The sequence below is a fragment of the Clostridium sp. L2-50 genome (assembly GCF_000154245.1).
Classification (GTDB): Bacteria; Bacillota; Clostridia; order Lachnospirales; family Lachnospiraceae; genus Coprococcus.
Genome location: NZ_DS480312.1, coordinates 331,263 through 446,605, shown reverse-complemented (window position 1 = coordinate 446,605; position 115,343 = coordinate 331,263). Strand labels below are relative to the sequence as shown.

The window sequence follows — 115,343 nt, the reverse complement described above, 5'->3', positions numbered from 1 at the left end:
CCGGGCGCTGGGAATCTGCTGGGGCTGCCATTTTGGGAGATCAATTCAGCCTGGCTTGGAGAGTCTTGGATGCTCAATACTGGGGAGTCGCCCAGCGCCGCCGTAGAATCTTCCTTGTCGCAGATTTTGGAGGACTCACCGCACCAAAGATATTATTTGAGCAGGAACGCCTGCCTGGGGATCCTGCGGAGGGCCAAGATCAGGGGAAAGGAGTTACCGCCGCAGCTGGAAACAGCTCTGCGGATTCAGGCGGGAGTAGAGTAGCAGAGGAAAAACAGGTGGATATTTTTGCGGTTCATATTGATCAGAGGGAAGAAACAATCAACCTTAATGGAATATCCGGAGCTTTGATGGCAACGACCAATTTGCAGATGCAGACCTTTGTGGCAGGGGGGATGAGGAAGTTTGAAAGTGCAGAAAAAGAAGAGTGTCTGTGCCTCAATGACCAAGGAGGAGAGCGTATGGATGTTTCGGTCGATGTAACAGCAACCCTGCGGGCAGGGATGAGTGGTCATCCGCCTTTGGTGATGGGCATCCAGCAGGGGAGTGCTGGGGCAGAGGAAACTCCGGATCTAGCCCTTACAGAGGAGGCAGAAACCGGCGGGAACAATTACCAGATTCTGTTTGAGAATCACGGGATTGATGCCAGATATACAGGTCCGCATGAGGTGGCCCCTACCATGTCAGCCCGGTATGGAACAGGAGGAAACAATGTCCCACTGGTTTCAGATATGCCGGAGAGTTATTGTATTGCCGGAAATATCATTGATCGGGAAGTACAAAATGGAGGAAATGGTCTGGGATGCCAGCCGGATATATCCTATACTCTTACGAGCGCAGACCGTCATGCAGTGTTCAGCCGCCAGAGAAGTGATGAATTTCTGCAAAATCGGGTAACAGCGACTCAGAGTGCCAGACAGCATAAGGATGCTACGGATCTGGTGTGTGAGCCGTATCAGAATACGGTAGGAACCATTGGATATACAGATCATAAGGGGATTAATAATCAATATGTCAGCGAAGATAAATGTATTGTTGAGAACCGGAAACTGATCCGGAGACTGACGCCTTTGGAGTGTGAACGGTTGCAGGGTTTTCCGGATCACTGGACAGATATCCCTGGTGCCTCGGACAGTGCCCGTTATAAAGCTCTTGGAAATAGCGTAGCGATACCGTGTGTGGATTTTGTTCTCCGTGGTATCGCTTATTTTTTGCGCAAGATGAAGGAGGAGAAAGAACCATAAGATTGGTAGTTCTGCTTCCGTTTTCAGGCAATCTTTGTTGGGTATCGTCATAGCTATCTCATCTCTTTATGGATATACTTGGTTTGTAAAAACGAGGAAAGGAGAGTCAAATGGAAGAGCGTAAGAAAAATTTATGCGCCATGATTCCAGAATCCCTGCATAAGAAAGTTCGGGAAGAACAGGAAGAATGGGGAATCAAGCTGAACGAGTATATGGAACGGATTCTAAAAGACCACTTTGAGAAGGGAGAAAGAGAGATGGCAAACGGAACCAGGACACTGGCATTTCAGGTATCAGAGGAGTTTTTTCAGAGGTTAAAAAAATACCTCAAAAAGACAGGACAGAGCCAGAAAGAATTTGTGATCGGACTGATTGAAGATGTACTTTCGCAGGAAGAACATGTAGTATCTGGAGAGATGCAGGAGACAGAGGGAAAGGCAGAACTTGAGGAAACTGAATAAGAGGAAGGATCGAACATACCGCCGGCAGAGCTTCATCATGCCGGCGGTTATTATTTGGAGGTGATCGGTTGTATATTTATCCGGACCATTTGAAATCAAAAGCAACACTTTGGTTATGGCAGCTTCGGGACATTGGGATTCTTGGTATTTGCGGATTGGTCTCCATTTTAGCAGCTACGCAGGCGGGATTTATGTTCCCTTGTGTTCTGACAGGGGTATATGGATTTCTGACGATCCGCTTTGAAGATACCAGCATTCTGGATTTTATCCGGTATGCCTGTGCGTATTTTTTTATGCGTCAGCAATTTTTTGAGTGGAGGTATGAATGAGCAGGGAGAAACGAAAAGCGAAAAAAGAGGCAGAGAAGCGCCTCTCCACACGGCAGTTCATTGGTGCAAAGGAGATTACAGACTACAGTCTGGTGACCTACGGACAGGGGGAGCTGGTGTATTTTATTGTAAAACCAACGAATATTTCTGTTTTGTCCGAATCTAGTGTCGGGGCAAGAATCTATGCTCTTATGACTGTACTAAAAGGAGTGGCAGAGATTGAGATGCTGTGTCTAAACAGCAGGGAAAGCTTTGAAGACAACAAGCGGTTTCTGAAAAGTCAGATGGAGCAGGAAGAGAATCCAGTCATACGCCGTCTTTTGGAACAGGATCAGACCCATCTGGACCGGATTCAGGTGCAGATGGCGACAGCCCGTGAATTTCTGATTATGCTGCGGTTAAAAGATGAAAAGGAATCGGATATTTTTCCGTACCTTTCCAGGATTGAAAAATCCCTGAAGGAACAGAGTTTTTCTGTTAAACGGGCAGATAAAGAGGATATCAAACGTATCCTGGCTGTTTACTATGAGCAGAACGTGACCACAGAGAAGTTTGAAGACTTTGACGGGGAGCGGTGGATCATACCAGAGATTTAGAGTGAGGAGGAGATGACTTGAAAAAAGGAAGAACAGCAGTTGATGACAGGGAAGATAATGTGCGTATCCAGGAATTTCTGGATATGATTGCCCCGTCTGTCATTAAATTTGAAACAGATCATTTTATTTGCGGTAACACCTATCGTTGTGTCTGGGCACTGCGGGAGTACCCGACTGCTACGGAAGAGCAGGCAATTCTTTCACATTTAGGGGAGAAAGATGGTGTAACCTTGCGGATCTATACCCGTCATGTGACACCCGTTGAGGAGCGGAAGATCATCAGTAATGCAGCCAACAAAAACCGGATGGATCGGAGCAATACCAGTGATTTACAGCAGACTGTTTTGGCTGAAAGTAATTTACAGGATGTAACTACCATCGTAGCCCAGATGCACCGTAACCGAGAACCCCTCCTCCATACGGCAGTATATCTGGAGTTGTGTGCCCATGATCTGGAGCATTTGAAGCTTCTTCAAACAGAAGTACTAACGGAACTGATCCGGTCAAAATTGAATGTAGACCGACTGATCCTCCGTCAACAACAGGGGTTCCGGTGTGTAATGCCAAGCGGTTATAACCTGTTTAAGGATCAGTTTGAGAGAGTGCTTCCGGCCAGCAGTGTGGCGAATCTGTATCCCTTTAACTATTCAGGAAAGACGGATCCTCATGGGTTCTATATTGGGAGAGATAAATTTGGGAGTAATGTACTGGTGGATTTTAACCGGAGAGCAGATGATAAGACGAATGCCAATATCCTGATTCTGGGAAACAGCGGACAGGGAAAAAGCTATCTGCTTAAATTGCTGCTGACGAATTTAAGGGAGTCCGGAATGCATATCTGCGCTCTGGATCCGGAAATGGAGTATGAAGATCTGACCAATAATCTGGGAGGGTGTTTTATCGACTTAATGAGTGGGGAGTTCATTATCAACCCTCTGGAACCGAAAACCTGGGACGAAGCGGGAAGCCCGGAGGATCTGGATGCACCTCAGACCTTTCGCATCCGGTCCAGATTATCCCAGCATATCAGTTTCTTAAAGGACTTTTTCCGAAGCTACAAGGATTTTTCCGACAGGGAAATCGATGTGATTGAGATCATGCTGCAGAAGTTATATACCAGATGGGGGATTACAGACGAAAGTGATTTTGAATGCCTGGCTGCGGAGGATTACCCAGTTCTCTCCGATCTTTATGCGTTCATTGAGGAAGAATATCAGGGATTTGACGAAAACAGAAGACAGCTTTATACAGCAGAAATGATTCAGAGTATTCTTCTTGGGCTGAATTCTATGTGTGTGGGAGCTGAGAGCAAGTTCTTTAATGGACATACCAATATCACCGATGATGGCTTCATTACCTTTGGGGTAAAAGGACTGTTACAGGCCAGCAGGAGCCTTAAAAATGCATTGCTTTTTAATGTGCTTTCGTTTATGAGCGATGTTCTTTTGACACAAGGCAATACGGCAGCCAGTCTGGATGAGTTTTATCTGTTCCTTTCCAACCTGACTGCAGTAGAGTATGTTAGAAATTTTATGAAGCGTGTGCGAAAAAAAGATTCTGCAGTTATCATAGCCAGCCAGAACCTAGAGGATTTTAATCTGGATGGCGTGAGGGAGTATACCAAGCCGCTGTTTTCCATCCCGACGCATCAGTTTCTGTTCAATGCGGGGAGCATTGATGCCAAGTTTTATACGGATACCCTGCAGCTGGAGGATAGTGAGTATAACCTGATCCGGTATCCACAACGGGGAGTCTGCCTGTATAAATGTGGAAATGAGCGATATAACTTAATGGTAAATGCCCCGGAACACAAAGCCAGACTGTTCGGAAAGGCAGGAGGACGCTAAAAGGGGAGACTATGAATGGAGTTAAAGGAGCAGAAATTTGGCATTGAGATTGAGATGACCGGCATTACCCGTGCGAAAGCGGCTGAGGTAACGGCAGAGTATTTTGGAACTAGAGTCAAATATCTGGGAACCTATTACGATACCTATGCAGCCATTGACACGGAGGGGCGGCAGTGGAAGTTTATGAGTGATGGGAGTATAACAGCGCAGAAAAAATCGAATGGGAGAAAGATCAATGCAGGGAGAGAATATCAGACGGAGATGGTAAGTCCCATCTGTCGCTATGAGGATATTGTGACGATTCAGGAGATCATCCGGAAGCTGAAAGAGCATGGGGCACTGACGAATGGAAGCTGCGGTATCCATGTGCATATCAATGCGGAACCGTTTGATGCCAGAACCCTTCGTAATATCACTAATATCATGGCAGCCAAGGAAGATCTGATCTATAAAGCTCTGGGGGTGTCCGTGGATCGACAGCATCGGTGGTGTCAGCCAGTAGACACACGATTTTTGGAAGAATTAAACAGAAGAAAACCAAAGAGTATGGAGGCAGTGGAACGGATCTGGTATAACGGGGAGAGCCGCAGAGACCAGCATTATGATGATAGCCGCTATCATTGTCTGAACCTTCATTCTGTTTTTCAGAAAGGAACAGTGGAATTTCGTCTGTTCAATGGGACGCTTCATGCAGGCAAGATTAAGGCCTATATCCAGTTTTGTCTGGCGATTGGCGCCCAAGCGCTGAATCAGTCCTGCGCCAGCAGAAGAAAAACTCAGACCAGCAATGAGAAGTATACATTCCGCACTTGGCTTTTACGGCTAGGATTAAATGGGGAAGAATTCGCCACAGCTCGTCAACATCTGCTGGCAAATCTGCCGGGCTGTATTGCCTGGAAGGATCCGGCTCAGGCGGAAGCACAAAAGGAAAGAATGCGACAGAAGCGGGAGAAGGAATTGGCAGAACGGATCCAGAGACAGGAAACCATTCATCCAATTGAGGAATTAGAATCAGCTGGGGAAGCACAGGAATCCCCGGCTTTTTGTATGCGAATGTGACAGGAGGAAGCAAATTGAAAGGAAAACAAAGACTTTATATTGCCTATGGGAGCAATCTGAATCTGGAGCAGATGGCATTTCGTTGTCCGACTGCGAAGGTAGTAGGAAAGAGTGAATTAAAGGATTACGAACTGTTATTTCGGGGAGGCCGCAGGGGGGCTGTGGCAACCGTAGAACCTAAAGCAGGGAGTACTGTGCCGATACTGGTCTGGGAGATTCAGAAGAAAGACGAGGCATCGCTGGATCTTTATGAAGGGTATCCGAATTTCTATGATAAGCAGATGCTGGAGATTGAACTGGATGGAAAAATTGTTCCGGCCATGGTTTATGTGATGACACCAGGGCATTCATTTGGAATTCCCTCTGACTATTATTCCAATGTAATCTGGCAAGGGTACGAAACGGCAGGGTTTGAAACCCAGTTTCTGGAGGACGCAATCGAACATGCTTATCAGCTTGTACAGAAACAGGAAAGAGAGGGAGACTTCTATCAGCAGAGCCTGTTTCATATGGGGGGCTATGATGGAATGAAATAAATCCTGATGCGTCAGATGAATATCTCGATAAAAAGTGTGGAAGGAGTGATTTTATGGCCGTCTCAGCTGCCGCTGTGACAGCAAAACTGGTAGCGCTTACCCTATCTGACCGGAATGGGCGGACTGTGGTTTTTTCTGTTATTGCAGCATTAGTAACCCCTGTTATTTTAATTGCCACCATGATTATGTGCACGCTTTCTGGGACTGTAGACCATAACATTTCTGCTGTCCAGCTGTCCTTTCATGGAGGGTATTTGTCCTCAAAGGTGCCAGCAGAGTATCGGATGTACATCGAAAATATGCAGGACAGTTTTGAAAAACTGGATGGGGTGTTAAATGAAATTAATGGTATGGCAGAAGCCGAAGAAGTAGATCCCTACCAGGTAAAAGCGATTTTTTATGCCCTGTTTTTTGGTAAGGAGTACCCTCGGATGGATGAGGGGGACTATCGGGCATTCGCAGATTGTTTTGTAGAGTATGAGGAGAGGGAGGATGAAGAGGGAGAAACCTATACAGTTGCAATTCCAATCCAAAGCCTGAATATGGTCTACGGAAATCTTGCTGCAGAATTAAACCAGGAGGTTTCTCTGGAAGATAAAACGAATGTACAGCGCATCTATATGCTGGCAAAATACGGTGTGAGTGTACCAGGTGGAAATGGTCTTCCTCCCGGACAGGCTATGGGAGATGGGAGTTTTTCCGCGCTGATGGCAGAGGCAACCCGTTATATTGGTTATCCCTATGTATGGGGCGGTAGTTCTCCAGACACCAGTTTCGACTGCAGTGGATATATCTGTTGGGTCTACACGAGATCCGGGGTGTATCACCTTTCCCGAACAACAGCTCAGGGGATTTATGACCAGTGTGCGATTGTGTCAAGAGAGGAAGCTAGACCCGGAGATCTGGTGTTTTTTACGGGAACTTATGCATCTGCAGGGGCGGTCAGCCATGTGGGGATTTATGTTGGAGGCTCTAGGATGCTGCATTGTGGTTCGCCTATTGGCTATGCGGACCTTACTTCTCCTTACTGGAACAGCCATCTGTATGCTTTTGGAAGGCTGGCAACTATTCCGGAATGAGGCAGCTAAAAATGAAATTTGTGCAGATTTGCCTGGACAGTTTATGGATATGTGATATCGACTTTTAGAAAAAAGTTCGGTATTGTGTGTGGCTGAAAGGAGGGAAGTAACCGATGGATGAGATTATGGATCAGTTAAATCAGGTAATCGAAGAACGAGTTCTGGAGCTGAAGAGAAAAAGTGAAGAGGACAAGGTTCCCGCTTATTGCACAGAGACCAAGGAACATGTCCTCCGCATGGATCGAATTCTCAATAGCCTTTCAGAGGATGACCGGCAATGGTTGGATGACCAGCTTATGGCTAAAATGGATATACCGGAACAGGAGCGTTTGAGGTATTATAAGGCGGGTCTTGCAGATGCCATTGAACTAATCCATTATTTAAGAACCTGATGAAACGAGATCGGGCGGCTGTGTGAGCAGCCGCCTGATTTGCTTTCTGAAAGAAAAAGGAGATTTGAAATGAGAAATACTACGATCAATGTCAGTTTTAACACAGAAAAATTGGATGCGTTAAAGTTCCACATGGAAAAAAGGGACACCGATCTTCAGGGGGAATTAAATGATACAGTACAGAAACTGTATGAAAAATATGTCCCGCAGGCTACCCGTGAATATATTGATGACAAGGTGGCAAGAGAAATATCCACCAGAGAACGTACCCGTAGAGCTGATCGGACTGTAAGACGGGAGGAGTCCCAGCTGGAAGAATCAGAAATCGTATGATAACCAGAATAAAGAAAACGGAATCCCCAGTCATCCATGACATCCCCGTGTAGCCCCCTGTGTGCCCCTGTGTCGGGCTTTGGACAGCTAGGTGGCATCGTGGTACCCATACGAGGATTTTAAGCGGTGTTGGGCAAATGTGAGAGAAGGTTATGGAAACAGCAAGAACACGGGGGATATGGGATTCCTGAGTGGTTGGCAGGGTCGAAACGTGTGCAGGTTAAAGGGGGTATGCTGCTTTTGGCAGCCTACCCCTGGAAAACACCGACCGGCAAAGCCGTTCGGGAAATCTGGTTTGAATACTTTTGGAAAAGGCGGTCGAAAGAATGGTGCTGGATTTTTGAAAGTGGCAGGATTTTGGAGGAAATGAGAGAGATTTTGTGAATACCTGGTAAGGAGGGAACGATGGGGAGCGAAAATGCGAAAGTCCGTGTTGGGATTTATATTGAAAAAGCTATATTAGAACAGGCAGACGGGTTGTTGGAGACTGCCAATGTGCGTTCCAGAAACGAATTTGTAGCAGAAGCACTTAAATTCTATATGGGGTATCTTCTTGCAGGAAAAGCAGAAAATTATTTTTTGCAGTCACTGGCTTCTGTGCTTACGGGAACCGTTCAGGATAGTGAGAACCGTCTGGCCAGGATGGACTTTAAGATAGCAGTGGAATTGTCCAAGCTCTCACAGGTAATTGCCTACACCCATGATGTGGATGAAGAATCTTTAAACAGGCTGCACGTAAAATGTGTTGATGAAGTGAGACGGATCAATGGAACTGTGAAGTTTGAAGATGCGTATCATTATCAAAAGCGGGATGTGTAGATATTGTTGGAAAGGAAACGATGGAAAGAGAATTTATTTGTACTTCCCTCTAGTTGTGTGATGAATTTTCAGAAGAGATAAAAAATAGATTTGTCCTTTACGATGCAATAACTCATCGATTATAATATACTAAGAAATGAATCGAGGTGTAGAATTTTGAATGAGAGAGAACAAATCATTCAACTATGGTTCAAAATGTGGCTTACACAACAGGATCTTGGTATGGATGACATTTTTGCGGAAGACGTGATTTATACTGAAAGCTGGAGTCCAAAATATAATAACCGTCAAGTTGTAAAACATTGGTTTAATGAATGGAATACACGTGGCAAGGTGATGGAGTGGAAGATCAAGCAGTTCTTTCATAAAGATAACCAGACGGTTGTAGAGTGGTATTTTAAAAATGAAATGAATAATGGGAATATAGAGGAATTTGACGGAATGTCCTTGATTGTATGGACAGCAGATAATAAAATAAAATCATTAAAGGAGTTTGGATGTAACTTAAACAATTATAATCCTTATGAGGATAGTGATACGCCTAAATTTAGAGATGAAAAGACTAGTTGGTTTTAATCAGAAACAGAAAAATTATATGTGTTAATCTGGCCGAGGAGGCTTGATTATAAAAGTAAAGATAAAAACGCAACGTATGCAGTGATGCATACCAGAGCCGGTAGGTAGCCCGGCCGTCCTGCATATTAGGGTAAGTAACCTGCCCCTCCGGGTTGTCCATTCTTTGCTCATTTCAATCATTAAGGAGGGATTGCCATGAGTATAAGGACAGGCAAGCTGACAGTGTTTTTTGAGGAACCATTTTGGGTAGGTATTTTTGAGAGAGTTGAAAATGGGAAACTTTCCGTTTCCAAAGTAACATTTGGAACTGAACCAAAGGACTATGAGATTTGGGAGTTTGTGCTAAAGGAATATGATCGTTTGCAATTTAGTCCATCTGTGGAGGTTACTGCAAAGGAACTAACAAAAAACCCAAAGAAGCTCCAGCGTGAAATTCATAAACAAATGTTGGATAGGGGCGTTGGAACAAAATCTCAGCAAGCACTAAAGCTGCAGCAGGAACAAAGGAAACAGCAGCGTAAGTCTAAAAGCCGGGAAGACAAATTGGCAGAAGAGAAAAAAATGTTTGATTTAAAACAAAAAAAGAAAAAAGAGAAACATCGAGGGCATTAAGAATGTAATGTATTCTTACACAAAATTTGGTTTGAGGTAAACGATGGCATCAAGTAAAAATTATTTACAATTTGTTTTAGAGCAGCTGTCCGAGTTGGATGAAATTACATATCGGACGATGATGGGAGAGTTTATTATTTATTATCGTGGCAAGATTGTAGGAGGCATTTATGATGACAGACTGCTTGTAAAACCCACAAAGTCAGCAATTGCCTATATGACAGATCCGGTATATGAAGTACCTTATGAGGGAGCAAAAGAGATGCTGCTGGTAGAGGAGGTTGATCAGAAAGAATTTTTGACAGGACTGTTCCACGCGATGTATGATGAACTGCCGCTGCCCAAACCCAAAAAGAAAAAATAGGTATTGCGAAGGGAAAACAAATAAATGGACAAGGCAATTTTGTATATACATGGTAAAGGTGGAAATCCGAAAGAGGCAGAGTATTATAAAGCGCTCTTTGAAGAATATGATGTAATTGGTTTTGACTATTCCTCACAGTCACCTTGGGAAGCGAAAAAAGAGTTCCCCAGATTGTTTGATAACCTATGCGGAACATATGAAACGGTAACAGTGATTGCGAACAGCATTGGTGCTTTCTTTGCTATGAGTGCTTTGGCAGACAGCAAAATAGAGAAGGCATACTTTATTTCTCCGGTTGTAGACATGGAAAGATTGATTCGGAATATGATGCAGTGGGCGAATGTGACCGAAGATGACTTGCAGAAACAGAAAGAAATCCCGACATCCTTTGGGGAAACACTTTCCTGGGCTTATCTTTGTTATGTGAGGGAGCATCCTGTTACCTGGACTGTTCCAACGCACATTCTGTATGGAGAAAAGGATAACCTGACATCGTATGAAACAATAGCTGAGTTTGCAGATAGAATCGGAGCAACACTTACAGTTATGGAAAACGGGGAGCACTGGTTTCATACGAAAGAGCAGATGGACTTTCTTTCTGACTGGATCAAGCAATGTACATGATATGTTCAAATATTGAAACTATGTAACGGAAGAAGATGTGATAAAAAGTAAAAGGAGCCATGGTGTGTGATAAGCCATAGGTTCCTTTTTGCTTTCTAAAAAGGAGTAACATGACAAAACTTATTTTTACTTCCCGATATTTAAAAGATGCAAAACCATCTCAGAAAGAAAATTATGTCCATTACATTGGAACGCGGAAAGGGGTAGAGAAAATTGATACAAGTAAAAAGCACCTCCCAGCAACGGTGAGTCAAAAGAAGTTAGTGCATCAGCTCCTGCAGGATTTTCCGGCGACAAAAGAAATGCTGGAGTATGAAGATTATCAAAGAAAACCAACAATCGAAAATGCCTCGGAATTTATTTTCTGTGCATTGGAACAAAATCTTGATATAGCAGCGACGCGAAAAAATTATGTGGATTATCTGGCGCATCGTCCCCGTGTAGAAAAGATTGGTGAGCATGGTCTGTTTACAGATGAGGGAGAACCGGTGGTTCTTGGACAGGTGCAGAATCAAGTGGCAGATCACAAGGGAATTGTGTGGACCCATGTGATTTCCCTTCGGCGCGAGGATGCAGCCCGGTTAGGGTATGACAGTGCTGTTCAGTGGATGGCATTGCTGCGTTCCAAACGGGCAATGCTGTGTAAGCATATGAAAATTGACAGCGCCAATCTGAAATGGTACGCTGCATTTCATAATGAAAGCCATCATCCCCATGTTCATCTATTGGTGTACTCAGTAAAAGATGGAGAAGGGTATCTGACAAAGCAGTCGATTGAGGCCATGCGTTCTGAGCTGGCGCATGATATTTTCCGTCAGGATTTTGCAAATATTTATGAGGAACAGGCGCAGTCTCGTATGGATTTAAAGGAACGGTCGGAAGTTGTAATGAAGACATGGATAGATGAAATACGGGCGGGGACGCTTAAGAGTTCGGAAATTGAAACCAGTATGATGCAGCTTTCTAAACGGCTGCAGAATACAGGTGGGAAAAAGGTTTATGGCTACCTGAAGAGAGATGTGAAGGATCTGGTCGATCACATCGTAGACGAGTTGGAGAAAGATGACCGGGTGTCTGCCCTGTACCGGGAATGGGGGCTATGGCAGGATGAGATTGTGAAGACCTACCGAAAACAGACGGAAGAATTACCGCCTTTATCAAAACAGCCTAAATTAAAAAGTATCAAAAATATGGTGATTGCAGAAGCATTGAGGCTTGGCAGTCATCATTTTTTGTTTGAAGAGAATGAAGATGGATACTCAGAACCAAAGGACGATTTTTTTATACAAGAACCAAATCCGGTAGCAGAGCTGACAGGGGAACTAGATTCGGACTATGCGGAGGAGGAACTCAAGCAAGAGCTTTTTCCTAATGGCAGAAAAGAAAAATCCAGTTCCAACTGGTGGACAGATGGATATATACAGGCTAGGAATTATTTGTATGGCAGCGATTCTACATTACAGGATTTTGAAAAGGCATATCAGAAGTTCCTTCAGGAAGCAGAGCAGGGGAATGGGTTTGCCATGCACGACCTTGGCCGGATGTTTGCGGATGGCTTGGGACGGGATGCGGATGTTGGGCTGGCACAGAAATGGTATGAGAAAGCATTGGAAGCATTTCTTGTAAGAGAAGAATCCGTAAAGAAAAAGGAGAAACCCTATCTGCAATATCGTATTGGGAAAATGTATGCTTCTGGTTTGGGAGCAGAACAAAATTATGAAAAGGCGGCACACTGGTTTTCTCAGGCGGCTGCAATGGATCATAAGTATGCCCAGTATTCGCTGGCTGGGCTTTACCGGCGGGGCCGGGGGGTGGAGCAAAATGATATACGGGCGTTTTCTCTATATATGAGTTCAGCAGAGCAGGGAAATCCTTATGCCAGCCTGGAACTGGCGAAGATGTATAGGGATGGTTTGGGTACAGAGCCGGATTTACAGCAGGCAGAGTGGAGATTTCAGAATGCGTATTCCGGTTTTGTGGTTCTGGAAGAAAAAAGTCATGATGATAAACTCCAGTACCGGATTGGTCAGATGCTTCATACTGGAACGGGAACCAGCAAAGATGATGAGGGGGCGGCCAGGTATTGGGAAAAGTCTGCAAAGCTGGGGAATATCAATGCTCAGTATGCACTTGGAACACTCTGGCTGGAAACGGGAAGTGGAGACAGCGGCCAGGCAGTGGAATGGCTTACAAAAGCAGCAAATGCAGAGCACTCAGCTGCCCAGTATGTGTTGGGGAAATTATACCAGGATGGTGTGTATTTTAATAAAGATATGGATCAGGCCATGAAATGGTTCCGCTCTGCAGCGGAACTTGGAAATGAATATGCTGCATATCGGATGGGATGTTTGTTGCTTTTGGGGGAGGAAATACCGAAGGATGTGGAAGCGGCTGTGAAGTGGCTCAGCCTGTCAGCGGAAAAAGGAAATCCGTATGCGCAGTATCGGCTTGGAATGCTATATCTCAAGGGGGAAGAGTATTCTCCTCAAGTGGAAGTGGCAATGAAATGGCTTCAACAGGCAGCGGAGCAGAAAAATGAATGGGCCTTTTATCAGTTAGGGAAGTTATATCTTTCAGGAGAACATGTAACGAAAAATGTGGAAACAGCAGTACATTACCTAGGACTATGTGCGGAAAAAGGAAACCAGTATGCCCAGTATGTATTGGGAAGTTATATCTCTGTGGCAGAGATGTTTCCCGTGATCGGGAAAAGGCAGTGGAATATCTGACAGCATCGGCAGAACAAGGAAATCTGTATGCCAGTTTTTTACTGGAACATCTGGATGCATATCAGGATCCATCCTTGTTTCTGGCAGCAACCAGACTGCTTCATCATCTGGAAAAGCTGTTTTGCGAAGAAGTACAGAGACCAATGGAAATGAAGCGGTATCAGATTGACCGGAAACGACGCAGGAAACTGTTAGAGAAAAAGCAGGCTCAAGGACATCATAGGGAGGATCAGGAGCCGGCACAAGGTATTTATTGACGAAGGAGGATGGCATGGGAGAATTTGTTTATTTTACGGAAGAACAGAAACAGAGGGCCAATGCGGTGGATCTGGAAGATTTTCTTTCCAGGCAGGGGGAAAAGCTGCTTCGTTCTGGAAGAGAAAAGCGCCTGGCCAGTGATCACAGTATTACAGTGAGGGGAAATCGATGGTATGATCACGCGACAGAAAAGGGAGGCTGTGCCATTGACTTTGTGCGGATGTTTTATAACCAGAGCTTTCCGGACGCAGTTACAATGCTGCTTGGCGGAGAACAGGGAGTTGCATACCGGGAAAGCGTGAATCAGCAACTAGAACCGAAAAAGCCATTCGTACTTCCAGAGGCGAACCAGACCATGCACCGTGCTTTTGCGTATCTGATAAAGACAAGGTGTGTGGATCCTAAAGTAGTATCTGTATTTGCAGGAAAACACATGATTTATGAAGATGTCAAATATCATAATGTTGTGTTTGTGGGTTTTGATTCAGATGGAATTCCACGCCATGCACATAAAAGGGGAACCTGTCAGAAGGGACAACCATTTAAGGGGAATGTAGAAGGATGTGATCCAAGGTACAGTTTTCGTTGGATTGGGAAGAGTAATACCGTGTATGTATTTGAGGCACCGATTGATATGCTGTCTTTTATTTCCATGTATCAAAAGGGGTGGATGGATCATAGTTATGTGGCACTCTGTGGGGTGGCAGAACATGCGTTGATGCAGCTTTTGAATGATGCACCGCACATCTCCCAAATTGCTTTATGTCTGGATCATGATAAGGCGGGAATCCAGGCAAGGGAACGGATAAAGAAAAACCTGTCTGAGCGGGGATACCATATGGTATTCTCGCTTTTTTCAAATCTTAAGGATTGGAATGAGGATCTTCAAGAACTGAAGAAGCCACCGCCGGAATATATGAATAGACAGCAGACAGTTATACAGATGATGTGAGAGGAGGGGAGTAGGATACAGGGAGTCATTATATTTATTTGTATAGGTTTGGGGATGTTCGCTGTAATCGGCAGTCTGGTAATGATATCAAATCATTATACCTTAAACGGAATTAAATCGAGAACGGTAGGAGACGGGCAGTATGGAACTGCACGGTTTGCAACGGAAAAGGAAATACGGGAAACGTATGCACATGTACCATATGAACCGGAACAATGGAGAGCAGGAAAGCATCTACCAAAAGAGCAGGGGCTGGTAGTTGGATGCAAAAAGAAAGGAAATTCCATTTCAGCACTGGTAGACAGTGGAGATATTCACTGTCTCATGATCGGGGCAGCAGGAGTGGGTAAGACCGCAAACTTCTTATACCCCAATATCGAATATGCCTGTGCTTCAGGAATGAGTTTCCTCACCACAGACACGAAGGGCGATCTGTTTCGTAATTATGCAGGTATAGCCAAGGAATATTATGGCTATCGGATTTCCATTCTGGATTTACGAAATCCCACCCGTTCTGATGGCAACAATATCCTGACGCTGGTTAATAAATACATGGATGAGTATTTAAAGAATCCTGAAAATCTGGCAGCAAAGGCAAGAGCAGAGAAGTATGCGAAAATTACAGCTAAAACAATTATCTGCTCTGAAGGGGCTTCTGCCAGCAGTTATGGACAAAATGCTTTTTTCTATGATGCAGCAGAAGGTTTGCTGACTTCTGTGATTCTGTTGATTGCAGAGTATTGCCCGCCAGAGAAACGCCATATCATTTCTGTGTTCAAGCTGATTCAGGATCTTCTGGCGCCATCCCCCGTGAAGAACCGGAGCCTGTTCCAGTTACTTATGGATAAGCTGCCACCTACTCACAAGGCGAAGTGGTTTGCAGGAGCAGCTTTAAATTCTGCGGATCAGGCAATGGCCTCTGTGCTATCCACAACAATGTCCAGATTGAATGCGTTTCTGGATTCTGAGATGGAACAGATCCTGTGCTTTGAGAGTACTTTGGACACGGAAACATTCTGTAGGGAAAAGTCAGCAATTTTTATTGTGCTGCCGGAAGAAGATAACACGAAGTATTTTATGGTATCCCTGTTTTTACAACAGCTTTACCGGGAAATGTTGACGATTGCAGATGAACATGGAGGAAAGCTGCCCAACAGAGTCATGATGTTTGCAGATGAAATCGGAACCATACCAAAAATTGAATCCATGGAGATGATGTTTTCCGCAGGCCGTTCAAGACGGATCAGCATGGTTCCTATCATTCAAAGCTTTGCGCAGTTGGAAAAGAATTATGGAAAAGAAGGTTCCAGTATTATCATCGATAACTGCCAGGATATTTTGTTTGGAGGTTTTGCACCAAACTCAGAGAGCGCAGAAATCTTATCAAAAGCATTGGGAAACAGAACGGTGTTGTCTGGTTCTATATCCAGAGGAAAAAATGACCCCAGCCAGAGCCTGCAAATGATGAGCAGACCATTAATGGCGCCGGAGGAGTTAAAGACCTTGCCAAAAGGGAATTTCATTCTTGCTAAGACAGGGGTATGCCCTATGAAGACAAGACTTCCTTTGTTTTTAAAATGGGGTATCCGGTTTGAGGAGGTTTATGAAGTCCCGGAACAGGCAGCAAGAGAGGTTGTATATGCTGACCGATTGGAATTGGAGGAGGAAATAGTAAGGCGGTCTGATTTTGATGAGGAAGACTTATGGAGGGGATCTGTTGAAAGCGGAAAGTTGGAGGAGGCTTCTTTTTTAGGGGGAAAGGCTCATGGAGAGACAGCGAAGGAAAAACAGCATAAGGCAGCTACTCGAAGACTACCTCTTAGAACTGATTAGCAGAGAGGAGAACAGATGGCTTATTTTTCTAAAATTTATTCTTCAGATCTGCCTCATCGGGCTAAAGCTGTGTATATGTATTTGAAAGACCGGAGTAATACAGACGGACAATGCTATCCTGCGATTGGTACTATCGCAAAGGAATTAAACCTATCACGGAGAACTGTAGAGCGGGCGATTCAGGATCTGGTAAAGGCTGGGCTTATAAAAAAGGAACAGAGGTGGCGTGAAAACGGAGGAAAAAGCAGTCTTTTGTATACGCTGATAGACAGCAGCTAAAAGATACGCCACCAAGGGATCAGTTTGTTTTCTTGGTGGCATATGGGATATGGCAATATGACATATGAAGAGAAGGTATCACTTGAAGAAATATAATAATCAGAGAAAAAATTAGACAGTTATCTATAAAAAAAGAAGGTGAGTGTGAGGTTAATGCGTATCAATTTTTGGTGAATATAAAACAACTTAGGGTAAGAAAAATATTCCCGAATAAAACAATATGTGGTATAATAAAAGACAATGCTATGTGAATAAAAAGGGTGTTGCGATGAATCAATATATTGGACAGCAATTTGCTGCTTTAAGATACGAAAAAAATATTTTGGTTGTTGAAGAAACTACATCTGCTGGTGGATGCGGCTCCTTCAACGCGGCTTCTTCATGTCCTGCGTCAGCCTGTCTTTATGACAGTGCGGCGTGGGGCTTTTTTATTGCCTGAAAGGAGTATGAGAACATGAGTCTGAAATATACCTGCCCCAGCTGTGGAACCCCCTTGGGTTATGAGGGATTGTGTTGGAAATGTAAGTGCGAGCAAGAACGGCAAGCTGCTCTTGCCTGGACGCCGGAACAAATCACGAAGAAACAGAAAAACCTGATCCAGAACATCCAGAGGCTGGCTGATATGGAGGACCCGGAGTTCACCGACTTTTGGCAGTTGCTTGGCTACCATGATGCCATCACCCCGGAGATTCAGCGAGTGGCACTGGCCGCAGAGGTGTTCTGGCCGTGTGAAATCTATTATCACGCTCCCGCCGATGTGCGGGATGGTCTGATCCATGCGCTGTTGTCTGCGGAATATTCCAGCGCGGCTTCCAACCTGATGAGTTGCCTTGCTATGCAGGGAGATGACAAGGCAATGGAGACGCTGCTGGAGCTGGAGCGAAATCCCCGGCCCTGGCGCAAGGGCCTCTATGTGGACCCATCCAGCTATGCGCAGATCGGAGGCTGGACCTTCAACAAGGAGGGCCAGAAAATCCAACTCAACTTCGACACTTGCTATCCTATGGTCAAAGGAACCACCGATGAGAAATCTCCCGTCCGCATTGGCCGGGCAAGGGAGGACACATGCCCCCACTGTGGCGGGCGCATGGTGGACATGCTGGTATTGGACGGCCGGGATGAGCGGCTCCGGTTCCTGGGACTGGACGGCATCTTGACCGCCACCTGCTGCCCCAGCTGTGTGGGATTTCTCAAAGGCCCCGCCTTCAACCGGTTCACCCTGGATGGCGGCGTGGAGGTCTTCCCCTCCGAACTCTTTGACGGGGCGGAGAAGACGGATTGCTATGTCAGTTCCGAGGACTACAAGGCCCTCACGGAAAATCCCTTTGTGCTGGGCGAAGCGCCTGTGCCCCTGTTTTACGGCGCGGCCTGCCAGGATGTGAACACCATCGGCGGCTTTGCCAACTGGGTGCAGGACGCGGAATATACCACCTGCCCCCACTGCGGCAAACCCATGAAGTATCTGGCTCAGATCCAGTGGGATACGGTGTTTGATTGTGCGGAGGGCACGCTCTATGTGGAGTTCTGCTCGGACTGCCAGATCGTATCCATGCAGCACCAGCAGACCTGAGAGGAGACCTTGCCATGAGCTTACCAAAGCGTGACGGCGTACATGACCGCTACTATCTGATCCACAAGCCGGACACCTCCCCGGAGGTGCTGGCAGAGGCGGATCTCTGCATTCAGGATGTGCTGAATGGCACCGCCCGTGAAAATCACTCCGCCTACCCGACCGTAGTGCGAAATCACAACGGGACACCGTTTCTTCCCGATCAACTGCTGGAGCGGTATCTGACCGGTCTGCCGTTGAAGGAATTTCCCTGCGATGTTGCTGTTTCCCTATGCGATGCCATGCGGCGGCTGGTTGGCTGGGAAGAGATCCGCTATACATTGGAGAAGTACATAGAAAAGCAGGTGCAGGAGCGGTTCTTCCTTGTGGGAGAGCGGGATGATGGCTTTACCGTCTTCCCGCCCTGTACAGTACTGCCAGAATTGCATCCGGAGGATGTGGATGAAGGTCTGCTGCGCTTTGCCTGCTATGTGGCGATCTGCCATACGGTGTATGGGCAGAGTTTTGAATCCCTCACCACTGAACACATCCTTGGCCTGGTTTCCCAGATTCGTCCTGACATGGTAAAGGAACTGAAAACCAATGGTAGCGGCAAATTGCCGCCTAATATCCAAAAGCGGAAAACAAAGCACCTGACCGCCTCGGCTAACGACGCTTTCGCCACCATCCGCATTACCGCCAAGGACTGCGGCGAGGGGGCCTGTGAGGAGGCTCTCAGCTATCTGATTGAGATTTTGGAGCAGCCGGAGTTCCCCCGCAGCTACTCCATCGAGTTTCGCGGACCAGAGAAGATCTACCTGCCCATCCCCGGCCTGCCCAAGAAGGGTGTCCATCAGCTTTTTGCCTGTGCGGTGCGGTATCCCCGTCTCCATGTCCGGATGGAGAATTATGCTCGGCTGGCCATGCAGGAGGACGAGTGGTACAACAACCTCTCTGATGAGTCCTGCGCCATGCCTGGCACCTTTGCCGTGTTTGCCCTGGGACTGGAAGGGCCGAAGTGGTGGCGGCTGGTGTGCGATTACCTGGATCGCTGTGATGACGAGCACTCCTCTTTGCAAGAAAAGTTTATTCACACCTTTTTTAAGAAGTACGGGTTTACTGCTCAGTCCCTGCCGGTGCTGGTCCACGGTGTCCAGTCCATGCAGAATCTGAAGCCCGCAAAGGAGTTCCGCACCCTGATCGCCAATGAGGAGAGCCTGGATGCGCTACTGGAGATCAAGGGGCATCTGGAATATTACCTGTCGGAAGAATCCGGCAGCAACAAAAGGGCGCTGGCCTACCTGTGGCGTGATGTGCTCTGGGCCATCTGGGGCACAGCCTCTGAAAACGGCGGCAGCAAGGTCATCAAGACGGCGCCCAAGGAACTGAAAGAGAAATACCAGCAGGTATTTGCGTGAGGAGGAAGTAGAATGAACAGCGAACAGGTCACAGCATTTTTGCAAGAGCATTGGTATATTGCCTCGGTGCTCATCGGGGCCGTGATTTTAATTGGAGCGATCCGCAACTGGAACTGGCTCTGCAATCCCACTGGTACGCGAGATGCCCACCGCCACAGCAGAGGATACCGGCGGGTGGTGTTCTTCCTGCTGGGTGTCCTCCTGATCGTAGTGAGCATCTGGGGATTTGTACTGAAATTGAAATAGGAGGAGAAAGACTATGATGACTGAGAAATATCCCACCTGGCTCACCGGCCATGTGAAAGAGTGGGCGGAGAAGCGTTTGCCCACCGTGACACTCTGTTCCACCACCGGCAATGAACTGCTGGAGGTTTGGTATTACGGAGATCTGCTCACGGTGAAAGGAGAGCCCCAATCCTATATTGTAGATGGCTCTCCGGCTCCCGGACTGGTGGCAGCCCGTGATCCGGAGAGCGGCGAGGAGTTCGTCATCTTTGACGGTGGACGGCATGGCTACGACAATATGTTTTGCGATGAACATAATCCATCTGAATTGGAACACCGTCCCCTCAAGCGGTACGAAATCCCTGCCTCCAAACTGGTGCTGGAGCTGGGTTACAGTATCGACTATGAAGACGAAAAAGAAGACTTCGACCCGGACGAGGCAGATACTGTGGAACTAATCAACGGTGAGCGTATACCTTGGGAGCAGGTCAAGCGGGATGGCATCGACTATATCGCCCTTTACTATGTGAATGAGAAAGGAAAACCCGTCCAGATACTGGACGCGGAATTGGCATGAGTATGGTAATTCAATCCTTTGACAATCTGCACGACAACCGAGTCCTGCGCTACTGCGCTGACTTTGAAGCCCATACCCTGCACATGGATACCCAGACCGAGGCCGGAGAGAAAGTATCCGTTCGCTTCACCGGCCTGCTGGCCCACTGGTTTGAAAATGTGATTCAGGACAACATCCTCTTTGGTATGGAAGAGATTACCGTGGATGGGTTTTTCCAGCAGTACAAAGACCTGCTGGGCGGGACTATCTCTTACGGCTTTCCCGCCTGCTGCAGTATCGAGGAACTGCGGAAGCGCATGGAACGGGAGCACATCCGGGTATTTGTCATCGACTCATCCCTTGGACTGTGCGGATTTGTACTGGCTCAGGAGGTGGAACTGCAATGTCCATAACTGCCTATAAAGTAGAAGCCGTCGGTCATGACCGAACCGGAGAAGACTATGGCTATGTAAATATCATGTACCGCTATGGCAATAAGCAGTCTTGTCCTCGGCCAGATCAATGTGAAAAGCTGGAGGTCATGTGGGCGGATGAGAGCGTCTATGGGCCGCCTGCTCCCGGCAGCAAGGTGGGCGACTTTATAAAGACATGGCTGATGGGCTCCTGGGACTGCGGAGTATTCACCCACCGGGAGATTGCCCAGCGGCTCATGGATACCTTCACCGGTCTGAAGCTCAAGGAACTGGCGTGGTTTGAGAACCCCAGAGAAAAGACTCTGAAAAATGGTAAACCGCGTGCGCGCCGGGCCAAGTGGCTACCGGAGCGAGAGGTCGATCTGGTGTATCTCTACTCCGATTACTATATTGACGCAAGAGAACCTGCTTCTGCCCAAACCGACTTCTTCACCGTCACAAGGATGGACGCCTGGGGCGAGAGCACTTGATTCATGTGTACCCCGGAGGCCGCCGAGAAGCTGATCGCTATGAATTACGACAATCTGGCCGTCAAGGAAACCACCATTGTGGGATAGGAGAAAAATGAATGATGACTTTGGAACAACTGCCCCCCAAGGGCGTAAAGCGAGAACAGGCCATTTTGGAGCTGGGCAAGGATGAAGTAAACGCCGAACTGCTGTTCCAGCTTGTGAATACAGAAAAGGGCAAGTACAAAACGGCTGCTCAGAAGGCCTTGGCGCATCTGGAGTATGCCCCTGCTGCCCCACTGTGGGCCAAGTTGGTCAAGGGTAAATGGATGGGCAGCAATATCATGTCGGATGCCTGTTCCGACTGTGTATCGGAGCAGATCGCCCCAGTTATTCTGAAGACTCTCTCCAAGCTGCTGGACGAGGGGGACACAAAGCCGCTGGATATAGAACAACTGAACTTCTGTTTCCATTTGATGTTGGGGAAAGCCTCGCCTAAAATGCTGGAGGTCTACCGCTTCCTGGCGGAAAACACCCAGCGGATCGCCCAGCTGAAACGCACGCCTGTTTATTCTGATGATGATTGTACCTCCTGGTGGATCACGGACGGGCTTCGCATTTGGGATGCCACACCCAAGGAAAAAGAGAAAATTCCCGCTGTGGTGCTGACCGCCTCCCTGATCCGCAACCCGGATGAGCGACTGCAAGCATTGGCTGATGAGCTGAATGAACGCTACGGCGGCAACTGGCTGATGCCGGTCTTTATGAAGGCGATCATCACCCAGCCCAAGGAGCAGGTGTACGAGACCTATTCGCCCCTTCTGGATACGCCGCAAAAAGGCTATTTGTTCCATGCGCTGGGAATGCTCCATTACCGCTGTTATCCGGAAGGCTGGACCTATGAACGCCTGGGGCCGGATGGAATGATCGCTCTGATTTTCTGGGGGAATTATAGCTATGGAACCTATGACACAAGGTTTATGATTGAACGCTATGTGGATCTGGATGAGCGGTGGCTCTTTGATTTGGCCAAGGACCCGGAGGGCCGCAAACCTACGGTGACATGGCAGACCTACAACCGGAGCGGTGTGCTATATGGAAGCTACGACGAAATGTTCATCAGCCTGCTGCCCCGCAAGGTAGAAAACCCGGAACTGAAGAGCATTCTGCGGGACTACTTCCGTATTCGCAGCGAAAAAGTAAAAGTGGAAGAAAGTATTACTGTTTACAAAGATGCTGCTGAGCGGTTCGGGGATGAATGAGTACAAGACGAGAAAGCGGGTGCCTTATGTACCAAATTGCATATATTGGCCGCTGGGAGACCCTCCCGGAAACGGCTGCCGCCATCTGTGACCATGACACTCCCAAGTTGGAGGCGTTGCTCCAAGGCGGGCTGGATTTGGGTGCTCCTATCCAGCTCAGCGAATACATCAAGCTGATGCCATTGGAAATCGCGGTTTTTCGGAACGATGTGCCTATGATTCACTTCCTGCTGGAGCATGGAGCTGATCCCGGTCTGGCAGAGGAACAGCCCCTGCTGCTCACCGCTGCCCGCTGTTGTGGGCCGGAGGTGGTCACCCTCTTTGCTGGACAGGCCGTAAAACTCAGCCCGAAGCAGAAAGAGCGTGCCTTCCAGGAAGTACGCTGGGGCAAGCGCCCGGAGAATATCCCGGTGCTGGAGCAAGCCGGGATCACAGTGGACAAGTTTGGCGGCGAGGCATTTCGGGCCGCTGTGTCTGATGGAGAGGCCAAACTTGCCAAACTCCTGCTGGAAAAAGGTGCAGACATCAATTACCACAAGCCGGACATGGTGTTCCCTTATGCTTCCACCCCTGTCACCGAGGCCGCCCGCTCCAACGATTTCCCTATGGTGCGCTGGCTCGTGGAACAGGGGGCCGACATCACCATTGCCGACAAATACGGCGACCGGCCTTACACCGTGGCGGTGCAGAACAAAAATCAGGAGCTGGCCGACTACTTAAAAGCCCTGGAACCGGAGGACTGGCACAATGAGCAGGAAAAGATCCGGCAGCTCATGCCCTATAAACTGCCCGCCAAGCTGGTGGAATACTTGAAGACCGGCCCCCTGCGTTTGGAATTCCCGGAGCAGGAGTGGGTGAAATGGGCGGAGCTGTACGCCTACATGGATGTGCAGGAGATGACCTGGAAACGAAAAAGGCTGCTCTCCCTCATGGCGGCCATGGACAATTACAGCGACTACCTGCTGCTGTGGAGCCCCAGGGACAAAAAGCTGTGGTATCTGGACATCGAGCACAAGGAGTTCCATCCCCTGGCCAAATGGGAGGAATTTATCGCTGATCCCGGAAAATATCTCAATGGAATGATCGAGGGCGAGTTTGAGGAATAAGGAGCAAACCGATGACATCAATAGATTTTTTGAACAAAGTACATAAAATCCTGGATTCGCAGGAATACAACCTCTCTTACTCTCCGGCCAAGTCCAAGAATTATATGCTGTACTGCAATGGCAACTTCATCGGTGGCCCGTTCGATGAGGCGCTGTGCTTCGTCTACGCCGACAGTGTGAGTGAACTGCTGGGGCAGCCGGAACCCGTCTACCGCGGCTACTCCAGCACCGCCCAGCACAGGATGCTGGTGATCCCGGAGGAACATTGGGCGAAGGCGCTGAAATTGCTCTATACCGAGAAATTTGACTGGAGCCGGTTGGTGTACGACATCACCTACACCAGCATTGGAGCAGCAGTGGTGGAGGACTTCTACGACGAGAATGTGGTATTCCTGCGCTTCTGCTTTGAAAAGGAGCTGCTGAAAAAGAACCCTCTGGACCGGTATGACCGTATCCTGCGGATGGTCTATCTCAATCAGGACTTGACAAATACCGGTAAGAATTTGTTTCCTGAGTTGCTGGACAAGTTCCTTGCTTTTTATGATCGGAAAGGAAAGACCAGTCTGGAAACCATGCTGAAACGGTGGTACACCCAGCTTGAAAAGGAATACCACAATCATATAGAGGGATGAGGAGAATGATCTATGTTTGAAGAATTTTATGAGATGTACGAGCCCGAGGAGCAGGAAGTGGTCGCTCTGATCAATCGCTGCATCGGGGGCGGATATAACAACAAGGGTGGCTTTTGGCAAATGACCGTTGTGACGCTGGGCATGGTGTTCTGTGACACCGGCAAAGTTACCACCAAAGAGGAGCGGCTGGAGTGGCCAGTCACAGACGAGGAACGAAACAGCGATAAGGGCTGGGAACGCTTTCAAAACGAGCAGATCTGCCGCCTGAAGATCCGCCGGATGAAAGAAGAATGGGCAAAGGATTTGGTGGCGTGGCCCTGGTGTATCTCCCAGGTGGTCAAGGCCCATGAGGACTGCCCGGAACTTCAGACCGTTCTGGACGAGTACCACAAGCCGGTCGTGATCCAGGACCAGGTGCTGGGAGAACTGACACTGGACAAGGACCATGATGTCTTTGAGGGTGAGATCCAGTGGCGCGGAAAGGATGTGCTTCTTTCCCTTGAGGTCAATGCCGAGAGCAAGCCCTCCTGGACCCGCGCCCGCAGTGCCGCCAAGAAGCTGCTGGCCGACTGTGAAACCTGGGACAAGGCCATGCGAGAGCTTGCAGCCAAGAACCTGACCGGGCTGGCCAACAACTGGCTCTCTCAGGATGAGGAAAATCCCCGTGATCCGGAAACAGACCCCATTACGGAGGAAGAACTTGCCCGGCGAATCAGCATGACCAGCCTGTCCGTCACCTCCGGCGGCAGCTTCACCGCTTGGTTTGACTGCGACGAGATGTTCACCGACCATGCAGTGACAGTCTACGGCTCCTTGAAAAAGGGCCTCAAAACTGCCAACATTGAGGGGTAAGGAGGATAATATTATGAAACTGAACTGTAAACGCATTGATTTTACATATACACCCGGCGAGGAAATCTTCAACTTTCCCGAGGAATCGGGACTACCCTTTATCTTCGATGTAGAGGAAGAACTGACCGGCGATCCTGCTGCCATGGATGCGGTGGGAGAAATGCTGGATGAGGCGGAGAAATTGGCGGAGAAGGCCAAAACCGCCATCAAAGCGGCGCTGGCGGACGAGGACAGTCGCTACCATAGCGTTGTGACATTTTTCATGGAGTTCCACCGGGACGATGTAGGCTCAGATATTGCGGCGGAACTTTTTCCGGGAACAGCCCCATCCAAGCTGTCCTTTGCCGAGATGGTGGACTTTTTGAAACTCAAGCGGTTTGGTAGTCTGGTGGATGACGAAATGGATCAACAAGTGTTCATCATGGATCTGTCCTTCAACCCGGAGATCACAGACGAGCTGCTGGTAATCTACTTTGATTTGAACAAGGATATTTTCTGTATTACACATGAGAGCTGAGGAACGAAAAAGAGAAAAATATCTGCCCACACTTCTGATCCAGCAGATCCGCCTGCAATGGTATAAAGACTGCCGGGGAGGAAACGCCGCCGCACAGCGAAACCAGTATCCCAGAGCGATGCGGCTGCCGAAAGACTTCTTCTCTTATTATTCCTTTGGCCTGCCTACACACTTTGTATCTATCCTACAGAGGCCCGATGGATTTCAGATCAATAAGGACTGTCGCAGGCTGATGGAATGGAAGCTTAATGGCACAATGCGGGTTCACTCTTTTGAACTGATTCAGCAGGAGTCCGGAATCCAGGTGCGTTACCGCTATGATTGGCATATTGGTGCGATGCCGGAGCGATATACCTATGATAAGACCGGGCAAAAACAGCCCCTCAATGAGCTGGCACTGGATTTGATTCCTGGTGATTATGGTCGGGCTATCTGCAATGGGAGGTTTCGAGACTGGGACACAGGGATCTGGTATTATGTGCTGGACATTTTGAATGTGATGCCGCTTACAGAACCCACCGACGCATTGACCAGTTTTATGGACAGAGAACCGAATATGATATATACCCAGATCGACCGGCTGTGGTGATGAAAAACAGGAGGATAACCACATGATTTCCACAAAAGATTTATCTGGCCTTCCCAATGCGGAGCGCCTGAAAAACTTCTGCAAAGGGCTGGCGGCTTTGGACATCATCATGGTGGAGGAGGAATGGAGCTTCATCCGCCACTATACATACAACCCCGCATGGCGAAAAGGCAAGGAGGCATTCTTTGCCACCGATGGTAGCGACCAGAGTATGATTGTCCTATTCGCGCCCGAAGGCTGCGTGATTAACGGCGTGGATTCTGAACTCTACGACTGGGAGGAAAAACTTCCCCGTATCGAAGACCTGACAGATGGGATGCCCCCTGCTTTGCAAAAACTCATGAGCAGCCGTGAAGTCAAAAAGATGAAAAGCACCTTCTGCGTCTGGACGGAAGATGGCACCACCTGGAACTGCAATCCCATGGACGGCGAGGATGCATCCAAGGATTTGCTCCCCACGATTGATGGCAATCCACAGACCTATGTGAAGTATGGAAAGTGGTTTTACCCAGCAGACCTGCCTTTGGAGGCTGTGCGCCAGCTTGCTGATGGGGGGCCGGTAACAAAAGAACTGGTCGCTGCACTGAACCCCAAGCGCAATGAATGGGAAGAAATCAAGGCGGGCCTGGACAAGATCGGGTATCCAAATGAACTTTGATTCGCAGCAGACAGGAGGTGAATTGAATGATCAAAGAACGCATCCCTATCTCTGGCGACCTGGGCAGCAAGGTCAAGCAGCTGATGGAGTACGCCGGATGGCAGGAAGGCCGCAGTGTGGATATTTCCATTGCGGAGAAGTATTACGCCGATCATGGCGTCCCGATGATGAAGACCACCCAGCGGTTTTACCGCAAATATTTCGGCCTGTGCTACGAGTGGTACCTGGCGCAGAAAAAGCTGAAATGGGCGGCTGACTTTGAGTTTGCTCTGTTCCCTTACCTGGTCAACGGAATTAAAAACCATTTGGAGGACGCCTATTTCCGGGATATGTCCGGCTGTGAGCTGGCGGAGATCGAGCAGGCAGCTGGTCAGAAGTGCCAGCCCATCGGTCACATCGGCTACTACTACCCGGCAGAGGTTTGGATCTCGGAGTATGGGAAACTGTATGCGAAATATGAGTACCAGGATGAGATTGAGTGCTTTCCAGATGTGTTTGCCCTGATCGAACGGGAACTGCGGCAGTGCAAATTTGATTCCGCTGCCATGAAAACTGTGGAGGCACTGGACGAAAAACTATGAAACAGGACTTTACGATTTGGCGCAATCAAATATTGCAGAATCCACGGGACATTTTACCGCTGAAATTCGGAATGTCGCAGGATGAGGTCATAGAAATCTTCGGGAATCCCGATGCCGTTTCCACCATGAGAAGCGACGGGAAACCTTTGATTCTCAAATATTGTGACATTGAACTGCATTTCGATAGAAAGGACCCTCATGAACTCTACTTAGTTTACAGCGACGATGAGATTGAGTTGAGCATCACAGCCGAGCACGGAGAAATGCTCCAACCGCTCACCAACACAGAGCCGGTGGACAACGAATTTTTCCTTCGGGATGGAGCGGTCTATTTCTCCGGTCTATATGAAAACGGCTTGTTGAAGGGTATTGCGCCCAAAGACTTCTGCTGTTGGCATTACTGGGGAAAATCCTCTACGGCCTGCTTTCTCAGCGGGATTCGCCTGCGTGGAGCAGACCCGGCGTCGTTTCGGGTGTTAAACTATGCCTACGCGATGGATAAAACAGCTGTCTACACCACCAGCGGGAGAATACCAGATGTAGAGCTGGCAGCCTTCCAGGTATTAGACAACGGCCAGAACGATTCGGGTGCGCCCCAGGGATATGCAAAGGACAGCCGACAGGTCTACTTCCACAACGGAGACGGCAAGGTGAAGATCATCAAGGGCGCGGAAGTTTCCTCTTTCCGCTCGTTGGGTGATACCTATTTTGCCAGAGATGAGAAGCGGATCTATGCCTACGGCAAACAGCTTCCAAAAGCAGAGCTGACTTCCTGGGAGCTGCTTGGGCACTGGTATTCCCGCGATGCCAAGCGGGTGTACTACCTCAACCGGGAGATCAAGGGGGCGGATCGGGACAGTTTCACAGTCTGCACTCCTGTGGATGCGGCTCCGCTTGCCGATCATCTGGCCCGCGACAAAGACCATTTTTACCAAAATGATGAGATAATGGAAGAAACGCTGTGGCTGGAACAGCTTCGCAAAATGACCCAAGAACCGTAAACGGAGGAAAACGGCTATGGACTATTTGAAGATATTACATGAAAACCCTGATTTGGCGGATGAATTTGATTCGCTGTTTGACTTCTTCCTGCTGGATGAGTTATCCCCGCGGGATGACGCAGAAGGCCGATGCACCTTTTCCCTGCCCGGCATGGCCTTTGCCAGAGATGGCTCCGGCGGAGAATACCACCTGTTGGAAGATGGCTCCATTGGATATTACAGCAGCGAAGGGGAGGCAGGCCGTCTGGCCGAGAGCATGGACGACCTCTTTTCCCTGCTTGTGAGCTGTATCTGCTGGCACGACTGCTGTGACACAAAGCAGTATGTAGATTCCAAAACATTGGAGGAGTATGGGCAGAGACAGCGCAACTGTAACTTGGAAGATATGGATATGGACAGCTTGCAACAGGTGTCTGATGCCCTCGGCATCCCTAACGGTGAGCCGCTGGCTCCGGTTCTGGAGCGGTTCCGCAAAGCAACCCAGCGTGAGCCTCTGTATCAGTGTATATTTCACGAGGACGACGGAAGCCTGACCGAATCATACGGTTTGATGTTTGAATGAGAAAGGAGAAATCACGATGAAAGCATTTGACCCCAATTACAAACTGCTGGACGAGATGTATCAGGACAATTACTATCCTGCTTTTTTGGTAGACAAGGTAAAGGACGAGCTTCAGAAGGTCATCGACCTGCTGGAAAGCGGCGAAACCGACACCGAAGTGGTGCAGGAAACACTGGACGAGGCGGTCTGCGGCATCAATGATCTCCAGGAGGAGTTTGACGAGCACGACAGCGAGATCGAAACGGTGGCACGGGAATGTATCGCGGCAACCGTGGCCTACATTCTGGAGTGGTTTGGCATCCCTATTGACACCGAGGAGGCCATCCGGGAACGGGACTGGTGAGCCCTATGGCAGAAAAAGAACTGGCCCTTAGTGATGAGTGCGGCAGCCTGTTTTTCAAAGGCTCCTCACAGATGATGGGGCTGTGCCCGGAATGTGCCCATATTCTCTATGGCTACCCGAATTGTGGCCATCATTTTCAGGATGGCCGGTGTGTGAACTGCTACTGGGATGGCTCAAAGAGTCTGTACATCAAGAAACAGAATCAACAGGAGGAAACTGATATGCCTATAACTGAATGGCTGAACAAATACGAAGCAATCAAGGATAAACTGACCTGTAAAGATGACTTGGAGGCCCATTTCACAGAGAAAGTGATTGGGAACATGGCGGTGGATGTACTGGACATCGGCGCCGTCCATTTCCCCACCGGGCAGATCTTCGCCTGTGATCCGCTGGTGGAACTGGAGGACACTCTGCCGTTCCTTCAAACGATCCCCGCCGGAACTTATCCCGTGAAAATCTGCGTGGTACCCAGCGAACAATACGGCGACCGCTACGCCTGCGTCAAGGTGGAGGTTTCTCAGAAGAAGCCTGTCCGCTATGAGCTGGGCATGGTGGGCAACGAGGAGTTGGACACGGCGCTGGGAGATGACGACTACTTCGGTTTCGGCGTGGATGCCGGGATGGGGTGTATTGCGGACATCCAGACCCAGGCGGCCTTCAAGACATACTGGGCCAAGCGGCTGGAGGTGGACCCGGACATCGACCCCTACAACGACTTGTTCTGTGACTTACTGGAGGAAAACGCCCAAGCCCACCCAAAATATCAGGGGGACTACGGCGACTGGCTCAACTGGACGGTGCCGGACACGGACTGCAACCTGCCCATCTTCGCTTCCGGCTGGGGTGACGGTTACTATCCCGTCTACTTCGGCTATGACGCCAAGGGCGAAGTCTGCGCCGTGTATGTGCGCTTCATCGACATTGAAGCCAGTTACAAAGAGCAGGAATAAGGAGGCACGCTATGGAATTACCAAAACGGGCGCGGACAGCGGACTGGGAAAACGGTGTCCTGACCTTAGACGGAGAAAAGAAATTTGAAATTCCGGAGCTGACCATGGAACTCATGGAGCGGCTGGCCGGTTACAGCCTGGTGGGATTCCATGTGAAAGATTATCCGGCGACGGATGAACTGCTTGCCCCCTTTGCCGGGCACAAAAGCATGGTGAATTTCGGTGTGGAGGACGGCGCGCTCACTGACGCCTGTTTCCCCGTCTTTTCCGCTATGCCAAAGCTACGCTATCTGCTGTTGGACGGCAATTCCGCCATTCACGGCAGGGGCCTGTCCGCCTTGCAAGGCTGCAAGCTGGATCTTTTGACCCTTAACCGCACCGGGCTGGATGATGCCGGTCTGCTCCAGGCAGCCTCCATCTCCAAACTCTCCCACATCCAGATTGACCATACCGCTGTGACATACGAGGGCCTGCTGGCCATCGCCGGCAACAACTATATCAAGCCGGTGGCCCATGTGCAATTTGCCAAGGAGCAGATGGAACACTTCTCCCGGCTCCAGCGGGAAAAGGCCAAAAAGCCCGTCCAGCTGGATGAACAGGCGGCGGCGGAATGTCGCAGAATCTTGTCCGCTTTTTTTGCCGAAATGACAGAATGGGAGCAGTATATGGAGCAGGCCGGGTTTGAAGATGCTGAGGCGGTGCCCCGCCTGCTGGCGATCTGGGAGAAGTATGTGAACGAAAAGCCCCGTCCGGGCTATCGACCTCTGGGCCTCTCATACAGCGCCCAGGGCACCTACAACGGGGAAGAATTCCTTGACGCAGAGCAGATCACCAAAAACAAGCTCTACATCTACACCAGGGAGAAAAACATCGGCTTTGACCGCCGCTTTCTTATGAAGCGTGTGGGCGAAGGCTGGAAGATTGATGCGGTGCAGGAGCGGCTGAACGGCTGGCAGCGCACGGAATTGTGAGGCATCACATGGCTTGGGAATATGAAACCTTTGGCCCGGACGGTCAATGCAAATTGTTCGGTGTGAACATCTTTGACTACGACTGGCAAACCACCGGCAAGCGGGTAAAAATCAAAGACCCCATCTATCACCAAGACCATACCTTCGAGGTCTGGCAGGTAGAGATTGATGGGCAGATCCACCGCTTTGCTGCTGGAGAGTTCTCCAACTGCGTATGGGGATTTTATTTAGAGAAAGACGGATGAAAGGAGTGTGTGGGCGCATGAGCCGAATCGTCGATAAACCCTACTTTACATACAGTGCATACAACGCCCTGACCTCCGGCATTCAGGTGAAATGCCCCAAGTGCCACGGCGCGGGTGTGGTGACAGCGGATGAGGATAACGCCTATTTCCGCTGTTTGAGTTGCGGCCATCAGGAGACCCGTGACCGGACGATTTACCGCTACGATGTCCATAACCAGTGCAAAAACTGCGGCAGGTACTACCGGGTGGATATTGAAGATGAGGAAAGGAAGCACTTTTCCGTTCTCCATGTGGCCTGTCCCTATTGTGGAACAACCATGTCGGGAGAAGTTCATAAAACAGCAGAGGCTTTCTCCTATATTGCTGATATTCAGGACGGACGAGAACCTTATTTCGGCCTGGAACTTTGGTTTTTGACCTCCTTCCAGGGTAAGCCAGTCTGGGCCCTCAACCGGGAGCACCTTGCCTATCTGATCAACTATCTCAGTGCCGATTTGCGGGAAAAGCCGATGGGAAGAGCGAAAATGACCCAGGCTGACCATCTCCCCACCTTCATGAAAACCGCAAAGAACCGGGAGCGGATCGTGAAACTGCTGAAGAAGTTACAGGAGGGATGAGGATGGAGCAGAAAGTAATTTACAACGGCCAAATTCTTACTCTGACTCGGTTTTGGGCAACAGGAGAGCCTTGCCTGTGGATCACCGACCCACAGCAGATCGGAATGCCTAAAATGGAATTTGTGGGAGGCCACCCGGACGAATACTGCATTTTCCTGAAGAATCTGACTGAAACAGAACTGTCACAGATCACATCTCTGGACGGCGCTCCACTGGATGTGAAAGAAGAACGAAACGACATCGAATGAGGAGAACACTATGAAAGACCTTTGCCAATACGGAAACCGACCGGAGGACGAATGGGAAATCTTGCCATGGATACCTGATCCGCGCCCGCCCTTCAAAATTTGGGCGAAGCTGGAGCAGATCGCGCCATTCTTTCTCATCCCCCACCACCCCTATGCGATCTCCCTTCTGCTGAAAATCAGTGACGGGTTCCGGACAGAGGAATTCCGACGGCTGGGACTGATTGGCAACAGCGAGGACTGGGAGCGGCTTGCCCGGGGCGTGATCCAGGAGTTCGAGGAAAATAACAGCGGCGTGGATCTGTTTCACTTCGACTCCGACGAAGATGTGTTCTGCGTATACTCCCAATACATCGATGACCTGATGCTGTTGTCCAAAATGATCCGAGCGGCCTGTGACAATGAAAAAACGATGCGGACTTATCTGGGCAAAGGAGAGGTGGAACATGAGAAATAAGGAGCAGGAGTTCGTATGGCAAAAAGTAATAGAAGCCTGCATGGAGACTGTGAAACACCACTTCGATGACATCCAGCAGGCCATTGAGTTTGGCTGCTACATCCAGCCGGACAACTACTTTGTGTCCTACATCTTTGCCACCGATGCACAATTAGAGACGGCGCGGCGGAGCGGCCTGACGGAACAGATCAATTCCTATCACAGAGGGAAGCTGATAAAGCGTCATTACCCCATTGAGGGAATCAAGGACTGCACCTTTGCCTCCCAGGAGGAATGTGACCGGGAATTTGGCGGGAATTGGTATTATTATTTCAAATGATACGATGAGGGAATCGAGATGATCGAGTACATCAAACTTTTTTGGGAGGGCGCACCGGAGGGAGAACCATTGGTGATCCTCTATGAAGTGGATACCGGAAATGAGCGGCTGGCCCTCCGCTCCATTGACATCTTTAGGGACGGCTGCACCCGCAACATACCCGACCTTTACGATGGAGCTATTGAAATCACGCCCGTCCCCACTGTGGAGGAACTGAACGCCCATGTCTGGGGCGAGGAATTCCACGCCTGCGTCATAGAGAAAGCGGAATTTGAGGCCATCTGGGAAAGCCACACCTATGATGGAGCGTTAAAAGAATCAGGAGGGTTCTGATGAAACAGACAGATATTTATACCGAAGCTCTGACCTGTCTGCGCTCCATCCTTCTGGCAGACCATCCAGAATTTCAAAACTGGATTGACTGGCTGGAGAGGGATATTCAGGACTGGATCCAGCGCCATGAGGTTGCCCACCATCTTCGGGCATACGGCGGCATGGGCTCGTTCAATGACCTGCCCAGTATGCGTGGAAATCATGACTATATTTTCGGCTTTCTCAAGTCCGTGTGCTATGCCTTCGGCCATCTTTATGGCAAACGGGAAGGCATTTCTCCGGAGGCACTGATGGAGGAGTGTCTGCACGATGTAGAGGAGGCAGCCTATCACCCCCATAAGCCACTGAACCAAGCCATTGCCCAGCACTTGATGCAGGGCGATTTACAGGAAAACCTGGATGCTCTGTGAGGGAAATACAATGCATGACATGAATTTGGAAAAAAACCGCAGTAAAATTCAAACTGCTTATAAAGTAAGCCCCTTCACAAAGGGTACCTGCCCAGAACCGGAGGATGCTGTGAAACGATTTGAAAGCAGGTATACTCCCATCCCCGCAGAGTACCGCTGGCTACTTTTGAACTTCGGCGGCTGCTATTTGGCAGAGCCGTGGATTTTCACACTGAAAGAGTTGGAAAAAGCCTACCCGATTTTTCAAGAGGCTTATGAGGATTACATGAGCGAATATGACCACGGTCCCGCCTTTCCAATCGGAGGATTGGGTGACGGGAGTATCGTATTTATCGACTTGGAGAGCGGCAGAGTCCGGGGCTGTAACTGTGACTATGCCGATCTGAAGGAGATTGCCGAGAATTTTTCCAGCCTGCTCCTGGACCTTGTGGAACAGGCATTGGAACTGGGAAAACTGTGCAGAGAATTGTGAGGTAAGCGTATGGCAAAGGACATCAGGGAGTGCCTGCTAGAGCAGGCAAGAAAATTTCATCAGTGGCAGGAAATCACTTATCCCGGAAAAAACACCGAGGAGATTGGCGGTGAGTGGGAGGTCGATTACCCTGCATGGAATGATATTTTTGATGCCTTTTGCCATGTGCTGACCCAAATGGATGCAGAAACGGCAGACAGCGTCCTGCTGGATGAGATGGTCTATCTGATAGCCAGGGACAACGAAGCGGAGGGGGTTATACAGGAGACCACTTCCCATCCACAATGGTTTGAGTGCCTCTGCCGCAGGGCCGTAGCCTCCAATGAGAATGAGGCCAAGTGGCAGTTTGCCGCCTATCTGCCGGAATGCTCATGTAGTCAGGAAGTCAGGGATATAATTCTGAATTTCGCAAAGGACCCCAATGAATATGTGAGCCGTCGGGCGCTTTTGGCGATGCCCGCTCTGCGTCCTGACTGTGTGGAACAGTTCGCTCCGCTGTTTTGGGAGCGCAACTGTTACCCTCCTGAACTTCAGGAATACCAGCGGATCGCTGTTCTGGTCTCGCTGGATGTCATCCATTCCGACCTGCTTCCACAATACTTGGAACGGGCCAAGCAGGATGGCCGGAGCTATCTGCTGGAACACGCAAAACGAATCGAAGGAGGACTTGCCATGAACGAAAAACTGTCCCGTCCCCAATTCAATCAAATGGATACCACCGAGAAGCAGGCGCTGATGGAAAGCCTGGCTGCTCATTATGATATGACCTTTCTCGGTCTACATACCTTTGACCGTTGGGGTCAGAGCTGCATCACCGGCATCTTCGAGAAAGATGGCCGGGAGTTCGTCTTTGTCCCCGGCGATACCGTCACCTTGGGCTGGGAGCAGTTTGCCGTGGGACTGAATCAGGAGAGCCGGGAGGAATTGGACTATCTGTTCCAGGAGTGGGAGATGGAACCGCAGAACCCGGAGGAGATGATCCGGGAAAGCATGGCTCCTGTTCGGCAGGCGGCCATTGGACCCATGCTGGTGGGCCGGGAGCTGGAGGAAATTAACTGGGAGCCAGTCAAAATGGACGATCCCAGGCTGACTGCCCACCCTGACTGGCTGAAGGAATTCCGTGATTTTGCCTGGAGTGACAGCAGCAGTCTTACCTTGCATCAGTCGGCTCGCATAGAACGGACAGAAGATGGATTTCAGACCTGGATCTATAACCGCACAGACTACGATGCGCTTCTTGCCAGGCTGGAAAAGCAGGGGCTTTCGCTGCCCACGGCGGACGAGTGGGCCTACCTGTGTGGCGGCGGATGTCGGACCCTGTTCCCATGGGGAGATGGGTTAGACTACTCCATGCATCTGCACTGGTTTGAGGACATGGATGAGGATGAGAACCGGCCCTATGACATGGAGGAACCCAACTTCTTCGGCCTGTCCATCGCCTACGATCCCTATATGCGGGAAGTGGTGCAGGCTGATAGGCTTACCACCTGCGGCGGTGACGGCGGATGCAATATCTGTGGTGGGCTGGGCCCATTTCTCGGTTTCCTACCCTGTTCGCCTCACTGTAAGCCGGAAGTGCAGGAGGACAATGAACTAAACGGAGATTATGACTTTTATCGGCCTATCATTCGGCTGGAGAACTATGATTGACAATAGAAGCTTGATACGAAATAAAGAAAGAGAGGTGCCGACATGGGAGCATGGGGTATAAAAGCATTAGAGCGTGACGAAGGGCTGGATGTACTGAACATCCTCAAAAATGAATATGTACCGGAGCATCCGGTAATGGATCTGGGTGAGATGATCGAACTGATGAAAGAGGAAGGTATGTTGGGAGAAGATCTCTCCGACATCGACTTTCTCTATGATAACACCGCTATGGCTCTGGCTGAGCTGTATTTCCAATGGAAGGATAACAGCAAGCTGGACTACGATCATGAAGAAGCTATATGGGATAAAATCACCGGTTTCACAGCATCCAAAGAAGCCATTGCCTTCCTGCTGCGGCAGCTCACCGACATCAAAAACGAGGTGCCGGACGAGGACGGCATCCGTGAGATTGTGGATCTTTGGAAGAACGAGGATAGCGGTGAGATCGCTCCTGAGTGGTTGGAACACTTGAATCAGCTCATTGATCGACTGGATTCAGAACAGGAGGTGCGGAAAATGTATATCAAAAAATACTGGGGCAACTTTATCGGAGGTTCCGATGACAGTCTGAACCTTGTGGCATTTTTAGAGGATCAGAAAAAGGAGGAGATCCCCCTCAGCGAGATTTTCGCCAAGATCGGTCTGGACAAGCAGAACTGGGACTTTCGCCAAACCGTGGAGTACCTGGAGTTTACACATTCCGATGGCGTGGAGATGGACTTCCACTTCGCCATTGATGTGGTCACCGACCTGGCCGCCATCCTGCTGGAGTGCAGCGTCAGTGGCAGTGTAAACCTTCAGGATCTGGACGAGTACAACACCCCCGCCCGCCGTATCCGCATCACGGTTACGCCGGAGGAGCACGACGCCATGAATAAGGCCCTGGCGGACTTTGTCCATGCCCCGCTGGAATACGACATCAGCGAGATGATGGGCGAGGATGAGATCACAGATATGGCTTATCAGGTGGAGATGCTGCGGAAAGAGCTGTACGAAGCCTCCGGCCGTAATCGGAACTACCATGTAAAGGCGGAAGATGTGAAACATCTGCTGCCCGACTGGGAGGGCGCCGATGGCTGTATCGCCACCAACCGCATCACAGTAGAGGGCCGCAAGGTGGGCTACTGCTACAGGGAGGAGCCGGACGGCGGCTGGGACAGCGGCTGGCGCTTTACCGCTGGTGACGAGAGCGAGGCGTACATGGATGATCCCAACAATGCCGGGATTTACAAGCTGAATACGATCTGCAACGACGATCCCGACATCATTTCGCTGTTGCATACGCCCGCCCCCTGCGCTTTTGAGCGGGACGAGAGTGGTGTGTTTCAGCAGATTCAAGGCTGGAAACCGGAACAGGATGAGGAGGAGCCTGATATGGATATTTTGAAGCAGTGCCAGAAGTGGCATGAAAACGACGAACACCAGAAGATCATTAACGCGCTGGAGGCTATTCCTGCCGAAGAGCGTACCCCGGAAATCGATATGGAACTGGCCCGGGCCTACAACAATCTGGCGAACCCCAGCGAGCCGGAGGGAAGAAAGCTGCTTCACCGGGCACTGGAACTGATGCAGTCCCAAGAGGAGAAATTTGGAGACACTTATTCCTGGAATTTCCGCATGGGATATGCCTATTATTATCTGGATCAGGAAGGCCGGGCTCTTCGGTATTTTGAAAAAGCTCTGGAACTGCATCCCGGTGATGATCCTAAGCTCAACACCCAACAGGACATTGAGGAACTGATTGACTGGTGCCAGAAGGGCATTTCCCTGCCGCAGTTCTCGGAGTGCTTCCGGGAGCGGACAGAGGACTGGTGGGAAACCTTTGCGGAAATGGAAGCAGAATTGCGCCAGATGATGGATGAGGACAAAGATCACACCCGCGGTGCCGAACTCGTGGCCCAAATGCAGGAAACCCTGAATCTGGTCTTTGATGAAATCTCCTTTGAAATGGGATTTAACGGCGAGAAGTACGAGCTGATCCTCACCCCGGAGGGTGATAAGGTCAAACTGTTTGAGCTGATCTACTTCCAGAAGCATGCCCCCAAGGAGGTGCTGGAGCACTGGAACATCCTTGTGGGCCGTCAGCCCATCCGAAACATCGGACTGCGCACCGACGATGGCTGGGATATCTCCGGGGAGGATGTGCAGATCTGGCTGGAGAAGCAGGGCGAAAACAGCTTTTCCATCTCCGCCTACTGTGAAAAGCTGCTGCCTATGCTCCGGGAGGAGGAAAGTAGGGCCTGGTGGATGCTCACCACCCTCACCGACCAGGTGCTGGGCGAGATCCCCCACATGAGATACATAGATAGCTTTGATGTGCTGGAGGAACCCAAGACAGAGCCGTCCTTCCTCCTGTCTCAGCTTCCCGACGCTCTGAAGGAGCGGGGGCTGGAACTCTCCACCGACCCGGAAGCCTATCTGGAGAGCTACCTTGGCTACAAAATGGAACCCAATGAAGATCCCGACGCCGATTGGCGGTTGGATACCATGGTGGGCTCCACTTGCTGTGTGCCGCTCATCAACGGCTATCTGAATGCCGACAATGATTTTATGGACGATCTCCATGCCGATGGCACGGTGGCGGGCTTCTTCTGCTATCCCCTGGATACCCTGCGGGAGGAGGAAGGCAGTCAGAAGATCTTCGACTTCCGAGACAAGCTGGAAGAAGTGTTTACCACTGATGAAGGATCGGAAGTGCTCACTCTCACCGGCGGGGCCACCGGCCGCTACTGCGGCTATGTGGACTTCATCGCCTGGGACATCCAAGAGGCGCTGAACATGGCGAAAGAGTTCTTTGAAGGCACGGACATCCCATGGGCCATCTTCCACACCTTCCGCCGTGAAGCCGGTTCTGTACCCCTAAAGCAACAAGATGATGGGCCAGAAACTGAGAATCAGGATGACGAGTTGGATGAAACGCTTACGGGCATGGACTATATTCCTTATACCCAACAGAACGCCGAAGCATTCTTCGCTCAGCTGGAGCAGTGGAACGACGAGGACGAGTACACCCGCTGTATCCAGGCACTGAATGCCATCCCGGAGAACTGGAGGAACTACCGCACCGCCTACGCCCTGGCCCGTGCACTGGAGAACTACGCCATCATCGGGGACCATGACGAAGGTACTTTGAAATCCAAGGGAGACAAAGCCCTCCTGAGGGCCATTGAGGTGTTGGAGTCCGTCCGGGAGGAAGGCCAGGACAAGGCGGAGTGGAATATGCGGATGGCCTACGGCTATCAGTATCTCTATGGCCAGGAGGCAAAGGCCATTCCCTACGCCCAGCGTTGGGCAGAACTGGACCCGGAAGACGAGGACGCTCCGGCGGTGATTCGGGAGTGTAAGGCGGAGATCCGGAAACGCCAGCGCGGCCGGAAGAAGGCCAAATTCGTGCCTGGTAATACCCCTTTTGAGGGCTTCGACCTCACCAACTTCTGGGATGATAATTGGTATGCACTGAAAGAATATGTCAGTGAGCCGCCTTCCGATGAGCTGATTGCCAGCGTGGAGGAGGAACTGGGCTACAAGCTGCCCGCCGCCTACATCTGGCTGATGAAGCAGCACAACGGCGGCATTCCGGTGAATACCTGCTATCCCTGCGATGAGCCTACCTGTTGGGCAGAGGACCATGTGGCCATCACCGGAATTTTCGGCATCGGGCGAGAAAAGAGCTGCTCCCTCTGCGGAGAGCTGGGCAGCCAGTTTATGATCGATGAGTGGGAGTATCCCGCCATCGGCGTGGCCATCTGCGACTGTCCCAGCGCCGGACACGATATGGTTTTCCTGGACTACCGGGCTTGCGGTCCCCAGGGAGAGCCTGCGGTGGTCCATGTGGATCAGGAAAATAACTATAAAATTTCCCATCTGGCAGACAGCTTTGAGGAATTTATCCGGGGACTGGAGCATGAATCCCTGTATGATCCGGATGAAGAAGATACAGACGATCTCGACGAGGAAGATGACGCTGACGGGGAGGAAAACAGCCACACAGGCGTCTTCACCGGCTTTGTCCTCCTGTCCAAGGCAGAATGGGATAAAGAGCAGTTCATCCGGGACATGAAGGAAAAATGGGACATCACCGTGGATGAATACGACGCCAGCGAGGAAAAGGACGATGACGCCCTGGTGTTTGAAGTAGGCGATATGCTGGCCGCCGTCAGCCTGGCCTCCTCCCCTATCCCCGGTGGTGAGGCCGAGGTAAATGCGGAAAACAACTATATGTGGCCGGATGCGGTGAAAATCGCCAGGGAGCACTGTGCCCATATCATGGTGGCGGTGCTGGGCAAAGAGGAAAAGGTTCTGGAGAAGGGCAAGCTCTTCACCAAGCTGATGGCCGCTTGCTGCCGCCAGAGCTATGCCACCGGCGTCTACACCAGCGGCGTGGTGTTTGAGCCCCGGTTCTACGAGGGCTTTGCCGATATGCTCAAAGAGGACGAGCTGCCCATCTTCAACTGGGTCTGGTTCGGCCTGTACCGGAGCGAGGATGGCTTGAACGGCTACACCTACGGCATGGATGTATTTGGCAAGGAGGAGATGGAGGTGCTGAACACCGACGCCGAGCCGGAGGAACTGCGGGACTTTTTGGCAAGCCTTGCCTCCTATGTGCTGGCGTGTGATGTGACGCTACAAGACGGCGAGACTATCGGCTTTTCCGCGGACGATAAGCACACCATCACCCGCAGCCCCGGCGTCTCTCTGCCGGAGGAGCAGATGACCCTGAAAATCAGTTACGAGCCTATAAAGGGAGATCCGGAGGATGACAGCTGCGACCACTCAGACAATGATGACACGCAGGATGAGGAAGAATTCAGTAATCCCGAAGTCTACACCGAGGAGGAGATGGAGGCCGTCGAGGGGCACATTGAGCAGTATTTCGGCAAGGTCGAGAATGTGTTCCACGAGCTGGTTTCTCCCGACATCCATGTGGACATCTGCATGGTGCCGCCCACTGAGGAGCGGGACTATTACACCCTGGTCACCATGGGTATGGGTGCCCACCGGATGAATGTGCCGGTGGAACTGGCGGAATACAAGCTGGAGCGGGCGGAGCTGGCTATCGCGCTGCCTGCGGACTGGAAGTTGGATCAGGAGTCCATGAAAGACGAAAAGTGGTACTGGCCCATCCGCCTGCTGAAATCCTTGGCCCGTCTGCCCATCAACTGTGACAGCTGGTTGGGGCATGGTCATACGGTGGAGAACCGGGAACCATTTGCAGACAACACCAAACTGTGTACTGCTACCCTGATCGGTCTCCAGGATACGGAGGATGGCAGCGAGGTCTGCACTCTGCCGGGCGGCGAGGAGGTCAACTTCTATCAGGTCATTCCGCTTTATGAGGACGAGTTGGACTATAAACTGGAACATGATGTAGACGCTCTGCTGAACAAGATGAGGGGGATCAGTTTTGTCGTAAACCCCACTCGCCAGAATGCTATCACCCGTGGCACCCTTTCCAATGATGATTTTGACGGTGAGATGGACGACGATTCCTATCACCTTGAGAGCATTGAGGAGAAGGAACTGCCTATTGACCCCATCAATGCTTATAACCACATGGCCATCTACCTGCGCTGGTGCATGGAGCACGACCTGATGGGTGAGGACTTCCTGAAAGAATACAGCGAAGTGGCCAAACAGGTCAAAGCTGACCCTGCCAGTGTGGATCTGCGGGAGTTTATCCGGGATGAGCTGGACGGCTGTCTGTTCTCTGTGCTATTCAATCAGCAAGGCCGTGCCTTTGCAGGCTATTACTACGGAGAGGGCGACAGCCCCTACTATCCTGCCGATGTTGACGACAACGCCCTCCGCTTCTTCGGCCCGGAGCGGTATCACTCCGCTGAGTTCCAGGACGAAGCCTACCTGTTCATCCCCTTTGACGAGGACTACTATCAGGTTATGGCAGAGGTGATCGGGGAACGTTTTGAAAACTGGCAGGGACAGGACTTCGACGGGGACACGCTGGAGCCTTCCGAGGTGGCCCAGGCCATCATGGAGTATCTGGACTGCGAGTGTACCTATTTCCCCTCCATGAAGGATGATGACCCCATCAGGTCGGCATACAGCTACGCCCAGCGGCTGGGGGTACGGGAGGGCTTTGTTCCCGTGCTTATCCAGGCGGATGATGAAACGCTGTTGGAGTGTCTGGTAATGAACGCCGATCCGGAGCATGATGCGGACTTCTATGAATTTGACCTCAAAACGGTAATGGAGTACCGGAAGAAGATGCTGGCCGCTCCCGTCAAGGACGGAAAGGCGGTTTTGGAGGAATTGACCGGCCAGCGTAAGGAAGAAGCCGAGGACGATGACATGGACTGGGAGGAGGAAGTCCTGGGCGAGATGGAGGGCGGCTATGACAATGACCGCTTCTCCTGCTATTGGGATTCGGATAGCCACATGACCTATCCGCTCATTCTGGCCAAAATTCCGGTCAAGAACCCCTGGGAGATCTTCGCCTACCTGCCCTTTGGGAACTGGAACGAGTGTCCCGATACGCCGGAACTGATGGCGGTGGCAAAATACTGGTTTGAGCAGCATGGTGCCATCCCCGCCGCTATGAGCCACGATGAGTTGGAGTTCCTGCTCCCGGCCCCTGTTTCCCAGGAGCAGGCTATGGAAGTTGCCACAGAGCAGTACGGCTTCTGCCCGGACATCGTGGATCAGGAGCAGGATGACCCCACTGTGGGCAATCTGGCGGATGTGCTGCGGCAGTCCACCGTCTGGTACTTCTGGTGGGATTGATGGGAGATTGTGACCATGAACGAATACCTGAAGCAATATATTGAACTCCAAAAGCAGTTTCGGGAGACAGAAGGAGATCCAGACAGTGTCCGTGCTCTCTATACCTTCAAGGAGAAACTGGAGCTGTCGGAAGACAAGCAGGCCAAGGAAGTGCTGGTGGATGTGTATGATCTGCTGGACTTCAAGAAGGATGCCTACGAACTGCTCTGCCAAATTGGAAATCGTTCCGACAAGAAGACCCTCAAGCGGTTGGGAGTCTTGAAGGACTATGCGGAAAATTGGGGCAATCACTACGCCATCCCCAAGCCCCAAACACCAGAGGAAAAGCAGAATGAGAAGGAGCGGCGGGCCCAGCTGGGTCTGCCCGCCTTCCGGTATCACCCCTACCCTTTGGAAACCGGCGCTTTTGAGGAGTCCGCGGATGGCGTTGTCTGCGACTGCTGTGGCAAGACGACCCATGTTTTCTATACAAATCCGTTCTTTTCAGTGGAGGATATTGCATATCTGTGCCCAGAGTGCATCGCCAGCGGCGAAGCGGTCCGGAAATATGACGGTAGTTTTCAAGATGATTTCTCTCTGGATGATGGTGTAGACGATCCGGAGAAGCTGGACGAATTGATCCACCGCACCCCCGGCTACTCCGGCTGGCAGCAGGAATATTGGCGTGCTCACTGCGGCGACTACTGTGCCTTTTTGGGCTATGTGGGTGCCAGAGAACTGCGGGCACTGGGTGTGCTGGAGGAGGTGCTGGACGATCCCATGTGGGACGAGGAGCAGAAAGATATGATCCGGGAATCCGTCAATGGCGGGCACCTGCAATGCTATCTGTTCCAGTGCCTCCACTGCGGAAAGCACCTGGTCTGGATGGATTTTGATTGAGGTGGCAACATGGAGAAGAAGGATTTTCCCAAGGGAACCAAGCCCCGCGAGATCTTCGTCTATACCTGTGAGCGGATCGCGGAGCCTTTGATCCCGCTGGGCTACAAATACCGTAAGAGCAAAAATGACATCTACAAAAAAGACGGCATCTTTGTGTTCTCCTTTTACTTTTCCCCCTCTATCTGCTTTGGCTCCACCACTTTTACTGCCTTCTTCGATGTGAGTTCCCCGGTGATTGCCCAGTGGCGCAGTGAGCAGGAAGGGACGGAGGAAACCTATGATGGTATCGTTGGTACCTCCATCGCCCGGCTGACCCACCGGTATGATGACTTCCCCCGCTATGAGGTATCTACTCTGCTGGAGCGGGAACGCTCCATCCAGGAGATTTCCGGGCAGATCCGGGACTATGCCCTGCCGTTCTTCGCCCGGTTTTCCGACTTGCCGAAGCTGCTGGACGATGTGGAACGAGAGGGGTTCTTCCCCTATCGGAGGGGGTTCGATGTCCCTAAGCGGAATCGGGAGTTCATCGAATGCTTCCCGGGAGTATCTGAAAAAGATATAATAAATTACAGTAAGAAAACAAAACGGAGGAAAGCGGTATGGAAGAAATCAGAAAGTTTTTATCGGAACCTGAGGAACATCAGGACGAATTTTGGGAAAGCGATGCTCTGATCTGGGTGGACTGGAGAGATTTTGATGAATCTATCATCGAATACTTCAATAAAAAACTGCCTGATGAAGATAAAATTCAGTTTGAATGTGTGGAAACAGAAAAAGAACGCGGTGTTGATATTTTTATGAAAAAGAATGGTGTCAGCGCACCGATCCCCTACGCAGATGATTGTACCGACCGTGACACTACACTGAGAAGTATTCAGGAGTATCTGTCGCCGCAGTATCAGCTCCGCTGGTATATGGGCTCGCTCGGTAGCGATACCCTCGCTTTCTGTATTTATCCCACTTCAGAATGGGAGCAGATAGAGCAGGAATTTGGCGCAGAAAAAGTTGCCTACTACTTTGCACCGGTGCAGGCAAACAGTGTCATGTTCGAAATGGATATGAATGAAGTTTTTGCTTTGCTGGAGCAAAGAGGAGACGCGTAAGATTAACTTGCAGGAGGAATCACCATGTCACAGATTGCATCCTTTTATCTTCTCAAAGACGGCCAGCGGCAGGAACTGTCCAACGGAGACTGCTCCGGCGTGGTCTATATGGCCATCTGGGACTGGTGTGAGAGCGAGCTGGATCTGGATGTCCGTTTTCCTGCTCCCCAGACGGAGGACACCCTGGACTGCGCTCTGCTGGAGCGAGATCTGGCGTATAATATGCTGGCAGCTCTGCGGGAGTGGGACCTCCCGGAGCTGGCCGCTGAAATTGCCCCTGACTGGGACCTGCCCACCGAGGCGGTGCAAAGCGGGCTTGAAACGCTGCGCTCCCATCTGGAACTGGTGCGGGGCGACGTTGCCCTGCTGTATGAAATGTTATAAGGCGGAGGGATACTATGCTGGCAAAGCGGTTTGAAGATATTTTACATAAGCTGGGCATGGCTGAACTGGAACACCCTCTGTTCTACCATGCGCCGGTAGGCATTCGGTTTGAGATCGGCGGGGAGGAACCAATCTATCTGGACAGGAGTGCGGCGAAGCTGAGAACCAACCCCGCCTATGTTCAGGGGGCGCTGGACCGGGCCGCCGCGATCTATCGGGCACTTCCGGAGGTGCCGGACCTTCTGCGGATCGACGGATATCCCGATGAAGAACCTGCCGAGTCCCTGCTGACCGTTATCCGGCAGCGAATGGGACTCCCGGTTCCCAATGAGCAACTTCCGGTCATAGAGCTGGACGAAGATGGGGATACCCATGCACAAGTGCAGTTTTACTGGGATCTCAGCGGGATTACCTTTCAGCCGGAGCAACTTTTGCAGGAGATCATTCTGGGAGATATCGGAGGCTGGGCCGGCTTTGTGTCCAGCGTCTATCTGACAGGGCCTGGACCGTTCCTCTACCACCTGTACGATGACCGGGGGCTGGATGTGCTGGGCAGTTCCAGAGAACTGCTTTTGCCGCTTTACCATCAGTTTCATGGCTGGATCTTGGAGTATAATCTGGAGCAGATTGACCGGGTGTTTACAGCGGAGCAACCACAGCGGCAGAAGTTCACCATCGACGGTCGCCGCTTTTCTAACATGGCTGGTTTTTATGACGAGGTGGAGCGGGTGTTTACCTTTGGTTTGGACCGGAAGAACGGTCGGAACCTGAACGCTTTCAACGATATTCTCCGGGGCGGTTTTGGACGGCATGAGTATGGACAGCCCATCCACATCCAGTGGTTGGCCTATGAAAAAAGCGTCCGTAATCTCGGAAAAGTGACTATGGACACCATTGTGGAAATCATTTTGGATACAGACCATTCCGGGCACGACTGTACCCTGGAACGGTTTTGACCGAACAGAAACGGAGGCAATACTATGGGACTTGACATCTACGCCGGAACATTGACCCGGTACTATTCTCACAACTGGAAAACCGTTGTCCAGCAGTGGGCGGAGGAAAACGGATACTCCTTCAACTGCATCACCCCGGATGGGGAACCTGCTGATAACGAGGAAGAAATGTCCCCGGCTGAGGTTCAGGCGGCGGTGGAGAACTGGCGGGATCAGATCTTGAGCGCCATTTCTCAGCCGGGCCAGCCCCCCTACGCTCCCTGGCTTGAAGATAATGAGAAACCTTATTACACCGACAAGCCGGATTGGGATGCCTTCGGCGCTATGCTGCTGGTGGCCGCCTGTCGTACATACGAGGAACCGGTGCCTTCCACCGTGGAGAAGGACTGGATCTTCGGGGAGCATCCTCTGGTCGCCCGTCTTGCATCGGACGAGGAGCGGGTGTGGTCCCTGCTTCGGGGCGCAACTTGGTGGCTGCCTCTGGCGGATGCCTTCTTCTTTCAGGCGCCTCTGCCCACCGATGATCAGGCGATGATCGCCACCCTGGGCGGACTGCGGAAGGAACTGGAAAAGCTGAACCAGCTGGCATGGCAGGCAGATGAGGATACCATCCTTGGTTGGGCAGACACGGAGGGATACCCGGTAGACGGGACCCTGGGCCCGGATGGACAGTACAGCAAGGCGGACATCCCGGAACACACCCAGTATGACACCCAATCCCTTGCCAAGTTTGCCTTCTCCATGTTCTGGCGGGCCATGCGGTTTGCCGAGGAACAGCAGGTGCCCATCCTGCTTGATTATTAAAGAGGATTCATCAGGAGGTGAAGTCCGTGGAACAAAAACGCCCGGCAGATATATTCCAGGAACTTCTGGACTACCTATGGAACGGCCTGGGCCTGGAGGAAAAGGGCTGGAAGCGTCTGAAAAAAGGCGACTTCAAAAAGAAAACGAAAAACGGGCTGACCTATCAGATCTGGTTTGACCGGAGCCGCTACAACTACATAGACTACGAAATCGGCCATGGAAATGTGGAGGTGGGTTTCAGCTGTATCATAAAGCAGGGAGATGACTACCTCTACTCTTTCAGAATTGAACCCACAACAGGCGGTTCATTCTTTCGGATGCTGACAGAGGACCTGCGGCTGAACACCGGGCTGCTGGACACCTTTCTGCCCCTGATCAAAGCCCACTACCTTGACTTCATCGACCGCTTCGAGGCAGACCCCGTGGAGGCATTACAGTCGGTCTGCGCCCCCTTCACCGAGGCGGAGGACTACAGATGGTTCATCTATGTGCGGGAGCAGATGGTGAAACGGTACGGAACGGCGGAGCAGATGGAGGAGTACCGCCGTCAGGCAGAATTGCGCGGAACGCCGGAGTGCAAGGCGAAGACCCATACCGGAAAGTTGCTGTTCTACCAGTCCCATGCCAAGGATGTGGATCATGCCTGGGCCTCAAGCCGCACCAGAGAGGAACTGGACCAGGTGGTGGAACCCTTTGTGCAGGCCAAGCGGCAGACAGGACAGTGGACGCAGGAGGATGAGGCGGGCTATCAGCTCTACCAGCAGGAAACAGATCCGAAGAAACGCACCTTTCGGGTATGGTATCTCATCGCCAATCCCCGGGGTCTGCCGAAAGAATTTGTCCAGAAAGAACTGGAGTTCCGGTGGAAGCTGTTCGCTAACAGAGAGGAAGAAAGAAAATGAACGGTATTATTATTCTGGTTTGTAGTCTGCTGCTTCTCATGGCTATAAAACTGCTGATAGAACGCAACTTCATCGGACTGATTCTGTTTTGTGTGGTTCTTTTTTTAGCCTTTGGAGTAACTCCACACACAAAGTAGTGATTGTCCATTGCCACATAATCTACTGCTATAAGGAGGAAACTAAATGAGCAATCAAGTTTTCCGGCAAAATCTGAACGACAAAAAAGGCCCCCAGCCCGGTGGCCCCTATCTCATTCAGATGCTGTTCAAAGAGCCGGTAGAAATGCCGGATAAAGAAAAAATGACTGCTGTAATGGAGAAGCACATCGGATCAACAGAGTGCTTCTGTTATGATAAGAAAATGGCTGGCTTTGCCGCACAGGAGCATATTGCAGAGTTCAAGGACGGAAAATGCCCGGTGCAGCTGATGGTGATGAAATGCGACAAGTTCAAGGGCAAAGGCTTTGATGCCTTCCTGATGAGCCAGATGTGGGACTGCCAGGAGGACCGGGAGCGGATCTTCCGGGAGTGCAAATATCAGGTGGTAGCCACCGATATGCTGTCTGCGGCGCTTCCGGCGCTGGAGCGTGCCAATCTGGATGCCGACTTTTTGGAGGCTCTGGCGGAGCTATACCCCACCTGTGAGGCATTCTATTTCCAGAACTGCGGCAAACTGTTTCTGGCGGAGGATGTGCGTTCTCACCAGATTGAAGGTTCGGATCGGTTCATCCGCTTTGGCGTCAATGTCCGCTTCTTTAACATTGAGGGCACCGAAGATATGCTCATCGACACGGTGGGCATGAGCACCCTGTTCCTGCCCGACCTCCAGTACCACTTCCACGACATGGACCCCAACTGGGTGGTAAACCACGCCTACAATGTGGCATCGTACATATTGGAGCATGATAACCCCATTCAGGATGGGGAAACCATAGACGGCGTGGCGGATGGCCAGATGTGCCGGGAGATTCAGTGGAAGTGCCAGTATGAGGACGCTCTGATCCAGCCGCTCAGAGGGGTGCTGGACATTAATATGGGAGAGTGTGCATCTGGAATGCGTTAATATAAAATGATGCCATATAAAAAAGATAGTTGACATTATATCGTAAAATGACAGCTATCTTTTTTATATAAGGGTTTTGGTTAAGATTTTCGTTCTACAAACCACCGGCCTATATAAGCTCCCGTTAAATTTGTACTGCGTTCAAAAAAGAGATGGCTTTGCTTTCCGTTTACCAAAATTGTATAACAGTCGCCCTGACCTCCAGCTTTCCTTGCGACAGAGGGTTTCACATTCAAAATGCGGTCAATTGTATAAGGCGTTCCGTCTTCCCAGGTAAGTTCTTCTGGAAGCATTTTTCCGTCTGGAAGGAAGGCTGCTCTTACGTTTACATAAACCTTGCAGTCTGTCTGAACACCGCTCATATAGTTCTACCTCCTTAAAAAGTTTTTTAACTTCTTCCAGTTCTTCCTCAAGTGTAGATGCATCTGAATGGAAAATGAGATGTGCTTCATCCTTTGTCCATCCGCATAGCAGATAATCACCGGTATGTGTTAGCTCAGAGGTATAGTAAAAATATTGCTGCTTATCTAATTGACAGCAGAAATAGGCACACCGGGTAAGAGGGGAGAGGACAGGAGATGGAGTAATAAGCTGATAGATGATAGTTGTCCCATTGTTGCAAAGTTCTTTTCTAAGGGAAAAATCGTTTTCCGTATATGGACAAATATAATCAGACTCTTCCTGATACATGGCATGGAACAAGTCAAGGTATAGATCGGAGCCATTTTTTTCAAGATCCTGGCAAAATGATTTTGGGGAAAGATAGAAAAAATGGGGGTTCCATTTATGTTCTACATAGTATATATCGCGGATAGTATCTTCGTTCATCAGTAGTCCTCCTATTCAATTGTTTTCAGAAAATTCCCATGTGATACGATGGGAGACTCCAGTTTATAACCTTTACGTTTCATGACACGAAATTTAAAGTCCAGTAATTCTGCTGGTACATAAAGAGCTTTGGCTGCCTGAAAGAAAAACTGGTCTTCGTTTAATGCATTTAATACGCAGTCATCGGATAACAGCAGTTCGGCAGCAAAGAGATTTGCTTCATATTCCTGCCGATCTGTATCGTCAAATAGTGTAAATTCATGAAACGCAGCTGTTATGTTTGTATGAAGCACGGAGTGAGCAATTTCATGAGCTAGTATGACCCGTTGAATCACTTCCGGTAAATCGCTGTTGATTGTGATATGTTTGATTCTGCGGTGCTGAACATAAAATCCTTTGCAGCACCCTTTATATCTTCCCATCGGTTTTAATACCACGATAATTTTCATTGCCTGTGCCAGACGGAATGGATCCGATTCACCATATTTTTTCTGGATCCGTCTGACTTCTTCAGATATGGATTGAATAGTCAAAACAGCTCCCTCCTTTCGGACTATATTACGGGAGAAGATTATTGTGGATTTTTCTTTTTGCCAAAGGTTTTTCTGGCTGCTTTTTTACAGTCATAGTATGCTTCGGCAACTGCCTGAAAATAAGCATCTTTTGCTTCTTCGCTTAGAGTGCCTCCTGCAAAAAGAGCTGTGTTCTCAGCCAGCATTTTCTGTAGATCCAACGCCTCCCTGGTTCCGCTATTTTTTCTCATATCTTCTACATATTCCATGCGGTCTAAGCCGTAAGATGGATCCTCTATGTTATCGTTCTGCAGATACTCGGTTGATACCTCCAGTGCCTTTGCCAGTTTATAAAGCTGTGCCTGGTATGGTTTTCTTTCGCCTAATTCATAAGAAGTAATTGTCCGGATACCCATTCCGGCTTTTTCTGCTAATTGTTTCTGACTTAATCCAAGATTTCCGCGTTGTTCTTTAACTTTAGCACCAAAAGATTTCATGTCAGACCTCCATTCGTTTTAGTGTGCGTAAACTTGCTAACTGTGCTATTGACAAGTGTGCATGTAGTTGCTAATATTTGAATTAGCAAGAGTTAGCAAGTATCAGTGACTATATGCAAATTATAATGGTAAGTGTGCAAACTGTCAAGAATAAGTGTGCTAATACTTGCTAGAAAAAATTGGAAGAGGGTACAGAATATGAATCGGACAATCCTTCATAGCGATATGAACTGTTTTTATGCTTCTGTAGAAATGATGCTGAACCCAGAGCTACAGGGAAAAGCAGTAGCAGTGTGCGGGTCCACAGAAAACCGTCATGGAATTGTTCTTGCAAAATCAGAGAAAGCGAAACAAGCAGGAATAAAAACAGGGATGGTTAACTGGGAGGCAAAACGACTTTGTCCGGATTTGATTTTGGTTCCACCCCAGTATGAACAGTATTTAAAATATTCCAATATGGCAAGAGAGATTTATCAGGAATATACAGACCTGGTAGAGCCTTACGGAATGGACGAGTGCTTTCTAGATGTGACAGCAAGTCAGGTTCTTTATGGTTCTGGAAAAGAAATTGCAGACCAGATTCGCTGCAGGATGAAGAATGAACTGGGATTGACTGTTAGTATAGGAATTTCATTCAATAAAATATTTGCAAAACTGGGAAGTGATATGAAGAAGCCGGATGCCATAACTAGCATTGAAGAATCAGAATGGAAACAAAAGGTTTGGCCGCTTCGGGTATCGGAATTATTATTCTGTGGCCGCTCAACTACAAAGAAGCTGGAGCAAGTTGGAATTTATACGATAGGAGATCTGGCAGAAATGGATCATGATTATGTGAACCAGCTTCTTGGTAAAAATGGGCTGATGCTGTGGTCATATGCAAATGGTCTGGATGATAGTCCGGTAATGGAGAAGGACTTTGTGTCTCCGATGAAAAGTGTGGGGCATGGAATTACTTGTACAGCAGATCTTAAAACAGAAGAGGAGGTCTGGAAGGTTATTCTGGAATTATGCCAGGACATAGGACATCGATTAAGGATTCATGGATTGAAAGCACAGGGGGTTCAGATAGCGATTCGCAGTCAGGAACTATTTATAAGGCAGTATCAAGGTCAACTTTCCCTTCCGACGATAGTGCCTTTGGAAATTGCTAAACTGGCGAGGGAACTATTTCAGAGAAATTATGATTGGAAGGAACCTGTGCGTTCGGTAACTGTTCGTGCAATCAACTTGGTATCAGCAAAAGAACCGGAGCAAATCTGTTTGTTTTCGGATCCAATCCGGCTTGAGAAAGAAGAAAAATTATTTCTGGCGATTGAGGAAATTCGGCGGCGATTTGGAAAAAGGGCTATCTATCCAGCGGCCTTGATGAAGGATCTGAAGATGCCGGAATACCGAGATCATGGTTTGATTATGCCGGGAGTTATGAACCGGTAAGATAGGAGGGGCTTATGGGACGGAAAAACTCATTGGCAAAAAACAGTATTCAGATGCTGTGTGTGATGCAGCATCTGGATGAACAAAATTTATATGAAAGGTCAAAATTGTTATTATCTATTTATCGAAATGTATGCTGGACGGCCTGTGACCGTGCTGCAATGCTTCGTGAAGAAGCAGAATATTGTTATGGCAGAGAACTGGAGGAGGGGCTTCTATATCTGAATGATTTTGCTCCTACTGTAGAGAGGGAAAAGTTTGAAGAAACAGTAAAAAGCCTGTTCCAGACCAAGTGGCTTGTGGAACTGGTAGACTCGGCCATGGTTAAAATGCGTGATTTTCCATATTCACCACAGCTTTATTTTGACATTGTGTTTAAGTGTTATTTAAGCCGGTTCCGATATACAGAACCTGAATTACTGGAAACGCTTCGGATGGAAAGAAGCACATATTATGATAGAAAAAAGGAAGCAATTAAAATATTCGGTCTATCCCTTTGGGGGAGTGCTCTTCCTCAAATCAAACAGGCTTTGGAAGAACCGTTACTTTATGAATAGAGGAGAGGTGGTTTTATGAGCAACAAAAAGAAAATGGAAGTTTTGTATTTTGTTGAGCAATACATAAAAAGGTATGGATATCCGCCTACTGTGCGGGATATCGGAAAAGGTTTAGGGTATCGTTCCCCATCAACTGTGCATGGTTATCTTCGGCAATTGAAGGAAGAACATCTGATTGAAAGTGACGGAAGCAAACCGAGAACGCTTCATATTAATTAAATAGTCCGACTAAAGTCCGACAATAGTCCTACTGAAAGTCCGACTTCTCTCATGTTATAGTCAGTACACTGGATGGTCAGTGTGCTGAGCGAGAAGATCTCATACAGAAATGTATGGGGTCTTTTTTTATAGTGTTTTGTGCGCTGCATCCAATTTCAAATTTGTTAAGAGCCAGCGGGATCTTCCCGTTGGCTTCTTTTTTTCTAAGGAGCAGCGTATGGAGAAAAGCTTTTGCTTGAGGATTGCCAGAAACCTATGTCGTAGTCCGCCACTTGTCCTTCGTTTTCACCACCCAACGAAAACTAAGGAGGACAGGAACATGGCAAAACCGTATAAGATACCGGATTTTAGAAAAATGTATCCGGAAGCCAGCGAGGAAGTAATCGCTGTATTGAGAACAAGTGAAAGAAAAATGCAGTATCAGGAATATGACTTAAAAAGAGCAAGAAATATCGTAGATCCTAAAACAGGAGAGAAAATGACCATTCCTAGCAGAGAGGATTCCTATGAACGCCTGCAGGAAATGGCTGTGCAATTTCCAGAAGAAAACAGAAGTGTTGAGGATCAGATTCTGAAAAAAATAGAGTGTGAACAGTTACATAAATTCCTTTTAGAACTCTCGAAAGAAGAACAGTGGTTGATTCAGGAACTCTATTTTGAGGAACGGACGGAACGGGAGGTAGCTTCGGTACTTGGATTGTCACAGAAGGCGATAAACAAACGGAGACAGAAGATTTTAGAGAAACTGAGAAAATTATTTTAATTATTTTTCTGTTTTTGGTTCTCAAACTTCTCTGCCAGCGTGGAAAGAAGTGAAGGGGACTGATTTCTCTTTCTGTTCTTTGGCAAAAACTGTGTGAAACAGTCATATCCGGCAATACAGATACCTTAGTTGTTCAGCCCAAAAGGAAAAGCACAAAGGAAAATCCGCCACGACCACCTGCAGATAGTCAGAGTGTCTGTCAATAAGATGACATCAAAGGTGCAGAGCGAAAAAAATTTGTCCTTAAAGCAGTTTTGGCAGACTGCCTGCAATGACCTGAACAGCCTATAATGATACTTCCGTCCAGTCACAGCCCCGCAAAACGGGAACACGCAATGAGGGCGGCTCGGAGAGACCCTCGGAGGGGAACAATCCCATGACAGCCTTAAGCCATGGCTGGTCAGTGTTGCCGCCCAAAGATATCGGTTGTAACAGGAATATCAGTATTTCCGATATCTGGTTCCGGGAAGTTGTGTCGAATAGGAACTTTTGAAAATGAAGAACAAGTGATTTTTAACAGAAACTATGGCGGCAGCTTTATATTTATCCAGCGGAAAAGGAAAGATAGATCAGCTGGATAAGGCTGCCGCTATCCTTGTGTTCTAAATCACAAAATGATAAGGAGGAAGATGTATATGCGTGTCAAAGAATTTATGGAATTATATTCTGACAGCAATTTTCATTTTATGACATCGAAAGGATATTTATTTCTGAATTCTGACCAGGTAAAATCCATACTTTTGGAAGGGCAGAAAGAAGCAGCCAAGAAGGAGCTGGGAAAGGGAATCCGAGCTGATGAACTTTTGGCAGGCGAGGTCATCAGCGTAAGCTGGAAAAAGGGCATTTGCCATATGACGGCAGAATTACATAGAGATAGAGACTTTTCATAAAGAGTAGGAACATTCGTAGTCCAAAGTAGATGGAAGGAGGGGAAGTGTTACGATAAAAAAAGGAGATATATATTATGCAGACCTGATGCCGGTAATAGGCTCTGAACAGGGGGGAATCCGGCCGGTTTTGATTATTCAGAATGATGTTGGTAATTGTTACAGTCCAACCGTCATTGTGGCAGCAATTACAAGTCGGCCTAATAAGCACTGGATACCTACACATATCGAATTGGGAAATCATGTAAGAGGACTCCATAATGATTCTGTTATTTTATTGGAGCAGGTAAGGACGATTGACCGGATAAGATTAAGAGGGTATGTAGGAAGTCTGAGTGGAGCCATGATGCGTAAAGTAGATGAGGCAATTCTCGTGAGTTTTGGTGTAACAGTACAGAGAAGAACATAAAGGGTGTTTGGAAAAGGAGCAGGAGGCAGGAATGGGTCAGGGAAAACGTGCGTGGATCTATTGTGCGATTGATGCACCGGAAGATAGAAATGGTGCATTAAAAAGTCAGTTTAAACAGCTGATTGATTATGGAGAGCAGATGGGATTTGAACTGGTTGGAAGTTCCAGTGATGTGGGGACAACTCCGCTTTGGAATCGAAATGGATTTCGTCATTTTATAGAAGCGGTTCAGAGAGAACAGGTAGATGTTCTTTTGATTGTAAACCGTGGCAGGCTGTCCAGATCATCCATGCAGCTCGCAAGATTTCAGATCCTTCAGGAAAGCTATGATGTCGATGCATATTCGCCATTGGAAGGGAAAATTGAGTTTGGCAGTTGAAAAAATAGGAGAGAAGATTTTATGAGAGCAGAAGAAAAGAATATGGTAGAACGGATCATGGACACAGAAACGATGGGATATGCCTATGAGTATCCATATGGTGGGGGAGCCAGAAAAGAATATATGTTGGCACTGACCCCGGAGAACTTGGCAAATTTTATCGGTGCGAGAGGATATGATGCTAAAAAAATAGTGATTACCGATGTGTTGGATCGCCTGATTGTGAATACCTGTATGGGGATGCTGGATGTTTGTCCGGACCAGAAATTATGTGGGAGAATTATTGAGTATTTGGCGCCGATCCAGCTGGGAGAGAAGGAGGCTGGAGAGATTTTGGCGGTGGAACGCAATGTGGCAGATGAATATTTTGCTATGGAAGATGAAGAGGTTACGATGGCAGAATGTCAGATGTTATAGAGATTGTTGAGGAGGTAGAACGATCATGATTGGGATATTGATTGTTGCGGCAGTTGGAATTATTGGATTTTTGTTAACTGCAGGTATTGCATTTGGAATAGCAGGGAGTTATCAAATCGATTGACGTTGTTTATTGATAATGCTTCGTTTGAAAAGGAAAGATTGTTACATTGTGTGATAGCTATGAGAAGAGTAACACGGTATACTGTGTATAGCGTTAGAGGAAAGGAGTAAAGTAATATGGCAAGGTATATTGTGGATTCCCAGATAGATAATCACGAAAAATATTATTTCATTCGTGAACAGGAGAGCCAGGATATAGTATTACTGCCCTCCAAGTATCTAATGCATAAAAAAAGATCAAAATTGTCACCTAACACTATCAGAAGAAGTGCAGGAGCCATTTCATACTATCTGAATTATATAGATGAGACTGGCATTCAGTTAGATGATGTATGGGAGATGCCATATAATAAGCAGCAGGAACACTTTACAGACTATTTGATATGGTTACAGGCAGGATTGCATAGTGGAGATAGTTACAAAAAGAAACCATATAATGAGACCTGTAATGCGTATTTAAAAGAGGTGTTCCGATTTTATAGATTTTCTGGACAGCAGGATGAATCTACAAAGCAATTGAAAGTCCTCTCTGATATGAGAATTATTGTACATAATTCAGTGGGAGTAAAAAGAACATTATATCGGAATACATTTCATGGATATCTACAGGAAAAAGGACATATAGGGAAGACCATAGAGCAGGATAAGATCGTGATTTTATTAAAGGCATGTGCCAATTGTCGCGATCAAATCCTGCTTTTATTATTAGCAGAAACGGGATTTCGCATCGGGGAACTTTTGGGAGTCCGGTATGCGACAGACATTGATTATGAAAGACACTTACTGTATGTCAATTTTAGAGAAGATAATGAAAATGGAGCCAGGGCTAAGAATGCAGAATACAGAAAGGCAAAAATCAGCGATGCCACCTTTGAAATTCTGCAGTTTTATATAGAGGAATATAAAGACCTTATTTTCCAGCAGGAATACTTGATTATTAACATTTCGGGAGATTATGCAGGAAAACCGATGCAGGACTCAGGCGTCTATGCATTGATGGAACGGCTGCAGAAGAAGACTGGGATTAAAGTAACACCACATATGCTGCGGCATTATTTTGCAAATGCTCGCCGGAAGGCTGGATGGAAGCTGGAACTTATCAGTCAAGCGCTTGGGCATCGAAATATAGAAACAACAATGAGATATTTAAATATATCGGATCAGGAGTTGATGGATGTCAGTGATGAATTTTATAGAAAACATCAGTCCATTTATGAAATTGACAAATTACTTTAGGGAAGGAGGAGAAGTATGTGATTGCATTAAGATTATTGAATACGGAATCACAGGATAAAGCGGATTATCTTCACAACCAGTTGATAACAGATATAAATGTACCGAGTACATACTGGGAGTGTGCAGAGTCCTACCTAAAAGGTGTAGGGATATATGATGTTTTCCTTATAGAAGAACAGGATTTCCGTAATTATAAAATCTTTTTGCGTGAAACAGGGAATTTTACAAAGAAACAGGTATTTGAGCGAACTGGGTTCCTGCGAAACTTGAAGAAGACTCTCATCCAAGAAGAGTATAAAGAGTTGTTGGATGAAATTGAGCAGTGCAATACAGTGCAAGAACGCTTGAAAGGAAATGTCAGGAATTTCTTGATACGGCAGGGAATTCATCATGTAAAGGAAATTGATTATAGAATCAGAGAACTGTATGAAAGTGAGTTGCGCAGGACAAAAACTTCCTCTAAAGGTCTTGAATATTTGAAGACATTGGATCGGATCAAACAGTTTGATATCCGAAAAGAAATGGAAACCCTTTCTGGAAGAAATAAAGAGCGGCTCAAGTATGAAGGGCAAGTGATTTTTCTTCCCTATATACCGGATCAGGACATAGCATCAGATTTTGATTATATCCAAGATAAAAGCGAACTGGTATGGGATTTTAGTCAAAAGGTGCCAGAAACTTTAAAAAAACAAATTTTTCAGATTTTATGCTATGCCTTGAGAAATATAAAAGACAGCAAGGATCGCAGAGTGCGCTATCTACTTCCTTTAAGGTGGATGTATGAGTTTTGCGTAGAGGAAGGAATTGATGATATCGAGCGGCTTGAACTGGAGCAAATAAAGAAATTGGAAACAATTGTAGCCAGGAAAGTTGCAAATGTGAAGAATAGTATGCAGATTGTGGATAACAGCCGCAAAATACTATTTATGAGTGGAAAAGAAATTCACTGGCATGCAAATGTCTGGTATATGGAAAGATTTAATTTTGCACCAGAGCGTGTAAATCCAAGCAATCCTGTGCAGCGACTCAGTTTTTACGAAGTGACGAATGAGAGAAACAGAGAATTGCTGCAAGAGTATATGAAATATCAAGTAGGTATCGGTGATTTAGCACTTGGAAATATACGAAATCAATTGTGTTATATTAAAAAATTTCTAGTTTACTTTAACACATTGGAATCCATATGTGAAATTACGGAAGAACAGATAGCAGAGTATTTCAAACTTCTGCAGGAAGAGGAAATTAAAGCAGAAACAGTAAACAGACAGATATTTGATATTCACAGATTTTTTGTGTACTTAAATGCTAAAGGACATATCAAGAGAATAATTTTTGATCCGAATTATTACATCCAGAAAGTTTTTCCATATCACCATGATCGAAGTGTTCAGGAAGATGAGTATATGGAAATATTACAAAAGCTAAAGTTTTTTCCGGAAGTACAAAGACTTATTTTCCTAAATTTATGGGCAACAGGACTACGGATCAGTGAGGTATGTACATTAAAAGGAGGTGCGTATTATTGGGATGGGGAAGATGCATGGATTAAGGTTTATCAAATTAAAATGAAAACGGAGAAAATGATACCAATTTCATTGGTGCTTTATCAAATTATGAAAATTTATATAAAAAAGCATCATATTAAACCTACCGATTTCCTGTTTAAATCAAAGGATGGCGGGGCATATAGGACTGGTACCTTTGTTAAGGGCTTCAAAGCAAATTGTAAGAAGTATGGAATACATATTTCGGGCGAAACATTCAAGACGCATGATTACAGGCATACATTGGCAAGTAGTTTCTATGATGAAGGAGTGTCCATTCAGACGATTCGGGATTATTTAGGGCATAACAATGAAAATATGACAAAGCAGTATATAGACTACATGCCTAAACGGATCGAACAGGCGAATAAGGAATATTTCAATCAGGCAGAAAATCTTCTTGCAACTGGAATTATTCCAAAGAAACGGGGTGAAAAAACTGGAAAATAAGATACATATCTATGAATTAGACTGCTATAAGAATGCGACTGAAGAACAAAAAAAGAGAATGAGGGTTCGGAAAGACCGTTACTTCGACTTGGAGGGACTTCCGTCAGAAGAAGTAAGAAAGCTCCTAGAAGATTTTGTCTGGGAAAGGGGAAAGAAACTTGCTCCAAGTAGTTTGGCATCTGAAATATTATATTTTAATAATATCCGGAATTTTCTTATAGAAAAGAATATTAAAATCCTGAGATATGAAGACGAGAATAAGATTATTTTGCAGCTAAAGAGTTGGATGATGGAAAAGGGATATGCCCTTACAAGTAAGAAGTATCGAAGCGTTTATGAAATTGTAGCAACAGAAACACCTGGCATAATAAAGCATATGAAGAAGATTCTGAGGTATTCTCAGAAAGATGGGGGGTGCTTAGAACAGGAGAGAGATGTGTGGGAATTGGACAAGTTTGAATTTCCTCTCCGCAGCAACCCGATAAAGAATGTAAAGACTATAAATTTTAAAGGAATTAGTCAAATAACAATCCGAAAAGAAGTTAAAACAGTAATTTTTATGCATTTGAAATATATGGCAATAGGAAGTATTATGGCTGAGATGGTAGCGACTAAAAGATTTTGTAGATATCTGGCATTAAGGTATCCTAAGATTATATCATTACTAGATTTGACACGGGATATTATGGAAAGCTATTTGATCTATCTTCAGACAGAGGCAAAGGAGAGGAAAAATTATCGCTCTGATTTATATGGTCTACGAAGGGTAATTGAAGATGTGGGAAATCATTATGATAGGCAGGATATTAAAAACCTATTTATAAGTACAGATTTTCCTAGCACGCCAAGATATCTATTTAAGTTTTACTCGGACGAGACCATAAAGAAGCTGAATGAAAACATTTTTCAGATGGATGAACAAATAGCGAGGGCGTTAATCCTTCATCAGCTGCTGGGAACACGAATTTCGGATACGCTTACACTAAAAACAGACTGTTTGAGTATAAGAGAAAATCGATATTTTATACGAATCGAGCAGGTAAAATCAATTACATTTGAAAAAGCAATTAGTGATGAAATAGCACAGCTTATTATAAAGTCAATTGATTATACCGAGGAACATTATGGAAAGACAAAATATATTTTTGTAAAAAAAGAGGATCCATTGAGACCATTTCAGTATAGCATGCTTCAACATCGAGTCATGCAGATGATTAGGAAAAATGATATTCGGGATGAGAATGGAGAGTTGCTGAATTTTGGAACACATACATTCCGACATTGTTATGGGAAAAAGCTGACAGAGATGCATATCGACGACTGGATGATCGCAAGGCTTTTGGGGCATAAAACATTACAAAGTGTACATCATTACCGAAAGATTGGGAACAAGATAATGGCGGATGAAACGAGGGCAGTCAGAGAGAAAATCGATATGATTTTAATGGATGTGGTAAAGGAGTGGGATGGATATGAAATATGATAAGATGATAGCCGTTAACAAAGCTGAGAGTGAGCAGAAAATAAAAAAGGCGATTCGGGCAATCGATGATATGGGTGCCAGAGGGCTGCCGATTTCTGTAACAGAATTGGTTCGTTGGACAGGTTTATCAAGAGGATTTTTTTATAAGAATGTGCAAGTCCGTCAGAAACTGGAGGAAGCTATTAAACAGCCACGGCGGATAGATGTACAGCAGCCATCTGAAGAAAGAAATGCTGCAGATTATAATTTTCAGGAATTGAAGAAGGATTTTAACAGCTGCCAGTCAGAGAATCAAAGGTTAAAGGCTGAAAATGAGCAGCTTCTCCAAAAGTGCAGTATACTTCAAAAAGAGGTGGACACATTGAAGAAACGGTTGGATCGAAAGGAAATTGCATTGTTAAAAAAACTATAAAGGTTGTGATTAAGGATGAAGGCAAATAAAATCATCGAAATGAGCCAGGAAAAAAGCAGGCAAAAAGTAAAACTAGCAATGGATGAAATTCAAAGAATGCGTAATGAGGGCGAAAGGATTACAGTTTCCGGATTATGCAAAAGAACAGGCTTATCTAACTCGTTTTTTTACAGAAATCCAAAAATCAAAGAAGAAGTACATAAAGCTGTTGATATTCAAAATCAAAGCTATAAAATGAACATAGACGAAGTGGAACTCCTTGATGAGTATAAGGAAAAATTGTTAGCTATGAGAATCGAGATTATAAAATTGAAAGCAGAAAATCAAAAGTTAGAATCAGAGTTAGATTTTTTGCGAAGACAACAGGAAGGTGTGAGTGATGTTAAATGAAGTATGATAAAATTGTAGGGCTCAAGAAACAGCAAGAAAAAGAGAATTTAGAAATTATTCAGAGAGAGATTGATGCGATGCTTCGAAGAAAGGAGCGGATATCAATTACTGCATTGGCAAAATATGCAGGGGTGGATAGGAGCTATTTTTATAGAAATTTGCAGGCCAAACAAATGGTAGAAGATGCACAATTGAAGCAGGGAGAATGTTATAACCCTAAAAAGGCAATTTTTGATAGAGCGACTGAGGAAGTTAATAAGCAGCTGAAAAGACAAATGATTTTATACAAGAGACGAATTAAAGAGCTAGAGCTGCAGATAGAATTACTAGAAGAGGAAAATCAGAGGTTGAAAGAAAATAGGTAATTTTACATAAAGTAAGAGAGCAGACTTTTGGACAAGAGGATATCCAAGAGCCTGCTTTTTTACTAAATTAAAAAGAAAAATAATTTACACATCGGAGTGATGTGAAAGATGAGACAATTATTTTCAAGCATTCCGGGGCAGGTACTGGATTTTATTGTGGTGTTGATCGCAATGGTTCTGATCTTTCAGAACAAGATTACGACGCTTGTAAATAACATATGGAAATCAATCGGTAAGAGTGCAAAGAAGATCTATTGATAAGGAGGTCAGAATGAGAAATCAGGGACAGATCACAGTATTTCTCAGTCTGATACTGATAAGTCTTCTGGTTTTGTTCCTTGCGGCTATCGGAGTGGTTGAATTTCATATGGACAGAGCAAGGGTATCGGAGGCTGCGAAAGGAGCCTCCGAGCATATCAAAGCCGATTATCAGGAGCAGATATTTGAGGAATATCATGTGCTTTTGCTGGATAAAACGTATGCAGGCAGAGGAGAGGGAGCATTGGAAGACAGAATGCTTCGTTATCTGGATTATACACTTTCGTCATATGGATTTCAGATACAAGATGTCAGTCTTACCGGAATGAAATCTGTGATGGATTCACATTGTGCGCTGCTAAGAGAGCAGATCCGCGATTATATGACTTTGTATTTACAGGTAAAGGCAGTAAAGGATATTGGAGAATGGATGCAGTTGGATGATCGTTCGGCTGAGACTATGGCACAGGAGATTGCAACAGGGAAGCTGGAAGAAAGTGAGAAATCCGGTGACTGGCAAGGTGAAGATCCAAGAAAAGTATTACAAAGAGAGATGAAGCATGGATTGCTTGATCTGGTACTTCCGGAGAATTCTGGTGTATCAGGTGTGAAGATAGAAATGAGCGAGCTTCCGTCCCATACCGGACAAAAGGATTCGGACAGCAGACAGGATCGTGCAGATGGTGAGGATGATTGCAGCGTGGATACTTCATTTGAGGATATTGATCGTCTGGAAGCAGATATGCAGAAGATGACCCGAAGCGGCTCATCCGAGAGTGGAGAAGCCGGAAATGGTCTGTCGGAGATGACAGATGCAGGGAAAGAACTACTATATGGGCTGACGTGCTTTGATTATTTTACAAGAACCGATGGAAAGGGACATCCGTTGCAATGCGAAGTCGAGTACCTGATCGCAGGCCGGGACAATGATTATGATAACCTGCAGGCCGTTGTAAACCGGATAGTGCTTCACAGGATGCCTGTTAATATGGCGGTATTATTGACTGACCCGGAGAAGATGGCAGAGATCGATAGTATAGCACTTACATTATCACTTGCACCGGGAATTACATATGGAGCCGCCAAATATCTGTTAGTGGCATGTCTGTCTTATGCGGAGACATTGGTGGAGATTCGCTCGTTACTTGCAGGCCATAAGATTCCGCTTGTAAAGACAGGCGCGGAGTGGACTGTAGATTTTGACAGTATCGGTAAGCTTACTGAACTTGATCGGATGGATTATTCAGGTGCGGATGGTGTTGATTACCGGACATTTTTATTCCTGTTTCTGGCAGAAAAAGGAGATGTCATATATGAGCGCATGTGTGATGTTATGCAGATGGTTGTAAGGGAAAAACAGCCGGAGTTTTTGATGAGAGACTGTATCTGTGCATACACGGCAGACCTTGATATCCGGAAGCATGGGACAAATTTCAGCATTGCTATAGAGGCTTCATATCAGGGACAGAGATAATTGCCAGAGATATGTTGAATCAAGATGTTTGCAGAGATATGTCGTATCAGGATTGGAACAAGATAGTAATGTCTTGTGACATTTGGTGATCGTTTGGACCTTGGAGAGGGTCTGAAAAAACTACTACAAAGTAAGATAAGGGGTGGTGTTATATGCTCTCTTGCTTGTCAGGCGGCATGGTTAATATGGTAGTGATACACGTAAAAAGAATAATTGTATGTATAATGTCCCCGTCTCTCCACGGAAAGTTAGATTTTGGTGCCATGCGCAGGGCAAAGAGAGTGTATAAGACCATCCCTTTAGATCAGAAACAAACAGGAAATCGGGGAAGTGCAACATTAGAAGCCATGCTGGTGTTACCGCTGTTTTTATTGGCAGCATTTGCCTGCTTCCAGATTGGGAATCTCCTTCAGACCAGAATGCTGGTATATGAAGCGATGCAGGAGACTGCACAGTATATGGCAGAGACCAAATATATGGAACTGACAGATTCAGAAGCTGACGCGAGCTTAGACGCTGTTACAGCAGGGATGGTGCTTCATACCTATATAGATGATACGGATATGGTTGACCGATATGTAACAGGTGGAAGTAGCGGGATACGGATAAGTCAGGCGGATTACGATACGACTGATGGATGCATCTATCTGCGGCTTGGGTATGGCTTGCAGCAGGAGATTCCATTTATCGGAATAATCAGGTGGAAGGTTTCTGAGCAGATTTGCCAGAAAGCATATGTGGGTCTGATCTTGGACGGAGCAGATAACGATGACAGTTATGTATATATTGCAGAGACAGGTGATGTCTGCCATACCAGCAGAAACTGTTATCACATCCGGCTGACGATCCGGCAAACGAACTTGAACCAGATACAGAATTCGTTATCTCCCTGTGAATTATGTGCAGAAGGAAAACATGCAGATTCTGCGGTGTATGTGACAGAGACGGGTGACCGTTATCATCTATCGATAGGGTGTTCAGGACTGAAACGTACGGTGACAAGGGTTCGCAGGTCGGATGTGACTGGGCTTCCCTATTGCTCTGAATGTGGCAGATAGAAGACAGAAAGGGGATATGTATATGGAGAAGGGCAGAAAAACTCAATGTATGGCTATGAAGACTGACAAGGCGTATGAATATGGAAGTATGGTTATGGAGAATAACAGGCCGTATGAGCGTATAAAGGGTGACGCCGGTTCGATCATAGTTGAAATGTGTGTGCTTATGCCGATCGTTATCACTATTGTATTTATTGCAATTAATATGATGTTCATGCAGATCAACCGGGCAGCTGCGCGGGGAGAAGCGTATGCCATTACATACAATAAAGAAAGCTATATAGCCGGGCAGGCTGGTACAGGAGATGAGATACTGGAACAACAGATATTTCAGTCATTATCAGAATATATGAACAATCTGGATGAGTTGGAGGTCAGTGTATCTGAGAATAAGGGCAGCGGAAAGCTGTTCTATTCTGTAAGAAGACGAAAAACTGTGGTGAAATATGAAGAAAACCATCTGGGCATAGGACTGCTGATCAATAAAAAAGTCAGTCAGAATAAAATCAAACTGGAGGAGGAGATCCGGGATACAGGGAATAATCTCAGGAGGTGGCAGCTATATGGAAAAGAATTATGACACAGATGGATTTGATGTATATATGTTGTTATCTGATGTTGTATGTCAGCCATCATATGAGATGGAGATGTTACAGAGAAATCATATAAGCGGTATTCTCGATATGCGTCTTCGCTATATAGATGGTGAGGGGTATCCCTGTTATAAGGTAAGCGGTCTTACAGAATATGTGGCCGGTATGATGGATATGGATGCAGCATTTGCATCCATGCCGGCACAGCCGACTTCGGATCCTTCGTATGCATCTATGTCGATTTCACCGGAGGAAATCATGCGGGTATTTCAGGCGGTGTTTCATGTAATATGGGAACTCAGACGTTATCTGCTGGTGATGAACGATCTGGTTCTACAGGAAGAATACATATTTTTTGATAACCATAAGAAACAATTTGTTTTTACTTATCTGCCGGGATATCAGATAAGTGTGCGGATGCAGATGCGGGTATTGATGGAACAGTACCTTGGTAGAATGGATCATACGAATCGGGTTCAGGCAGATAAGGTGTATGATCTGTATCAGAAAATAGTCGAAGAATATGTTGATCCGGAAGAGTTAGGGACAGAACTTGATCGGATCTTATCATGTGATGGTTCCTTTCAAATGTCGGGAATCGGATATGCAGAGAAAAAAGGGGGCGGATCTCAGATAGATGATGTTTGCAGGGATATGGAAGCTGTCTGGAATATGAGCAGGGAAGATTCGGAATCGGAAGATCAGGTAAGTATCGAAAAGAGTAGCCTGAGCGACTTAGGAAGCAGGGCGGGAATCAGTATGCGACATCAATGGAATATATATAAGAGCTTGATTATAGGTGGTATGATTCTGACGTTTTTAGCTGGGGTCATAATGGCTTATTTGCAATGTCGAAGATATGGACGGGTGGAACATACGAAGCCGTTATTAGGCATATGCATATTGCTGGCTGTGGAATTGCTGGCATATATAGAGCTTGATAAACGGACAGAAGATAACAGGATATACGAAGAATACCCGAAAGAACCTTTGCAGCATACAGCTTTTAGAGAACAGAAAACAGAAGACATTACGGACGATGAAATTGAGAGCGATGTAGAGAAGCTACGATTATTTGATAAATCGTGCGAGATATGTACGGACGAAAATGCAGCGGATACACAGGTGTTAAATACCGGACAGCCGTATGGGATGTTCGTCTCACTTTCCGGTTATAGTTCTCAGCCGGAAATGGTGTATGTGACCCGGATTCCGGCGTTGATCGGCAGAGGAGATATGGCAGACTGCCGACTACATGGTGAGAGTATCAGCCGGGTTCATGCGAAGCTTGCTTATGCAGATGCAAATTTTATATTGGAAGATATTGAGTCAACAAATGGAACATGTGTCAATGATTATCCATTGAAGAAGGGATATCCGGTATTGTTATTCCCCGGTGATGAGGTTTCATTTGGAAGCGAACGCTATGAGTTTCGGGTGTGTTGATCCGGGACGATTAATTATACAGACGAGGAGGAAATGATGACGCTATGAAGTTTGAAAAAGAAGAAAGAAAACGGAGAAGACGGAGGAACCGGAGAAGACGGGTGATAACAGGCATAATATGTGTGGTATTGGTATGTATATGTTTGTCGATTTATGCATTTGGCAGATCAGAAATGCTGGGTAGTTTTGCCGGTGGTGGTTTGACACTAAGACAGATAGTTATTGCAACAGGCAGTGATGCTATGGAAACGGCTGATAGTACAACGGGTGAAACCGCTGAGATGGCGTTAGCGGTACAGGCGTTACCGGAGCTCATAGAATCAGACATAGAAGAGTACAGGCTTGGAAGAATGAAAGCAGAAAACAGCTGTAAGGATTACCGAATATTACGATATAAGGGCAATACTTATAGCAAACTGTTTTCTGTATATTGTGGGGACAAAGATGCACAGATGCCGTGGTATGGTGAGACGCTGGCAGATGGTGTTCATCGCAGGGGAACAAGAGCAGCCGTTTATAGTGACGATGCGGCAGATCAGTATGCACATAATGGAAGCATGTTGAATAGCAATATTCGAAAAGCATTATATCAGGGATATAAAGAGAAGAAGTCACAGACTGTTATTCAAAATCTTTTAAATTCAATCCGTCATTCTGATGCGACGATAAGTGGGACATCTCCGCTGACGCGAGCACAGGCAGAGTTGATGATCGGCGGGAAGCTTCCCGGTCCGGTAGTAACGAATATTGCACCGACATCAGCAGAAAATAGATTGAAGTATACATATAATATGAGCACAACAGAAACAGCTTATGTCAGTGATAATACCCCTGAACAGAAGCGGAAGAAAAGAACGGAGGTTATCCGGGTGTCAGGAGGAACAGAGAACGGTTTTTCAGTAAAAGTTCCTTCCGGTCAGGGCGTGACATTCTGGATATGTGTGACATGGAATGATACGGTAAAAGACAGCAAATGGAAAGCCTGTACAGGTGGAAGTACAGTGCGGTTAAAAGCGGGAGATCGATTCCTGTTTACAGCAGATATTCAGACGTCGGGAAACACTAAGATAGCAAAGACAGCAGCTGAGAAGTATGGATTTACTACATATGCGGTAGTGCCGGATAATAAAAAGATTCAGTCGTGCTTTGCAGGTGTTTTATATGAATATACATTTGCGATGACTGTTGACTGGGGAAAAAGTCTGACAGATGGTTCATTTACAGTAGAAAAGAATCCGGTAAATCCGGCAGCCGTCAGGCTTCCGTCAGATGAACCTTATTATAATATGGCAGGAATCCGCTATACTGTCTATTCTGACAAAGCTTGTACGGACAAAGCGGGTTCAAACATAGTTGTATCTTATGATGGAAAGGCATATCAGGATAAGGATGGTGCAAATGTAGTATTTGACAGTGAAGCGGCAAGACAACACTATATAACAAAGTATAAATATACGCCATGCATATACTACTGGACAAAGTTGAATCTGGAAAAGGACAGTTCGTATACTTATTATTACAGAGAACGGGATACCGTTTATACCGGAGACGGTAAAGCGAGATGGTATGCGGCAAAAGGAAATACCTATGGCTATCTGGATGCAAATGTCTATCCATACGATACCGCGGGAATCGTTCATACAGGCTATCGGGTTGATTCGGAAGTTAAGAGTTTTACATTAAAAAAGAACAGCACATTTCAGGTGGATGCATCTGTCAGCGAAGATATGGAAAAGGGAAAATTGCGCCTGATAAAGACATATTTTGGAGATATATCACAGACGAAGGGAGTTCGATTCAGACTATATAAAGTTCCGAATGATAAGACTGCCTACGATGCAGAAGGAAGTTCTATATTAATAGGCGAGTATATGGTAAATGCACAGGGAAAAGGAATACCTGTCAGTCTGACATCTGAGGCAATAACACTTGGAATAAAGAGTGATTATAAGGGTGAAGACATTGACTGGTCATTATGTCGGGATATTTATGATCTTCCGCTTGGCTGGTATGTGCTGGTGGAGGATGCTGTGAGTGCAACGGAACGGGGATTCTGTCCGGCACAAGCTGTTTATCATGAGATTACAACGCAAAGTTCGGAGTACGAATTTCAGGTTCATAATTCTAAGATTAATTTATCGGTGAATAAAACGACCGATCAGTTATATGCCGCACACTCATCCGAGTATTCTTTTGCAGGAATCCGTTATCGTTTATATATGGCGGATGCGACAGGAGGTTGCTCTGTGGAGGATGCTCGATATGCGGGAGAATTTGAGATACAGGAGGATGGAAAGGGCAAGGTGACAGATATAAATAAAGGATTTGCCCCGACCGACGGAGCAACGATTGCTCTTACGAGGAAGGATGAATATACATTAGACGGACTACCGGCTGGTATCTATTATCTGGTCGAAATTTCGGGAAATGCATATTTTGAGAAAAATCTGACACCTCAAAAAGTAGATATGTCCTTAGAGAATCGTGATCCAAACGATGAGGGCAGTTATCGGTATGAGATAACCGTAGCGGATACGGCTAAGACCGGAGAATTAAGGCTTGAAAAAGTAAGCGAAGCTCCGGAGATAACAGACCATGATACCCGTTTCTCACTTGAGGGTGCGGTATATGAGGTATATATGGTAACCGGCAAAGATCAGCCGTATGATGAACGGTATAAAGTCGGAACCTTTACGACGAAACTCAGACAACAGACGAATAATGAGACATTGACAGCAATTGGAATTCCGGAGATTTTAAATTCCTGTGGTGTGGAAAATCAATTTCGTATGCCGGATGACAGTCTGGTTGCGATTTCAGCAGATCAGGAAGAATGCGTATTTTCAGGACTTCCGTTTGGATGGTATGCGGTTGTGGAGGTGAAGGAATCGGAAGGCTTTGCGCTTGATCCTGTAATATATTATAAGCACCTTACACCGGAGCATCCGGAAGAAAAAGTAAGACAGACGATACTTTCAGTAGAAACAACGACGGAGACGACAACCGAGGATACAACCGAGACAACGACCGAGAATACAACCGAGACAACGACCGAGGATACAACCGAGGATACAACCGAGATAACAACCGAAAACAGTACTGAGGTAACGACGGAGAACAGTACTGAAATTACAACCGAAAACAGCACCGAAATAACAACTGAGAATACCACGGAAGCAACCACTGAAGATACGGAAGAGCTTACTGCAGAATTGACGACTCAGACGACCGAACAGATACATGAATCAGGAACCCCGAAGACAGGTGATCAGACCAGCCTCTTATTGATTGCCTGTATCGGAGCAGGAGCTGCTCTTTTGGCAGCCATGATATTATTGATCTGTAGAAACGGAAATAAGAAACGAAAATAAATAGGATAGAAAAAGCCCAGCACCTTGAAAACTAATAATTGCTATCAATCACCATTTCGGATATAATATCTTTAGTTGTATTTTGGAGGAAATCGTCATGTCTTATATGGCATTATATCGTAAATGGAGACCGGATACTTTTGAAGAAGTCAAGGGTCAGGATCATGTTGTAACAACACTAAAGAATCAGATCATAAATAACAGGATCGGACATGCATTTCTGTTCTGTGGAACCAGAGGAACCGGAAAGACATCCATAGCTAAGTTATTTGCAAAGGCAGTAAACTGTGAGCACCCGATAAATGGTAGTCCATGTAATGAGTGTGCGGCATGTCGTGCAATCGCCGATGGATCATCCATGAATGTGATCGAGATCGATGCGGCATCTAACAATGGTGTAGACAATATCAGACAGATCCGAGAGGAAGTTCAGTATTCGCCATCGGAAGGAAAATATAAGGTATACATCATCGATGAGGTTCATATGTTGACACAGGGAGCGTTTAATGCTCTGTTAAAGACGTTGGAAGAACCACCGGCTTATGTCATCTTTATATTGGCAACAACAGAATCACATAAGATTCCGATTACGATATCATCAAGATGTCAGAAGTATGAATTTCGCAGGATTTCAGTAGAAACGATCAGTGATCGTCTGATGGAGCTGCTTGGCAGAGAGCAGATCGAAGCTGAGAAGAAAGCAGTTGATTATATCGCCAAAGCGGCGGATGGCTCTATGCGAGATGCACTTAGTATTCTGGATCAGTGTATAGCCTTTAATATAGGTAAAAAACTGACATACGAGAATGTTCTGGATACGATCGGTGCAGTCGATATCGATGTATTTGCCCGATTGCTTGACTGCGTGATAAAGCTCGATGTTGTCGGCGCGATCGATCTGGTAGATGAGGTCGTATGGCAGGGACGTGAGTTGTCCCGGTTCGTTTCAGAATTCACATGGTTTCTTCGAAATGTACTGCTGGTGAAGGTTTCACCGGAGGCAGATCAGAAGCTTGATATGTCAGCAGAGAATCTGGAGCGGTTAAGACAGCTTGCAGCACAGATCGATACGGATGCACTCATTCGTTATATCAATATATTCTCGGATACATCGGCAAATATCAAATATGCGGTTCAGAAGCGTATCGTTCTGGAGCTTGCAGTGATCAAATTATGCAAACCGGAGATGGAGACAGATTACAGTGCACTGCTTGACCGGGTCCGAGTTCTGGAACAGAAGTTAGAGAGTGGAGCTGCCGGATTAGTGGTTGCCGGGAACAATGGTATAGGAAGCTCGGTATCAGAAGGTGTTACAGCATCGGCAGGAGCAACAGTGCAGGGTGCCGGAGCAGTATCACAGGAATTGCTGGATCAGATCTGCACAAGACTGAAGCAGGAAGGAATGCAGATAGGAAAGGCACCTGCAATGGGAGAAGCAGATATAGAAGCAGCATCGAAGAAACTGTCAGAACAGCTGAAGAAAGAACTGCCGGAAGCGAATTATAATGAATTAAGAGAGTTCGTAGAGCAATGGGATATCATCATGGATGGATATCAGAATATTACGAAGAAATTTCTGGAGAAAGCAAGAATCAATATTAATGAAGCCAAGGATGGTCTGTATCTGGCATATGTTCAGAATGAAGATAATAAGCAGGCAATCGCTTATTTTGAAGGAAAAGAACGAATGGCAGCATTACGGGAGCATATAGAGAAAGTGACCGGAAGACAGGTAAAGATCGAGTTGAAGGTTGTCTCAAAGAACAGTGATGCAGCACAGGAGATCGAGGCGAATGATCTTACGAAAATCAATTTTGCTATTCAGTATGAATAAAAACATAAAAAAGAGTTAAGAATCAAGGAGGACATATAAAATGGCTAAAAGAGGCGGCTATAATATGGGTATGATGCCTGGTAACATGAACAACTTAATGAAACAGGCACAGAGAATGCAGAAACAGATGGAGACAACTACCAAGGAATTAGAAGACAAGATATATGAATCTTCTGTAGGTGGCGGAGTTGTTACAGCAAAGGTTTCCGGTAAGAAGGAATTAATGGAGATCAAGCTGGATCCAGAAGTTGTTGATCCTGATGATATCGAGACATTAGAGGATCTGATCATTTCTGCTGTCAATGAAGCATTCCGTATGCAGGATGAAGATTATCAGGAGAATATGAATAAGATTTCCGGCGGTATGGGTCTTGGAGGCTTACCGTTCTAATGGATATATATGGTGGTGAAGTAAACCGTCTGATCGAAGAACTTGGCAGACTTCCGGGTATCGGAGCAAAGACAGCACAGAGACTGGCATTCCACATAATCAGTATGCCGGAGGAACGTGCGCAGGCACTGGCAGATTCGATTGTAAATGCAAAGAAGAAGATAAGATACTGCAATAACTGTTATACGATTACCGACAGTGATCTCTGTCCGATCTGTAGATCGGCAAATCGAAACCATAAGGTGATCATGGTTGTTGAGACTCCGAGGGATCTGGCAGCATATGAACGAACGAATCAGTATGATGGTGTGTATCATGTACTGCATGGAGTGATCAATCCATCTCTGGGAATCGGACCGGCAGATATCAAGATCGCAGAATTGATGAAGCGGTTACAGGGAGATGTAGATGAACTGATCATTGCAACAGGATCGGGACCGGAAGGTGAAGCAACGGCGATGTATATATCGAAGCTGGTCAAGCCGGCAGGCATCAAAGTGAGCAGGATAGCCAGTGGTGTACCGGTAGGCGGAGATCTGGAATGCATTGATGAAGTGACGCTTCTTCGGGCATTAGAAGGCAGAGTATATTTATAGGGACAATTAAATAATGTTTTACATATAAAAGAAGAAAGAGGTGTTTAGGAATGTTGCGAGTTGGATTACTTACCAGTGGCGGCGATTGTCAGGCACTGAATGCAACCATGCGTGGTGTAGCAAAGGGTTTGTACGAGTTATTTGATGAAGTAGAGATTTATGGTTTCCTGAATGGATATAAGGGCTTGATGAGAGCACAGTATATCAAGATGCAGCCGGATGATTTCTCAGGCATTATGACAAAGGGTGGAACGATTCTTGGTAGTTCCAGACAGCCATTTAAACTTATGGGAGAACCGACAGAGGATGGTCTTGATAAGGTGAAATCCATGAAGGACACATACAAGAAGCTGAAGCTGGATTGTCTGTGTGTATTAGGAGGAAATGGTTCGCAGAAGACAGCAAATCTGTTAAGCGAGGAAGGTTTAAATGTAATCGGTCTTCCAAAGACGATCGATAACGATCTTTGGGGAACCGATATGACATTTGGTTTCCAGAGTGCTGTTGATGTGGCAACACAGACGATTGACTGTATTCATACGACAGCAGCATCCCATAATCGTATCTTTATTGTAGAGATTATGGGTCACAAGGTTGGATGGATCACATTACACGCAGGCATTGCGGGTGGCGCAGATGTTATCCTGATCCCTGAGATCCCATATGATATCAAGAAAGTATATGAAGCAATCGATAAGAGAACGAAGAACAATAAAGGCTTTACTATCGTTGCAGTAGCAGAAGGAGCAATCTCCAAAGAGGTTGCTGAGCTTCCAAAGAAAAAGAGAAAGGAAGTAATCGCAAATTCTCCGTATCCATCTGTTGCATATGAGATGGCAGACAAGCTCAAGGAGTTCACAACACAGGATATCCGTATCGCGATTCCCGGTCATACACAGAGAGGTGGAAGCCCATGCCCATATGACAGAGTGATCTCATCCAGATTCGGTGCAAAGGCTGCGGAGCTGATCAAGGCAAAGGATTTCGGAAAGCTCGTTGTATTCAAGGATAATATGGTAACTGCTATTCCATTATCAGAATCAGCAGGAAAGCTCAAATATGTATCTCCGGATGACGATATTGTACTGGCGGCAAAAACGCTTGGAATCTCATTTGGCGATTAAATTCAGAGAAAAACAGTTTTTCAGTAACATAAGTCTCTCTGTCTGCATATATACTAATAGTAATTAAGATTGTAGACAGGGAGATTTGTATGCAGAACGAATTCAAATACATTCCATATGACGGTAAGGATACGAATATAAGAGGATTGATAAAGAATGGAAATGTATATAGTCTGACAAGAGGTATGTCAGGTCTGCTCCTGCCGGATGATCCAAATGAAGATCTCAGCCGTGCGGAAAAGGACTGGGCATATCTGAAAGAGATGTACCCTGAACGGGTACGGCGCATCAGTGCAATGGTAGAAGAAGAATGTGATAAATTGGAATATGCCGGAAGTCCGATGTTTGCGGAATATCCGGATGCAGAGGTTATCCGTAAAATAGCAAGAGATGTCTATGCGGAACTTCCCGATCGGGATATTGATATCCACTTGGATATGGAAGCGGCACCATCAGAACCTCCGTATGTACCGAGGGGAAATGGTTGTGGTAACTGTATGATGCGTAATTTGATAGAAACATTGATCTGTAATGAATTTTACTGTAGACGTGAGCGCTACAGAAGATGTAGGAGACGATTTTACCTGTGAAGAAAATAGGAACACTTATTATGAGAATAATAGTAATGGCAGTTTTCTTTGTGATTACTATTTTTTTAGTTGATAAATTTCAGAATAGACAATATAAGAATCTGGCAATGGAAATGGAGAATGCCACATTGCCTTTAGTATATGTAGACTATGAGGGCAGATATATTAACTGCCTTCATGGTTATACAACGGTAGTTGATACCACTCTGTTCAGAGACTGCATTACCCCGGTTACAGATGATAAGAAGGTGCGGCTTGCAGTAGATGATAAGAATGGTTATGCAAAAGATTACAGCTATGAGCTTCGATCGATATCGGGTGACTCATTGATCGAGAATGGTGATCTTGAATCGGATGGGGAAGAAAACGGCTATCAGATGTTTGATATCGAGATTCGTATGGATATAAAGCCGGATACAGAATATATGCTTGTATTCAAGCTTGACGGAAAGGATGAAGAAACGGTTCGATATTATACAAGAATTGTGATCAATGACAATTATCACGCAGATGAGCTGCTTGATTTTGTACAGAAATTCAATGCTGCAACATTTGAGTTTGATACTTATGAAGAAGCATCCCTGATCTATCCGTATATGCAGGCATATAAAGGGCAAGATGATGATAGCGTATCCATGGGACATATGAATCTGAACAGCAGTTACAAGGATCTGATCTGGAGCGGAATGAACCCGATTCGTATTACATCGATCATTCCACAGATTAAAGAGATTGATGTAAATTATGCCGTGATCGAATTAGACTATGTAACGATGACAGAGGATTCAAACGGAGAAACAGATTATTACTCTATCAGGGAATACTATCGTGTGAGTTACAAAGAACTGCAGCCGGATGACACGACAGTCGGTGCGGAAACCGGTGATATGACTGGTGCCGGAGCAGAGGACTCAACCGGAGATACAGGCTCCGGAGATGGCGAAGCATCTGCTGATGAGGGTACGATCTCGGTTATGAACTTTGATCGGTATGTGGATGAATATTTCAACAGAACCGGTGTCGATAATAAGAATAATGTCTATGAGATCGGTATTGTTCTGGATAAGAAATTAGACTACAAATACAGTTCAGATAATAAGAAAATCGCATTTGTAAGAAATGGACAATTGTGGTTGTATAATTATTCTGAAAATCAGATATCTATGGTATTTGGTTTCTGGATGGATGATGTGGAGAATGTTCGAAACACATATGATCATTATGATATTAACATTATATCGATGGATGATGATGGAAATATCAAGTTTGCGGTATATGGTTATATGAACCGTGGCGCACATGAAGGCAAGCTTGGAATCAGTCTGTGTTCTTATGATGCTGCAACTATGGAAGTGACTGAACTGGTATTTGCTGAATGCAATGAGCCATATGCAGCAATGAAGGATGAAGTATCCAGACTTACCTATTATGATGGTACTAATTTTTATTTTATGCTTGGAAATAAAGTGAATTGCATTAATGTGGATCAGAAACAGTTATCTTATTTTATAGATCAGGTATCACTCGATCATGTATATGTATCAGATAATATGGAAGTGATCGCATATGACAGTTCTGATAACAGTACGGATAATTCCGTTCTTACAATGGTGAATCTGAAAACCGGACAGACATATACTTTTGATTCCGGTGCAGGTAAGAGTCTGATATGTTATGGCTTTAAGAATTCAGATATGATTTATGGAATCTGTGATGTGGCAGATAATTCTATGCAGTTGGATCAGGAATCATTTGCAAAGGCGGGACTGGCAGAATCTGTATACAGCAAGATACCGTCTTATAAATTGTTTATTGTGGATGAAAATGGAGAACAGATCAAAGAGTACGAAAAGGGCGATACTTATATTGTAGATGTTCGGATTGAAGATAATCTGATCTATATGACCAGAGGAGTGAAGTCAGGAGAAAATTTTAAGCAGACAGACGATGATTTCATCACTTTCAAAGAAGATGATGCTGTAGCAAGAATACAGACTGTGACAAGAAGTTCATCCGGTGGTATATCAAAGCTTTATTTTACGGTTCCATCGAATATTTATCTGACATATGTACCATATCTGAATATAACGAAGAATACTGTAACGAATCGTTCCTCAGATATGCTTATTACAGTTGAAGATGAGTATGCAGGATATATGGTATATGATAACCTGGGGCTGACAGGTATTTATGATAAGGCAGGAGATGCAATCAATCGGGCAACAAAGATATCGGGTATCGTAGTATCCAAAGATGGCGAAGTCGTATACAGACAGTCAGAGACACAGGAGTATAATACGATTGCATCGTCAATCTATCATCAGAGCTCAAAGAGTGTGGAAGCTTCCATTTGGGATTGCGTTTATATGACACTGATCTATGAGGGCGTTACAGATCTGACATACGATGAGATGAAGGCATCGTATACAGATCCGGTAGAGACACTCACTGTACTCGGTAAATATCCGGGTGCAGATATCTCCGGTATTTCATTAGATCTTGTATTTGGATATATCGGCAGGGGTATTCCGGTTATCAGCAGGATAAATGACGGAAGGTATGTATTGATCGTCAGCTATAACAGTGAGGCGGTCAGATACTATGATCCTGTACTGGATGAAGAAGTGCGGGTGTCAAGAAAAGAATATGAAGCCTCTATGAGTAAGGGAAATAATGAACTTTATTCCTATGTTCAGGAGTAGAATTGAAAAGATATACAGAAGGGGTCAAAGACATTACACAAAAGGTTTGAGTTCTGCCGTATATAAAATAAAAAGAAAAGCTGCCGATTCCGGCAGCTTTTCTATATTATGATAACAACGTTCTGTGTGGATTACTCCTCTGAAATTGTTCCAACAGGACATGAACCTGCACATGCGCCACATGAAATGCACTGTGAACCATCAATAACGAAAACACCACCGTTATCGCTAATAGCTCCAACTGGGCATGAACCTGCACATGAACCACAACCGATACATGAATCACCAATTACGAATGCCATATGATTGTCCTCCTTTTAGTAATAATAATCACATCTCGTTACCTATTCTAAATCAAAAAGTTTTTTATATCAAGTGAAATGAAGTGATTTGTAAAAAATTAGTCTGTGCTAACTTGAGTTTGCCTAGCTTTTTTTCATATAAAAGGATAGACAATTAAAATTGTGTATACTATAATAATGAAGATATTTTTGGAATCGAAAAATGTCATAAAATCAATGAAGAATACAGGAAACAGGAGGAAATATCCACATGGCAAAGATCAGTAAAGATATGCTTATAAATGATATTTTAGCAGTAGATGCAGGAAATGCTGCAATTCTTATGGCGGCAGGTATGCATTGTATCGGATGCCTTGCAGCAGCAGGAGAGACATTAGAGGAAGCAGCAGCCGTTCACGGTTTAGATGCTGCAGAGCTGGAAGTTGAGATTAATGATTATCTTGCAAAGAAAGAGGAGCAGCAGGCATAGTGATTTGTAACAGCCCGAGCAGCAGATCTGTAAAAAAGAAACCATTCCCGAAAGAGTATTGACAGGAATGGTTCTTTTTTTTGTACAGAAATTCGGATGTAACAGAAAATGCTGTATCTGAATCTTTTCAATTGTAAAAATATACAGGAATCAAGCTTCCCATGAATAAATATTTATAGAGCAGACAGTGTCTGTACTGCCTCATCTTCAATAACCATCTTATAATGTTCTTTGAAATGATAAGGTGTCGCTGACGTCATCTTTTGAGATGAACCGTATTCACCGAGTATATAGCAGACACGATTGAATTCCGGTATGGTATTCTGGTCGTTTGTGAACAGAAGATAGAAGCGCTTATCTACCGGATTCTTATATAATGTGTTGGTACTGAAATAAAAGCCGGCAATCTGCTTGGAGGCTTGGATCACAGTATTCAATGAATCAAACACGATAAGTCTTGTCAAGGCTTTCTGTGTTTCTTCTTCCTTTGATTCAGGAGTGGATGCAGGGGTATCAAAATTCGTTGTGATCTCTGCATTATCACCTGCGATACTTGATAAGCTGTTTACGAAGCCTTCCAGAGCATTAAAGATTGCTTCCGGTACCTGAGAAGAATCTCCGTTGATTCCGATATTGATCTGACCGGATATGACGTTATCGTCGTCATCGGAGGAAAAAGTAAGATCTTCGTCATCGTAATCATCTTCTTCATCGTCATAGTCGGTATCATCAGCATCCGTATCTTTTGTGAACCTTGAGAATCTGGTATCTAATTCCTCCGGATCCTCAACCTTGGTTACGATCAATATAAGGCATTCTGATGAGATTGGGATGGCCTCGATCATCAGAGGTATATCATCAACTTCAAATCCGAGTTCGTTGGATGCTTGCTGCATCATTTCGCGAAACAGCTCCTTTGCCTTTGGAGAACCATATGCGAGTTCGGATATTTTTAATTGTTTGTCTGCTAAATCTGCTTTATTCAATGTGCATCTGATCTGATTTTCACTTAAGCGTTCAATTTTCAATAGGATCACCCCATTTCTGATAGTTACCCGGATGGGTAGAAAACAAGTCATGCAATTGTGTATTAAAACGCACCTATAGTTTACCATATTTAACGAACAAGTAAATAGGGTATAATGTGAAAAAATATGAAATAATTTATAAAAAATCTGTGTGTAATGAATAAAGATATATCCACAGTATAAATTATGTAACAAAAGGAGATTGGGTTCATAATTCATATATTTGACTGCGGTTTGACCATAATTTTAAAAAAATGGGTTGGCAAACGGCTTCAGATAGGGTAATATAAATACAGACGTCTTATGAACCTTTCATGTGGTTCGGCACAGGTGGATTTTTTATGCCTGTGAATATCCGTTTAATGATCTGTATATGACAAATGCTGTTTATGCCTAAAGGGTTGTCCATGATATGATTAATATTCACACATCACAGTTTGATTATGTAAGAATGCACATGGGAATCGGTGGGCAGACAGAGTCAATTTTCCATATAAGAAAGAAACTTTAACCAAATAAATCAAAATAGATATCAGCAGATAATTTGTAGAAGATTACAAAAAGAAAAATTTGCTGATATGACCATGCACAAAATAATTGAAGGCAGGGCGCATATAAGGTGTCCCTGCCTTTTTCTATTCTGTCAGTGTATCACCGTATTCTGTTATAAAATACCAGATGCCTTCCGCTATCGCCGCTGCCATGGCATCCTGATAATCGGCAGAAGTAAGTGCCTTACATTCATCCGGATTACTTAAGAAACCGCACTCAACAATGACGGCAGGACAGGGGCTTTTTTTCAGGATCATGTATTCGGCATTTCCTTTTACAGGCCTTTCATTATCGGGATCGATATTGGATTGAATCGAGCTGTGAATACTTTCGGCGAGCAGCTTCCCCTGTTTTGAGCCTGTAAAATAGAAAACCTGAGCGCCATGTACTGAAGGATCGGTGAAACTGTTTTGGTGGATACTGATGAACAGATCAGACTGATGATCTGCAACAATCTGAATACGATGGTTCAAGTCTGAGTTTTTCATCGTTCCTGTTGCTTCGGTATTCAGGGAACTGTCATCCTCTCTGGTCATATAGACGATAAAGCCCATGTCGGACAGCTTCTGTTTTAAGGCAAGGGTGATACGTAGATTGATATTTTTTTCCGGAGAGTCATCTACCCCGATCTTTCCCGGATCATAGCCGCCGTGTCCAGGGTCAAGAGTAATGACATATTTGGATGACGTATCATTTGTCTCTGAAGTATCAGGAACTATTTCGGGAACCGGCGCTGACTGATTATCTGTATCAGGAGAAGTACCCGGCTTATAATAAAAAAGCAGGAGAACCGATAAGGAACAGAAGAAGATCAGACCGAATACAAGTTTGCGATTGATTTTTCTTAGGATAGAGGCATTTGCTGGCTTCATGGAAATCACCCGGTATACGCTGTTATTCATATCTATGCAGAGAATAGGGAGTACATGACAATATAACGCAAATAACAGGATATTTGTTGACATTTGGCAGGGCAGGAATTAAGATAAAGCATGTAAATTTCATAATGATAGAATCTGCTCAGATGCAGTCTTTTTCGTATCTGATCAGGGGGAAATTCGGTGAGAATCCGGTGCAACCGCCATTACTGTGTTAAGGCATCAGCCTTTCAGTCAGAATACCCGCAGATTTCATGAGATTTTTCCGCCACCTGTATAAGACAGGAACCAGATCGGCGGAGATGGGCAGTAAGACATTATTGCCTATACAGCTTTTGGGCGAGGGAAAAGCAGATGATGAAGAATAATAATCCCCTGCTTGGAACCAACAATTACATATTTATAAAGAAAGGAATCTACGAAATGAAACGAATCAGGACACTGGTGCTTTCGTTTTTATTTGCGTGCGCAGTTTTATTCGTGCCATTTGCAGTAAATGCAGGTTATGGTATTCAGAATGTTGCGGCAGCGGAAGAAGATGAAAGTACGACCGATTACAGCACAAAATATGTTGTGCTGTCTCTTGAGGGCTTTACGATCGGACAGGGATTTTATATCACACCGACTCGTATGTCTTATGAAGAGATTGGAAATGTCTGGAAACAGGAAGGGATAGACATTGATCTGTCTAAATTGACCGTTTCACAGGCAACTTATGCATTTTTCAAGAAAGCAGGACTTCAGACAGAGCCTGCAGGATCAAGTGCCTACAATGACAGCAACTTTTATCTGGCAAATATCAAAGGCATTGATAAAGGAACTGTAAAAGTTCCAACAGCACTCTTGGATGCATATAAGACACGTAACAATGGAAATGATCTGGAGCTGGATGACAAAACCGGTTCCGGACTCGGAGAATTTGATTACACATCATGGTCAGGCTGGATGATCACAGATGATAATGTATCTTGCAACACAAGTGCAGGAGCATATCTTGTAGACCAGGGAACCGGAGCAAATACCAATGTTCTTCGTTGGCAGTTTACACTTGCCGGTTATGGAGCAGATATTGGATGTGGATTTGAAGGAAATGAGGCATATTATGTAACACAGGATAAGACTGATCTGTATACATTATATGCAGAGAATGAAGAAGAAATTGCCAAAGATGCATCATTAAATGCAGAGCTTCTGGCAGTTATGACAGACCTGAATGCATCAGCAGATGATGTTGCAGATGCGGAATTGAAAATCAAAAAACTTAACGGAAATCTTGTATCAATCAAAATGAATAACGATGCACCATATATGACTCTTACAGATGCAGATGGAAAGACAGTGGCGGCTGGACATCCGGACAGTAATCATGTATATACAGTTGGACTTGAAAAAGGAACATATCGTTTATCAGGTTATAAATTAGTGAATGATAAAAAGGTAGATATGGGTTCAATCGATCTGGTTGTTACCAATGATGCTAAGCAGTCATATACATTATATAGCGTAACAGGAATTGCCTGTACAAATGCAGACACAGTTGACGGTTCAAAGGTATACTGGACAGAAGGCAAAGATTATACAATCACATCTAAGGTTATGTCACCGGATAGTGTAGATCGTCATGTGTCTCTTGGACTGATGCAGGCAGCAACTGCAACTGATTATGCGAGATATGCAGCACTTTGTTATGCTGCTGATATGGTTGAGGTGACGGTTACACCTTTAGGAGAGCATGTGTCAGCTTATGCTTCGAAAGTGGTATCCAATACAATCACTTCAAGCCGTTCCTATGGATATTCTATATCCGCACCGGCAGCAAGAAAGGTAACATTTACTGTACCGGAAGGAGCTGAGCTTCGTGTCGGAATCCTGTCAACCTATTATATTTACAGAGATGAAACAGGTACAAAGATAGAATCTGACGAAGAAGGTTATGATACATATGAGTATAATCTCGGAAGTGGTACTACTTATTATTATCGTGTATCCGGTGCAGGCGGTGTAACTTACTGGAACTGGGTTTCAACAAGTCAGGATGCAGATTATACAGTTACAAAAGCAGATATGTATATTGGGGATGATTCCTACAATCCGGATACTGTATATCATGATCTATCCAAGAACCTGTATGATGTTGCAGATATTTATCTTACATCAGATGAGCGTGGATATCTTTCTATGAAGAAGGGTGAGAAGTATAGTCTGGAATGTTTCCGTAACTGGCAGGCGATTGAAAGCTTTATGAATTCTAAAATAGCAGAACCGGATTTCCATTATACAGTTATTGATGAAAATGGAAACCCTTCCAACGATGTAATTTCAGTTACACCGGGAGCCCATTCCGAGGTCGCAGAGATTCAGGCGAAATCCGAAGGAACAGCACTTCTTCTGGTAACATATGATGCAGAGATCAATATGGCAAGCAAAAATATGGGCGGAACAAACTTCAGTGCGATCTGGCCGGAAAATACAGGTGTTGTTGTAGTAACTGTTGATCAGGATGGAACCGGCATTCAGACCAATATGACAATCAACGAAGGAAAGAATTCAGAAAAGGCAAAAACTGCAGCAGACGGAATCGATTCACAGCTTGATGTTCTTTATTATCTGAAGGGAACAGAAGGTGCAGAGTATACATTTGCACCGGAAAGCGGAGTATCTGTATCCGTTCTTCGTCCGGAGATCGTTGGTGGAAAACTGACATATGGTGGTTTCTCGGCAAAAGATATTACAGAGAATGAGGATGGAAGCTATACGATTGCAGGACTGACAGAAGGTCCTAATGTTGTTAAAGTTACAAAGAACGGAGTTAGTACCTATCAGGTAATTCGTGCAAAAGAGGTAGAGGTTTCATATACCTATAAAGATGCCGATGGAAATGATATAACTGCGGATAAGCTTACAGCAGGTGATTCTATTGTGATTTCCTATGGTGAGAGAACAGAAGACGGAAAGCGTTCTTATAATGGTACATATATTCCTGCTAACAAACTGGCAGGTGTATATAATATGTATGGTACTATCTATCTGACAGATGATGAGGGTAATGTATATAAGAGCAAGACAACTCAGTATCCATATGCGGCTACTCCGGCTGCACAGACAGTAACAGTTACTGTTCCAACTTATTATACAGAGGATACATTTACTTTAGACGGATGTCTTCTTGAATCAGGATTCGGTTCAGTCTATGGTTCACACAGACAGATCAAACATTCTGTTGGAAAACCTATGCAGATGGCAGCCGGTACAGGTACCGCATATATGGGCAGACTTCCAAAGATGGAATTTAAGCTTGCAGATGCAGGATTTGTAAATGTTTCATTAAGTGTTAATGACAGAAAGACACAGAATGAGATTAAAGATTACACAATCAGCGTAAAGGATGAAAAAGGAAATGTTACAACTGTAACAGACGGCGCATTCAAGGGACTTGTGGGCAGAACATATTCATATGCTATTAAGGCTGCAGGTTATATGTATAAAGAAGGATCTTTTGAGATTCCGGAGGATACAACAGGCGGTCTTGTGCAGAAGTTATACCTGACTCCATCTTCTGAACTTGCATGGGATGGAACGACAAAGACAGAACCAAAGCAGGTTGATGGTGTATATCAGATCGGAAGCGGAGCTGAGTTCTACTGGTTTGCAAATGAAGTAAATGTGAATAAGAAGGCTTCAATTGATGTAGTGTTAACGGCAGACATTGATCTTGCAGGTTATCAATGGACTCCGATTGGTGATTTTAATACTATTTATGCGGGTTCTTTTGATGGACAGGGGCACACGATTAAGAATCTGTATCAGAACGATACATCTTATTCAGGAATCTTTGGATTGGAAAAGGGACAGGTACGAAACCTGACAGTAGAAGGTAATATTTATATAGCTACCAAGACAGCTGCCGGTGCGATTGTTGGTTATCTCAATCAGGGAACAAAAGATAATCCGGCATTGATCTCAAACTGTGTTTCTAAAGTAAATATTACATACACAGGAACAAATTCTTATGCTAATATTGGTGGAATTGTAGGATATTGTAATACAAGCAGCTTAACGAATTCAGTAATAGAGAATTGTGTAAACTATGGTACGATCAAAGCTGAGAATGGTGGAACTGTAGGTGGTATTTTAGGATCCATGTCCAGCTGCAATATTACGATAAAGAATTGTACAAACTATGGTACTATTACAGCAAAGAGCAGAGTGGGTGGCATTCTTGGTACTCATGATGAATACAATGCATTTGCTCCTGGAGACAAGATTATTAACTGCTATAATGCAGGTGAGATTTCCGGTAAGGAGTATGTTGGAGGAATCGCAGGTATCTTCAATGGTAGAGAATCAAATAATGCCAGCACAGAGATGACAGGATGCTACAGTGCCGGAACGGTTACAGGAAGCGGTGCTACAACAGATGTTACAGCATTTGCAGGAGAGGCAGAGGATATGATAATATCCGGATCTGTATATTCATGTACGAATGAGGTAGGAAATACATATACTGAGGATCAGGCTGCTTTTGTAGCTGCTTCTGATATAGCAGCGGTAAAAGCACTGACAACAGAGACTGTTTCCAGAGCTTCAGATAAAGAATTACTTGATCGTGTTGCTCCTGTTATCGATATTCTTTCAAAGGTTCTGACAACACAGGATGAACAGGCATTTATAAAATTATATAATGATTTGAATGAAGCTATCGATAAAGTAAGAACTGTAAAGGTCGGTATATATGATTATACCGCAGTAAATGCAGGAATTGAGGGAGCATCTTCTGATGGTGTTGTCCTTGATGAAGTAAAAGTTGATGCAGCGACTGCAGTGGATGCTGTCGAAAAGGCATTAAAGGAGAACAATATTCCATATGTTCTGACAGATACAGGATATGGACCATATATGGAATCTATTAATGGACTGACTGTTCAGGCTGAATATACAATGTCAGGCTGGATGTTCTCATATAACCATGATGATTTTACAAATAGTGGATTGGGAACAGTTACATTAAATGATGGAGATACACTGGAATTCCATTATGAGCTTACAGGTGCGGATGTAGCATCTGCATATGCAGGACTCCCGGTATTAAAAGAACTTACAGTTGAGAATAATACATTTGCATTTGAGACAGAGACAGCATATGATGACAACTGGCAGCCAAGTTATACTTATAAAGTAAATGGTGAGACACTTGCCGGAGCCGGTACAGAAGCAGATCCATTTGTTGTAAAGATTAAGTCAGATCGTATAACTGGTTCAGATATTACGAAGTTAGCAGTTAATTATAAGACAGAAGCAGATTCTCATTATGTAACAGTAGATGGTCTTTCAGACAGCGTGGATCTGACAGATGGAGTTGTATTCCATATCACATCCAGAGCAGGAAGAACCGCTTATTATAAGCTTGCAATAGAAAAGGTATTGACAACAGACAATACAAAGATTGAAGTTGCAGAAGCTGTTTATACAGGAGAAGAAGTAAAACCGGAAGTAAAGGTATATCTGGATGATAAGCTGTTGACAGCAGAGAACTATGATGTGATATTTACCGATAATGTAAATGCAGGAACTGCTACCTGTACGATCAAAGGTAAGAATGAATATAGTGGACAGGTTCAGACAACCTTTGAGATTAAAAAGGCAAAGCAGGAAATCGTAGTTGCATCTACAACGCTGGAAGTAGTAGAGGGTGCAGAACCATTTGCTCTTGCAGTTGAGGCTAAGGGTGCACTTACATACACTATTTCAGCGGATGACATAGCTTCTGTAGACGAGACTGGTCTGGTAACAGTAAAGGCAGTTGGTACTGCTGATATTACGATCAAGGCGGCTGAGACAGATAATTATGAGGCAGCAGAACTGGTTATAAGTCTGACTGTTAAGAAGAATGAGGGCGTTCAGATTACTGCTGAAAATACAGTAGTCACAGTTTCGGATGTTACATATACCGGCAAAGAACAGGAGCCGGCTGTTACAGTTACTGTTGGTGGCAAAGAATTATCAGCAGATGATTATACTGTAGAATATTCTGATAACAAGAATGCAGGAACTGCAAAAGTAGTTGTTACAGGTAAGGGTAGTTATACAGGTACAGCAGAGAGTACATTTGTGATCAAGAAGGCACCACAGACGATCTCATCACAGACAATCTATGTATATAATAAATATATTGCATTAAGACCATCTGTTAAGGGTACAGTTACTTACACATCTTCTGATAAGAAGGTTGCAACCGTAAACAAGAAGTCCGGATTTGTTACAGCTAAGAAGCCGGGCAAGGTACAGATCAAAGTAACAGCCGCAGCAACAGCTAATTACAAGAAGGGAACAGGCACGATCACCCTGATCGTTGTACCTGCAACACCGACTGTACAGAAGGCTGCAGCATATAAGACCAAGGCAATCAAGGTTTCTTATAAGAAAGCTTCCGGCGCAAGTGGTTACCAGATCACATATGCAACAAATAAGTCATTCAAGAACGCTAAGAGCGCATCAGTAAGCAGCAAGAAGACAAGTGCTGTTATAAAGAACCTGAAAAAGGGTAAGAAATATTATGTAAAGGTAAGATCATATAAGAAGATCGGTGGCAAGAAGTATTACAGCGTTTACAGTAAGGTAAAGACCGTAAAGACAAAGTAATACGGAATTGCAAATGATTGGATCATAATATAAGATCATAACAGGATCTTGATACCGGCTGTCATAAGTTGGATATACAAATCTGACGATGTGACAGCCGGTATTTATTATAGAAAGAGCAATTACGCAGAAAGGGGACATATTCATTTTATGGCTGACAGATTTACGATGAGAGAAGACTGTATAGAAATGCTTCAGGAAGCTTATAAGAGGTTGAACAGGTATCCGAAGAAATCAGATTTTACGGTAGAAGAAGTTGCGGCGATCAAATCATTTCTTGGACCATGGCCGAGAGCCTTGGAAGCCGGTGGGATTCTTCCCGACCGTTCGGCTGAGCGGGAAGCCGAAAAGAAACAGAAAAGGATCGCAGCGAAGCGCAGACAGACGCAGTATAAGATTGAGCGTCAAAAAAATAACAGGAAAGATGAGACCGTAAATGAAGATGATAAATGAAAAACTCCAGATGCCGGGAAACGCATCTGGAGCTAGTCTGAAATATGAGGGGGCTCAAGAGATTATAGGATGGTACCTTTGAGCAAAATGGCAACAAACAAAATAAAACAACATGTTGCAAAGATACCAAACTTAACTTTGAGATAATTGCAGCGGGCGAAAGACCTCTCTGTCTCAGCGTAAGTGCTGCGCTCATTCCTGTTCTGTTCTTTGCTTGAATACTCCATAAGCACCATCCCTTGTCTTGATGATGTTACTATAAAACCTCTATGCATCATAATCTGCAAAAAAAATGCATCAATTCTGCATATTTCTTATAAAGAAGTATTAAGCATCTGTTAATTATAAAAATATCGGTTCATCTGGTAGAAGAACAATCCGTTTTTCATATAAAAGTTGTATTCTTCTGTTGTATCGACGTCTAATTCCATAGTGATCTCAGTAGTGTAAGTATAATAGGTATGAGCAGTCAGAGGTGTTCCTGTTAGCTTTTCAAATAGCTGCAGATCAGAATCCGGTATCTCTGTTGGAGTCATACCTGCACCGCTTCCGGACCCTTTCTCAAAGCTGAGCTCATAATAAGAGATTAATATATCGTATAGGGGGTCGAAACAAGTGTCACTGAACGTAGTTGAATTACCGACATGGCTTCCTAAAAAGTTATACAGTGGAAGTATATAATCATTGTAATATTTCAGTTTTACCAGACTTTCTTCATTATAGAAAGTGTTGGAATTAGGATCCAGATTCATTGTAAATGTAATCAGTTTGTTTGTGTCATAATCCAGGAGGCAATTCATTTCAAATCCAAAATAGTAGATATTAACCACCCATATCGTAAAACTGCGGTAAGAATCTTCGTCTGAGGTTGCGAGATATTTGGATATATACATCTCGTAGATACCATTTACAGTAAAATCACAGGAAAAATAATCTGAGAAATACGATGTCAGTTCATTTACGGTTATATCATGAATCTCACTGTAGGAATGCTTGTCCGTATAATCAAAGTTCAGATCGGTGTAATAACATTCTCCGTTTATGATGTTGATCTTCTCCAGCAGTGTCAGTTTATTTGTTACATCGAGATTGTTCGGACTGATCTCATGGCTGGATACGGAATTCAATGTTTTCCAGTCCTGAATACGAAAATACAGATTCGAGGCAACGATGCAGATCATAAAAATTGCAATGCATATTATAAACCAGAGAAGATTCTTGTAGAGGAAATGAAGAATACCGCGTGCTTTTCCGGTATGCTCGACAGAGGGAACAGTACCTTCTTCACTCTCATTTATCATATCATTTACTTCTGATTCAGAGATATCATCGTCTTCCTTATGGGCAGCGGTCAGTTCATAGGAAGCAATGACAGATTCTTTATTTTCTTTGTTACTCATGATGTGCCGCCTCCTTTATATTTGGTAATGTAATAGTGACAACCGTACCACGTCCGACGGCGCTCTTGTATTTGATCTTAGCCTGATGGATCTCTGCGATCTTGCTGCAAATAGCAAGTCCGAGTCCGGCGCCGCCCTGCGCACGGGATCTGGATTTGTCGATTCGGTAGAAAGCTTCACTGATTCGTGTGATTTCTTCCGGTGGCATTCCCCGTCCGTTATCTTTGATAATGATTACATAATTATCATCCCTTACAGTTCCGGCTACATGGATAAGACCATTGTCGTCGATCGCTTTTCTGGCGTTATCAATGATATTGATGATCAGAGACTGAAAGAGGTCAATGTCCATCATACAGCAGCCCTTTCGGCAGCTTGACTTTAATGTGATATGTTCCTTTGCCAGCTCCGGCTTCATAACATTGATTACATTTCGGACCGCAAGAGCCGGATCAGTCGGTGTCAATATAGTTTCCTGATTCTTAACGACCAGCAGATCTAGTAATTTCAAGGATAAGCTCTCCAGACGTTTTCCTTCTGAGAAAATATAGTTGGCTGCTTCATTTGTTTCGTCTTCACTCATATTCTGGCTTCGCAGAAGATCGGCATAACCGATGATCGAAGTCATAGGGGTCTTTAATTCATGTGCGAAGCTTCCCATAAACTGTTCCTGTTTTTCCATAGAGAAATGAAGCTCTGAGATGTTATCTTCGATAGTATCTGCCATGTTGTTGAAATCATTTGCGAGTGCCTCGATCTCATCGCTGGAGTGGATGTGCAGACGGGCAGAGTAATCACCGTGGGAGATATGCTGCGCAAGTGATGATAATTTTTCCAACGGCTTTGTAAGCAGGCTGGCTGCGATCATGGATGTGATACTTCCGACAACGAAGATCACGATCAACAGCAGACGGAATGTATTCTGTTCCTGCGCACGAGCAGCATACACGGAAGTGATGTCATAGACAATGTCCATCTGTGAGATGTCCAGATTTTCTGTATTGATATCCATGGAACTGCATAATTGCAGATAGTAGTTATTATTTTCTCTCCAAATGATTGAATTACAGGTATTTTCATCCGATGGTTTCATTTCTTTATATGTAAAGGATGAATTCATGATGCTTACGACTTCCATATCCGAATTTCGAAGAATGATATTCTTGCGGTTGGAGTTGCCCTGGGCGGAAAGCTGGTTGATGATATTAGACATGTCGATATAAGATGATACAGAATTTGTATCAACAGCAATCAGCAGAGTACTCTGAATACTCTCATAATTTAGCAGGTCGCTGTCGATGGTGGAAGATAACGAGGTTTTGAATGATCGGTGGATCAGTATGGTTCCTCCCAGACCGAAGGACAGTCCCAGAAGTACAACCATACATAATACCAGTTTATGCTTAAATTTCATAGAAACTCCTTTTTAGATCTCCAGACGATATCCGATCTTGTTAATGGTTTTTAAGCAGTCCTCCAGTCCGAGCTTTTTACGCATACGCTGAACATGGAGCGCAACTGTGCGGCTGTCGCATGGATAGTCGCCGCCCCAGATACGTTCATAGATCGTTTCACGATAGAGGGCAACGCCCGGATTCTGTGCAAATAACAGCAGCAGTTCATATTCCTTGTTTGTCAGAGGAATCTCCCTGCCGTTTTTGGTAACGCTCATTGCGACAGTATCGATCATCAGATCACGTATGGCAATCGTTGTATTCAGCTTATTATATCTCCGGAGTACAACCTCGATCCTTGCAAGAAGCTCGACAATCTCAAATGGTTTCACGATATAATCTTCGGCTCCCATCTTCAGACCCATAACACGGTCGTTTAAGGAATTCTTTGCTGTGATAAAGATTACAGGGATTTTTAACGGCTTGATATATTCAAGGACATCATAACCGGATGCACCCGGAAGCATGATGTCGAGCAGAACCAGGTCAAACGGATTTTCCTCTAATATATCGGCTGCAGCCAGACCGTCATAGATACAGGTACAGGAATATCCCGCCTTTGTAAGACTCATTTTGATCAGATTGGCGATTGGCTTTTCGTCTTCAACTACTAAAATATTAATCATAAATACATAACCTCCAGCGGGTCGACCTTAAATGACCCCATACGAATTAATTCTACTATATTTTAGAAAAACATAAAAGAGAATAATGCCGAAAAAATGAGATTTAAGGTTTTGTCCTGTCCCTCTCGGCTGTCCACTACCCCCCCACTTCATGTCTGCTCCCTTCCGGCTGGATTCTTTGCATATAAACTCGCATATTATCTATGAATTGTACCTGCCTTATTTGCTCATGCTCCTGTGCAAACTCGCCTTCGGCTCAAACATGCACCCGCATTCGCTGGCAAGGTACAAGTTCATAACGAAAATATTGCTTTATGTTTATATGCAAAGAATCCGACCGGAAGGGAGCAGACATGAAGTGGGGGGTGGTGGACAGCCGTGAGGGGGGGCAGGCGCGAGGTGGAGCAAAACACAAGTCGAGAGGGGGCGATGCGGAACATTGGGGAGTTCACAAGATGTTGTTTAGATGGTATATTAATAAAGATTGGATGAAGTTATTAAGCTATTATGTGTTTTAAAGAAAAGGGCAATATTTCTTAATAAAGGACAATAAGCAAATGATGAAAAAGGAAGAACTGAAAGAGTTAGAGGAAAGAATAGTGAATGGTTATCGCATCAGCAGAGAGGAAGCCGGATTGCTTATGGAAGCTGACCTGACAGAGCTATCTGAAGCAGCAGACCGGATACGACTGCATTTTTGTGGAAATGTCTGTGATGTCTGTTCTGTGGCGGCGGTCAAGGTAGGACAATGCAGCGAGGATTGTCTGTACTGTGCACAGTCAACAAGAGCAAAGGATAAAGTTCCGGCAGAATGTGTGCTGGGCGAGAAGGTATTGACGGATATAGCGGTTCAGGATAAGTGCAGAGGCTCTTATCGTTATGGACTGGTGTCTGTTGGCAGGCGACTGTCGAAAAAAGAGGTAGAGCTTGCTGTTTCAAATGTTGCGGATATAAGAAAAACTGCGGATATCCATGTGTGCGCATCCCTTGGTATGTTGGATAAGGAGGATTTCACGAAGCTGCATGAAGCAGGGATGACGATGGTTCATAATAATATGGAGACATCGGATGAATTCTTTAAGACCTTATGTACTACGCACACCTCAGATGATAAGAGAAAAAGCATCCGTGCGGCGAAAGCAGCCGGCATGAAGGTGTGCAGTGGCGGGCTGATCGGACTGGGAGAGACACTTTCTGATCGAATTGATCTGGCATTTTCCTTGAGAGAGCTGGATGTGGATTCTGTTCCGATCAATATGTTGAATCCGATTCCGGGAACTTATTTTGAGCATCAGGAACCGATGAAAGAAGATGAATTTCTTCGTACGGTTGCAATCTTTCGGTTTGTTCTGCCGGATACATTTATCCGCTTGGCTGCCGGAAGGGCATTTTTGCCTGATAATGGAAAGGCGGCACTTCGAGTCGGTGCAAATGCGGTTATCAGCGGTGACTTTCTGACAACGACAGGAATTACATTTGAGACAGATCTGCAGATGATACGTGAGCAGGGGTATGAGGTCGGAGCACCAAAGCCCGGCAGCCGCATGGACTTTTAATCGATATTGTTTCGTCCCACCGGCCGACTGAATACTCTGTATTAGACTCGCATATTTTCTATGCATTGCACTTGCCTGATCCGCTCATGCTTCAGTGCAAACTCGCCTTTGGCTCGGACATGCACCCGCATTCGCTGGCAAAGTACAATTCATAACGAAAATATTGCTAATGTCTATATACAGAGGATTCAGTCGGCCGGTGGGACGAAACAGTGTCGGGATGTAAGATTTAACTGCGGTTGTTGAATTTTCGAGAAGAAAATTATATTATAAAAAAGAATGAAAATAAGATCCGGCATAAAGGATTTACGGACAAATAATTTGTTTTAAGAAGAAAGAGGTACAACATGAATATTTATGACAGAATGATGGCGATTGGCACGAAGATGACAGAGATGGATGCCTCCACTTATCAGGGAGCATTTATCGGGAAGATATCATATATGGCAGAGAAGGAGCAGGCAGGACAGGCAGGCAGCATCCGCTACGAATTCGGAGCCGTAAAGGAGAATGCATTTATGTATATTCTTCCGATCCTTGGTTATGTGGATGGTGTAGAGTCACCTGTAGAGAAATTTACGGTAACTCTGGTAAAACCATCTGATAAAGAGAAAGAGTTGAAACGAGTGGAAGCGGCTTCTTATGATAATGCAGAGGATTTTCATACATTTTCAAAAGAAGAGGTTTACAGCTTCAGTAAGGAGACGGGTGATCAAAACAAGATTCATCTGACCGACCATCCGGTTGTACAGGGGATGCTTCTCCTTCGTACCGCCGCTGTAAAGGCAGATGATGTGGCGAGAATCGATGTGAAGTTTGTGGAACCATCATATGCAGAAGAAGAACTGAAATGGGCATATGATGGCAGGGATTATGTATTGTTTGCAGATGGATATGTGAAGGCAACATTCCGTATCAAATAATATCTGACATGGAGGGTGTATGAAGGTAAATAAGTTCAGCCGGATGTATCTGGTTGGCATGATCTGTATACTTTTGTCCGGTTTTTTTCCGTATTTCAGATATCGTTTTACGATACAGGATGTAGAAACTTTGAAGCAGGGGTATCCTTTATTGAATCTGAAAAAGCTGGCAACACAATATAGCGGTATGGGAGAAATCAACTTTTTTACGCGTGTTGTGCCATATTTTATTTTACTTGCGGGAATTGCCGGAATTGTATTGATATTGATCTATTTTGCAGGAGACCATGATACATGGAATATATTTAATCTGAATATGTTTATTCCTGTTGTAGCTTCGGGTGTTGGATTATTTATTATAAGACACCATCAGACGATCCGGGCAATTCGTGAAATATTGAACGACACTACAGAGAGTATGCACGAAAGCGGTTATACAGGATCTGCCGGATACGGAGCAGGATTTTATCTATTGGCAGCGGGCGTTATGATCAGTCTGGTGAGTGCGGTATGCTTCTTTGCACTTGATAAATAATTGAGGTATGAGAGATGGCAAATGAAAAGATTTTGTTGGTGGAAGATGATTTTGCACTTGCAATGGGAACAGAATATACATTAAAAACTGAAAATTACGAAGTCGTGAAAGCCTCGAATCTGGCAGAAGCGAAAGCACTGTTACAGCCGGACATTGATCTTGTATTATTAGACGTGATGCTTCCGGATGGAAATGGCTATGATTTTTGCCGATATATAAGAGAACATGATAATTATGTTCCTGTCATATTCCTGACGGCGGTTTCTGATGAGGTGAATCTGGTACAGGGGTTGGAACTTGGGGCAGATGATTATATTGCAAAGCCTTATCGCGTAAAAGAACTTCTGACAAGGATTGCAGTTATCTTGCGTCGGCAGAAATATAATTCCGATACAAAAGAAAAGAAGGAAGAAACGGAAGCGGACATTATATTCGGACATACAAGACTTGATAACAGGCTTTATAAGATTTATCAGAAAGAACGAAATGTAGACTGTACACCGAGCGAATTCCGTTTATTAAAAGAACTGGTGACACATGCGGATCAAGTACTTACCAGAAAACAGCTGATTGAACGGCTATGGGATGTAGATGAAGCATTCGTAGATGATAATACCTTGTCTGTTTATATCAAACGTCTGCGCGATAAGCTGGAAGAGGATGCGGTCTACATTCAGACTGTCCGCGGAATCGGCTATACCTTTTCATTAGGCAATTCAACTAATAAGTAAATATATATTATAAATTAAAATAAAAAAGATGCTATTACATATTATTACGCAAGACACTTCCGTTCTAATCCTCGTGCAGTGGTACATAAAGCAGCAAAATACGCTGCTTAAGTACCAGCCTCGGATAAGGCTTGCTTCATAATAGTAATGACATCTTTTTTATATACTATACTGTATGTTTACTTATTAGTTGAATTGCTTATTTAAGGTTTACATAGTCTGCGGATACATAGCCGGTGTAGCTTTTGCGTCCCTTTTTAAAGGAAACTTTATACCAGTTTGTGCCGCGGCTTGTGCGGATGCCCTTTACAGTGAGCGTTTTGCCGTTTGTAACGGTTGTCAGGATCTTGCTGCTTGTATTTGCACCCTTTCTTACATTTAATACACCGCATGCAACTTTAACCTTCTGAGTTGTTTTTACAGTTGAAGCGGCAGCGGAACGCTTTCCTTTATATACAGTTTTTCCGATCTTGTTAAATGCAGTAACATGATATTTATATTTGGATGATGCCTTTGCATTTATACAGTAGATGAACTGGGTTCCATTGTTGATCGTTTTGATCTTCTTATATTTCTTTGCTTTAGTATCATAACGATAAATGTAGTAGCCATTCACACCTTTGATAGGTTCCCATGACAGGAGTTGTTTGGAGCCATAGCTCTTAACCTTTACATTTGTTACCTTTTGGGGAATTACCTTTGCGGATGTTGTAACACTTTCACCGGTGTACGTCTTGCCGTTATATTTCCTGTATGATTTGATCTGGAACTTATAGCCGTTATTGGATGTAAGACCACTCTGTGTAAATGTTGTAGTTTTTGCAGATGTGATCGTTGCGATCTTTGTCCATGAAGAACCGGCTACATCTTCTTTTACATACAGACGGTAGCCGTCGATATTGCTTTCCTTCTTCCATGTCAGCTTCACGGTGTCAGCCTTGATGGTTTCGGCTTTGAAATTCTTAACAGCTGCCGGTTTGGTCAGTACTGTTACGGAATCGGAACGATCGGTGTTTGTATTTTTGCCGCTCTTTGTATAGTAAGCAATGACGGAATAAGTATATTCTTTATTGCCGGTTAAACCTGTGTGTGTGAAGGATGTTGTATTTTTGTTCTTGATCGTTTTGAGATGTGACCATTTATTTGCATCGTTTTTCACATAGATCTTATAGCCGGATACATTTACCTGTGGATTCCAGCGGATTGTAGCGGAATTCTTTGTTGCAGATACCGTTACATCGGATACCTTGCCCGGTTTTGTGTTTCCTGTTGCGACATTTGAGTAATCAAAATAAGCTTTTTTGCCGTCTTCTACATAGTAGGCACGAACCTTATATGAATAAGAAGTACCACAGTTAAGATCTGTGTCTTTCCATGTGTTTGAAGAAGCGCCCTCTACATAGGCAGCGGTTTCATATTTTCCGGTTGACGCATTCAATCTGGAGATCCGGTAGCCGCTGACTTCTGTCTGCGCGTCCCATGTTATTGTGAGGGATGTCTCTGCCTTTTTGGATACAGCTGCATTTGTAACTGTCTTTTTCTGTGTGGTTGCATGTACCGGAGTGGAATATGCACCATAATAGTTGCCATCCTTCAACTTATAATAAGCGCGGACCTGATAACTGTATAAAGTATTGATCTCGAGATCCTTGTCGATGTAGGTCGTCTTTGAGGCACCGGTTGTTTTGCCGATCTTCTCATACTTTCCGGTTTCTTTATTCAAACGATAGATCTGATAGCCGTAAGCATATGGAACCTTATTCCATTTCAAAGTTATACTTAACATGCTGGCGGTCTTTCTTGTCAGGTTCTTGACAGCGGCAGGTTTCTTGACATAACGGAAGTTCATATCGACTCTGCCTGCGATTCCATCGACGGAACCGGAAGATGTGTACTGCCAGTAGGAGTACTTACCATCAAATGATGCATGAATGCTTCCGGTCGCACTGTCCCATCCCGGATACTGGGCGAGCCAGATCTGGTAGTTCTTTGCGATCGCATTTGAATTCACATCATTTGTAAGTAAGGATTTGTTGGCATATACCATAGCGGTATAATTCTTGCTTTCCACCTCTTTACAGAAAGCATTGCAGATCGTTGTTGCCTGAGCAACACTTAGATGTGCGCGTGCAAGTCTGCCGGTGTTGCCTGTATAATATTCAAAATCCATAACAATAGGAAGGTTGATGTCATAACCCTTGAGCAGGTTCATTGTAAAGTCAGCTTCCGCTTTGGCTTCCGCTGTGCTGATTGCCTGTGAGTAGATATAGACGCCTACATCCAGACCCGCGTCGATAGCACCTTGTAAGTTTTCCTTATATAATGCATCTGCTTCCAGTACACCGGATTCTGTTGTGCGAAGCGCTACACGGATGATCGCAAATTTGACACCATCTGCTTTTACTTTTTTCCAGTCAATTTTTCCTTGCCATCTGGAGATGTCGATACCATCGATCACATCGTAGCCGTCGAACTGGCTGTCATGGGAATAACTGCCGGTGTTGATGGCTGCGAGAGATGGACTGCTGTTATAATCTGACTGTTTCTGCAGTTCGCTGAATGCCTCAGGATCTTCGCCGTATTTCTGATTGATATATGCAACCTGTGCATCCGTCAGGGACGAACGATCAAAGGTTCCGTTTGCAACCATAGTGTTGATTGCGTCTTCATAAGATGAGTCCGTATGGCTGCCGGAAGCGGAAACGCCGGATTGTGATTGATAGGTATAAGCTGTCTGTGCGGATACATGTCCGGCATTTTTTGGCATAGAGAATGCTGCAAGGCCGGTAAGCATACCGCACAGGATGGTTGTGACTAGTTTTTTCAAGATAAATAACCTCCCATTTGTTTTGAGTGAAAATGTTTTATAAGCATATGTAAAAATAAATCCTTTGCTATTGTAAAAAAGACGTTTTTGTATTTTTACATACAGAAACATAATATTTTTTTTACATACAAAAGTCAATATATGGACGTGATTTAAGATTTACAATATAAAGAAAAGCTGCGTTTGTAAAACATATGTCAAGAGCCTTTACTGAATATTTACCCAAAAGACGGATTTTTTTAGTGAAAAGATGATCGGATGATGTTATACTTATAATATCTGTGGAATAAAACGACAAAATAATTGATACGGAAGGGAAAAACACATGGAAGAAAAAGTAGGTTTTTTTAAGACGGTTGCCGGAATGTTCAAAGGCCTGGTTCGTCCGTCGGAATATATAAAGACAGGAAGGAAAAGCTCTTGGTTTGCTATACATGTGCTGGTTATTTGTGTCAGTATTTTGCTGCCGATGGTTGTTTTCTATATTCCTGTGAGTAAAAAGATCGGATATAATCGACTGGCAGATGCAATTGATGACAGGATTGCTTATTTCAGTGTTAGTCAGGACGGTTTTTACTGTAAGAAAAAGTATGAGATGAAGCGACCGGGTGGTGCTTATATCCGGATTGATTCTACTGATTATGATACAGAATCAGATGAGATCGATGAGCTGTTGGAAGAGGGACATTATAGAACAATGGTTGTTGTATCGAATCAGGAGATTCTTTTATACAGTGATGATGCGCCTACTCGTATCAGCTGGAGCAGCGTATACAGTCATCTCCGGTCAATCGAGAAGAGGGATATATATGATAAAGAGATTCTGCTTACGTTTACAAGACGCTATGATACACCGTTTCTGATAGGTATTACGCTTGTGATGGCAGTATTGTTAATATTTATTTATTATATTGCAACTCTGATATGGGGCTTTATCATAAATGCAATAAAACGAATATTTGGTATAAGTGACGAGGTCAGTTTTTCAGATATTGTAAAGGCATCAACGCTTGTCAGAACCCCATGGTTTGCGGCTGCTGTTTTGATCGCCGGATATGTATTAAAAGGTCAGTTTGTATTTATGTATATTCTGTGTGTGATCATAACATTTGTTTATTTGATAGCAGCAATTAAATTATATGCAGATCAGATCCTGCGGATACCGGAGAAACCGGAAACAGGAGCGCAGGAAGAACATGTACCGGATGAAGATTATTATGGAGACTGATAACAGTTTCTCATTATATTATAAAATAACTATTAGGAGGCAGTATGCGTAAAACAAAAATTATATGTACATTAGGACCATCAACGGATGATGATGATATTTTAAGACGGCTTATGATCGAGGGAATGAATGTTGCTCGATTTAACTTTTCACATGGAGATCATGCACAGCATAAACGCAATATGGAACGTATTATGAAATTCAGAACAGAACTGAATCTTCCTGTTGCAACACTGCTTGATACAAAGGGACCGGAAATTCGTGTTAAAGATTTCAAAAACGGAAAGATCGAACTGAAACCGGGTCAGACATTCACACTTACAACCGATGAGGTAGAGGGTGATGAGAAGATGGTTTCGATCACATATAAGAACCTTGTAAATGACGTAAAGCCGGGTAATACGATCCTTATCGATGACGGACTGATCGAGATGACAGTGGAACAGGTATCAGAGAGTAAGATAGTTTGTCGTGTGGTAAATGGCGGACCGGTATCAAATCACAAAGGGGTAAACGTACCACGCGTAAATCTGTCTATGCCATATATCAGCGACCAGGATCGCTCGGACATTATATTCGGTATAGAAAATGATTTTGATTTCATTGCTGCTTCCTTTGTAAGAACTGCAGATGATGTATTGGAGATCCGCAAGATCTTAGATGAGCATGGATGCGATAATATCAATATCATTTCCAAAATTGAGAATATGCAGGGAGTTGAGAATATCGACGAGATCATCCGCGTGTCAGATGGTATTATGGTAGCCCGTGGCGATATGGGTGTTGAGATTCCGTTAGAAGATGTCCCTGTTATCCAGAAGATGATCATTAAGAAAGTATACAATGCTGATAAACAGGTTGTGACAGCGACACAGATGCTTGATTCCATGATCAAGAATCCAAGACCAACGAGAGCAGAGGCGACAGACGTTGCAAATGCGATCTACGACGGAACAAGTGCAATCATGCTTTCCGGTGAGACTGCAGCAGGTAAGTATCCGGTAGAGGCACTTCATACCATGATCAAGATTGCAGAGCGTGCAGAAGAAGATATTGATTATACAAAACGTTTTTATGAGAGAGGAAATATCCAGAATCCGGATATCACCAGCGCTATTTCTCATGCGACTTGCACAACTGCGATCGATCTTGGTGCGGCGGCAATCGTAACTGTAACCAAATCCGGAAAAACTGCCCGCATGATCTCCAAATACAGACCGAAATGCCCGATCATCGGATGTTCACCGGTTGAGAAGGTCTGCAGACAGCTGAACCTTTCATGGGGTGTTCAGCCACTTCTGATCGCAGAGGAGAATAATACTGATGATCTGTTTGAGCATTCGGTAGAGGCGGCTAAGAGAAACCATTATATTAAGGATGGAGAAATCGTTGTTATTACTGCGGGGGTTCCGCTTGGCGTTACCGGAACAACCAACCTGATCAAAGTACATGTAGTTGGACACATTCTGGTTAAGGGAGTTTCTGTAAACGAAAAATCTGTATGTGCCCCCTTGTGTGTAGCTGATTCAGAGGAAGAATTAATAAAAAACTACAATTCCGGTGATATTATCGTTATGAAAGAAACCAGCAATAATATCATGGAGCAGTTAAAAACTGCTTCAGCGATCGTATGTGAGAAGGACGGAAAGAATTCGCATGCAGCAATTGTTGGTTTAAGCAGGGATATCCCGGTTATTATAGGAGCGAAAAATGCAACACAGATTCTGAAAACCGGAGCAATTGTTACGGTAAAAGCAAAAGACGGAGTAGTTGTTTCATAGCTCTGTAACAAATCTTAAATTTTAAGAAATTAAGGGAAAACGTATAAAATCCATGAATTGCCATGTTGACAAGCATTAGTAATGTTGCTATAATGAACCAGAAATGTAACATTTTCGTAACAAATGTTTGGCAACATGGCATTTGTATGGGAGGTAATAAAATGTCGAAGACAACCAGAAGAATTTCAGTTGCAGTTATGACCGTAAGTCTGGCAGCAACGACAGCATTTGGTGTGATAAAAGCAAACAGTGTTTATGATGATTCCAATATCGGTATCTCGTCCGTTCTTGATCGTTATGTAGAATCTGTTCAGTTGGATACAACAGAGGATACAATATCTGCGAAGACAGAAGAACAGACAACGACAGAGACAGCTGATAAGAAGAATAGCAAGAAGACAACAAAAAAGGATAAAACAGTATCTGCACAGGCGGAAGAAGTGACATGTAAGTATCCGCAGTTTCAGGATCGTTGCCTTACAACAGTTTCCGATTCTGTAAATATCAGAGCAACCGCAAGTGAAGATGGCGAGCTGGTTGGAACACTTGCAGCAAACGGAATTGCTCTTGTAAAAGAAAAAGGTGATACATGGACGAAAATCGCATCCGGTAACTGCGAGGGATACATAAAGAATGATTATCTGGTGTTCGGTGATGATGCAGGAGCATATGCGGAAGAACATTGCAGCAAGCTTGCTACCATAACAACAGAGACCTTGAATGTTCGTGAGCAGGCAGATGGTGACAGTGATTGCGTAACCCAGATTCCCGGCGGACAGACATATGAAGTGTTAAGTCAGTCAGACGGATGGACACAGCTCCAGATCGATGACAGTGTAAGCGGATATGTAAGTTCCGATTACGTTGAGATATCCTACAATACGGTAAAGGCTGTAACAGTAGAGGAAGCAGAAGCTGCAAGAATAGCAGCAGAGGAAGAAGCAAAGAGAAAACAGGAAGAAGCAGAGGCAGAGAGACAGAGACAGCAGCAGGCAGCTCAGAACAACAGCTCAGGTGACGGTCAGTCATCAGACAACGGCAGCAGTTCAAGCTCACAGACGACAGAGGCTCCTTCAACAGAAGCACCTGCGACGGAAGCTCCTACAACAGAGGCTCCATCTACTCCGGATCCTGTACCATCCAGTGGATCGACCGGTGTTGATCTTGCAAATTATGCATTACAGTTTGTCGGTAACCCTTATGTATATGGTGGTACAAGCCTTACAAACGGTGCTGACTGTTCAGGATTTACATTATCAGTATATGCACACTTTGGAATTTCACTTCCACATTCCGCAACAGCTCAGTCTTATTACGGAACAGAAGTAAGTCTTTCAGAACTGGAACCGGGTGACCTGTTGTTCTATGGTTCAGAAGGAGATATCGGACATGTGGCGATCTACACAGGTGGCGGCATGGTAGTACATGCAAGTACAGAAGCAACCGGTATCAAGACATCGGTATATAACTACAGAACACCTGTTAAGGCAGTCAGACTGCTTGGACAATAAAGGACTACAGAAATAGAAGAAAAGCCGGTATATAGTGAGAGGATATGTTGTTCCTCCCGATATGTACCGGCTTTTCTTTTTTTATTTTTATCGAAAGGAGTCTTTACAGCTAAAGATATATTTTCATACAGAAAAAAGATACAGATGTATTTGTGTAGTTTTCATAAATTATATAAATTAATTGTTAATTTGACTAAAAAACAGAAAGAAGACGCCTTCCTTTTGTTTAAAATGACTTGAAAAAATGATGGTTTATGCTATAATAAGACTATCAATTCGGGAATCCCCGAAAAAGAAGGAGTTGGGCAACATGAATTACATAATTAGTGGAAAAAATAATCGATGTTACTGAAGGCTTAAAGAATGCAGTATATGACAAGCTGTCCAAGCTTGAGAAATATTTCGCAGAAGATGCTGTTGCACAGGTTACATTTAGTGTAGAGAAAGACAGACAGAAGATAGAAGTTACGATTCCTATGAAAGGACATATCATTCGTGCAGAACAGGTAAGTGATGATATGTATGTATCGATCGATCTTGTGCTGGAAGTGATTGAGAGACAGGTGAACAGGCATAAGAAGAAGCTGATCGACAAGGAGCAGAATGCAGCATATCTCCAGAATTCATTTGTAGAAGAAGAAACAGATGAAGATGACGAGATCAAGATCGTAAGATGCAAGAAATTTGCAGTAAAGCCTATGTATCCGGAAGATGCATGCATCCAGATGGATCTGCTTGGACATAATTTCTATGTATTCAGAAACGCTGAGACAGAAGAAGTAAATGTTGTCTATAAGAGAAAAGGTAACACATACGGATTGATCGAACCGGAATTTTAATCTCAACCTGCCACACAGGAAGCTTACAGAAGCAGATCCGAAAGGATTGGCAGATGTGTAGCTGCAGAGATTTATGGATAAAGAGAAGGGTCGCCAGAATATCAACGCTGGCGGCTCTTTTTTGCGTGAAAAGTTATCGGGCTTTAGCGTTATTTCATAATGCTTTACCAAAGCTTTTCAGATTCATTCTTGATATAAATTTCATATGATGGTATTATGTACCCTGAGTAACAAGATTTGGATACGAAACCAAGAAAACAGTTAGGAGAATAATAGAATGGGATTATTTGAAAAAGTATTTGGCACACATAGTGAGAAAGAACTGAAGAAGATCGCTCCTATTGTGGACAAGATAGAAGCACTTGATTCTGATATGCAGGCATTGTCCGATGAGGAATTAAGAGCAAAGACAACAGAGTTCAAAGATAGACTTGCAAATGGAGAAACTCTTGATGATCTGTTGGTAGAAGCATTTGCAGTTGTAAGAGAGGCTGCATACAGAGTGCTTGGCATCAAGCATTACAGAGTACAGTTGATCGGTGGTGTTGTATTACATCAGGGACGTATCGCCGAGATGAAAACCGGTGAAGGTAAGACACTTGTATCTACACTTCCTGTATACTTAAACGCACTGGAGGGCAAGGGTGTTCAGGTCGTAACAGTTAACGATTACCTGGCAAAGCGTGATGCGGAATGGATGGGTAAGGTTCATGAGTTTCTTGGACTTACAGTTGGTATTATTTTGAATTCATCTACAAATGATGAAAGACGTGACGCATATGCATGCGACATCACTTATGTAACAAATAACGAACTCGGTTTCGATTACTTAAGAGATAACATGGTTATCTATAAAGAAAAGCTTGTGTTAAGAGGACTTCATTATTGCGTAATCGATGAGGTCGACTCAGTATTGATCGATGAGGCGAGAACCCCTCTGATCATTTCAGGACAGAGTGGTAAATCAACAGAGCTTTATAAAATGTGCGATTACCTTGCAAGACGTATGAAGCGTGGTGAAGGTGATGGCGAGATATCCAAGATGGATATGCTGATGAATACAGCGATCGAGGAAGACGGAGATTTTCTTGTAAATGAAAAAGACAAATACGTTATGCTGACAGCAAACGGTGTAAAGGAAGTAGAGCAGTTCTTCCATATTGAGAACCTGTCCGATCCTGAGAATATCGAGATCCAGCATAACATTATTCTTGCACTTCGTGCACATAACCTGATGTTCCGTGACCGTGATTACGTTGTAAAGGATGATGAGGTTCTGATCGTTGATGAATTTACAGGACGTATCATGCCGGGCCGTCGTTTCTCAGATGGACTGCATCAGGCGATCGAGGCAAAGGAAAATGTAAAGGTTAAGAGAGAATCCAAGACACTTGCGACGATCACATTCCAGAACTTCTTCAATATGTTTGAGAAGAAAGCGGGTATGACAGGTACAGCAAGTACAGAGGAAGAAGAATTCAGAGAGATCTACGGCATGGATGTTGTAGAGATCCCGACCAACCTTCCTGTACAGAGAATTGACCGTCCGGATTCTATCTTCAAGACAAAGAAAGAGAAATTAAACGCTATTGTTGAGCAGATCAATGAGAGTTACAGAAAAGGACAGCCTGTTCTGGTTGGTACGATCAATATTGATGCATCTGAGGAACTCAGCCATATGCTCAGCAAGAAAAAGATTCCACATAAGGTATTAAATGCAAAGTTCCATGAGCTTGAGGCAGAGATCGTTGCAGAAGCAGGTCAGAAGAATGCAGTTACGATCGCAACGAACATGGCTGGTCGTGGTACGGATATTAAGCTTGGCGAGGGCGTTGCTGAACTTGGCGGACTTCGTATCATTGGTACAGAACGTCATGAGTCCAGACGAATCGATAATCAGCTCCGTGGACGTTCCGGTCGTCAGGGAGATCCGGGTGAATCCAAATTCTACCTGTCTCTGGAAGATGATCTGATGAGATTATTTGGTTCCGAACGTGTTATGAGCCTTTATGATACATTGAAGATTCCGGAGGGCGAGGAGATTCAGCATAAGACGATTTCGAACTTCGTAGAAAAGGCGCAGAAGAAGATTGAAAGTAACAACTTTGCGATCAGAAAGAATCTGTTAGAGTATGATCGTGTAAATAACGAACAGAGAGAGATCATTTATAAGGAGCGTCGGAGAGTCTTAGATGGTGAAGATATGCATGAAGTTATCCTGAAGATGCTCAAGGATGATATCGGTGCATGTGTGGATATCGTATGCTCATCAGAAGCGGCACCGGAAGAATGGAATATTGTAGAGCTTGACAATATGATCCGTGAGATCATTCCATTTACAGAACCAATCGCACTTACTGAGCATGAGATTAAAAAGGGTGACACAGAAGAACTCAAAGAGAGATTGTATAATGAGGCTGTGGAACTCTACCATGAGAAAGAAAAAGAATTCCCAAGTCCGGAAGATATGCGTGAGATCGAGCGTATTATCCTTCTGAAGGTAATTGATAGAAAATGGACTGACCATATCGACGATATGGAACAGTTAAAGCAGGGTATCGGGCTTCAGTCGCTGGGTCAGAGAGATCCTGTTGTAGAATACAAGTTTGCCGGTTATGACATGTTCAATGAGATGACAAGAGCAATTCAGGAGGATACAGTAAAACTGCTTCTCCGTGTTAAGGTTGAACAGAAGGTTGAACGTGAAGAAGTAAATAAGGTTACAGGAACAAACAAGGATGATACTGTATCCAGAGGACCTGTAAAGAAAGCAAAAAAAATCGGAAGAAATGATTTGTGTCCATGCGGCAGCGGTAAGAAATATAAGAACTGCTGCGGACGGAACGAATAGAAATAATGTGTTGCAGCTGCAACCGATAAAGTAGGTGAGAAATTAATGATAGAGACAGACCAGTTTAAGTTCACACTGAATCAGTACAGACAACCATTAATGGAAGTAAGGGATTCACTTTGACATCGCTGGCAGAAAAGACAGCATAGGAAAATTACAATATGAGATGGAACAGCCTGGCTTCTGGGATGATGTAGCAAAGTCAACCAGTGTTTCTAGGCAGTTAAAGAAGCTGCAGGATTCGCTGGAGGAATATCAGAAGTTGGAACAGGATTTTTCGGATATCGAAACCCTGATTCAGATGGCGGAAGAAGAGGGCGATTCCTCTATGATAGAGGAGATCGGTGAGATGCTGACTGCATTTCAGAAGGAATTCGAAAATTACAGGATCAGTCTTCTGCTGTCGGGTGAGTTTGATGGTTATGATGCCGTTATGACACTTCATGCAGGAGCCGGTGGAACAGAGTCCTGTGATTGGACATCGATGTTATACAGAATGTATACCAGATGGGCGGAGAAACATGGTTTTAAGGTGGAAGTACTTGACTATCTGGAAGGTGATGAGGCTGGCATCAAGTCGGTTACGATCCAGATCAGCGGGCAGAATGCATACGGATATTTGAAATCAGAAAAAGGCGTACATCGTCTGGTTCGTATTTCACCGTTCAATGCAGCAGGCAAGCGACAGACTTCATTTGCTTCCTGCGATGTGATACCGGAGATAGAGGAAGATCTGGAAGTGGATATCAATGAAGATGATCTCCGAATCGATACTTACAGATCGAGCGGAGCCGGTGGACAGCACATCAATAAGACATCATCGGCGGTTCGTATCACGCACATTCCGACCGGTATCGTAGTACAATGCCAGAATGAGCGTTCACAGCATATGAATAAGGACAAGGCTATGCAGATGCTGAAGTCTAAGTTGTATCTGATCAAGAAACAGGAGAACCTGGATAAGATTTCGGACATTCGAGGTGAGATATTGGAGAATGGATTCGGAAGCCAGATCCGGTCTTATGTTATGCAGCCGTATACGATGGTGAAGGATCACCGGACAGGCGAAGAAAGCGGAAATGTTGCCGCAGTTTTAGATGGAGAACTCGACGGATTTATGAATGCATATTTAAAATGGTGCAGCCGGAGTGAGTAGTAATATACAAAAAAGAATGCAAAAGGAGAGACATCCACATGGTAAATATAGCAGTGTTAGGTTATGGTACAGTTGGTTCAGGTGTGGTTGAGGTTATCAATACAAACCATGAGATCATCAATAAGAGAGCAGGAGAAGAGATTAACATCAAGTATGTTCTTGATCTGAGAGATTTCCCGGGAGATCCTGTACAGCAGATACTGACACATGACTTCAATGACATCTTAAACGATGATGAAGTAAAGGTTGTTGTTGAAGTAATGGGAGGAATCAATCCTGCCTATACATTTGTAAAACAGTGCCTTGCAGCAGGCAAGAGTGTAGCAACATCCAATAAGGAACTGGTAGCTTCTCACGGACCGGAATTACTTGCGATCGCAAAAGAGAACAATGTGAATTTCTTATTTGAGGCATCTGTTGGCGGTGGTATTCCGATCATCCGTCCATTAAATACCTCTATCACAGCAGATGAAGTAACAGAGATCACAGGTATCTTAAACGGAACAACAAATTATATCCTGACCAAGATGGATCAGGAAGGTGCATCTTATGATGAAGTGCTGAAGCAGGCACAGGATCTGGGATATGCAGAAAGAAATCCGGAAGCAGACGTAGAAGGTGGAGATGCGTGTAGAAAGATCGCAATCCTGACTTCTATCGTATATGGAAAACATCTGGATTATACTAAGATCCATACAGAAGGAATCACAAAGATCTCAACAGAAGATTTCAAATATGCAGATGCACTTGGCGTATCGATCAAATTAGTAGGTACGACTAAAAAGGAAGGAGATACCTTATATTCCTTCGTTGCACCTATGATGTTAGATGAGAATCATCCGTTATCCGGTATCCATGATGTATTCAATGGAATATTTGTACATGGAAATGTTGTAGATGATATTATGTTCTACGGCAGAGGAGCAGGAAAGCTTCCAACAGCATCCGCCGTTGTATCCGATGTTGTAGACGAAGTAAAACATATGGGTAAGAATATTATGGCAAGCTGGGATGCAGAGCCGCTTCCGATCGGTGATTTCAGAGATGCGGTTAATCGTTTCTTTGTGCGTGTGAGTGCGGATTCTATTACCAAAGAAGAGGTTCAGAAATTATTTGGTGATGTGACATATGTAACAGCAGAAGGCATAGATGGAGAACTTGCATTTATAACTTCAGCCATGACTGAGGGCAGTTTTGCTGATGCTATAGCTAAAATTGATAAAATTTACAGCATAATCAGAGTAGCATTTTAGAGAAAAAAGTTGTATAACCTTAGATGACCGTTGAAAAATGTGTTATCTGCATATGGAAATAACGAGATACTCAGATAGAAAGAAAAGGAGGACACCGATGAAAAGAGCCGATTACATTAGCTGGGATCAGTATTTTATGGGAATTGCACTGCTGTCGGCAGAGAGAAGTAAAGACCCGTCAACTCAGGTTGGCGCATGTATCGTAGACGATAATAATCGTATTCTGTCGGAAGGGTATAATGGTATGCCTGCCGGATGCGAAGATGACATCATGCCATGGGGAAAGATCGGTGATCCATTGAACAATAAATATTTCTTTGTATGCCATGCGGAATTGAATGCCATCCTGAATTACAGAGGCGGCAGTTTAAAAGATGCAAGACTTTATTCAACCTTATTCCCTTGTAATGAATGTGCGAAAGCGATCATTCAGTGCGGAATAAAGGAGGTTATCTATCTGTCGGATAAATATGCAAGTACTGACAGTACAATGGCATCGAAGAGAATGTTTGATATGGCCGGGGTTGCTTATCGACCATACGAAGTAAAAGGAAAGAAGATTACGATAGATTTATGATGATTGTAAAGGAAAGTAACAGCAGAGAAGACACATACAGAATCGGGCGGGAGCTTGGCGAACAGGCTGCTCCGGGGCAGGTTTTCTGTTTCTTTGGAGACTTGGGTGTCGGAAAGACGATATTTTCGCAGGGATTTGCCAAAGGCCTAGGTGTCGATGATATTGTGAACAGTCCGACATTTACGATTGTAAAGGAGTATGATGATGGAAGACTTCCGCTATATCATTTTGATGTCTATCGAATCGGAGATGTAGATGAGATGGAAGAGATTGGCTATGATGAGATGGTATATGGTAATGGCGTATGTCTGATCGAATGGGCAAATCTGATCGAAGAGATTCTTCCGGAACATTATCAGAAGATAACGATTGAAAAAGACCTTGAAAAAGGGGTAGATTATAGAAAGATAACGATAGAAGAGGTTTAAAACTATGAAGATCCTTGCTCTGGACAGCTCAGGGCTGGTTGCATCCGTTGCCTTATTAGAAAATGACAATCTGGTTGCAGAATTTACGGTAAACAATAAAAAGACACATTCACAAACCTTGCTTCCGATGCTGGATGAGGTTGTAAAAGCAGCAGGCATTGAGCTTGATACAGTAGATGCGATAGCAATCGCAGCAGGACCCGGTTCATTTACAGGACTGCGGATCGGAGCGGCGACAGTAAAAGGCTTGTCGCTTGCACTTGATAAGCCGATCATACCTGTACCGACACTGGAAGGGCTTGCATATAATTTCTGGGGAAGTGGCAGACTTATCTGTCCGATCATGGATGCCAGAAGGAATCAGGTCTATACCGGATTGTACAGATTTGATAAATCAGGCAATCTGGTTACAGAGATGGAGCAGATACCGATGGATGTGAATGAATTGATCGATCTGCTTCTTGAAAAAGATGAAGAAGTGCAGTTTACAGGTGATGGCATACAGGTGTATGGATCTCTGATCCTGTCAAAGATGAAACATGCGTGTCTGGCACCGGCACATCTGAACAAACAGAGAGCCGGATCAGTCGCATATGCCGGAGCTTGCCGGTATGCGCATGAACAGTATATAAATGGAGACGATTTTGCTCCTGAATATCTGAGAATGTCTCAGGCAGAAAGAGAAAGAAAAGAGAAAGGTGAAGGAAATGAGTAATAGCGTCAGTGATGGCGGGGCGGCGGGGCCCTATTTAGACAACATTGAGATAAGAGAAGGCGATGAGGAGCAGTTGCTTGATATTGTTTCTCTGGGAGAAAAAGTATTTATGAGTTCCTGGAATGAGCAGATGGTTGCTACATCCATGTATGGAACATATGATACTGTACTTACAGCAGTTGACACAACGAAGGATGATAAGGTGGTTGGTTATTGCATTTTTACCGCACCATGCGAGGATTGTGAACTGCTTCGAATTGCTGTTGATAAAGATTACAGGAAATGCGGAATCGGACACAGACTGATGAAGGAAATGATTCGTATGTGTGTAGAAGACGATGGAGAAAAGATTTTCTTAGAGGTTCGTGAGTCTAATGATGCAGCAATATCAATGTATGAATCGCTAGGCTTTGATGAGATTTCCAGAAGGAAAGATTATTATAAAAAACCAACAGAAGATGCTGTTATTATGGAACTGAAGTGTTCACATTCATAATATATAGATGACAGGAATTCCCACTACAAAAGATGTGCCTTTTTTATTATAATCGACAATAGAAAAGATACAGAGACCACCGGGCAATCGGAGGATCAGGAGGAGATCATGATAGAAGTAATACGTTGTAATATGTGTGGGAAAGAATTGTCAGTCAGAAATGACATTTTGATGGAAGATGCAATTATAATTTCAAAAAAGTGGGGCTACTTCTCAAAAAAAGATGGAGAAACCCACAGGATCTGTATATGTGAAGACTGCTATGATCGGTTGTCAGGCAGCTTTGCAGTACCGGTACAGAGAGAAGAAACGGCAGAATATATGTAGAACCAGAGAGTCATTTGTATATAGAATGACTCTTTTTTCCTTACGGGAAAAGCGGTTTACAGACAGAGCGGAGATAGAAGTTGGAGGATAGAATATGTTAGATGTATGTTTGCTTGGTACAGGCGGAATGATGCCACTTCCGTACAGAGCGTTGACATCCATGATGATACGATATAATGGCAGCTCTATATTAGTTGATTGTGGTGAAGGAACGCAGGTAGCAGTCAAACAGCAGGGGTGGAGTTTTAAACCGATCGATGTGATCTTGTTCACGCATTTTCATGCAGATCATATCAGTGGACTGCCGGGATTGCTTCTGACGATCGGAAACGCAGAGCGAAAGGACCCGGTTCTGATGGTCGGTCCGAAACGGCTGGAGCGAGTAGTGAATTCTCTACGTGTGATCGCGCCGGAGCTTCCGTTTGAGATTCAGTTCAAAGAACTGACAGAAGAGGAAGAAGAATTTGAGATATGTGGATTGCGGGCAAATGCATATCGAGTAAACCATAATGTTACCTGTTATGGATATTCATTTGAACTTGACCGTGCCGGTAAATTTGATGTGGAACGTGCGCGTGCGCAGGAGGTTCCGATGCAGATCTGGAATACATTGCAGAAGGGCATGACGATAGAAGTGGACGGCAGGCTCTATACACCGGATATGGTTATGGGACCGGACCGGAAAGGACTTAAGGTCACATATTGTACAGATACTCGTCCGACACCACTTATTACAAAACATGCGGCAGGCTCAGACTTGTTTATCTGCGAAGGTATGTATGGGGAGCCGGATAAATATGAAAAAGCAGTCTCCCACAGGCATATGACGATGTATGAGGCGGCAGAGATTGCGAAAGAGGCAGAAGTAAAACGGATGTGGCTGACGCATTACAGTCCGTCGCTGATCAAACCGATGCAGTATATAGATGAAGTAAGAAAGATATTTCCGGCTGCGGTTGCAGGAAAAGATCGGATGGAGACAACGTTAAAGTTTGAAGAATGAAACATGCGGTAAACAGGAAAAAGAGGAAGATGAAAATGGAGAAAAAAGATATAAAGATTCTGGCAATCGAATCATCTTGCGATGAGACTTCGGCAGCTGTTGTTGTGAATGGCAGAGAAGTATTATCAAATATTATATATTCACAGATCGACATTCACACACTGTATGGTGGCGTTGTTCCTGAGATAGCGTCAAGAAAGCATATCGAGAAGGTGAATCAGGTAATAAAGAGCGCACTGAAGGAAGCAGATTGTACACTGGATGATATAGATGCGATCGCAGTAACATATGGTCCGGGACTGGTCGGAGCACTATTGGTCGGAGTAGGAGTGGCAAAGGCAATCAGTTATGCAAAGAATATTCCGTTAGTAGGAGTTCATCATATAGAAGGGCATATTGCCGCTAATTTTATAGAAGATAAGACATTGGAACCACCATTTATGTGTCTGGTTGTATCCGGCGGACATACCCATTTGGTAAAGGTGACAGACTATGGACAGTTTGAGATCCTTGGTGTGACCAGAGATGATGCGGCAGGTGAAGCATTTGACAAAGTAGCAAGAGCTATCGGGCTTGGATATCCTGGTGGACCAAAGGTGGATAAGCTTGCAAAAGAGGGAAATCCGGATGCAATCGAATTCCCTAGAGCAAAGATTTCCGATTCCGCATATGATTTCAGCTTCAGTGGTCTGAAGTCAGCAGTTTTGAATTATATCAATCAGAAAGAAATGAAGAATGAGGAGATCAACCGCGCAGATGTAGCGGCATCCTTCCAGAAAGCAGTAACGGATGTGCTGACAGAACATACCATCTATGCAGCCAAGAAATATGACATGGATAAAGTTGCGCTGGCAGGTGGAGTTGCGTCCAATTCGGCACTTCGTGCATCAATGGAAGCGGCATGTGAAAAAGCAGGAATTCGGTTATATTATCCTGCGCCGATCCTTTGTACCGATAATGCAGCGATGATCGGAGCGGCCGGTTATTATGAATTTATAAAAGGAACCAGACACGGACTGGATCTGAATGCAGTTCCAAATCTGAAATTAGGCGAGCGGTAGAAGGATACGGTAAGAAGTGAATGTAGATCACTCTGCTGCATTGTAAGCGTTTGTAAATATCTGGTGAAAGAATACAATTTAGAAACAAATAGTAAAGGCAAAAAAGATAAAAGGATAGAAGAGAAAACATGAAGACAACGGCGATCATACTTGCGGCAGGAAAAGGCAGCCGAATGCACAGCAAAATTGAAAAACAGTTCATGGAGCTTGGAGGCTATCCTGTAATTTATTATGCATTAAAAACCTTTGAAGAAAGTCCTGTGGATGCCATCATTCTTGTAACAGGAAAAAACAGCGTGGAATATTGTAGACATGAGATCGTGGAGAAATATCATTTTACAAAGGTTGTATCTGTAGTAGAAGGCGGCGAGAACCGGTATGATTCCGTATATAATGGTTTGCGAGCCTGCTCGGAGACGGATTATGTTATGATTCATGACGGTGCGAGACCATTTGTGACACAGGACATGATCGTAAGATCAATTCGGACACTGGCAGAGTATAAAGCATGTACAGTCGGCATGCCCGTAAAGGATACGATCAAGATTGTGAATGAAAATCAGATCGGAATGGCGACACCTGCAAGAGAGTGTCTGTGGCAGATCCAGACCCCGCAGAGCTTTGATTACAAATGCCTGATGAAGTGTTATCAGAAGATGATGAAGAAACGGGTAGATGGAGCATTGCCGGTAACGGACGATACAATGGTGGTAGAGGAATACGGCGAGATTCGGGTGAAAGTGATCGAGGGCAGCTATACAAATATAAAGATCACGACGCCGGAGGATATGCGCATCGGACAGGAATTTCTACAAAAGCAGGCGTAGAAAAGCACCTGAAAAAGCCGGCTGCAAAAAAATGAAAATATTTGAAAAAATGTGTTGACATAGAAAAACAGAAGTGCTAATATATACAAGTCGCCGGTCAAAAGGAGACTTAAACAACTGGATGGAGAGATATCGAAGTGGTCATAACGAGGCGGTCTTGAAAACCGTTTGTCCGAAAGGGCGCGAGGGTTCGAATCCCTCTCTCTCCGCTGACTTTTCAATAAACAAAGATGGAAAGTTCAAGCGCTTGATACTAGGAGAAGTACCCAAGCGGTTGAAGGGGCTCCCCTGGAAAGGGAGTAGGCCGTTAATAGCGGCGCGAGGGTTCAAATCCCTCCTTCTCCGTTAAGTTTTACTGGTACAGGCGAAAAACAAAGAACCTTGAAAAATTAACAACATGACAACCCTGAAATTCCAAATAAAGAATTTCAAAAAGAACGTAACAGACGCAAGTCTGATACAAACCAAGAACAGTAAAGGGTATAGATAATGACCAGAGTCATATCTGAACCCGGGACAAATTTTTAATGAGAGTTTGATCCTGGCTCAGGATGAACGCTGGCGGCGTGCTTAACACATGCAAGTCGAACGAGAGAGGATCGGTGCTTGCACTGATCCAATCGAGTGGCGGACGGGTGAGTAACGCGTGGGTAACCTGCCTCATACAGGGGAATAACAGTTGGAAACGGCTGCTAAAACCGCATAAGCGCACAGTATCGCATGATACAGTGTGAAAAACTCCGGTGGTATGAGATGGACCCGCGTCTGATTAGCTAGTTGGTGAGGTAACGGCCCACCAAGGCAACGATCAGTAGCCGGCCTGAGAGGGTGAACGGCCACATTGGGACTGAGACACGGCCCAAACTCCTACGGGAGGCAGCAGTGGGGAATATTGCACAATGGGGGAAACCCTGATGCAGCGACGCCGCGTGAGTGATGAAGTATTTCGGTATGTAAAGCTCTATCAGCAGGGAAGATAATGACGGTACCTGACTAAGAAGCACCGGCTAAATACGTGCCAGCAGCCGCGGTAATACGTATGGTGCAAGCGTTATCCGGATTTACTGGGTGTAAAGGGTGCGTAGGTGGTGAGACAAGTCTGAAGTGAAAATCCGGGGCTTAACCCCGGAACTGCTTTGGAAACTGCCTGACTAGAGTACAGGAGAGGTAAGTGGAATTCCTAGTGTAGCGGTGAAATGCGTAGATATTAGGAGGAACACCAGTGGCGAAGGCGACTTACTGGACTGCTACTGACACTGAGGCACGAAAGCGTGGGGAGCAAACAGGATTAGATACCCTGGTAGTCCACGCCGTAAACGATGAATACTAGTGTCGGGGCCAAAGGGCTTCGGTGCCGCAGCCACGCATAGTATTCCACCTGGGGAGTACGTTCGCAAGAATGAACTCAAGGATCTG

Annotated in this window: 114 protein-coding genes, 2 tRNA genes, 1 rRNA gene, 2 pseudogenes and 1 riboswitch (2 of these 120 cut by a window edge); of the genes and pseudogenes, 109 read left to right on the top strand and 10 right to left on the bottom strand. The window is 45.1% G+C overall.

Annotated features, from left to right (window positions below):
• The 58 genes and pseudogenes from CLOL250_RS02270 to CLOL250_RS01980 form a co-directional block, all read left to right on the top strand.
• Nucleotides 1–1,244, top strand: the 3' portion of a protein-coding gene (locus tag CLOL250_RS02270) for a DNA cytosine methyltransferase (RefSeq protein ID WP_008400381.1). Its footprint begins 478 nt before the window's first position; the window shows 1,244 of its 1,722 coding nt (coding positions 479–1,722); the start codon falls outside the window, past its left edge; it ends in the stop codon at nucleotides 1,242–1,244.
• 110 nt (nucleotides 1,245–1,354) lie between these two features.
• Entirely contained in the window at nucleotides 1,355–1,705 is a 351-nt protein-coding gene (locus tag CLOL250_RS02265) for a hypothetical protein (RefSeq protein ID WP_008400380.1), read from the top strand.
• A gap of 68 nt (nucleotides 1,706–1,773) precedes the next feature.
• Nucleotides 1,774–2,034: a hypothetical protein gene (locus tag CLOL250_RS02260; RefSeq protein ID WP_038292378.1), complete on the top strand. Its 261-nt coding sequence runs from the start codon at nucleotides 1,774–1,776 to the stop codon at nucleotides 2,032–2,034.
• A complete protein-coding gene (locus CLOL250_RS02255) occupies nucleotides 2,031–2,630 on the top strand; it encodes a hypothetical protein (protein WP_002593804.1) in 600 nt (199 codons plus the stop codon). The genes CLOL250_RS02260 and CLOL250_RS02255 overlap by 4 nt, the downstream gene beginning before the upstream one ends.
• 83 nt (nucleotides 2,631–2,713) lie before the next feature.
• Nucleotides 2,714–4,477, top strand: coding sequence for a VirB4 family type IV secretion system protein (locus tag CLOL250_RS02250; protein ID WP_242828547.1), 1,764 nt, complete (start codon nucleotides 2,714–2,716; stop codon nucleotides 4,475–4,477).
• Between the two features lie 15 nt (nucleotides 4,478–4,492).
• Nucleotides 4,493–5,536: an amidoligase family protein gene (locus CLOL250_RS02245; RefSeq protein WP_002593802.1), complete on the top strand. Its 1,044-nt coding sequence runs from the start codon at nucleotides 4,493–4,495 to the stop codon at nucleotides 5,534–5,536.
• A gap of 14 nt (nucleotides 5,537–5,550) precedes the next feature.
• Entirely contained in the window at nucleotides 5,551–6,072 is a 522-nt protein-coding gene (locus CLOL250_RS02240) for a gamma-glutamylcyclotransferase family protein (RefSeq protein WP_002593801.1), read from the top strand.
• A gap of 692 nt (nucleotides 6,073–6,764) precedes the next feature.
• Nucleotides 6,765–7,151: pseudogene (locus CLOL250_RS14365) on the top strand (C40 family peptidase); the annotation flags it as partial.
• 113 nt (nucleotides 7,152–7,264) lie between these two features.
• On the top strand, nucleotides 7,265–7,543 hold the full coding sequence (locus CLOL250_RS02230) for a hypothetical protein (RefSeq protein ID WP_002593799.1): 279 nt from the start codon (nucleotides 7,265–7,267) through the stop codon (nucleotides 7,541–7,543).
• Between the two features lie 69 nt (nucleotides 7,544–7,612).
• Nucleotides 7,613–7,876: a DUF6103 family protein gene (locus CLOL250_RS02225; protein ID WP_002593798.1), complete on the top strand. Its 264-nt coding sequence runs from the start codon at nucleotides 7,613–7,615 to the stop codon at nucleotides 7,874–7,876.
• A 405-nt stretch (nucleotides 7,877–8,281) separates the two neighbouring features.
• Complete coding sequence (locus tag CLOL250_RS02215) at nucleotides 8,282–8,695, top strand: hypothetical protein (RefSeq protein ID WP_002593797.1); 414 nt, start codon at nucleotides 8,282–8,284, stop codon at nucleotides 8,693–8,695.
• 156 nt (nucleotides 8,696–8,851) lie between these two features.
• Nucleotides 8,852–9,271, top strand: a complete 420-nt coding sequence (locus tag CLOL250_RS02210; RefSeq protein ID WP_002593796.1) for a nuclear transport factor 2 family protein — start codon at nucleotides 8,852–8,854, stop codon at nucleotides 9,269–9,271.
• 195 nt (nucleotides 9,272–9,466) lie between these two features.
• Entirely contained in the window at nucleotides 9,467–9,883 is a 417-nt protein-coding gene (locus tag CLOL250_RS02205) for a YjdF family protein (RefSeq protein WP_002593795.1), read from the top strand.
• A gap of 43 nt (nucleotides 9,884–9,926) precedes the next feature.
• The gene (locus CLOL250_RS02200) at nucleotides 9,927–10,247 is read left to right on the top strand and encodes a TfoX/Sxy family protein (RefSeq protein ID WP_002593794.1); all 321 of its coding nucleotides are present in this window, start codon (nucleotides 9,927–9,929) and stop codon (nucleotides 10,245–10,247) included.
• Nucleotides 10,248–10,271: 24 nt separating this feature from the next.
• A complete protein-coding gene (locus CLOL250_RS02195) occupies nucleotides 10,272–10,871 on the top strand; it encodes an alpha/beta hydrolase (RefSeq protein ID WP_002593793.1) in 600 nt (199 codons plus the stop codon).
• Between the two features lie 110 nt (nucleotides 10,872–10,981).
• Nucleotides 10,982–13,600 (top strand): MobP3 family relaxase, encoded by a 2,619-nt coding sequence (gene mobP3, locus CLOL250_RS02190; RefSeq protein WP_008400373.1) that lies wholly within the window; start codon nucleotides 10,982–10,984, stop codon nucleotides 13,598–13,600.
• Nucleotides 13,588–13,857 (top strand): hypothetical protein, encoded by a 270-nt coding sequence (locus CLOL250_RS14300; RefSeq protein WP_008400371.1) that lies wholly within the window; start codon nucleotides 13,588–13,590, stop codon nucleotides 13,855–13,857. The genes mobP3 and CLOL250_RS14300 overlap by 13 nt, the downstream gene beginning before the upstream one ends.
• Nucleotides 13,858–13,871: 14 nt before the next feature.
• Entirely contained in the window at nucleotides 13,872–14,810 is a 939-nt protein-coding gene (locus CLOL250_RS02185) for a DUF3991 and toprim domain-containing protein (RefSeq protein WP_002593791.1), read from the top strand.
• Between the two features lie 54 nt (nucleotides 14,811–14,864).
• Nucleotides 14,865–16,643: a VirD4-like conjugal transfer protein, CD1115 family gene (locus CLOL250_RS02180; protein ID WP_002593790.1), complete on the top strand. Its 1,779-nt coding sequence runs from the start codon at nucleotides 14,865–14,867 to the stop codon at nucleotides 16,641–16,643.
• A gap of 15 nt (nucleotides 16,644–16,658) precedes the next feature.
• Nucleotides 16,659–16,922 (top strand): helix-turn-helix domain-containing protein, encoded by a 264-nt coding sequence (locus CLOL250_RS02175; protein WP_002593789.1) that lies wholly within the window; start codon nucleotides 16,659–16,661, stop codon nucleotides 16,920–16,922.
• 247 nt (nucleotides 16,923–17,169) lie between these two features.
• A complete protein-coding gene (locus tag CLOL250_RS02170; RefSeq protein ID WP_147366154.1) occupies nucleotides 17,170–17,361 on the top strand; it encodes a hypothetical protein in 192 nt (63 codons plus the stop codon).
• Nucleotides 17,362–17,376: 15 nt separating this feature from the next.
• On the top strand, nucleotides 17,377–18,492 hold the full coding sequence (locus CLOL250_RS02165) for a hypothetical protein (protein WP_002593788.1): 1,116 nt from the start codon (nucleotides 17,377–17,379) through the stop codon (nucleotides 18,490–18,492).
• 14 nt (nucleotides 18,493–18,506) lie between these two features.
• Nucleotides 18,507–19,889, top strand: coding sequence for a DUF6138 family protein (locus CLOL250_RS02160; RefSeq protein ID WP_002593787.1), 1,383 nt, complete (start codon nucleotides 18,507–18,509; stop codon nucleotides 19,887–19,889).
• A gap of 12 nt (nucleotides 19,890–19,901) precedes the next feature.
• On the top strand, nucleotides 19,902–20,135 hold the full coding sequence (locus tag CLOL250_RS02155; RefSeq protein ID WP_002593786.1) for an immunity 17 family protein: 234 nt from the start codon (nucleotides 19,902–19,904) through the stop codon (nucleotides 20,133–20,135).
• A gap of 13 nt (nucleotides 20,136–20,148) precedes the next feature.
• Nucleotides 20,149–20,691, top strand: a complete 543-nt coding sequence (locus CLOL250_RS02150) for a hypothetical protein (RefSeq protein WP_002593785.1) — start codon at nucleotides 20,149–20,151, stop codon at nucleotides 20,689–20,691.
• Complete coding sequence (locus CLOL250_RS02145; protein WP_002593784.1) at nucleotides 20,688–21,083, top strand: hypothetical protein; 396 nt, start codon at nucleotides 20,688–20,690, stop codon at nucleotides 21,081–21,083. The genes CLOL250_RS02150 and CLOL250_RS02145 overlap by 4 nt, the downstream gene beginning before the upstream one ends.
• The gene (locus CLOL250_RS02140; RefSeq protein ID WP_002593783.1) at nucleotides 21,074–21,574 is read left to right on the top strand and encodes a hypothetical protein; all 501 of its coding nucleotides are present in this window, start codon (nucleotides 21,074–21,076) and stop codon (nucleotides 21,572–21,574) included. The genes CLOL250_RS02145 and CLOL250_RS02140 overlap by 10 nt, the downstream gene beginning before the upstream one ends.
• Before the next feature lie 98 nt (nucleotides 21,575–21,672).
• Entirely contained in the window at nucleotides 21,673–22,815 is a 1,143-nt protein-coding gene (locus CLOL250_RS02135) for a hypothetical protein (RefSeq protein WP_008400361.1), read from the top strand.
• A gap of 26 nt (nucleotides 22,816–22,841) precedes the next feature.
• Entirely contained in the window at nucleotides 22,842–23,921 is a 1,080-nt protein-coding gene (locus tag CLOL250_RS02130; protein WP_038292377.1) for an ankyrin repeat domain-containing protein, read from the top strand.
• An 11-nt stretch (nucleotides 23,922–23,932) separates the two neighbouring features.
• A complete protein-coding gene (locus CLOL250_RS02125) occupies nucleotides 23,933–24,553 on the top strand; it encodes a hypothetical protein (RefSeq protein WP_002593780.1) in 621 nt (206 codons plus the stop codon).
• A gap of 12 nt (nucleotides 24,554–24,565) precedes the next feature.
• A complete protein-coding gene (locus tag CLOL250_RS02120; protein ID WP_002593779.1) occupies nucleotides 24,566–25,405 on the top strand; it encodes a DUF2262 domain-containing protein in 840 nt (279 codons plus the stop codon).
• Between the two features lie 13 nt (nucleotides 25,406–25,418).
• Nucleotides 25,419–25,922: a DUF2004 domain-containing protein gene (locus tag CLOL250_RS02115; RefSeq protein ID WP_002593778.1), complete on the top strand. Its 504-nt coding sequence runs from the start codon at nucleotides 25,419–25,421 to the stop codon at nucleotides 25,920–25,922.
• Entirely contained in the window at nucleotides 25,912–26,511 is a 600-nt protein-coding gene (locus CLOL250_RS02110) for a hypothetical protein (protein ID WP_002593777.1), read from the top strand. Before CLOL250_RS02115 ends, CLOL250_RS02110 begins: the two co-directional genes overlap by 11 nt.
• Nucleotides 26,512–26,533: 22 nt before the next feature.
• The gene (locus CLOL250_RS02105; protein ID WP_002593776.1) at nucleotides 26,534–27,169 is read left to right on the top strand and encodes a hypothetical protein; all 636 of its coding nucleotides are present in this window, start codon (nucleotides 26,534–26,536) and stop codon (nucleotides 27,167–27,169) included.
• A gap of 26 nt (nucleotides 27,170–27,195) precedes the next feature.
• Complete coding sequence (locus tag CLOL250_RS02100) at nucleotides 27,196–27,750, top strand: SUKH-3 domain-containing protein (RefSeq protein ID WP_002593775.1); 555 nt, start codon at nucleotides 27,196–27,198, stop codon at nucleotides 27,748–27,750.
• Nucleotides 27,747–28,751 (top strand): DKNYY domain-containing protein, encoded by a 1,005-nt coding sequence (locus tag CLOL250_RS02095; RefSeq protein ID WP_002593774.1) that lies wholly within the window; start codon nucleotides 27,747–27,749, stop codon nucleotides 28,749–28,751. The genes CLOL250_RS02100 and CLOL250_RS02095 overlap by 4 nt, the downstream gene beginning before the upstream one ends.
• Nucleotides 28,752–28,767: 16 nt before the next feature.
• The gene (locus CLOL250_RS02090; RefSeq protein WP_008400358.1) at nucleotides 28,768–29,313 is read left to right on the top strand and encodes a hypothetical protein; all 546 of its coding nucleotides are present in this window, start codon (nucleotides 28,768–28,770) and stop codon (nucleotides 29,311–29,313) included.
• 16 nt (nucleotides 29,314–29,329) lie between these two features.
• Complete coding sequence (locus CLOL250_RS02085) at nucleotides 29,330–29,656, top strand: DUF5713 family protein (protein WP_002593772.1); 327 nt, start codon at nucleotides 29,330–29,332, stop codon at nucleotides 29,654–29,656.
• Between the two features lie 5 nt (nucleotides 29,657–29,661).
• Entirely contained in the window at nucleotides 29,662–30,609 is a 948-nt protein-coding gene (locus CLOL250_RS02080) for a DUF4241 domain-containing protein (RefSeq protein ID WP_002593771.1), read from the top strand.
• 11 nt (nucleotides 30,610–30,620) lie between these two features.
• The gene (locus CLOL250_RS02075; RefSeq protein WP_002593770.1) at nucleotides 30,621–31,580 is read left to right on the top strand and encodes an NTF2 fold immunity protein; all 960 of its coding nucleotides are present in this window, start codon (nucleotides 30,621–30,623) and stop codon (nucleotides 31,578–31,580) included.
• Nucleotides 31,581–31,588: 8 nt separating this feature from the next.
• Entirely contained in the window at nucleotides 31,589–31,825 is a 237-nt protein-coding gene (locus CLOL250_RS02070; protein WP_002576922.1) for a hypothetical protein, read from the top strand.
• Nucleotides 31,822–32,442, top strand: coding sequence for a hypothetical protein (locus CLOL250_RS02065; protein WP_274922224.1), 621 nt, complete (start codon nucleotides 31,822–31,824; stop codon nucleotides 32,440–32,442). Before CLOL250_RS02070 ends, CLOL250_RS02065 begins: the two co-directional genes overlap by 4 nt.
• A 2-nt stretch (nucleotides 32,443–32,444) precedes the next feature.
• Nucleotides 32,445–32,690 carry a hypothetical protein gene (locus CLOL250_RS02060; RefSeq protein ID WP_002569132.1) on the top strand — a complete coding sequence of 82 codons (246 nt, stop codon included), beginning with the start codon at nucleotides 32,445–32,447 and terminating at the stop codon, nucleotides 32,688–32,690.
• Between the two features lie 10 nt (nucleotides 32,691–32,700).
• Nucleotides 32,701–33,144 carry an Imm51 family immunity protein gene (locus tag CLOL250_RS02055; RefSeq protein ID WP_002593768.1) on the top strand — a complete coding sequence of 148 codons (444 nt, stop codon included), beginning with the start codon at nucleotides 32,701–32,703 and terminating at the stop codon, nucleotides 33,142–33,144.
• The gene (locus tag CLOL250_RS02050; RefSeq protein ID WP_008400353.1) at nucleotides 33,134–33,463 is read left to right on the top strand and encodes a hypothetical protein; all 330 of its coding nucleotides are present in this window, start codon (nucleotides 33,134–33,136) and stop codon (nucleotides 33,461–33,463) included. Before CLOL250_RS02055 ends, CLOL250_RS02050 begins: the two co-directional genes overlap by 11 nt.
• Before the next feature lie 18 nt (nucleotides 33,464–33,481).
• Nucleotides 33,482–33,796: a DUF6881 domain-containing protein gene (locus tag CLOL250_RS02045; protein WP_002593766.1), complete on the top strand. Its 315-nt coding sequence runs from the start codon at nucleotides 33,482–33,484 to the stop codon at nucleotides 33,794–33,796.
• On the top strand, nucleotides 33,796–34,206 hold the full coding sequence (locus tag CLOL250_RS02040) for a DUF6966 domain-containing protein (RefSeq protein WP_002593765.1): 411 nt from the start codon (nucleotides 33,796–33,798) through the stop codon (nucleotides 34,204–34,206). Before CLOL250_RS02045 ends, CLOL250_RS02040 begins: the two co-directional genes overlap by 1 nt.
• A 10-nt stretch (nucleotides 34,207–34,216) precedes the next feature.
• Complete coding sequence (locus tag CLOL250_RS02035) at nucleotides 34,217–34,678, top strand: SMI1/KNR4 family protein (RefSeq protein ID WP_338093003.1); 462 nt, start codon at nucleotides 34,217–34,219, stop codon at nucleotides 34,676–34,678.
• 672 nt (nucleotides 34,679–35,350) lie between these two features.
• Nucleotides 35,351–36,328 (top strand): hypothetical protein, encoded by a 978-nt coding sequence (locus tag CLOL250_RS14360; RefSeq protein WP_038292392.1) that lies wholly within the window; start codon nucleotides 35,351–35,353, stop codon nucleotides 36,326–36,328.
• A 42-nt stretch (nucleotides 36,329–36,370) separates the two neighbouring features.
• Nucleotides 36,371–43,066, top strand: coding sequence for an immunity protein Imm33 domain-containing protein (locus CLOL250_RS02025; RefSeq protein WP_008400352.1), 6,696 nt, complete (start codon nucleotides 36,371–36,373; stop codon nucleotides 43,064–43,066).
• Between the two features lie 15 nt (nucleotides 43,067–43,081).
• Entirely contained in the window at nucleotides 43,082–43,945 is an 864-nt protein-coding gene (locus CLOL250_RS02020) for a CbrC family protein (RefSeq protein ID WP_002593761.1), read from the top strand.
• A gap of 9 nt (nucleotides 43,946–43,954) precedes the next feature.
• On the top strand, nucleotides 43,955–44,617 hold the full coding sequence (locus CLOL250_RS02015; RefSeq protein WP_002593760.1) for a DUF4304 domain-containing protein: 663 nt from the start codon (nucleotides 43,955–43,957) through the stop codon (nucleotides 44,615–44,617).
• Entirely contained in the window at nucleotides 44,545–45,048 is a 504-nt protein-coding gene (locus CLOL250_RS02010; RefSeq protein WP_038292374.1) for a hypothetical protein, read from the top strand. Before CLOL250_RS02015 ends, CLOL250_RS02010 begins: the two co-directional genes overlap by 73 nt.
• A 24-nt stretch (nucleotides 45,049–45,072) precedes the next feature.
• Nucleotides 45,073–45,432, top strand: coding sequence for a hypothetical protein (locus tag CLOL250_RS02005; RefSeq protein WP_002593758.1), 360 nt, complete (start codon nucleotides 45,073–45,075; stop codon nucleotides 45,430–45,432).
• A 14-nt stretch (nucleotides 45,433–45,446) separates the two neighbouring features.
• Entirely contained in the window at nucleotides 45,447–46,388 is a 942-nt protein-coding gene (locus tag CLOL250_RS02000; protein ID WP_002593757.1) for a DUF3885 domain-containing protein, read from the top strand.
• Nucleotides 46,389–46,412: 24 nt separating this feature from the next.
• Complete coding sequence (locus CLOL250_RS01990) at nucleotides 46,413–47,192, top strand: hypothetical protein (RefSeq protein ID WP_002593756.1); 780 nt, start codon at nucleotides 46,413–46,415, stop codon at nucleotides 47,190–47,192.
• 17 nt (nucleotides 47,193–47,209) lie between these two features.
• Nucleotides 47,210–48,094 carry a hypothetical protein gene (locus CLOL250_RS01985; protein WP_008400348.1) on the top strand — a complete coding sequence of 295 codons (885 nt, stop codon included), beginning with the start codon at nucleotides 47,210–47,212 and terminating at the stop codon, nucleotides 48,092–48,094.
• A gap of 183 nt (nucleotides 48,095–48,277) precedes the next feature.
• On the top strand, nucleotides 48,278–49,156 hold the full coding sequence (locus CLOL250_RS01980) for a DUF4261 domain-containing protein (RefSeq protein WP_002593753.1): 879 nt from the start codon (nucleotides 48,278–48,280) through the stop codon (nucleotides 49,154–49,156).
• A gap of 80 nt (nucleotides 49,157–49,236) precedes the next feature.
• Here the strand turns inward: CLOL250_RS01980 and CLOL250_RS13620 are convergent, their stop codons facing one another.
• From CLOL250_RS13620 to CLOL250_RS01965, 3 genes are all read right to left on the bottom strand, one after another.
• Complete coding sequence (locus CLOL250_RS13620) at nucleotides 49,237–49,518, bottom strand: hypothetical protein (protein WP_008400345.1); 282 nt, start codon at nucleotides 49,516–49,518, stop codon at nucleotides 49,237–49,239.
• Between the two features lie 477 nt (nucleotides 49,519–49,995).
• On the bottom strand, nucleotides 49,996–50,517 hold the full coding sequence (locus CLOL250_RS01970) for an ImmA/IrrE family metallo-endopeptidase (protein WP_002593751.1): 522 nt from the start codon (nucleotides 50,515–50,517) through the stop codon (nucleotides 49,996–49,998).
• Nucleotides 50,518–50,555: 38 nt separating this feature from the next.
• Nucleotides 50,556–50,993: a helix-turn-helix domain-containing protein gene (locus tag CLOL250_RS01965; RefSeq protein WP_002593750.1), complete on the bottom strand. Its 438-nt coding sequence runs from the start codon at nucleotides 50,991–50,993 to the stop codon at nucleotides 50,556–50,558.
• Nucleotides 50,994–51,191: 198 nt separating this feature from the next.
• On the opposite strand from CLOL250_RS01965, the gene dinB reads away from it, so the two are divergent.
• From dinB to CLOL250_RS01840, 26 genes are all read left to right on the top strand, one after another.
• Nucleotides 51,192–52,430 (top strand): DNA polymerase IV, encoded by a 1,239-nt coding sequence (gene dinB, locus CLOL250_RS01960; RefSeq protein WP_044944626.1) that lies wholly within the window; start codon nucleotides 51,192–51,194, stop codon nucleotides 52,428–52,430.
• A 14-nt stretch (nucleotides 52,431–52,444) separates the two neighbouring features.
• Nucleotides 52,445–52,987, top strand: coding sequence for a hypothetical protein (locus CLOL250_RS01955; RefSeq protein ID WP_002593748.1), 543 nt, complete (start codon nucleotides 52,445–52,447; stop codon nucleotides 52,985–52,987).
• 15 nt (nucleotides 52,988–53,002) lie between these two features.
• Nucleotides 53,003–53,206, top strand: a complete 204-nt coding sequence (locus CLOL250_RS01950) for a LexA family protein (RefSeq protein ID WP_002593747.1) — start codon at nucleotides 53,003–53,005, stop codon at nucleotides 53,204–53,206.
• Nucleotides 53,207–53,525: 319 nt separating this feature from the next.
• A complete protein-coding gene (locus CLOL250_RS01945) occupies nucleotides 53,526–53,969 on the top strand; it encodes an RNA polymerase sigma factor (RefSeq protein WP_002593746.1) in 444 nt (147 codons plus the stop codon).
• A 635-nt stretch (nucleotides 53,970–54,604) separates the two neighbouring features.
• The gene (locus CLOL250_RS01940; protein WP_002593745.1) at nucleotides 54,605–54,859 is read left to right on the top strand and encodes a hypothetical protein; all 255 of its coding nucleotides are present in this window, start codon (nucleotides 54,605–54,607) and stop codon (nucleotides 54,857–54,859) included.
• A 52-nt stretch (nucleotides 54,860–54,911) separates the two neighbouring features.
• Nucleotides 54,912–55,265: a type II toxin-antitoxin system PemK/MazF family toxin gene (locus tag CLOL250_RS01935; protein ID WP_038292372.1), complete on the top strand. Its 354-nt coding sequence runs from the start codon at nucleotides 54,912–54,914 to the stop codon at nucleotides 55,263–55,265.
• A 31-nt stretch (nucleotides 55,266–55,296) separates the two neighbouring features.
• A complete protein-coding gene (locus CLOL250_RS01930; RefSeq protein ID WP_044944624.1) occupies nucleotides 55,297–55,644 on the top strand; it encodes a recombinase family protein in 348 nt (115 codons plus the stop codon).
• A gap of 21 nt (nucleotides 55,645–55,665) precedes the next feature.
• Nucleotides 55,666–56,061 carry a hypothetical protein gene (locus CLOL250_RS01925; protein WP_008400335.1) on the top strand — a complete coding sequence of 132 codons (396 nt, stop codon included), beginning with the start codon at nucleotides 55,666–55,668 and terminating at the stop codon, nucleotides 56,059–56,061.
• 240 nt (nucleotides 56,062–56,301) lie between these two features.
• Complete coding sequence (locus tag CLOL250_RS01920) at nucleotides 56,302–57,420, top strand: tyrosine-type recombinase/integrase (RefSeq protein WP_008400332.1); 1,119 nt, start codon at nucleotides 56,302–56,304, stop codon at nucleotides 57,418–57,420.
• Between the two features lie 17 nt (nucleotides 57,421–57,437).
• Nucleotides 57,438–59,414, top strand: coding sequence for a tyrosine-type recombinase/integrase (locus CLOL250_RS01915; RefSeq protein WP_008400331.1), 1,977 nt, complete (start codon nucleotides 57,438–57,440; stop codon nucleotides 59,412–59,414).
• Entirely contained in the window at nucleotides 59,395–60,897 is a 1,503-nt protein-coding gene (locus tag CLOL250_RS01910) for a site-specific integrase (protein WP_008400330.1), read from the top strand. Before CLOL250_RS01915 ends, CLOL250_RS01910 begins: the two co-directional genes overlap by 20 nt.
• Nucleotides 60,887–61,309, top strand: coding sequence for a DUF6262 family protein (locus CLOL250_RS01905; protein ID WP_118482088.1), 423 nt, complete (start codon nucleotides 60,887–60,889; stop codon nucleotides 61,307–61,309). The genes CLOL250_RS01910 and CLOL250_RS01905 overlap by 11 nt, the downstream gene beginning before the upstream one ends.
• 15 nt (nucleotides 61,310–61,324) lie before the next feature.
• Nucleotides 61,325–61,699 (top strand): DUF6262 family protein, encoded by a 375-nt coding sequence (locus CLOL250_RS01900; RefSeq protein WP_008400327.1) that lies wholly within the window; start codon nucleotides 61,325–61,327, stop codon nucleotides 61,697–61,699.
• Nucleotides 61,696–62,064, top strand: coding sequence for a DUF6262 family protein (locus tag CLOL250_RS01895; RefSeq protein ID WP_008400326.1), 369 nt, complete (start codon nucleotides 61,696–61,698; stop codon nucleotides 62,062–62,064). Before CLOL250_RS01900 ends, CLOL250_RS01895 begins: the two co-directional genes overlap by 4 nt.
• A gap of 108 nt (nucleotides 62,065–62,172) precedes the next feature.
• Nucleotides 62,173–62,322, top strand: coding sequence for a Flp1 family type IVb pilin (locus CLOL250_RS13615; protein WP_008400324.1), 150 nt, complete (start codon nucleotides 62,173–62,175; stop codon nucleotides 62,320–62,322).
• A 13-nt stretch (nucleotides 62,323–62,335) separates the two neighbouring features.
• The gene (locus CLOL250_RS01890) at nucleotides 62,336–63,796 is read left to right on the top strand and encodes a DUF5702 domain-containing protein (protein ID WP_008400323.1); all 1,461 of its coding nucleotides are present in this window, start codon (nucleotides 62,336–62,338) and stop codon (nucleotides 63,794–63,796) included.
• A 281-nt stretch (nucleotides 63,797–64,077) separates the two neighbouring features.
• Entirely contained in the window at nucleotides 64,078–64,854 is a 777-nt protein-coding gene (locus CLOL250_RS13215; protein WP_049941076.1) for a TadE/TadG family type IV pilus assembly protein, read from the top strand.
• Between the two features lie 49 nt (nucleotides 64,855–64,903).
• Nucleotides 64,904–65,434, top strand: coding sequence for a hypothetical protein (locus CLOL250_RS01880; protein ID WP_274922223.1), 531 nt, complete (start codon nucleotides 64,904–64,906; stop codon nucleotides 65,432–65,434).
• A complete protein-coding gene (locus CLOL250_RS13210) occupies nucleotides 65,418–66,893 on the top strand; it encodes a DUF6382 domain-containing protein (protein WP_008400319.1) in 1,476 nt (491 codons plus the stop codon). Before CLOL250_RS01880 ends, CLOL250_RS13210 begins: the two co-directional genes overlap by 17 nt.
• Before the next feature lie 44 nt (nucleotides 66,894–66,937).
• Complete coding sequence (locus tag CLOL250_RS14050) at nucleotides 66,938–70,264, top strand: hypothetical protein (RefSeq protein WP_044944619.1); 3,327 nt, start codon at nucleotides 66,938–66,940, stop codon at nucleotides 70,262–70,264.
• A gap of 97 nt (nucleotides 70,265–70,361) precedes the next feature.
• Nucleotides 70,362–72,098 carry a DNA polymerase III subunit gamma/tau gene (gene dnaX, locus CLOL250_RS01865; RefSeq protein ID WP_044944617.1) on the top strand — a complete coding sequence of 579 codons (1,737 nt, stop codon included), beginning with the start codon at nucleotides 70,362–70,364 and terminating at the stop codon, nucleotides 72,096–72,098.
• Between the two features lie 40 nt (nucleotides 72,099–72,138).
• Nucleotides 72,139–72,489 carry a YbaB/EbfC family nucleoid-associated protein gene (locus tag CLOL250_RS01860; RefSeq protein WP_008400312.1) on the top strand — a complete coding sequence of 117 codons (351 nt, stop codon included), beginning with the start codon at nucleotides 72,139–72,141 and terminating at the stop codon, nucleotides 72,487–72,489.
• A complete protein-coding gene (gene recR / locus CLOL250_RS01855) occupies nucleotides 72,489–73,085 on the top strand; it encodes a recombination mediator RecR (RefSeq protein ID WP_008400310.1) in 597 nt (198 codons plus the stop codon). Before CLOL250_RS01860 ends, recR begins: the two co-directional genes overlap by 1 nt.
• 50 nt (nucleotides 73,086–73,135) lie before the next feature.
• Nucleotides 73,136–74,209 (top strand): 6-phosphofructokinase, encoded by a 1,074-nt coding sequence (locus tag CLOL250_RS01850; protein WP_008400309.1) that lies wholly within the window; start codon nucleotides 73,136–73,138, stop codon nucleotides 74,207–74,209.
• Between the two features lie 89 nt (nucleotides 74,210–74,298).
• A complete protein-coding gene (locus CLOL250_RS01845) occupies nucleotides 74,299–74,799 on the top strand; it encodes a hypothetical protein (RefSeq protein WP_008400307.1) in 501 nt (166 codons plus the stop codon).
• A gap of 20 nt (nucleotides 74,800–74,819) precedes the next feature.
• Nucleotides 74,820–77,501, top strand: coding sequence for a hypothetical protein (locus CLOL250_RS01840; RefSeq protein ID WP_274922222.1), 2,682 nt, complete (start codon nucleotides 74,820–74,822; stop codon nucleotides 77,499–77,501).
• 131 nt (nucleotides 77,502–77,632) lie between these two features.
• Here CLOL250_RS01840 and CLOL250_RS01835 read toward each other — a convergent pair whose 3' ends face one another.
• Complete coding sequence (locus tag CLOL250_RS01835) at nucleotides 77,633–77,803, bottom strand: DUF362 domain-containing protein (RefSeq protein WP_004852414.1); 171 nt, start codon at nucleotides 77,801–77,803, stop codon at nucleotides 77,633–77,635.
• 250 nt (nucleotides 77,804–78,053) lie between these two features.
• Here CLOL250_RS01835 and CLOL250_RS01830 point away from each other — a divergent pair, with 250 nt between their 5' ends.
• A complete protein-coding gene (locus tag CLOL250_RS01830; RefSeq protein WP_008400300.1) occupies nucleotides 78,054–78,272 on the top strand; it encodes a DUF1858 domain-containing protein in 219 nt (72 codons plus the stop codon).
• A 173-nt stretch (nucleotides 78,273–78,445) separates the two neighbouring features.
• Here CLOL250_RS01830 and CLOL250_RS01825 read toward each other — a convergent pair whose 3' ends face one another.
• Both CLOL250_RS01825 and CLOL250_RS01820 read right to left on the bottom strand, forming a co-directional pair.
• Complete coding sequence (locus tag CLOL250_RS01825; RefSeq protein WP_274922227.1) at nucleotides 78,446–79,309, bottom strand: adaptor protein MecA; 864 nt, start codon at nucleotides 79,307–79,309, stop codon at nucleotides 78,446–78,448.
• A 626-nt stretch (nucleotides 79,310–79,935) separates the two neighbouring features.
• A complete protein-coding gene (locus CLOL250_RS01820; protein WP_008400294.1) occupies nucleotides 79,936–80,724 on the bottom strand; it encodes an N-acetylmuramoyl-L-alanine amidase in 789 nt (262 codons plus the stop codon).
• Between the two features lie 127 nt (nucleotides 80,725–80,851).
• A riboswitch (cobalamin riboswitch) is annotated at nucleotides 80,852–80,995 on the top strand.
• Nucleotides 80,996–81,084: 89 nt separating this feature from the next.
• Here CLOL250_RS01820 and CLOL250_RS01815 point away from each other — a divergent pair.
• Both CLOL250_RS01815 and CLOL250_RS01810 read left to right on the top strand, forming a co-directional pair.
• Nucleotides 81,085–87,369 carry an Ig-like domain-containing protein gene (locus CLOL250_RS01815; RefSeq protein ID WP_008400290.1) on the top strand — a complete coding sequence of 2,095 codons (6,285 nt, stop codon included), beginning with the start codon at nucleotides 81,085–81,087 and terminating at the stop codon, nucleotides 87,367–87,369.
• Between the two features lie 150 nt (nucleotides 87,370–87,519).
• Nucleotides 87,520–87,822 (top strand): homing endonuclease associated repeat-containing protein, encoded by a 303-nt coding sequence (locus CLOL250_RS01810; protein WP_049941075.1) that lies wholly within the window; start codon nucleotides 87,520–87,522, stop codon nucleotides 87,820–87,822.
• A 338-nt stretch (nucleotides 87,823–88,160) separates the two neighbouring features.
• Here the strand turns inward: CLOL250_RS01810 and CLOL250_RS01805 are convergent, their stop codons facing one another.
• Genes CLOL250_RS01805 through CLOL250_RS01795 form a run of 3 tightly spaced genes read right to left on the bottom strand, consistent with a single transcriptional unit; the run spans nucleotide 88,161 to nucleotide 91,302 of the window.
• A complete protein-coding gene (locus tag CLOL250_RS01805; RefSeq protein ID WP_008400286.1) occupies nucleotides 88,161–89,222 on the bottom strand; it encodes a hypothetical protein in 1,062 nt (353 codons plus the stop codon).
• The gene (locus CLOL250_RS01800) at nucleotides 89,215–90,636 is read right to left on the bottom strand and encodes a sensor histidine kinase (protein ID WP_008400284.1); all 1,422 of its coding nucleotides are present in this window, start codon (nucleotides 90,634–90,636) and stop codon (nucleotides 89,215–89,217) included. Before CLOL250_RS01800 ends, CLOL250_RS01805 begins: the two co-directional genes overlap by 8 nt.
• Nucleotides 90,637–90,648: 12 nt before the next feature.
• Nucleotides 90,649–91,302, bottom strand: coding sequence for a response regulator transcription factor (locus CLOL250_RS01795; RefSeq protein WP_008400283.1), 654 nt, complete (start codon nucleotides 91,300–91,302; stop codon nucleotides 90,649–90,651).
• A gap of 557 nt (nucleotides 91,303–91,859) precedes the next feature.
• On the opposite strand from CLOL250_RS01795, the gene bioB reads away from it, so the two are divergent.
• From bioB to CLOL250_RS01775, 4 genes are all read left to right on the top strand, one after another.
• The gene (gene bioB / locus CLOL250_RS01790; RefSeq protein WP_008400279.1) at nucleotides 91,860–92,858 is read left to right on the top strand and encodes a biotin synthase BioB; all 999 of its coding nucleotides are present in this window, start codon (nucleotides 91,860–91,862) and stop codon (nucleotides 92,856–92,858) included.
• Nucleotides 92,859–93,205: 347 nt separating this feature from the next.
• Nucleotides 93,206–93,781 (top strand): hypothetical protein, encoded by a 576-nt coding sequence (locus CLOL250_RS01785; RefSeq protein ID WP_008400278.1) that lies wholly within the window; start codon nucleotides 93,206–93,208, stop codon nucleotides 93,779–93,781.
• A gap of 19 nt (nucleotides 93,782–93,800) precedes the next feature.
• The gene (locus CLOL250_RS01780) at nucleotides 93,801–94,316 is read left to right on the top strand and encodes a hypothetical protein (protein ID WP_008400277.1); all 516 of its coding nucleotides are present in this window, start codon (nucleotides 93,801–93,803) and stop codon (nucleotides 94,314–94,316) included.
• Nucleotides 94,317–94,330: 14 nt separating this feature from the next.
• Nucleotides 94,331–95,047 carry a response regulator transcription factor gene (locus tag CLOL250_RS01775; protein WP_008400276.1) on the top strand — a complete coding sequence of 239 codons (717 nt, stop codon included), beginning with the start codon at nucleotides 94,331–94,333 and terminating at the stop codon, nucleotides 95,045–95,047.
• 199 nt (nucleotides 95,048–95,246) lie between these two features.
• Here CLOL250_RS01775 and CLOL250_RS01770 read toward each other — a convergent pair whose 3' ends face one another.
• Nucleotides 95,247–97,874: a GH25 family lysozyme gene (locus tag CLOL250_RS01770; protein WP_044944611.1), complete on the bottom strand. Its 2,628-nt coding sequence runs from the start codon at nucleotides 97,872–97,874 to the stop codon at nucleotides 95,247–95,249.
• 325 nt (nucleotides 97,875–98,199) lie between these two features.
• Between CLOL250_RS01770 and CLOL250_RS01765 the strand changes: the two genes are divergently transcribed.
• From CLOL250_RS01765 to CLOL250_RS14045, 18 genes and pseudogenes are all read left to right on the top strand, one after another.
• Entirely contained in the window at nucleotides 98,200–99,102 is a 903-nt protein-coding gene (locus CLOL250_RS01765) for a DUF1189 family protein (RefSeq protein WP_008400271.1), read from the top strand.
• Nucleotides 99,103–99,146: 44 nt separating this feature from the next.
• A complete protein-coding gene (pyk, locus tag CLOL250_RS01760; protein ID WP_008400269.1) occupies nucleotides 99,147–100,883 on the top strand; it encodes a pyruvate kinase in 1,737 nt (578 codons plus the stop codon).
• Between the two features lie 161 nt (nucleotides 100,884–101,044).
• On the top strand, nucleotides 101,045–102,394 hold the full coding sequence (locus CLOL250_RS01755) for a C40 family peptidase (RefSeq protein ID WP_044944609.1): 1,350 nt from the start codon (nucleotides 101,045–101,047) through the stop codon (nucleotides 102,392–102,394).
• A 310-nt stretch (nucleotides 102,395–102,704) separates the two neighbouring features.
• Nucleotides 102,705–103,233, top strand: a pseudogene (gene hpf, locus CLOL250_RS01750) (ribosome hibernation-promoting factor, HPF/YfiA family).
• A 277-nt stretch (nucleotides 103,234–103,510) separates the two neighbouring features.
• Nucleotides 103,511–106,084 carry a preprotein translocase subunit SecA gene (secA, locus tag CLOL250_RS01745; protein ID WP_008400263.1) on the top strand — a complete coding sequence of 858 codons (2,574 nt, stop codon included), beginning with the start codon at nucleotides 103,511–103,513 and terminating at the stop codon, nucleotides 106,082–106,084.
• A gap of 45 nt (nucleotides 106,085–106,129) precedes the next feature.
• Nucleotides 106,130–107,240, top strand: a protein-coding gene (gene prfB / locus CLOL250_RS01740; protein ID WP_119963496.1) for a peptide chain release factor 2 whose coding sequence is annotated in 2 segments (ribosomal slippage) — nucleotides 106,130–106,204 and nucleotides 106,206–107,240 — 1,110 coding nt in all. Because the reading frame shifts where the segments join, the coding sequence is not laid out codon by codon here.
• A gap of 38 nt (nucleotides 107,241–107,278) precedes the next feature.
• Entirely contained in the window at nucleotides 107,279–108,493 is a 1,215-nt protein-coding gene (locus CLOL250_RS01735) for a homoserine dehydrogenase (RefSeq protein ID WP_008400261.1), read from the top strand.
• A gap of 97 nt (nucleotides 108,494–108,590) precedes the next feature.
• Nucleotides 108,591–109,070 carry a deoxycytidylate deaminase gene (locus CLOL250_RS01730; protein WP_044944606.1) on the top strand — a complete coding sequence of 160 codons (480 nt, stop codon included), beginning with the start codon at nucleotides 108,591–108,593 and terminating at the stop codon, nucleotides 109,068–109,070.
• Complete coding sequence (gene tsaE / locus CLOL250_RS01725; protein WP_443822405.1) at nucleotides 109,070–109,498, top strand: tRNA (adenosine(37)-N6)-threonylcarbamoyltransferase complex ATPase subunit type 1 TsaE; 429 nt, start codon at nucleotides 109,070–109,072, stop codon at nucleotides 109,496–109,498. The genes CLOL250_RS01730 and tsaE overlap by 1 nt, the downstream gene beginning before the upstream one ends.
• A gap of 4 nt (nucleotides 109,499–109,502) precedes the next feature.
• Nucleotides 109,503–110,213 carry a tRNA (adenosine(37)-N6)-threonylcarbamoyltransferase complex dimerization subunit type 1 TsaB gene (gene tsaB / locus CLOL250_RS01720; protein ID WP_008400258.1) on the top strand — a complete coding sequence of 237 codons (711 nt, stop codon included), beginning with the start codon at nucleotides 109,503–109,505 and terminating at the stop codon, nucleotides 110,211–110,213.
• On the top strand, nucleotides 110,206–110,709 hold the full coding sequence (gene rimI, locus CLOL250_RS01715) for a ribosomal protein S18-alanine N-acetyltransferase (RefSeq protein ID WP_008400257.1): 504 nt from the start codon (nucleotides 110,206–110,208) through the stop codon (nucleotides 110,707–110,709). The genes tsaB and rimI overlap by 8 nt, the downstream gene beginning before the upstream one ends.
• Nucleotides 110,710–110,817: 108 nt before the next feature.
• A complete protein-coding gene (locus CLOL250_RS01710) occupies nucleotides 110,818–111,036 on the top strand; it encodes a hypothetical protein (protein WP_008400256.1) in 219 nt (72 codons plus the stop codon).
• Between the two features lie 94 nt (nucleotides 111,037–111,130).
• A complete protein-coding gene (locus tag CLOL250_RS01705) occupies nucleotides 111,131–112,039 on the top strand; it encodes a ribonuclease Z (protein WP_008400255.1) in 909 nt (302 codons plus the stop codon).
• Nucleotides 112,040–112,074: 35 nt separating this feature from the next.
• Nucleotides 112,075–113,100, top strand: a complete 1,026-nt coding sequence (tsaD, locus tag CLOL250_RS01700) for a tRNA (adenosine(37)-N6)-threonylcarbamoyltransferase complex transferase subunit TsaD (RefSeq protein ID WP_446714944.1) — start codon at nucleotides 112,075–112,077, stop codon at nucleotides 113,098–113,100.
• A gap of 128 nt (nucleotides 113,101–113,228) precedes the next feature.
• Complete coding sequence (gene ispD, locus CLOL250_RS01695; protein ID WP_008400253.1) at nucleotides 113,229–113,927, top strand: 2-C-methyl-D-erythritol 4-phosphate cytidylyltransferase; 699 nt, start codon at nucleotides 113,229–113,231, stop codon at nucleotides 113,925–113,927.
• 123 nt (nucleotides 113,928–114,050) lie between these two features.
• Nucleotides 114,051–114,136: transfer RNA gene (locus CLOL250_RS01690), tRNA-Ser, on the top strand.
• Between the two features lie 47 nt (nucleotides 114,137–114,183).
• Nucleotides 114,184–114,272, top strand: a tRNA-Ser gene (locus CLOL250_RS01685).
• A gap of 178 nt (nucleotides 114,273–114,450) precedes the next feature.
• Nucleotides 114,451–115,343 (top strand): 16S ribosomal RNA (locus CLOL250_RS14045); it runs 125 nt beyond the window's last position.

Bases quoted from the DNA above. Each gene is read 5' to 3' on its own strand.
- CLOL250_RS02265 (WP_008400380.1), top strand. From the start codon at position 1,355: ATGGAAGAGCGTAAGAAAAATTTATGCGCCATGATTCCAGAATCCCTG.
- CLOL250_RS02255 (WP_002593804.1), top strand. From the start codon at position 2,031: ATGAGCAGGGAGAAACGAAAAGCGAAAAAAGAGGCAGAGAAGCGCCTC.
- CLOL250_RS02250 (WP_242828547.1), top strand. From the start codon at position 2,714: ATGATTGCCCCGTCTGTCATTAAATTTGAAACAGATCATTTTATTTGC.
- CLOL250_RS02245 (WP_002593802.1), top strand. From the start codon at position 4,493: ATGGAGTTAAAGGAGCAGAAATTTGGCATTGAGATTGAGATGACCGGC.
- CLOL250_RS02230 (WP_002593799.1), top strand. From the start codon at position 7,265: ATGGATGAGATTATGGATCAGTTAAATCAGGTAATCGAAGAACGAGTT.
- CLOL250_RS02225 (WP_002593798.1), top strand. From the start codon at position 7,613: ATGAGAAATACTACGATCAATGTCAGTTTTAACACAGAAAAATTGGAT.
- CLOL250_RS02215 (WP_002593797.1), top strand. From the start codon at position 8,282: ATGGGGAGCGAAAATGCGAAAGTCCGTGTTGGGATTTATATTGAAAAA.
- CLOL250_RS02205 (WP_002593795.1), top strand. From the start codon at position 9,467: ATGAGTATAAGGACAGGCAAGCTGACAGTGTTTTTTGAGGAACCATTT.
- CLOL250_RS02200 (WP_002593794.1), top strand. From the start codon at position 9,927: ATGGCATCAAGTAAAAATTATTTACAATTTGTTTTAGAGCAGCTGTCC.
- CLOL250_RS02195 (WP_002593793.1), top strand. From the start codon at position 10,272: ATGGACAAGGCAATTTTGTATATACATGGTAAAGGTGGAAATCCGAAA.
- mobP3 (WP_008400373.1), top strand. From the start codon at position 10,982: ATGACAAAACTTATTTTTACTTCCCGATATTTAAAAGATGCAAAACCA.
- CLOL250_RS02185 (WP_002593791.1), top strand. From the start codon at position 13,872: ATGGGAGAATTTGTTTATTTTACGGAAGAACAGAAACAGAGGGCCAAT.
- CLOL250_RS02180 (WP_002593790.1), top strand. From the start codon at position 14,865: ATGTTCGCTGTAATCGGCAGTCTGGTAATGATATCAAATCATTATACC.
- CLOL250_RS02175 (WP_002593789.1), top strand. From the start codon at position 16,659: ATGGCTTATTTTTCTAAAATTTATTCTTCAGATCTGCCTCATCGGGCT.
- CLOL250_RS02165 (WP_002593788.1), top strand. From the start codon at position 17,377: ATGAGTCTGAAATATACCTGCCCCAGCTGTGGAACCCCCTTGGGTTAT.
- CLOL250_RS02160 (WP_002593787.1), top strand. From the start codon at position 18,507: ATGAGCTTACCAAAGCGTGACGGCGTACATGACCGCTACTATCTGATC.
- CLOL250_RS02155 (WP_002593786.1), top strand. From the start codon at position 19,902: ATGAACAGCGAACAGGTCACAGCATTTTTGCAAGAGCATTGGTATATT.
- CLOL250_RS02150 (WP_002593785.1), top strand. From the start codon at position 20,149: ATGATGACTGAGAAATATCCCACCTGGCTCACCGGCCATGTGAAAGAG.
- CLOL250_RS02145 (WP_002593784.1), top strand. From the start codon at position 20,688: ATGAGTATGGTAATTCAATCCTTTGACAATCTGCACGACAACCGAGTC.
- CLOL250_RS02140 (WP_002593783.1), top strand. From the start codon at position 21,074: ATGTCCATAACTGCCTATAAAGTAGAAGCCGTCGGTCATGACCGAACC.
- CLOL250_RS02135 (WP_008400361.1), top strand. From the start codon at position 21,673: ATGATGACTTTGGAACAACTGCCCCCCAAGGGCGTAAAGCGAGAACAG.
- CLOL250_RS02130 (WP_038292377.1), top strand. From the start codon at position 22,842: ATGTACCAAATTGCATATATTGGCCGCTGGGAGACCCTCCCGGAAACG.
- CLOL250_RS02125 (WP_002593780.1), top strand. From the start codon at position 23,933: ATGACATCAATAGATTTTTTGAACAAAGTACATAAAATCCTGGATTCG.
- CLOL250_RS02120 (WP_002593779.1), top strand. From the start codon at position 24,566: ATGTTTGAAGAATTTTATGAGATGTACGAGCCCGAGGAGCAGGAAGTG.
- CLOL250_RS02115 (WP_002593778.1), top strand. From the start codon at position 25,419: ATGAAACTGAACTGTAAACGCATTGATTTTACATATACACCCGGCGAG.
- CLOL250_RS02110 (WP_002593777.1), top strand. From the start codon at position 25,912: ATGAGAGCTGAGGAACGAAAAAGAGAAAAATATCTGCCCACACTTCTG.
- CLOL250_RS02105 (WP_002593776.1), top strand. From the start codon at position 26,534: ATGATTTCCACAAAAGATTTATCTGGCCTTCCCAATGCGGAGCGCCTG.
- CLOL250_RS02100 (WP_002593775.1), top strand. From the start codon at position 27,196: ATGATCAAAGAACGCATCCCTATCTCTGGCGACCTGGGCAGCAAGGTC.
- CLOL250_RS02095 (WP_002593774.1), top strand. From the start codon at position 27,747: ATGAAACAGGACTTTACGATTTGGCGCAATCAAATATTGCAGAATCCA.
- CLOL250_RS02090 (WP_008400358.1), top strand. From the start codon at position 28,768: ATGGACTATTTGAAGATATTACATGAAAACCCTGATTTGGCGGATGAA.
- CLOL250_RS02085 (WP_002593772.1), top strand. From the start codon at position 29,330: ATGAAAGCATTTGACCCCAATTACAAACTGCTGGACGAGATGTATCAG.
- CLOL250_RS02080 (WP_002593771.1), top strand. From the start codon at position 29,662: ATGGCAGAAAAAGAACTGGCCCTTAGTGATGAGTGCGGCAGCCTGTTT.
- CLOL250_RS02075 (WP_002593770.1), top strand. From the start codon at position 30,621: ATGGAATTACCAAAACGGGCGCGGACAGCGGACTGGGAAAACGGTGTC.
- CLOL250_RS02070 (WP_002576922.1), top strand. From the start codon at position 31,589: ATGGCTTGGGAATATGAAACCTTTGGCCCGGACGGTCAATGCAAATTG.
- CLOL250_RS02065 (WP_274922224.1), top strand. From the start codon at position 31,822: ATGAAAGGAGTGTGTGGGCGCATGAGCCGAATCGTCGATAAACCCTAC.
- CLOL250_RS02060 (WP_002569132.1), top strand. From the start codon at position 32,445: ATGGAGCAGAAAGTAATTTACAACGGCCAAATTCTTACTCTGACTCGG.
- CLOL250_RS02055 (WP_002593768.1), top strand. From the start codon at position 32,701: ATGAAAGACCTTTGCCAATACGGAAACCGACCGGAGGACGAATGGGAA.
- CLOL250_RS02050 (WP_008400353.1), top strand. From the start codon at position 33,134: ATGAGAAATAAGGAGCAGGAGTTCGTATGGCAAAAAGTAATAGAAGCC.
- CLOL250_RS02045 (WP_002593766.1), top strand. From the start codon at position 33,482: ATGATCGAGTACATCAAACTTTTTTGGGAGGGCGCACCGGAGGGAGAA.
- CLOL250_RS02040 (WP_002593765.1), top strand. From the start codon at position 33,796: ATGAAACAGACAGATATTTATACCGAAGCTCTGACCTGTCTGCGCTCC.
- CLOL250_RS02035 (WP_338093003.1), top strand. From the start codon at position 34,217: ATGCATGACATGAATTTGGAAAAAAACCGCAGTAAAATTCAAACTGCT.
- CLOL250_RS14360 (WP_038292392.1), top strand. From the start codon at position 35,351: ATGAACGAAAAACTGTCCCGTCCCCAATTCAATCAAATGGATACCACC.
- CLOL250_RS02025 (WP_008400352.1), top strand. From the start codon at position 36,371: ATGGGAGCATGGGGTATAAAAGCATTAGAGCGTGACGAAGGGCTGGAT.
- CLOL250_RS02020 (WP_002593761.1), top strand. From the start codon at position 43,082: ATGAACGAATACCTGAAGCAATATATTGAACTCCAAAAGCAGTTTCGG.
- CLOL250_RS02015 (WP_002593760.1), top strand. From the start codon at position 43,955: ATGGAGAAGAAGGATTTTCCCAAGGGAACCAAGCCCCGCGAGATCTTC.
- CLOL250_RS02010 (WP_038292374.1), top strand. From the start codon at position 44,545: ATGGAAGAAATCAGAAAGTTTTTATCGGAACCTGAGGAACATCAGGAC.
- CLOL250_RS02005 (WP_002593758.1), top strand. From the start codon at position 45,073: ATGTCACAGATTGCATCCTTTTATCTTCTCAAAGACGGCCAGCGGCAG.
- CLOL250_RS02000 (WP_002593757.1), top strand. From the start codon at position 45,447: ATGCTGGCAAAGCGGTTTGAAGATATTTTACATAAGCTGGGCATGGCT.
- CLOL250_RS01990 (WP_002593756.1), top strand. From the start codon at position 46,413: ATGGGACTTGACATCTACGCCGGAACATTGACCCGGTACTATTCTCAC.
- CLOL250_RS01980 (WP_002593753.1), top strand. From the start codon at position 48,278: ATGAGCAATCAAGTTTTCCGGCAAAATCTGAACGACAAAAAAGGCCCC.
- CLOL250_RS13620 (WP_008400345.1), bottom strand. From the start codon at position 49,518: ATGAGCGGTGTTCAGACAGACTGCAAGGTTTATGTAAACGTAAGAGCA.
- CLOL250_RS01965 (WP_002593750.1), bottom strand. From the start codon at position 50,993: ATGAAATCTTTTGGTGCTAAAGTTAAAGAACAACGCGGAAATCTTGGA.
- dinB (WP_044944626.1), top strand. From the start codon at position 51,192: ATGAATCGGACAATCCTTCATAGCGATATGAACTGTTTTTATGCTTCT.
- CLOL250_RS01955 (WP_002593748.1), top strand. From the start codon at position 52,445: ATGGGACGGAAAAACTCATTGGCAAAAAACAGTATTCAGATGCTGTGT.
- CLOL250_RS01950 (WP_002593747.1), top strand. From the start codon at position 53,003: ATGAGCAACAAAAAGAAAATGGAAGTTTTGTATTTTGTTGAGCAATAC.
- CLOL250_RS01945 (WP_002593746.1), top strand. From the start codon at position 53,526: ATGGCAAAACCGTATAAGATACCGGATTTTAGAAAAATGTATCCGGAA.
- CLOL250_RS01940 (WP_002593745.1), top strand. From the start codon at position 54,605: ATGCGTGTCAAAGAATTTATGGAATTATATTCTGACAGCAATTTTCAT.
- CLOL250_RS01930 (WP_044944624.1), top strand. From the start codon at position 55,297: ATGGGTCAGGGAAAACGTGCGTGGATCTATTGTGCGATTGATGCACCG.
- CLOL250_RS01925 (WP_008400335.1), top strand. From the start codon at position 55,666: ATGAGAGCAGAAGAAAAGAATATGGTAGAACGGATCATGGACACAGAA.
- CLOL250_RS01920 (WP_008400332.1), top strand. From the start codon at position 56,302: ATGGCAAGGTATATTGTGGATTCCCAGATAGATAATCACGAAAAATAT.
- CLOL250_RS01905 (WP_118482088.1), top strand. From the start codon at position 60,887: ATGAAATATGATAAGATGATAGCCGTTAACAAAGCTGAGAGTGAGCAG.
- CLOL250_RS01900 (WP_008400327.1), top strand. From the start codon at position 61,325: ATGAAGGCAAATAAAATCATCGAAATGAGCCAGGAAAAAAGCAGGCAA.
- CLOL250_RS01895 (WP_008400326.1), top strand. From the start codon at position 61,696: ATGAAGTATGATAAAATTGTAGGGCTCAAGAAACAGCAAGAAAAAGAG.
- CLOL250_RS13615 (WP_008400324.1), top strand. From the start codon at position 62,173: ATGAGACAATTATTTTCAAGCATTCCGGGGCAGGTACTGGATTTTATT.
- CLOL250_RS01890 (WP_008400323.1), top strand. From the start codon at position 62,336: ATGAGAAATCAGGGACAGATCACAGTATTTCTCAGTCTGATACTGATA.
- CLOL250_RS01880 (WP_274922223.1), top strand. From the start codon at position 64,904: ATGGCTATGAAGACTGACAAGGCGTATGAATATGGAAGTATGGTTATG.
- CLOL250_RS13210 (WP_008400319.1), top strand. From the start codon at position 65,418: ATGGAAAAGAATTATGACACAGATGGATTTGATGTATATATGTTGTTA.
- CLOL250_RS14050 (WP_044944619.1), top strand. From the start codon at position 66,938: ATGAAGTTTGAAAAAGAAGAAAGAAAACGGAGAAGACGGAGGAACCGG.
- dnaX (WP_044944617.1), top strand. From the start codon at position 70,362: ATGTCTTATATGGCATTATATCGTAAATGGAGACCGGATACTTTTGAA.
- CLOL250_RS01860 (WP_008400312.1), top strand. From the start codon at position 72,139: ATGGCTAAAAGAGGCGGCTATAATATGGGTATGATGCCTGGTAACATG.
- recR (WP_008400310.1), top strand. From the start codon at position 72,489: ATGGATATATATGGTGGTGAAGTAAACCGTCTGATCGAAGAACTTGGC.
- CLOL250_RS01850 (WP_008400309.1), top strand. From the start codon at position 73,136: ATGTTGCGAGTTGGATTACTTACCAGTGGCGGCGATTGTCAGGCACTG.
- CLOL250_RS01845 (WP_008400307.1), top strand. From the start codon at position 74,299: ATGCAGAACGAATTCAAATACATTCCATATGACGGTAAGGATACGAAT.
- CLOL250_RS01840 (WP_274922222.1), top strand. From the start codon at position 74,820: ATGAGAATAATAGTAATGGCAGTTTTCTTTGTGATTACTATTTTTTTA.
- CLOL250_RS01835 (WP_004852414.1), bottom strand. From the start codon at position 77,803: ATGGCATTCGTAATTGGTGATTCATGTATCGGTTGTGGTTCATGTGCA.
- CLOL250_RS01830 (WP_008400300.1), top strand. From the start codon at position 78,054: ATGGCAAAGATCAGTAAAGATATGCTTATAAATGATATTTTAGCAGTA.
- CLOL250_RS01820 (WP_008400294.1), bottom strand. From the start codon at position 80,724: ATGAAGCCAGCAAATGCCTCTATCCTAAGAAAAATCAATCGCAAACTT.
- CLOL250_RS01815 (WP_008400290.1), top strand. From the start codon at position 81,085: ATGATGAAGAATAATAATCCCCTGCTTGGAACCAACAATTACATATTT.
- CLOL250_RS01810 (WP_049941075.1), top strand. From the start codon at position 87,520: ATGGCTGACAGATTTACGATGAGAGAAGACTGTATAGAAATGCTTCAG.
- CLOL250_RS01805 (WP_008400286.1), bottom strand. From the start codon at position 89,222: ATGAGTAACAAAGAAAATAAAGAATCTGTCATTGCTTCCTATGAACTG.
- CLOL250_RS01800 (WP_008400284.1), bottom strand. From the start codon at position 90,636: ATGAAATTTAAGCATAAACTGGTATTATGTATGGTTGTACTTCTGGGA.
- CLOL250_RS01795 (WP_008400283.1), bottom strand. From the start codon at position 91,302: ATGATTAATATTTTAGTAGTTGAAGACGAAAAGCCAATCGCCAATCTG.
- bioB (WP_008400279.1), top strand. From the start codon at position 91,860: ATGATGAAAAAGGAAGAACTGAAAGAGTTAGAGGAAAGAATAGTGAAT.
- CLOL250_RS01785 (WP_008400278.1), top strand. From the start codon at position 93,206: ATGAATATTTATGACAGAATGATGGCGATTGGCACGAAGATGACAGAG.
- CLOL250_RS01780 (WP_008400277.1), top strand. From the start codon at position 93,801: ATGAAGGTAAATAAGTTCAGCCGGATGTATCTGGTTGGCATGATCTGT.
- CLOL250_RS01775 (WP_008400276.1), top strand. From the start codon at position 94,331: ATGGCAAATGAAAAGATTTTGTTGGTGGAAGATGATTTTGCACTTGCA.
- CLOL250_RS01765 (WP_008400271.1), top strand. From the start codon at position 98,200: ATGGAAGAAAAAGTAGGTTTTTTTAAGACGGTTGCCGGAATGTTCAAA.
- pyk (WP_008400269.1), top strand. From the start codon at position 99,147: ATGCGTAAAACAAAAATTATATGTACATTAGGACCATCAACGGATGAT.
- CLOL250_RS01755 (WP_044944609.1), top strand. From the start codon at position 101,045: ATGTCGAAGACAACCAGAAGAATTTCAGTTGCAGTTATGACCGTAAGT.
- secA (WP_008400263.1), top strand. From the start codon at position 103,511: ATGGGATTATTTGAAAAAGTATTTGGCACACATAGTGAGAAAGAACTG.
- CLOL250_RS01735 (WP_008400261.1), top strand. From the start codon at position 107,279: ATGGTAAATATAGCAGTGTTAGGTTATGGTACAGTTGGTTCAGGTGTG.
- CLOL250_RS01730 (WP_044944606.1), top strand. From the start codon at position 108,591: ATGAAAAGAGCCGATTACATTAGCTGGGATCAGTATTTTATGGGAATT.
- tsaE (WP_443822405.1), top strand. From the start codon at position 109,070: ATGATTGTAAAGGAAAGTAACAGCAGAGAAGACACATACAGAATCGGG.
- tsaB (WP_008400258.1), top strand. From the start codon at position 109,503: ATGAAGATCCTTGCTCTGGACAGCTCAGGGCTGGTTGCATCCGTTGCC.
- rimI (WP_008400257.1), top strand. From the start codon at position 110,206: ATGAGTAATAGCGTCAGTGATGGCGGGGCGGCGGGGCCCTATTTAGAC.
- CLOL250_RS01710 (WP_008400256.1), top strand. From the start codon at position 110,818: ATGATAGAAGTAATACGTTGTAATATGTGTGGGAAAGAATTGTCAGTC.
- CLOL250_RS01705 (WP_008400255.1), top strand. From the start codon at position 111,131: ATGTTAGATGTATGTTTGCTTGGTACAGGCGGAATGATGCCACTTCCG.
- tsaD (WP_446714944.1), top strand. From the start codon at position 112,075: ATGGAGAAAAAAGATATAAAGATTCTGGCAATCGAATCATCTTGCGAT.
- ispD (WP_008400253.1), top strand. From the start codon at position 113,229: ATGAAGACAACGGCGATCATACTTGCGGCAGGAAAAGGCAGCCGAATG.